Here is a 115,343-nt window from a genome sequence, read left to right as displayed (position 1 = left end):
ATATTGGGTGCGGCTACGGAGACTTGTTAGCGTTTATCGAACTTACGGGGGGGCTTCCTCAAAGCTATATTGGCATTGATCAGCAAAAACAGTTTATCTCTGAAGCCAGAAAACGAGATTTTCGTACGCAAAGTAAGTTTATATGTGGCGACTTTTCAACGTTGGTATTGCCTCGTTGCGACTTTGTTTTTGCTTCCGGATCATTGAACTATCAATCCACCAACCCAAATCATACCATTGAAATGATTGATAAAATGTACCGAGCGACAGAGAAAGGTTGTGTGTTTAACTTGTTGGATGAATCCAAACTACCCAGCATGAAAATGTTAGCGTCGCACAATAAAGAAGGTGTCTTTCGCTATTGTCGGTTGCTGTGTCCGAATACACGATTGATTGAGGGGTACTCCGAGCACGACTTTACGATTGCCATGATCAAAAAAGCGGAGTCCGTTTCCTGACTCCGCTTTATAAATTCTTAAGCCTTATTGGTTTTTGTATTGTGAGATTTCACAGTTACCTGTGTATCTATCAACCTTGAATGAGAACGCGGCTGAATGGTATTCCCTCCCATCACTCCATATTGTTTCTCCGAAGATTTTACACAGATCCAAATCACTGATTGAACCGAACTCTTTTACGTGCCTAACTACTGACAAAAACTTGGCTTTGGTAGCATTAGGACATTCCCTGTTACTTAATCGATTGATAACCATGTTTGTAGCATCATCTCCAGCCAAATGTGACTTTTTATTAAATTTTATTAATGGCTAAACTAACCAAAAAATGTCCATAAGTAAAGCATTAATGTGACGTATGTCTCTATAAATTGATTGTCTTGGTCATGGTTTAGTCAAGTTTGTCAAAAGGAACAATCCCATTATTTACATTTGATATCATTCACGACTAAGGAAAGATAAAAAGCACGAATAACGTCCAATATTGGAGTGAAAAACCAACATCGTCTATTCAGAACTGGCTCTGTTTTTACTTCGAAACATCTTGAGCGTATTGAAGCGCTCGAGCTTCTTTATCATAGACTTGTGACAGAGTTTGATATTGTGAAGAGAGGCGCTTGTAATCTTCAGCAAGTTCCAAAGCGTTGGTGTTATACCATTCCGCGGTTATTTGATTGGCTATTTTGTTTGACTCGCGGCACTTTTGGGCCAGTATCTCCCACCCATTTGCTGACCATTGGGATTGTGTGCTCAATTTAAGCAGCTGATTCGCTTTAGTTGTGAGCTCTTCTTTGTATTGAATCGATGCTTTTAATTGCGCTTTGAACACATTTTGGTTCGACTTGGCACGCCAAAGTAGCACGAGCTCATGCAGTGAAAAGGTTTCGGACAATAACTGACGCTGTTTATGTTCGGTTAAAAGTGTATTGAATACCTCAACATGCTGATTGTAATTGGACTCTAAACGATTGAATTGGGTAAGATTGTCATTCCACGACGATGGGTTACATTGAATATTGGCGTGCCCCGTTATCGGGAACAGAAGAAATAGTAGTATCCAATTGAGTCGGTTGATCATTATTGCTCGCGTTAGTTGACCTGCTCTTTTGAGTATATACCCAAATTTCTACGACATGCGTGCTGCTGGTGGGATAAGAATAAAGAATGAAAAGGAAAAGGGCATGAAGAAAATTCTCGTCGCATTGATTGTCATGCTGTTGCTCGGCGGAGCGGGGGCTGGATACTATTTCTTCTTTATGCAGAAAGATGAACCTGAAGCACCAAAGGCTACACAAGTCGAGCAATCGTCACTGCAAAAAGAAACATCCAAACCGATTCTGGATTTAGAAGCCGCTCCCCCGGAAGTTACCGAGTACTACGTTATTGAGCGTCGTGTCAATGTTTACAACAAGCCTAACCTTAATGCTTTAGTTGTCGATACGCTCTATAAGGGAGAAAAAGTATCGGTGTTAGAAAAAGTAGATGGGTGGTACCGAATCTCCGGTTATCTTGTCTATGAAGAGGGTGGAGAAGAAAAAGCCGAATGGTTGAATGCTGAAGGGTTATCGGATGCAGAGCCAGTTATTAAAGAGCAAGAGCGCTTAGAGATATTGGATGAATACCTACAGAAGTCGGATGATTTAAAAGTTCACTTGGATATTTTCCGTAAGAAAACACAGCAATTGTTAGACGATGAAACCTGTGATCCGAGTGATTTTGAGGAGCTCGGTGGTTGGGTGCGTTCTGTGACGTTCAAAAAGCGCAACGTTTACTTCATCTATTGTGGCGGTTTGGAGCAAGAGAATAAGATCTACTTAGATGTTGATAAGGGCGAGATTTTTTATCGATAGCTCACCACTAATTACACTCGTTCTCTAAAGACGTTTTGATAAAAGCAATAACGATGCAAACCTGAAATCAGAGATTTATAACTTTTTAGTTGTGAACCATAATCAATAGGAATACTATCATTAAGCCAAGTGACCTAACTTGGTTCTTTGTTTTTTTAGTGAGTTCCTATGCCTTGGATTTACCTTAGAAAATTGATTTTGCTGCTATTTGCAATGGTATTGCTACCAGTGCATGTATCTGCTGCGCAAATCGATCACAAGGCTCACGTACCGCACTTTTCTAAGCTACAACCTTTTGTAGCCGTAAGTGTATCGCCAAACTCTTCCGTCGATTTTTCTGAAGTTTCAGAAGAAAGCTCTCAATCTCCAGTATCTGAAGGTCATGCAAGTCTCGATTCCGTTGCTTTGTTTAACTCTCAGCGCTGGACGTCTTACTTACGGGAAGGGCTTGATGACGAGCACGTAGATTTTGTCGGCGATCTCACGACTCCGTTTTACGCTGATGCGGGTTACGCATACAGCTTGATGGACATTAACTGGCGTCACAACCAGTCCACATTTTATCATTTCACAAGCGATCATCGCATTTCTGGTTGGAAAGAGACCAATGCCATGTACGTCGCACTCAATAGTCAGTTTTCTGCCTAAACACCATCTATTTGCACCATTGTGCACTCTTAACACGACGATTGTATTCGACAGGACGTGAGCGTTCTGAGCATTTCATACCCTGAATTTATTCTGGGAGCATCTGTCGTGTGTTAAGCCTTGTTATTAAAAGCTTCACTTCATTGTGAAGGGATGATGTTTACATGAAAAAAACGCCAAAGCAGCAAAAGAACAGAAAGCTGATGAATCACTACTCAGCTTGGAAATATGTCGTATTAATCACGACAGTCATTATTTTAACCCTAAGTGCTATACCAACTTGGTTTGGCGAACAGCCTTCTATCCAGTTGACGTTTGCGGATCAAAACAACAGTGAAATGTCGGTTGTTCATCTGAATCAACTGCTAAAAACCAACCATATTTCAGCCGACAAAATCATCGAAAAAGACGGCAAAACAACCATTGTATTCGATGGTGAAGATGCGCAAAGTAAAGCTCGTGCGTTGTTAAACAAAGAGCTAAATAAAGACGACAGCATCACTTTCTCATACGTATCGGTTGCGCCAGAATGGTTGAATGAGATGGGCTTTAGCCCAATTAAGCTCGGTCTTGACCTTCGTGGTGGCGTTCAGTTTCTGTTGAATGTTGATGTGAATAAAGCGTTTGAAGAACAACGTGATGCGTTGATTGATGAAATTAAAGCGAACCTACGTGATCAACGTGTTCGTGGTGTGCAAGTTCGAGCAGAAAGTGGCAACCGAATTACGGTAAACAGTGACAGCGAGCAAGCATTGTCGGAAGTGAACAAGTTTTTGCGTCAAAACTACCCGGGCTGGATTTCAAAAAGTTCATCTCGTGGCTTTGTGCTTGAACCGAGTGAACAAAATATCCAAGAATTTCAATCGTCGACTCTTCAACAAAACCTGAAGATCATGCGTGGTCGTATTGAAGAACTTGGTATCACAGAGGCACTAGTGCAACGCCAAGGTAAAGAGAGCATTCGAATTGAGCTCCCTGGTGTACAAGATCCTGCTCAAGCGAAAAACGTTATTGGTGCAACAGCAAGCTTGGCGTTTTATGAAGTGAAAGATGCGAGCCAAGCACACAGCAGCCAAGATCTTGTTCTTCAAGATAATGACGGTCGTACTGTGATTTTGGCAAAACGACCAGTTCTAACGGGCGAGCACATCGTGAACGCTCGTGCTGGTGTCGACAAAATGGGCATGTCAGAGGTAAATATTTCTCTTGACCACGCTGGTGGTAAGAACATGAGTGACTTCTCAGCAACTCACATCGGCAAGCCAATGGCGACCGTTTACCGAGAGTACAAAACAAACGATCGCGGTGTAACTGAGCGTAGTGAGCGCGTTATCAGCGTCGCAACTATTCAATCTCAACTTGGTAGCCAGTTCCGTATTACTGGTGCAGGTAGCATGGACGATGCACAGCAGTTAGCGCTATTACTTCGAGCGGGTTCACTAACTGCGCCGGTTACTATTGTGGAAGAGCGAACAATCGGTGCTTCTCTGGGGGCAGAAAACATTGAAAACGGTTTTGCAGCACTGGCTTTAGGTATGGGACTAACACTGACCTTTATGGCACTTTGGTACCGCCGCTTAGGTTGGGTAGCAAACGTGGCGCTTTGTGCCAACATGCTTTGTTTGCTTGGCTTAATCGCCTTGTTACCAGGTGCGGTTCTAACGCTTCCGGGTATTGCCGGTTTAGTGTTAACCGTCGGTATGGCAGTAGACACCAACGTTATTATCTTTGAACGTATTAAGGACAAAATGCGTGAAGGCCGCAGCTTCGCTCAAGCGATTGATCTTGGCTTTGACAGCGCATTCTCGACCATCCTTGATGCCAACATTACTACCATGATCACCGCCGTGATTTTGTACGCCATCGGTAATGGCCCAATCCAAGGCTTTGCCTTAACACTCGGATTAGGTTTGTTAACCAGTATGTTTACAGGCGTATTTGCCTCTCGAGCAATGATCAATTTAATTTGGGGCCGCGATGCCCGTCGTGATGTGAGGGTTTAATCATGGTCGAAATGCTAAAACAAAATATTCGTAAAATTCGCTACTTTACTACGCTAGTTTCCATCATTTTAACGGTGATCGCGATCGTCGCTCTAGGCTTTAAAGGGTTGAACCTAGGTTTGGACTTCACTGGCGGTATGGTGACAGAAGTAAAGGTAGATAAGCAGCTAACTAACCATGATCTGCTTGACGTTCTGCAACCAAAGCTTGGTGAATCTGCGTCAGTGACACGCTCTGGTGAAGATGGCCGTTGGGTGATTCGTTACTCTGCGCCGGAAGATGGACAAACGTTGCCAAGTGTAGAAGAGGTGTTGAAGCCAATCTCTCACCAAGTTGATGTTGTCAGCAACAGTATAGTTGGCGCTCAAGTTGGCCAAGACTTGTTTGAACAAGGTGGCTTAGCATTGTTGATTTGTGTGTTGAGTATTCTCGGTTACTTGTGTTTCCGTTTTGAGTGGCGTTTAGCGAGTGGTTCACTGTTTGCTTTGGCCCATGATGTGATCTTAGTGCTTGGCTTCTTTGCAATTACTCAAATGGAGTTCAACTTAACCGTTTTTGCTGCTGTGCTGGCGATTTTAGGTTACTCATTGAATGACTCGATCATCATTGCAGACCGAATCCGTGAGCTGTTGATTGCGAAGCAGAGTTGGAAAACAGAAGACATCAATGACCAAGCTGTTATCGCGACGTTTTCACGCACTATGGTGACATCTGGTACGACATTGATCACTGTTGGTGCATTATGGATTATGGGAGGAGCGCCTTTGGCTGGTTTCTCAACCGCCATGTTTATTGGCGTTCTGTCGGGGACATGGTCTTCGATTTCGATTGGTACTGTGCTGCCGGAGTGGTTGAAACTGGAGCCGAAACATTATCTGCCTGTTGAGATCGACGCTGCGCCATAGCATCGTTCTTTTAAGGTAAAAGTGCTTGCGCCACTCATCTTGAGTGGCGCTTTTTTGTGCTTATTTCACGCGCATCAAGCGATGTTTCACAAGTCCCAAGTCGAACTCTAAGACTTGTGAGCGCTTCATTGCTTCGACTTTATTCAACATTGGCTCTTGGTAGCCTTTCTTCTTCATCCACTGAAGAGGTACAGAGAAAGCATCTTCATTAACGACATAAGACTCGCCTTTATGCTCACCGCTATAGACGTTCACAACCCAAACTCGGGCTTGAAAGTCCAATACTTCACCCATGACTTTAGCTATTTTATTCAGAATATTTTTCATTGTTTCCAGTTTGCCTTAGCTTAGTAGCAACCAGACACCAACTCCCATCATTAAAGTGCCTGCGATACGGTTCATTAGACGTACATTCTTAGACTGACCTAATACGTGTTTCAACCCTTTACCACCAGTAGCGTACAGAGACATGCAAATGAACTCAAACAGTAAAATAATGGAGACAAGTATGATCAGTTGCGGTGCAAGCGCTGCGTTTTGGTCTATAAAAGGCGGTAAAAGAGAAATCATAAATGCCCAGCCTTTTGGGTTTGCGATTGCGGTAACGAAGCCTTGCATGATCAGTGCGATATTGTCACTCTTTGGTGTTTCTAAGTTGTCGACATTAATCGCAAGTTTCCCTCGCGATCGCCACATTTCAACTCCAAGATAGAGTAAATAACCGCCACCAATGAACTTTAACGCGATAAACATCCAAGGATAATTGAGCATAATCGCAGCGATACCTAACACCGCAGAGACTGACACCAGCGCAACACCGAGAAGCTCTCCTATCATCATCCATAACGTGCGACGATAACCGATACTCATACCTAACGTTAGGGCGAGAGTCATGCACATACCAGGCGTGATTGAGACAAAAAAGAAAGTAGGGATGAACATACTGAGCAATGCAAGATTCATATCTGTTGATGATTTAGTGATTAAAGAGAAGCCACAAAGATAGTGCAAAGTGGAAAAGGATGCTACTACAAAGCGAGCGATTACTTTCACTAGTAGCTAGTTGATGTTCTTCGAATATATAAATTTAAAATGAAATTATATTTTAATCTATGCGTCATAATAGTGCGTATTGCACCAGTATGAGACAAGCTCTTATATCATTTTTAGATTAAATATATTCAATTTATTATATTTTATCGGTATTAATCATCATTGTATTAAAATAATCGAATTGATAACTAAATTATCATTAAATGCAGTAATTAAATGATATGTTTGATAATTATTTTTACCGATAATTGAATTATTATTCTAATCTCAAGTTTGTTGTAATCATATAGGCTTAAAATTCAGATCTTAAATCATGACATAATGTAACGTCTACCATTCTGTATGTAAGTTCATGATATTTAATAATTATGTTTCTATTTCTGTTGGTGTGGCTTTTGTGGAAGTGTGATTTAAAACAATGACTGCGCAAGCTTGGAATGATGTCATCAATACCAACCTCAATAGTTTATTCAACGTTACGCAACCCCTCTTCGCTGCAATGTGCGAAAAAGGCGGTGGTCGTGTCATCAATATCTCTTCAGTCAATGGTCTTAAAGGGCAGTTTGGTCAAGCAAACTACTCGGCGGCGAAAGCTGGGATGATCGGTTTCTCTAAAGCCTTAGCATACGAAGGTGCTCGCTCGGGTGTGACAGTTAATGTTATCGCTCCGGGTTACACGGGTACGCCAATGGTTGAGCAAATGAAGCCAGAAGTGCTGGAATCCATTACGAACCAAATTCCAATGAAACGTCTTGCGACACCAGAGGAAATTGCAGCATCAGTGAGCTTCTTGGTCAGCGATGCGGGCGCCTACATCACCGGAGAGACTTTGTCGGTGAACGGCGGCTTATACATGCACTAAGGAGAGAAGATGATGGAAAAAGTATTTATCGTAGCGGCGAAGCGTACTCCAATTGGTGCTTTTGGTGGTAGCCTGAAAAATACTTCTGCTGGCGATCTGGCAGCAGTAGCGATTAAGGGCGCGTTGGAAGCGGCAAAGTTGCCTGGCGACAAGGTTGACGAAGTGATTGTTGGCAACGTTGTTGGTGCAGGTCAAGGAATGGGTGTTGGCCGCCAAGCGGCACTGTTTGCGGGGATTCCTGAATCTGTTCCTGCATATGGCGTAAACATGGTTTGCGGTAGTGGCATGAAAACGGTCATGGATGCCGTGTCCCATATCCGTAGTGGCGATGCTGAGATCGTTGTTGCAGCGGGTGTTGAAGTCATGTCTCAGATTCCGTTTGCCGCACCAAGCAGCATTCGTGATGGCAACAAAATGGGCAATCTGGAGCTAAAAGATCTGCTCGTAGCGGACGGTTTAACCGATGTTTACAACCAATATCACATGGGTGTGACGGCAGAAAACGTCGCAAAACAAATCGGCTTAACTCGCCAGCAGCAAGACGAATACGCGCTGTCTAGCCAACAGAAAGCGGTAGCCGCTATCGAAGCTGGCAAATTTCAAGACGAAATTGTGCCAGTGGAAGTAAAGCAACGCCGTGAAACCGTGATGTTTGATACGGATGAATACCCAAAAGCGAACGCGACAATGGAAGCCTTAAGCAAGCTACGTCCTGCTTTTGACCGCGAAGGCACTGTGACTGCGGGTAATGCATCAGGTATTAACGATGGCGCGAGTGCGATTATCGTGGCGTCTGAAAGCGCAGTTAAAGCATGGATTAACGCCGCTTGCTGAGATCGTAAGCTATGCGCAATCGGGTCTTGATCCGAAGATCATGGGCCTAGGTCCTGTTGAGTCGGTCAATAAAGCACTCGAAAACGCAGAACTCACAGTAAATGATATCGACGTTTACGAGTTAAACGAAGCATTTGCAGCGCAAGCACTTGGCGTGATTCATCAGTTGGCGGAAACAAACCAAGTTCCAGTTAACGCGATTCGAGATAAAGCGAACTTTAACGGTGGTGCTATCGCGCTAGGACACCCGCTTGGTGCATCTGGAAACCGAATCTTAGTCACGCTGGTTCACGAGCTTCATAAGCAAAATGGTCAATATGGCGTTGCTTCACTTTGTGTGGGCGGCGGCATGGGCACGGCTGTGGTTGTAAAGACAGTTAAGTAATTATTTAAACGGACATTTTTAATTCTTTCTCTAGGAGACAAACCATGTACACAGATTTCTTCAAAACATTTAGCGATCAAACTGAAAAAAATCTAGAACCTTACTTGAAGTTCAACAAGCTAGTGACAAAAAACGTAGAAGTGTTGACCGAGCTTCAATTGAACGCCATTCGCACATACAGTGAAGTGGGTCTAAACCAGATGAAAGCAGCGACAGAAATCAAAGACGTAACGTCATTGACTGCTTTCAACAGTCAGCAACTAAGCGTACTTACTAAACTTTCTCAACAAATGATGGATGACAGCAACAAGCTTCAAGCGATTGCAAAAGAGTTCAAAGAAGACGTTGAGAAAATGACTTCGGAAAATCTAAAGACTGTTACTCCAGCGTAATTTGTCCGATTCTCGCCGCCCCTAGATTTGGGCGGCGTTGTTTTTTCCGAATATAGGAGTAAGACTATGTTTCAACACTTCTTTTCGGACTATCTTGTGAAGCTTCAGGAAACCAATCATCAGTGGTGGCATGATGTCGAAGTGAACAAGGCAGTCGTGAACTCTCCTTTAAACAAGGCCATGCAAGAAGTGAACTTTGAGGATACTGCCAAACTGTTCGAACAAGCTGCGAATCAGCCTGCTGCGATTTTAAAGCTGCAAGCACAGTGGTGGGAACAGCAGCTGCAAATTTGGCAGAATGTTGCATTGGCAGGGAACCAAGCACAAATCGTCGAAGCTGAAAAAGGGGATAAGCGTTTCTCAAACGAAGCGTGGCAAAATGAAGCCATGTATAGCTTCATCAAACAATCCTACCTTTTATTTAGTAAGACCTATCTGGACACCATCGAGTCTTTGGAAGGCTTAGATGAAAAGACGAAAGAACGTATTATTTTTTTCTCTCGCCAAGCCATTAACGCCCTTTCTCCTTCCAACTTCATCGCCACTAACCCAGAGCTTTTGAAGCTGACACTTGAGCAAAACGGTCAAAACTTACTGGCAGGCTTAGAGCAGTTGAAAGAAGACGTTGAGTCGAGCGCAGACATTTTAAAAATTCGTATGACGAATAACAATGCATTCCGCGTGGGCGATGACGTTGCGACGACACAGGGCAATGTGGTTTTTCAAAACGAATTGTTTGAGTTGATTCAATATCGACCTCTAACAGAGAAAGTGAATGCGACGCCGCTGCTCATCGTCCCACCTTTCATCAATAAATACTACATCCTTGATTTAACAGCAAAGAACTCAATGGTTCGATGGTTGTTAGAGCAGGGGCATAGTGTATTTATGATGTCTTGGCGCAATCCAGGCAAGGCACAAGCGCACATAGAGTTTGGTGACTACGTGACAGAAGGCGTAGTGAAAGCCGTCGCTGCAATTGAAGATATAACAGGACAAGAGCAAATCAATGCTGCTGGTTATTGTATCGGTGGTACTGTTTTAGCAAGCACGGTTGCCTACTACGCTGCAAAACGTATGAAGAAGCGCATTAAGTCTGCCACTTTCTTCACCACGTTGCTCGACTTCTCTCAACCAGGTGAAGTCGGCGCGTATATCAATGACACCATTGTTAGTGCAATTGAAGCGCAAAATAACGCAAAAGGGTATATGGACGGCCGTTCCTTAAGCGTGACGTTTAGTTTACTGCGTGAAAACAGCTTGTACTGGAACTACTACGTCGACAATTACTTGAAGGGTAACAGTCCGGTTGATTTCGACTTGTTGTACTGGAATAGCGATAGCACCAACGTCAGCGCTGCATCTCACAATTTCTTGCTTCGCGAGCTCTATTTAGAGAACAAGCTGGTGCAAGATAAAGGCGTCAAAATTGGTGGAGTGTGGATTGATCTAAATAAGATCAAAATTCCTAGCTATTTTGTGTCAACGAAAGAAGACCACATTGCGTTATGGCAGGGAACTTACCGTGGTGCGCTGAACACGGGTGGTAACAAAACGTTTGTCCTCGGTGAGTCTGGTCATATTGCGGGCATCGTGAACCCTCCAGCTAAAAATAAGTATGGCTATTGGTTGAACGATAATTTGGATGACTCTGCTGATGAGTGGTTGAATAACGCGGAACACAGAGAGGGATCGTGGTGGACACACTGGAACGAGTGGTTACTCCAATTCAACCCTAAAGAGCAAGTTGAGCCTTTCCCTATTGGCTCAGAAAACCATCCGGTTATTGATGAAGCGCCAGGACAATACGTCAAACAGGTTCTGCCAGTAAAAGAATCTTAAACAACTCCCTATAGCAGTAAATCTTAGCGGCCTTTATGGTCGCTTTTTTTATGTATGATTGCTTGTTTATTGTTGGCAAGTACCATTGAGCAATAAATAAAAAGCGCCGAGCATTTGCTCGGCGCTCAGTGTCAACAAATAGGCTAGTTGACGAGTAGAGATGCGTTACGTTACACCTCTTTATCCTTACCAAATGACAGCAGCCAGAGAGAGATTGCTGCTACCGCCACAAAGCCGGAAAGAATAATCACTGGCATAGCACTGTAGCCAAGGATATGCCAAATTACAGATTCTAATGTACTCATGGTAAGTCTCCTTAGTGCCAGCCTTCAACGCCGCTCATGTCTGGTAGTTTGTGCGCAATACCTTTGTGACAGTCTACACATGTTTTCTCGCCTGAGGCTAGAGCGGTGGAGTGCTGTTCTGCCGCACGTGATCCTTGCTGAGAGTAATCCATGAAATCAAACTCATGACAGTTACGACATTCAAGAGAGTCATTCTTTTTCATACGTGCCCACTCTCGCTCTGCGAGGTGTCCACGACGCTCTTGGAACTTCTCTGGCGTATCGATCGTCTTCGTTACGAAGTGTGCAAATAGCTCTTTAGATGCCTGTACTTTACGAACGATCTTATCCGTCCATTCATGAGGAACGTGACAGTCTGAACAAATCGCACGAACACCAGAACGGTTGGAGTAGTGAATTGTTTCTTGAATTTCAGCAACGATCGGCGCGTGACAGCCAGAACAGAATTCTTCTGTGTTGGTTGCTTCCATACCTGTGTTGAATGCGCCCCAAAATAGAAGGCCACCAGCGAAGCCTAGAAATAAAACCACACCAGCGGCAGCTTTACTCGGGCTCGACAGTCTCTTCCAAAACGCTTTAAGTATTTTCATAAGTAACCTCTTAGTACTCGCGTTTCAATTACTGAAGCGAATCGACTGCCTTAAACTCGTTTTCCACTAGTGGTTTTGCATCCGTTTGTGGAACGTGACATTGCAAACAGAAGTAACGACGAGGAGACATATCTGCCAGTACCGCATCTTCTCTGTTTACATAGTGCGTTACGCTAATTTTAGTCGCACCTGACTCTTTTGCATTTTTCCAGCTATGACATGCAAGACACTTGTTAGCATTTAACGAAATTTCGTAGTGACGAATGCTGTGTGGGATCAACGGTGGTTGATAAACATAGCTGTCTTCAACGATTTGATCTTTAGGGAAGTCTTTGAACTCGTCTGCTGGACGCGTATCTTCCAATTGAGACATTCCACGTAAAGATTCTAGACCACCAATACCACCAGGATTATCCAACTCAGCTTGCGCAATGCCTGTCACTAACGCACCTACAGATAAAACTGCGACAAGTAATTTTTTCATCATTTCATCTCCGCCTTTATGGCTTAAATTCTTTATTAGGCCGCCATAATGACGGCCGTAGCATTCAGTATCTGAAGGTTAAGCAATCTTAGTGATTTTGACTGGGCACTTCTTAAAGTCTGTCTGTTTAGACAGTGGATCAGTCGCATCTAGGATAAGCTTGTTAATCAAAATACGTGCATCAAAGAACGGTACGAATACCAAACCTTTTGGCGGACGGTTACGACCGCGAGTTTCAACACGAACGCGTACTTCACCGCGTTTGTTTGCCATGAGTACTTCTTCACCACGACGAACATTGCGTGCTTTTGCGTCTTCTGGGTGCATGTAACACACTGCGTCTGGTACTGCTTTGTATAATTCAGGTACACGACGAGTCATGGTGCCTGTGTGCCAATGCTCAAGAACACGACCAGTACATAACCACATATCAAATTCATCGTTCGGTACTTCTGGTGGCGCTTCGTATGGCGCGGAAATGATCTTCGCTTTGCCATCAGCATTGCCGTAGAAGTCCCAACCAGAACCTTCTTTTGCGTATGGGTCTGAACCTTCTTTAAAGCGCCACTGTGTTTCTTTACCATCAACAACAGGCCAACGTAGACCACGTACTTGATGGTAGCGGTCGTATGGAGCCAAATCATGCCCGTGACCACGGCCAAATGTTGCGTATTCCTCAAACAGACCTTTTTGAACATAGAAACCGAAGTGGTGAGCATCGTCATTCAGTTCACGAGCTTCTTCGATAGGGAATTTGTCGACGTTACCATTGCGGTAAAGTACGTCGTACATTGTTTTACCACGGTATTGAGGCGCTTTCGCTAGAAGCTCTTCAGGCCACACTTCTTCCATTTTGAAGCGTTTCGAGAACTCCATTAGCTGCCACAGGTCGGATTTTGCTTGACCGACTGTGCCCACTTGTTGGTACCAAGCTTGAGTACGACGCTCTGCGTTACCGTAAGCACCTTCTTTTTCAATCCACATTGCGGTAGGAAGAATAAGGTCTGCTGCTTGTGCTGTTGCTGTCGGGTATGGGTCAGACACAACGATGAAGTTTTCTGGGTTGCGGTAACCTGGAAGACGTTCTGTGTTGATGTTTGGACCGGCTTGCATGTTGTTGTTACATTGAACCCAGTAACAGTTCAGAACGCCGTCATTCAGCATACGGTCTTGCAATACGGCGTGGAAGCCAGGTTTTGGTGGAATCGTACCTTCTGGCAGTTTCCAGATGTCTTCTGCAATCTTACGGTGTTTAGGGTTAGCAACCACCATGTCCGCTGGTAGGCGGTGAGCAAACGTACCAACCTCACGAGCGGTACCACATGCTGATGGTTGGCCCGTTAGTGAGAATGGACTGTTCCCCGGAGTCGAGATCTTACCGGTTAGTAGGTGGATGTTGTAAACCAAGTTATTCATCCATACACCACGAGTATGCTGGTTCATGCCCATTGTCCATAGAGACATCACTTTCGTGTTTGGATCCGCGTATTGCTTCGCAAGCTCGATAAGCTTCTCTTTCTCAACACCAGAGATTTCAGATGCTTTCTCTACTGTGTATGGCGCTACTGATTTCTTGTACTCTTCGAATGAGATAGAAGTGAGTTTGCCAGAGTTCGGGTTCTTCGCTGCTTTTTGTAGCGGATCATCGTCACGTAGACCGTAGCCGATGTCAGTGTCTGCTTGAGTGAAGTTCGTGTGTTTGTTCACGAAGTCCCAGTTTACTGCATCGTTTTCGATGATGTAGTTTGCGATGAAGTTAGCAATTGCAAGGTCAGACTGAGGATTGAAAATGTAGCCGTGGTCTGCCAACTCAAATGAACGATGGTAGTAAGTAGAAAGCACGTTCACTTTAACGTGAGGGTGGCTTAGGCGGCGGTCAGTAATGCGAGTCCATAGAACCGGGTGCATCTCTGCCATGTTTGAGCCCCAAAGAACGAAAGCGTCTGCGTTCTCGAAGTCATCGTAACAACCCATTGGCTCATCGATACCGAATGCGCGCATGAAACCTACAACGGCAGAAGCCATACAGTGACGAGCGTTTGGATCAATGTTGTTTGATCGGAAGCCTGCTTTCATTAACTTTGACGCAGCGTAGCCTTCCATTACTGTCCATTGGCCTGAGCCAAACATACCTACGCTTGTTGGGCCTTTTTTCTCGAGGGAAGCTTTCCATTTCTCAGCCATGATGTCGAAAGCGTCATCCCAAGAGATAGGTGTAAATTCACCATCTTTGTGGAATTTGCCATCTTTCATTCGTAGCATCGGTTGAGTTAGACGGTCTTGACCGTACATGATCTTAGAAAGGAAGTAACCTTTGATACAGTTCAGACCTTTGTTTACTGGTGCTTCTGGGTCACCCTGTGTTGCTACCACTTTGCCGTTTTGAGTGCCAACAAGAACAGAACAGCCTGTACCACAGAAACGACAAGGTGCTTTGTCCCATGTGATTTTGGTTTGATCAGAGCTTGCAATCAGGTTGGCTGCAGATGCTGGTAGTGTCACACCTGCGACAGCAGCAGCTGATGCAGCCGCGTTTGCTTTCACAAACGCACGTCTTGTCATTTTCATACTTCACCCTCGATTTGGGAATGTTGTGTTCCAGTGTCTTCTTCATCCGTTTCTTCAAGCCCAGTTTCGATTTGGTGATAAACCAATACCGTGCTTAAGACGTTCGGTAAATTGTTAATGGCATCGATAGTGTCTGTGATGAAACCTTGGTTCTCAGTTTCAAGTACGACGATAATCTTGCCTTCAGGACTGTCACCATAGATTTCCGCATTTTCGTGTGCTTCTATCTTTTGTTTGATTTCGTCCAAATGTTCCGGCAGCACATGTACTACCAAACTTGAAATATGCACTTCATTTAGTGACATATAGCTCTCTCATTTATTTTTATTGCCTTTGGCCGACGACATTCGGCTTAGGCTGTTATATTGCTCACATTGATGGATGAAGTCGGGCACACTGAAACACAGGCGCCGCAGCCGTTACACTCATCAAGGTCTAAATTGGGTTGTGCTACTTTCCCCAGTTCTAATTTGAACTGAATTGCCATCGGGTCGCACATATCCCCACAGCTTCGGCATTCGACATTTTGTTTTGCTAAGCAGTTATCGTTGATACTTGCTTTTGCTTGCCAAGGTTGTTCTGTTTTTGGCAAGAAAAGGGGCTCAGGACAGGCGTTTGCACATTGATAGCAAAATGTGCATTCATCGATGGAAAAATCGACCGAGGGGAATCCGCCATCACTTTTGGTTATAATCTTTGTTTCACAGGCCTCAATGCATTTACCGCAGCGAGTGCAATCGTCCGTAAACTGTTGCGGTTTAGTTAACCAAGGCAAACGTACGGCGTTGTCGGGGTGCGCTTTTCTTGCAAAGAGTCTTCTTCTGGAAAGGTCTACCACTTAGTCACCTCGAAACTTGGAACCCAAACTAAGCATAGTCCACAATTTTCATTAATAAACTGTCATTTAAACTAACGAAATTGTAGTTTTTGACATATTTGTATAAATACCTCTTAGGGGGTAAATGGTATGCAATATTGTTTTGGATCAATAAATTCCGTCGCAGGTGATCACATATTGATAAAGTTGAAAGGTAATGGGTTCATTGCCCGTACAAATAGGATTGTTAATGGGCGAGGAACTCAGATTGTTTAAAAATGTGAAAAAGTCAGTGACGCGCACGATTGCGTCCGCGATGCTTCTTATTTTGCTGCTCTCAGTCGCTACGACTGGTTTTGCGATTTTTACGTTAGCGTCCAGTTTGAACGATGCTGAAGCCGTCAATGTTGCTGGCTCGATGCGAATGCAAAGCTACCGTCTGGCGAATGATATTCAGGTTAAATCTGTTGACTATTCTTCACATATTGACGCATTTGAACATTCGATATATTCACCTTCAATGAAAGCGCTTCAGCATTGGTCTGTGCCAGAAGACATCACTCACGATTACTACCGTCTTATTATCAGATGGCATGAACTCAAGGCGGTGCTTAGAGGAGACAACCCGGCAGAATATCAACTCCTAGTGGCCGGTTTTGTTGAACAAATCGATGAGTTTGTATTTAAGCTACAAAGCTTTTCGGAGCAAAAACTGATTAACTTAGCCTGGATTGGTGGGTTAGGGTTGGGTGGCATTCTTTGTGTCAGTATGTTTGTCGTTCATTTTGTGCGCCTCGAAGTTGTTCGGCCTCTGCGTGCCTTAGTTTTTGCTAGCGAGCAAATTAAAAATCGCTCATTCAATATATCGCTCAATGTATCTAGCGATAATGAAATGGGAATACTGACTCGAACCTTTAATCGGATGGCGACAGACCTTGGTAAGTTGTACCGAGGATTAGAACAAGCGGTTGATGAGAAAACACGTAAATTGCAGCATGCCAACCAGTCTTTAGAGGTGCTGTATGACTCGTCAAAAGAACTCACGGCGTCGCGTATTAATCAAGACAATTTCCAGGCGATTTTGCAACATATCGTCAGTCTTGAGGGCATTAAAGCGGTCAAACTTGAAATCGAGCAGCTGGGAGAACCGAGCTGGATATTGATGGAAGGAGAAGAATGCTGCCAAGATTGTGATGAAGATTGCCACGGTAAAGCCCTGATGCTAGATGGTGAGCACTTGGGTTATTTATATTGGAAAGCAGGGTTACCTTGTCCGAACGAGGCTCTTATTGACAACTTCGTGCAGATTTTATCACGCGCCGTGTATTACAATCGGGCGCAGCGCCAAGCAGAACAAATTCTGCTGATGGAAGAGCGAGCCACTATTGCTCGGGAGTTGCATGATTCATTGGCTCAAGCACTCTCTTACTTAAAAATTCAGGTCGCTTTGTTAAAGAGAAGCGTAAAGAACTTGCCTGACGAAAAGGCGATCGCGCAGGCTAATCAAGTTATTGCTGAGCTAGATACGGGCTTATCTGCGGCTTATACGCAGTTACGCGAGTTACTGACGACGTTTCGTCTTACGATTAAAGAGGGCAGTTTTGGCCAAGCATTGCAAGACATGGTTGAAACGCTCAGTGAACAAACTGCTGCGGACATTACGCTAAAAAATAGACTTTCATCAACTGAACTGGATGCACATCAGCAGGTTCATTTACTACAGTTGATAAGAGAAGCGGCAATTAATGCTATCAAACATGCGCAAGCAGATAATATTCACATTCAATGCCTCGATAATGATGGAAAAGTCACAGTAACCGTTAGCGACGATGGAATAGGCTTTGAACATCAAGACGAAAAATTAAATCATTACGGTATGAGTATCATGCAAGAGCGGGCCGCTAGACTGCATGCCGATCTTCACATCGAAGCATCGATAAACAAAGGTTGTACCGTAAAATTAGAATTCCAACATAGTAAGGAAGTAAACAGTGACAGTGTGTAAAGTAATGCTGGTGGATGATCATCCACTCATGCGAAGAGGTATCCACCAGCTTTTAAGCTTTGAGCCTGAGTTTGAGGTTATTGCAGAAGCAAGTAATGGCGCGGATGCAGTAGCGAAAGCGCATGAGCTGGAACTGGATCTTGTACTTCTTGATCTTAATATGAAAGGCATGTCTGGCCTTGATACTTTGCAAGCACTGCGTGCAGATGGCTGTGAAGCCAGAATTGTCATTCTAACCGTTTCAGATAGCCCAGCAGATATCGAAGCAATAGTTCGAAGTGGTGCCGATGGCTATTTATTGAAAGACACTGAGCCCGATGAGTTGGTTGAGTTGCTAAAACAAGCGCACCAAGGGGACAAGGCATACAGCCAAGAAGTTTCTAAGTATTTGAGTGAACGTTCAGAGCAAGAGGACGTGTTTGATACACTGACCGATCGTGAATCGCAGATCTTAAGAGAGGTGGCAAGAGGTTTCCGCAACAAGCAAATTGCCGATCGTCTTTTTATCTCTGAGTCTACGGTTAAAGTACATATGAAGAGTTTACTTAAAAAGCTTCAAGTTCCTTCTCGTACTGCAGCAACCGTCCTTTATCTTGAGCGCTTTGGCGACATCAAATAACATTGTTGGATTTGAATCTGTAATGATAAATAAAATCAAATAGTTATATTGATTTTGACAAGTAAAAAAACCGCCTAACAGGCGGTTTTTTTACTTGTCTGGGCGAATAGAGTACAAGTCACTGTTGTGCTTACCACACTCCAAATAGTACTGATAAGCCACTTTTTTGCTTTCAGCAATGACTCTCATGCAGTGCATTTTCCCCTGTTCAAAATATCGAATCTCATATTCTACACTGGTATCAAGTTGCTCAGCGGCTGCCATACTTCGCCTCCATAAACCATCCAAAAAACATCCATGCAAATTATATGCCGTTATAGGGAGCGTCGTTCGGTACGTTTTTTAGCCGATAATTGCGCTCTAACTCACTTTTTTGCGGATAGCTGTGATCAAAAAGTTAATTTCAAACTCTATATATTATTAAGGTGGCAATCAATATTTGTCACACTGGTGTAAGTTTGCCGCAATACTAAACTAAGTGATACAGGTTGAGTATAGAACTTAATCAACAGAAAAGGGAATACGAATAAGTGACTAAATTAAAGGATGTATCTAATAAGGCGCTTCGTTATGGCCTTCTATTTTGTTTCGTATTTCTGCTTGCCGGTTGTGCGAAAAAGTTTTTATACAGCAATATCGATTGGTTCGTGCTCGATTACTTAGAGGACTATATCTCGTTGCAAGGGGAACAAGAAGTCCTAGTGGAAGAGCGCTTATTACTGTTGGCAGACTGGCACAAGAAAGAGGAGTTACCATTATATATCGAACATCTAAAAGACCTTGAGAGATTAAAAGCGAGCGATATCACCTTAAATTACTTACAACAAAATCGAGATAGAATGCGAGCGCATTACGATAGAGTGGTCAGCAAAGCAGCACCAGATCTTTTTGCGTTAAGTTTGCAATTAACGAAAGAGCAAGAACGCGAGTTTTTGAGTAATGTACAAGAACACTATCAAGAGCGAAACGCAAAATATGCCGATAAGACAGAAGACGAAGTGCGTGAAATTATTCTGGATAACACTGAAGAGTGGATGGAAGAATGGCTAGGGAATCTATCAGGAAATCAGCGTCAATTAGCTCAAACATTTTCTCAGCAAGTTATTTTAAACAGCCCTTTATGGAGAGATTATCGAGCCACGGTATATCAAGAGCTCGAATACTTGTTCGACAACAAATCTAATGTTGTGACTTATCAAGATATATTTATGCGACTCTTGTTCGAGCCAGAGAGTTATTATAGTGAGCAGCTTTCTCTGAATATTGACTCTAACTTTGCATTGGTTGATCAACTGACATTAGATGTTTCTCGTTCGATGACCGATAAGCAATGGCGTCATTTTCGTGAAAAGGTTAAAGAGTGGCGAGTACTGGCAGAGGAACTTTTAGATTAAATTCATGCTTCAATGAGCGGAAGCAAAGCGCAAAAGCCTTTCTTATCAAAAAATGATTCAAAGCAAATTCTTATTGAGCTAAGAGCGTAACATAGCGTGAGGTTTGATGAGGCAACGTCAGCTTATCAATGCGAAGGCCTCATCGTACAAAACAATGAGAATAAATATGAAACATTTAGTTGAAAGATTTCTTCGATACGTCACGTTTGATACCCAATCCAATCCACATGTGACGCTTTGCCCAAGTTCACCTGGTCAGCTTGTGTTTGCTGAGTTACTTAAAAAAGAGATGATCGAGCTTGGTTTAAGTGACGTGACTTTGGATAAAAATGGCTATTTGATGGCTAAACTGCCAGCCAATATTGACTATGAGGTTCCTCCTATCGGCTTCATTGCCCATATGGATACCGCGCCGGATGCATCTGGCAAAAACGTAAAGCCGCAATTCATCGAAGATTACCAGGGTGGCGATATTGCATTAGGGTTGGGGTATGAAGTGTTATCTCCCGTGCAATACCCAGATTTACATCACCTACATGGCCACAATCTTATTACTACCGATGGCACTACATTACTTGGCGCGGATAACAAAGCCGGTATCGCAGAGATTCTTTCCGCGGTAGCTCTGCTACTGGAAAACCCAGACATTCCACACGGCGACATTTGTATCGGCTTTACTCCGGATGAAGAAATCGGTCGTGGTGCAGATTTGTTTGATGTTAAAAAATTTGGCGCGAAATGGGCATACACTATAGATGGTGGCCCGCAAGGTGAATTGGAATACGAAAACTTTAATGCAGCAAACGCTGATGTAATTTTTCATGGAGTTAGCGTTCATCCAGGTACTGCAAAAGGCAAAATGGTCAATGCGATGAACTTGGCTGCGAAATTTCAAGTTCAAATGCCCCAAGATCAAACTCCGGAAACAACCGAAGGTTACGAAGGGTTCTTCCATCTAAAATCGGCAGAAATGGGCGTTGCACGAAGCGAGCTCGGTTACATTATTAGAGACTTTGACCGTCAAAGGCTTGAGGAGCGAAAAGCCTTTATGCAGAAACTCGTCGATGAAATGAACACGGGTTTACGCCATGGTTCTGTAGAACTAAAAATAAAAGACAGCTATTACAATATGAGAGAAATGGTTGAGCCTTACCCTCATATCATTGAGCTGGCAAAGCAAGCGATGGAAGCGTGTGATGTGGAACCGATTATAAAACCTATTCGTGGTGGTACAGATGGTGCTCGTTTATCTTTTATGGGTTTGCCGTGCCCGAATATCTTCACCGGTGGTTTTAACTTCCACGGAATTCATGAGTTTATTTCTGTTGAAATGATGGAAAAATCAGTACTCGTTATTGTCAAAATTGCTGAGCTCACAGCGAAAAAACACAGTTAAAAGACTACGTCGAGACCTCTTGCAGATTTAATAACAAAATAGCCCAGATCTTCCTGGGCTATTTAAATATTAAGATGGAATACTAGCGCACGTCTTTGTCTTCAATTTCAATGTCTTCTAGTGGTAACCAGTCGACTTTCACACCCGCTTGATCGAACATATCTTGACTGACTTGGATTTTATCTCCCCAGCGAGATAAAAAGTCTTCAGACTGCTCAGGGCAGTGTACGTGTGAGATCCCTGTTTGAATGATCTTTGCCGCGCAGTTAGGGCAAGGAAAATGCGTTACCCAAATATCACATCCGTCTAAGTCACGTTTTGAGAACAAAATTGCGTTCTCTTCCGCGTGCAGTGTTTTAAGGTATTTCAACTCGCGCTCATCGGTGTCGACACTGTCAGAAACACCATGTGGATAGCCATTAAATCCAACAGATACAATGCGATTCTGTTTAGTAATAACGGCACCGACTTGTGTTGATGGGTCCTTACTCCAAGACGCCACTAGTTCTGCCATCTGGTAAAAGCGTTTCGCCCATTTAGAAATCATAGTCATCCTCTCTGTCGAAGGCGTTGAATTAATTGAATGATAACCCATTTACATTAAAAAAATAGTCAAAATCGGGGTCTTGAGTATGAAGGCGTCACTTTTTACCTTTTTAGCCACAAAACGTTCTTATCTTGAGCACTGAATCTCACTTTACGCCCGAATACAATACTCCCGTTAGTGTTTCCAAGCACACGCTAAAATTCGCGATCTCCTAAGGCGTATATTAAATAGTTATGATTGAGTTGTATGTATATTGCTCATTGAATACCACTGTTAACTAAATTACTTTATTTTCCTTTTGTTTCTCATGTTTACATTTAGAAACACCTTGGGCGCTTTTCAGTGAAGTTTTCAGTGGCAGCAAGGAGTAAGGTTGATAGGAATTCAACAATATCCTGTTCTATAAAGACGGTAAATACATGCAAAAGAAACCACTTGTCGCACTAATGGCGGCTACAGCAATCCTCGCTGGATGCGGGGAAGCTAATAATGCCCAAACGAAAGGTCAAGCGCCTCTCGTAGTGACTCAGGATGTCACGGTTATCGACTACCAACCGAGCAAGTCTTATATCGGTCGCATTGAAGCAGTAGAAGATACCAATATTACCGCGCAGATTTCTGGCTACTTAAAAGCTCGTCACTTTGAAGAGGGGCAAATGGTAGAAAAAGGGCAGCTCCTTTACTCTATCGAGCCATCTTCTTTTGAAGCCCAAGTCGCGAGTGCTAAAGCCGCACTTGCACAAGCTAAAGCGGCGCTAAAAAAAGCCGAATTAGATCATACTCGAGGTAAAAACTTGTTGCCTCGCGGTAGTATCTCTCAATCTGAGTTTGATGCTTTAACTGCGGCACTTCTTGGTGCGAGAGCAGAGCTAGAAGCGGCAAATGCTCAACTTAAACTTGCTGAAGTTAACCTTTCCTATACTCAAATCCGAGCACCTTTTAGCGGACGTATTAGTGATACCAAAGTGAGTACGGGTGATCTGGTTTCTCCATCATCTGGCGTGCTGACAACTCTGGTGAGTTTAGATCCAGTTCATACCTCATTTAGTGTGAGTGAGCGTGAGCGTTTAGCTATGGGTATGGATCAAGTAAAAGGTGATGGCTCGGCTGAATCAAACCGCGTTGAAGTTCAGCTTGAACTGGAAAATGGACAGTTTTTTGAGCATCTTGGTAAGCTTGATTTCTTAGGTAATCGTATTGACACCAAAACGGGTACGATTGCTATGCGCGCGCTAGTGCCAAACCCAGAGCAGAAGTTACTTCCGGGTCAACACATCAAAGTGAACTTGAGAGATAAGAACACGAAAGACGTTATTGTTATCCCACGACGTGCCGTACAGACTGACTTAGAAGGTGACTTTGTGATGGTGATGGCTGAGGGAAGTGTGGCAGTGCGTCGTAACGTCGAGCTTGGCCCTCAGGTTGAACAAGGCATTATCATTCGAGAAGGGCTCGATCAGGAAGATACGGTTATTACACAAGGCCTACAACGTGTGCGTAATGGTGTAGAAGTGCGCCTTCAAGCACCTGCTGAAGATAAGCAGTAGGGGGGCACTATGTTAAGTCGTTTCTTTATTCAGAGACCTAAATTCGCGCTGGTTATTTCGATCATATTAACGCTAGCCGGCGCGATCTCACTGGCGATTTTGCCAGTGGCTGAGTACCCACAGATAAGCCCGCCATCAGTAAGCGTTTCGGCTTACTACACTGGCGCGAGTGCGGAAGTTGTCGAGCAGGCCATTGCGGACCCCATAGAGACCTCAGTCAACGGCGTTGAGGATATGATATACATGTCTTCAAAGAGCGCGAACGATGGCTCTTACAGCCTAAACGTCACGTTCGATGTTGGCACCGATCCAGATATGGCGCAAGTTAACGTGCAAAACCGCGTGTCACAGATTGAGTCAAAACTGCCTCAAGAAGTTCGCATGGTTGGTGTGACGGTGAAAAAGCGTTCACCTGACTTGCTGATGGTACTTAACTTCTATTCACCTGATGGCAAATACGATGATCAGTTCTTGATTAACTACATTAACTTGAATGTAAAAGATCAGTTGGCTCGTGCGAAAGGTATCAGTGAAGTTAACGTGATTGGTGGTGGCGAATACGCAATGCGTGTTTGGTTAGATCCTGAAAAAATGGCCAACCTTAAGCTAACCACGTCAGACGTATACGCCGCTTTGGCTGAACAGAACGTTCAAGTTGCGGCAGGGCGTGTAGGTGCAGCACCATACAACAATCCGCAAGAAGTTCAGTTTAACCTTGTGACCAAAGGTCGCTTGGAAAGCGTGAGTGAGTTTGAGAACGTAGTCCTTCGAGCTAATCCCAATGGCTCTACGGTTTATCTGAAAGATGTTGCTCGCGTTGAACTAGGCAAAAAGTTCTACGATGGTAACGGTAAGTTCCGTGGCCAGGACGCGTCAATCGTTGCGTTGTCTCTTCAATCGGATGCGAATGCGTTAGAAAGTGGTCAGGCCGTCATGGAGCTCCTTGAAGGCTTGAGCAAAAACTTCCCAGAGGGAATGGAATACGAGACCAGCTACGATACAACCGTGTTCGTATCTGAATCGATCAAAGGGGTAGTAAAAACACTGATTGAAGCGATTCTATTGGTGATTGCTGTAACTTACTTGTTCTTGGGTAGTGCGCGTGCAACGTTGATTCCTGTTGTCGCGATCCCCGTTTCTCTGATTGGTACGTTTGCCATCATGCAGGCAACGGGCTTCACCATTAATACGGTTACTTTGTTTGGCTTGATCCTTGCGATTGGTATCGTGGTGGACGATGCGATTCTGGTTATCGAAAACGTCGATACTACCATGGCGAAAGACCCAAGCATTTCACCGCGTAAAGCGACGTTGCTAGCGATGAAAGAAGTAACGGGACCAATCATCACGTCGACCTTGGTTCTACTTGCGGTATTCATACCCGTCGCCATGCTGCCAGGTATCACCGGTATCATGTATCGCCAGTTCGCTTTGACCATCTGTATTTCGGTTGTGATTTCATCCATCAATGCATTGACGCTGTCTCCAGCACTTTGTTCTCTGGTATTGAAGCAGGGTGGGGGCAATACCGCTAACTGGTTCCAGGCTTTCAACCGAGGCTTAGAGCGCATCACTACGCGTTATGGCCAGATCGCTGGTTTCTTGGTGAAGAAGTCTTTACTGCTCGTGACGTTCTTTATAGTTGCTATCGCAGCGGTCACTTTCTTTGCGAAAACCACCTCTACAGCGTTTGTTCCTCAAGAAGATAAAGGCATTTTGCTGGTTAACGTACAGCTACCAGATTCAGCCTCTTTATCACGCACTGAAGAAGTCACCAATGATTTAATGAAGATGATCGGTGAAGAACCTGGTGTGGATGGTGTGACGGTTGCGAACGGTTACTCGTTTATGACAGGCGCAGCAGCATCAAACGGTGCTTCTGTATTTATCAAATTGCATGATTGGGATACTCGTAACTCGCTGCAAGGAGAGCACTCTGCTAATGCTATCGCGGCACGTATTAACGGTCGAGCGGCGACAGAGTTACCTCAAGCGGTTGTTTTTGCGATGGGACCACCAGCGGTTCCTGGTATGGGCGCTGCGTCTGGTTTTGAGTTTGTGCTTGAAGACACGCTAGGGCGAAGTCGTACCGATTTGTCGATGGTCATGGGAGAAATGATCCAAGCGGCCAACCAAGCGCCTGAAATTGCCTACACGTTTAGCACGTTCCGCGCGAATGTTCCGCACTACTACGTTGATATCGATCGTGAGAAAGCGCAGCAATTAGGTATTTCGCTGTCGTCTATTTTTCAAACCTTGCAAGGCAACTTAGGTTCGCTTTATGTGAATGACTTCACCATGTTTGGTAAGAACTTCCGCGTAACCATGCAAGCTGATAGCCAGCACCGTAGCAGCATGGAAGATCTAGAGCGTTTCCATGTTCGTTCTTCGAACGGTGATATGGTCCCGTTAAGTACGCTAGTGAGCTACGAGCAAGTGTTTGAGCCTGATGTGGCATGGCGTTACAACATGTACCGCAGTGCTATCATTCAAGGCCAACCAGCTCCGGGTTACTCTAGTGGTGATGCGATTGCCGCAATGGAACGCGTTGCTGCTGAAGTTCTTCCACAAGGATACACGTATGAATGGACAGGTATGGCTTATCAGGAAGTGCTTGCGGGCAACCAAGCCATTTATGCGTTTGCGCTGGCTTTGATCTTCATTTACTTGTTTATGGTGGCTCAGTATGAAAGTTGGAGTATTCCACTGGCTATTATTTTGGTGGTCCCAGTAGCCACGTTAGGTTCCTTCCTTGCGTTAAATCTAACTGGCACGCCGCTTAACTTGTATGCCCAAATTGGTCTTGTCTTGCTCATAGCCTTGGCGGCGAAAAACGCAATTTTGATTGTGGAGTTCGCCAAGCAAGAGCGTGAAGAAAAAGATGCTGATATCGATAGTGCAGCGGTTAAAGGAGGCACGTTACGTTTCCGCGCTGTGAATATGACATCTTGGTCATTTATCCTAGGTATCTTCCCGCTTATCTTTGCCGCTGGCGCGGGGCACGTGAGTCAAAACTCACTCGGCGTGTCGCTGATTGGTGGTCTATTGTGTGTGCTTCTAGCAGGTACATTCTTGATCCCAGGCTTCTACGCTCTGGTGCAAAGACAGCGTGAGAAAGTTCATGGCGGCAACACCAAGCTGGTTCCTCTTGATGATGAGTAATCACATCCGAAGTGCGCAGTAAGCACGAAGTGACAATTGAAAAAAGCCCGAAGCAATGATTGCCTCGGGCTTTCTATTTTGAAAAGGGTTATTTTAGCGCAGTTTTGAATTGTGCAACGGCTTCATCCATATCATGAGCTTGAGCAGAGACAGAGTTCACTTCATGCAAGCATTCCTGAGCGGATTGCATGTTATTCTCAGATATTGCGTTTAGCTCGGTGATTGAACCGCTAACTTGGTTCATAACGATACCTTGTTCTTCAATTGCTGAAGCTATGCGCTCCGAATTACCTTGAATTGAATGCATGTCAGTGATGATCTGCTGTAGGCTAGAATCCAGTTTTTCAGAAGCATTAAGTGTTTGTTGCCCTTGATCGTTACATTGATCAATATCAGCAACAACTGTAGACATTTGAGTTTGAATATCTGCAACTACCCGCGTGATTTCCTCTGTGGATTGATGAGTTCGGCTAGCTAGGGCGCGTACTTCATCGGCAACAACTGCAAACCCGCGGCCTTGTTCGCCTGCTCGCGCGGCTTCAATTGCTGCGTTGAGAGCTAGTAGGTTGGTTTGCTCTGCAATCTCTTGGATGATGTTCACGGCACCACCAATTTTATCTACATGCTGATTCAGCGAGCCAATCGACTGCTGGCTGTTTGATAAAATCGTGGTTAGTTGACCGATGTTGGTTACCGTCGCCTCAACAACTCCTCGACCTTGTTCGGCATTATTCGCTGCCTGATGAACGCCTTCTACCGCAACTGATGTGCTTTCAGAGATTTCACCTATTGTGGCAACCATTTGCTGAACTGCCGTCGCCATTGATGCAGTGTGGTCAGTTTGAGTGTGGAATTGCTCCATAACGCCTTCTAACTCACGATGCATATTATCGGTACTTGCAGTGAGTTGCGCCGATTTTTCTTGGGTACTACTAATTAGATGCTCAAGCTTATCCAATAGGTCATTGAGGTGATGACTGATATCAAATAGCTCGTCTTGACCTTTCAAATCAGATCGAAGTCCCATGTTGTTCGTTTCGCTGATACTTCGAATGGTGCCAAGTAAGCTATCCACTCGCGTATTGATTGAACGTGAAATTTGCCAAATCAATGCGAAAATAACGACTAAGATCAGAGCTGTAATGACCTGCTTGATGGTCGACATTTGTTCATCACGTTGTGCGGCAGCAGAGCTAAGGGCTGTGGAAAAGGTTTCAAATTGCTCTTCTACGGCATGAGATAATGCGCGAGTTTCACCGAGTAGGCCTTTGTCATAAGCAACCCCAACAACTTGCTTTTGGGCCGCCAATTGCTTACCTGTTTTGATAAGCTCAGGAGCATATTGCCCCTCAAGCAAGTCACTATTGAATAGTCCTGCTTTTACCGCAGAGTCAAAACGGACTAATGCCAATAACTGCTGGTGGTCTGAACGTTGTTTTGCTTCTAATAGTGCTTGTTCGTAACCAGCGAGAAGCCCACTCTTTGAATCAAGCCCGTATCGTTGGTAAGCGCTGACCAGATTCTGAAAGCCCCTTTGGTATGCGAGCAAGTCTTGCTTAAATTGTTGACTGGAAGGTAATTCATTACTCTTGAGTATATTCGCAAGCTCTTTTTCTGTGTCTATAAACTTGTCAACATTGGCGTCAAACTTATTTAGATATTTGTCATTACTACGTAGTAGGAAATCTTTTTCATTTCTGCGTAAGTTGAGTAAGCGTATTTCTAGATCACCAACGAGTTTGATGGCGTGATTAAGGTCATTGCTCTTATTTTCAAAATGGGATGACGTACCCAAAAGGGCCACGATGCCTAAAATGGCGATAACTCCGAGGAAGTAGAGTTTTTGCCTAATAGTCATATTGTTGTTTCCTGAATAAGTAACTAAAAAGAGAAATCCAATGAGATTTCCAAGGGCTAGCAAACGTTGTTCAACTAACATGTCGAGAAAACGACATGCACTAATACAGCACTTTTTTACGTTGCTGTTTTTTCGCTCCGTGCTTGTTTTTTGTATCAAGTCGTCGGCGTTGAGAAGCGCGGGTTGGTTTCGTTTTCATACGCTTCTTCTCCTGTAAAGCGGCAGCTTTTATCAATGCTTGAAGCCGATTTAGGGCGTCTTCCTTATTTTGTTCTTGTGTCCGAAATTGTTGCGCTTTGATGATGATCACGCCATCTTTACTTATACGACTATCAGAAAGTGCAAGTAATCGCTCTTTGTAAAAGTCAGGTAAGCTTGAATGCCGGATATCAAAGCGCAGGTGTATAGCGGACGCTACCTTGTTAACGTTCTGGCCACCATTTCCTTGAGCTCTAATTGGGGATAATTGAATTTCCCACTCTTGAATTGTGACGGAGTTCGAAATTTTGAGCATGATAAGTAAATGCCGGTAAGGACGATTGAAAGAGCTGATAAATTAACATTACAGATGCACAAATAGAAGAAAAGACATGAGCACGATTGATTTTAGACCCTATGAGGGATTCATATTTGATATGGATGGTACTCTAATCGATACCATGCCAGCCCACTTGGCAGCTTGGCAAGCAACTGCTGAGCGTTTTGATTTTCCGTTTTGCCAGGAATGGTTTCACAGTTTGGGAGGGATGCCGAGCTTTAAAATTGTTGAGGAACTAAATCGTGTGCATGAGCTTTCGTTAGATCCTAAAACTGTCGCGACATTTAAAATGGAAACATTCGCTGCTATGGAGCTTCATGGTGACGTTATTCCTTGCACGAACATCGTGTTAGAGGAATATTTAGGCCATAAGAAAATTGCAGTCGGGACTGGCAGCCAACGAGAAAGTGCCATGCGCTTATTAAGTCATGCAGGTTTATTAGACAAGTTGGATGTTGTAGTAACCGCGAGTGATGTAGAGAACCATAAACCCTTTCCAGATACCTTTTTGGTGGCCGCGGAACAACTCGACTTGGAGGCGTCACAGTGTCTTGTGTTCGAGGATACTGAGCTGGGGAAGCGAGCGGCGCATGCAGCTGGTATGGATTGCGTTATGGTGCAAGATAATGAGTTGATCTTTTTCCCAAAACCATAGTGGCAATATCCCTTAATATGAGATCAAAACGGGGTGCAAATGCACCCCATTAATTTTTACCACATCATCGATCATGAATCATAGATGCTTATTCAGGCTGAACTAGCTCTTGGTATTCAAATGAAGGTACCACAACTTCTACGCGACGGTTTTTCTCACGACCTTCGCGAGTGCTGTTGTCAGCAACTGGGTTTTCTTCACCCATACCTTTAACTGTCAAACGATCTGAACCAATGCCAGCTGCGGTTAGGTAATCAGCAACAGATTGAGCACGACGCTCAGACAGTTTTTGGTTGTATGCCGCAGGGCCTGAGCTATCCGTGTAACCAGTAATCTCTACTTGAGCTTGAGGATATTCGTTCAAGAATGAAACAAAGTTGTCCAGACGTTCAGAAACGGAATCTGTTAACTTAGCACTATCGAATTCAAACGTACCTGTACCGTACTCTTCTTTGTGCACCTTGCTCATCATCACTGGTTCTGGATCTGGCTCGATCACTTCTTCCGTTACAACTGCTGCAACAACTGGAGCTGCTGCGAATTTGTAGTTAACACCGATACCAAAGAAGTTAGCATCCATGTCGTCCCACACGTCGTCAGACATGTCTTGGTAGCGTTGGTATTCAGCGCGAACACTCCAGTTTCTATCGATCGAGTATTCAGCCCCCAAAGAACCTGTTGGGACAAAGTCTGTTTCGTCATCAGACATCATGTAAGCACCACCGATCTTAGCAAACAGATTCCAAGAGTCGTTTAAGTGCCAGTTGAATTTAGGTGCAAGTGTTAAAGCCGTTAGATTGCCGTCAATCGTATTAACCGTGTTAGCCCCTGACATCGAGTTAGCTTTGTAGTCGCCTAAGAAGTCTACGCCGTACTCTAGCCCAATGATATCGGTAAAGTCATAACCGATATGTAGTCCTGCACCGAACGCTTCATCATCACAAGGGCTATTTAGATAGCAAGCGTCGTCAAGTGTAGTCATGCCCACTTTGCCCCCGATGTACATTTCAGCTTGAGCAGAGTTTAAAAGCGCGCTACTACCAGCTACCACTGCTGCTACTGCAATTGCTACTTTGTTCATAATGTTTCCTTGTATTGATTGCATATTAACTTCTACTTCGTTTTATCAAAAAATTAGAAAAAACCAGCGTTTATAAGAAATTAGTTTAATATTCTAATCATTTCATATCAAGCAACAATATATTTGAACTTGATCAACATTTACTACCCAAAAATACCTCACAAACTTCTGATATTTCTTACATTGTAGTAAAGATTTTTTGGTGCATAAGAAAATTGATGATTATTTTGAACTTTTTTTCGTAAACTTTACTTTACATTGTGCGCGGTGGTTAACAGGTGGTTTTTATTTGCATTTATTTGCAAAAACTGATTGCAAGTCTACGCCTAAGCCGATAAGTTACTTAAACGCTAGACAGAAAATGACCACAGCCCTTGATGCTGCTCGCTTTGTGAACAATGTTGCAATGAGTTCAGTTGGTAAAAATGAGGTCGGAAATAAAACCAGGAAGTAGAAGTAATGTTTCAAACTGATGATGTAAGAATAAATAGAGTAAAAGAGTTATTGCCACCTGTTGCAGTATTAGAGAAGTTCCCAGCGACTGAAACCGCTTCTTCGACCACTTTTGATTGCCGTAACGCCATTCACAATATTCTTGAAGGAAAAGACGATCGATTACTCGTGATCGTTGGCCCGTGTTCTATTCACGATCCGGCTGCCGCGGTTGAGTACGGTAAAAAGCTAAAAGTATTACGTGATGAACTGGGCGAGCAGCTTGAGGTTGTTATGCGAGTTTATTTTGAAAAGCCGCGTACGACCGTTGGTTGGAAAGGCCTTATCAATGACCCTTACTTAAATGACACCTATAAGCTAAATGATGGTCTACGTATCGGACGTAAACTTCTTCTTGATCTAACCGATATGGGCTTGCCAACGGCAAGTGAATTCTTAGATATGATCACACCTCAGTACGTGGCGGATTTGATCAGTTGGGGCGCTATCGGTGCTCGTACGACAGAATCTCAGGTTCACCGCGAGCTAGCTTCTGGTCTTTCTTGTCCTGTAGGTTTCAAAAACGGTACAGACGGGAATATTAAAATAGCGAGCGACGCGATTCGTTCTGCAAGCGCTTCCCATCACTTCCTTTCAGTAACAAAATACGGTCATTCCGCGATCGTAGAAACCGCTGGTAATCCAGACTGCCATATTATTCTACGTGGCGGTAAAGAACCAAACTACAGTGCAGCACATGTAGCTCAAATTAAAGATGAGCTGGACACCGCAGGTCTGCCGAAAAAAGTGATGATTGATTTTAGCCATGCTAACAGCTCGAAGCAGTTCAAGCGTCAAATGCTGGTGTCTGATGATGTATCCGAACAAATCTCTGCTGGCGAAGAAGCCATTTTTGGTGTGATGATCGAGTCTCATTTAGTTGAAGGTCGCCAAGACTTAGTGGATGGCAAAGCAGCCACTTATGGTCAGTCGATTACTGATGCATGTATTGGTTGGGAAGATACGGAAACGGTACTTCGTCAGCTTTCTGATGCAGTAAAAGCGCGCCGCAACAAGTAAGCTCAACAGAAAAACTTTTTAAAAGCGTAAAGTGAATAGTGAAGAGCCAGAGGTACTATGCCTCTGGCTCTTTTTGTTGAGAATTACTCTCATATCTTTCTATTGTTTCTGCTTTCCTATATGTTATCTGTATACGTTGTAACCAAAAGGAATTTGGAATTGAATCGTAATGTATGGCTTCTATCCCTCTGCCAAGCCTTATTAATGACAGGGAATATTTTACTCATATCTGTTATTGCCCTTATTGGCAAAACACTTGCGCCGTCATCAAGTTTTATCACATTACCAGTTGCACTGCAGTTTTTGGGACTGATGGCCGCGACAATTCCCGCGTCGCTAATTATGGGCAAGTTAGGGCGTCGCCTTGGTTTTAGCCTTGGTAATGTCATTGGCATTTTGGGTGCTAGTCTAGCGACGTATGCATTAAGTCAACAAAACTTCTATCTGTTCTGCATGTCTACGTTTTTGCTTGGTGTTGGTATAGGTTTCGGTACTCTATACAGGTTTGCTGCCATTGAAGTGTGTGAAGAGTCGGCAAGGCATAGGGCGATTTCGATATCTATGGCGGGTGGGGTGTTAGCGGCGATCCTTGGACCTAATTTGGCGGTGTACTCACAGCAGTGGTCAGGTGATGGCTTATACATTAGTGCATTTGCTGTGCTTGTCGTGCTTTATATAACCGCGTTGGTTGTGCTACAAACCATTCGTTTTCCACCTGCACACACGCAGGCGCTACACGCTAAGGCGGATAAGCTGAGACTGATTATTCGTCGACCTAATTTCATGCTGGCCGTTATCGCGGCAATGGTTGCGTACGCGGTGATGAACATTTTAATGACAGCAACTCCTTTAGCGATGATTGGTTGTGGCTTTGATTTTGATAAAGCGGCGGGAGTGATCGAATGGCACGTGTTGGGTATGTTTGCACCTGCGTTTGTCACGGGCCGTCTGATAGAGCGGTTTGGCGCTAAGAATATGATTTTGGCGGGTGGATTGCTATTTGTTGCTTGTATTGGAATTAATATACATGGAGTGTCTATCTGGCATTTTAGTCTTGCTTTAATCCTGTTAGGAATAGGGTGGAACTTTATGTTTATCGCAGCAACCGGGCTGTTTAGTCAAAGCTATGAAGCGAAAAACAGAAGCAAGGCTCAAGCGTTTAATGAATTCTTCGTGTTCAGTTGTGTCACCATCACCGCATTACTATCTGGTTGGCTTGAGTCTACCGTAGGTTGGCAGAATCTTAATTTGTATGTTCTTCCATTTGTGTTACTCGTTATCGCGATGTTTGCGTTAAAAACGAATAAAAAGCCAGAATCACAAACCGCTTAATTAAGGCTTAATATATAACCCGGCCGATCGTGTCGGGTTTGTTTATTAGCTCAAATCAACAATCTCTTCTTTATGTTTTTATCGATAATGTGAATTCCCACAATAAAAATGTCGATTTGATAAGACTTTTTATCTAACTTTTTGTAATAAAAATAAAAATCCTGTATATATCTTGCCGAAAATCAATAAAAACTAAAGAAGTTTCGTCTATGTCAGCCAATATTTCTCATAAAGCTCAAGAAACTCTCGTGAGGGAGTCTGAGGAACTCGTCTCAACAACGAACTTACAAGGTGTTATTACATATTGTAATGAAGCCTTTTGCCGCGTTGCTGAATACACTCACGAAGAACTTGTCGGTCAGAACCACAATATAGTTCGTCATAATGATATGCCTAAAGCCGCTTTCGGTGACATGTGGGCACGCCTTAAACAAGGTAAAGCCTGGCGTGGAATGGTTAAGAATGCCACTAAGTCTGGCGGTTACTATTGGGTTGATGCTTATGTCACCCCTATCTACGAAGACAACCATGTTGTTGGGTATCAATCAGTGCGCGTGAAACCAAAGCGAGAGTGGGTTGATATTGCGACAAAAGCCTACAAAAGCATGCGTGCTGCAGAGAAGTCTGGCCGAACTTGGTCGTTGAAAATCAATGAAACCATTCGCTATGCGATTCTACTTGGTGCACTAACCGCACCTGCAACCGCATATGCGTTGTCTGTTGAAGGGCCGTTGGCTTGGCTTGCAAGTGCGTTACCTGCAAGTGTTCTGGCTCTGTTATTCCGCCAAGAGTTAATTGATACACCTCAGCAACTTAAAAAGTTACAAAAGCAATATGACAGCGTAAGTCGCTTGATCTATTCCGGTAACACGGCATTTTCGATTGCTGATTTCCATATCAAAATGCTATCCGCAAGAATTCGAACCGTGTTAGGAAGAATGACTGACTCTGCATTGCCTTTGCAGCATTGCGCCGAAGAGCTCAGTCAAACAACGGCAGAAGTCTCGGCTGCATTAAATCAGCAAAATACCGATATTCATCGTGTGCGAGATGCTACCCAAGAGGTGGAGTTGTCGGCAAATTCGGTTTCTTCGAGTACCAATGATGCCCATATGTTGATTGATGATACATTGAAGTCATGCTTGATGGCGAAGGAGACCATTGATCAAACGCACACCAATCTAGCGCAATTAAGCCTTCAAGCTGAAAAAGCGACGGAAACGACGTATCAACTGAGTGATCAGGCGCAGAAGGTGAACCATTTGATGGAAGAGATTGGTGGGATCGCAGAGCAAACCAATTTACTGGCACTTAACGCGGCGATTGAAGCAGCAAGGGCAGGGGAGCAAGGTCGTGGTTTTGCTGTTGTAGCTGATGAGGTCCGCGCGCTTTCTGGGCGTACATCCAATGCAACTGAACAAATCCAAGCTTCTATCTCCACTATGTTGGCAACGATTCAAAGTTGGCAGAAAGATATTCTGGCAAACAAAGAGCAAACCGATGCCTGTTCTCAAGTAGCAGAACAAAGCGCGTTGCGTTTGTCTGAAGTTGAACAGATGATGCAAACCATGAGTGGGCTGATGGTTGATGTAGCAGAAGCGGCGAATAACCAGTTAAAGCTATCTAGTGATGTAAACCAGCACATTCATTCTATCGCTTCGACCGCAGAACAAAACTTGGCAGCAACACATTCAGTGGAACAAAACAGCCGGCAGTTAAAAGACCAAGTACAAGATTTCTATCAGCTCGCACTTCGATTTGAAGACAAATAGTCGTAACGAAAGTTGTAATGTTTATGTCCTGGCTGCGTTTACACGAATAGGAGCCAGATAAAAGAAAGCCCCGCCATTGCTGGTGGGGCTTTTCAGTTTTCACATTCGCAATAGAGAAAACTGACTATCTTTTTACTGCAATTACGCGAGTAGCTCTTTTGCTGTGTTCACTACGTTTTCAGTCGTGAAACCAAACATTTTGAATAGTTCGCCAGCTGGTGCAGATTCACCGAATGAAGTCATACCAATGATGCGACCGTCAAAGCCTACGTACTTGTACCAGAAGTCAGCAATACCTGCTTCAATTGCGATACGTGCTGTTACGTCTGATGGCAGTACAGCTTCACGGTAAGCGGCGTCTTGTTTGTCAAATGCATCTGTTGATGGCATTGAAACAACGCGTACTTTCTTACCTTCAGCAGTTAGCTGTGCTGCTGCTTCTACTGCTAGTTCAACTTCAGAACCTGTTGCGATAAGGATTAGCTCTGGCTTGCCTTCGCAATCTTTCAGAATGTAAGCACCTTTCGCGATGTCTGCTACTTGTTCTGCTGTGCGCTCTTGTTGCGCAAGGTTTTGACGAGAGAAGATAAGTGCTGTCGGTGCATCCTTACGTTCAATCGCCAACTTCCAAGCTACAGCGGACTCAACTTGGTCACATGGACGCCATGTGCTCATGTTTGGTGTTAGGCGTAGCGATGCCATTTGCTCAACTGGTTGGTGAGTTGGACCATCTTCGCCAAGACCGATAGAGTCATGCGTGTACACTTGGATGTTCTGAATTTTCATCAGCGCAGCCATACGCATTGCGTTACGTGCGTACTCCATGAACATTAGGAATGTTGCGCCGTAAGGAACGAAACCACCGTGTAGCGCGATACCGTTCATGATCGCTGTCATACCGAATTCACGTACGCCGTAGTGGATGTAGTTACCAGAGAAGTCGCTTGCTTCTAGAGACTTAGAACCAGACCACATGGTTAGGTTAGAAGGTGCTAGGTCAGCAGAGCCACCCATGAACTCTGGTAGTAGAGCACCAAATGCTTCTAGAGCATTTTGAGACGCTTTACGTGATGCAATGTTTGCTGGGTTAGCTTGAAGATCAGCAATGATTTGGCTTGCTTTCTCTTCCCACTGTGCAGGAAGCTCACCGTTTACGCGGCGTTTAAATTCAGCTGCCAGCTCAGGGTACGCTGCTTCATAAGCTGCAAATTTCTCGTTCCACGCTGCTTCCTTAGCTGCGCCTGTTTCTTTCGCTGACCATTCTGCGTAGACTTCTTGCGGAATTTCAAAAGGACCGTGCTCCCAACCTAGTTCTTTGCGTGTTGCTGCGATTTCTTCTGCACCTAGTGGCGCACCGTGACAATCGTGTGAACCAGATTTGTTTGGTGAACCAAAACCGATGATAGTCTTAGTACAGATAAGTGTAGGACGTGGATCCGCTTTCGCTGCTTCAATTGCTGCGTTGATTGCGTCAGCATCGTGACCATCGACTGCAGGGATTACGTGCCAACCGTAAGCTTCGAAACGCTTAGGTGTGTCGTCAGAGAACCAACCTTCAACGTGACCGTCGATAGAGATGCCGTTGTCATCCCAGAATGCGATCAGCTTGCCTAGACCAAGAGTACCTGCAAGAGAACATGCCTCGTGCGAAATACCTTCCATCAGACAGCCGTCGCCCATGAACACGTAAGTGAAGTGGTCAACGATGTCGTGGCCTTCTTTGTTGAATTGCGCTGCTAGCGCTTTTTCAGCTAGAGCCATACCAACCGCGTTAGTGATGCCTTGACCTAGCGGACCCGTTGTGGTCTCGATACCTGGCGCGTAACCATACTCTGGGTGACCAGGAGTTTTAGAGTGAAGCTGACGGAAGTTTTTCAGATCGTCGATAGACAACTCGTAACCTGCAAGGTGCAGTAGAGAGTAAATCAGCATTGAGCCGTGGCCGTTAGACAGTACGAAACGGTCGCGGTCTGCCCACTCAGGGTTTGATGGGTTGTGGTTTAGATGAGAGCGCCAAAGAACTTCAGCGATGTCAGCCATACCCATAGGTGCACCTGGGTGACCAGAGTTAGCTTGTTGAACACCATCCATGCTTAGCGCACGGATTGCATTTGCTAGATGTTTACGATCCATAGTGATTACTTCTCGATATTTGATTTAAATAGAGGGAACTCGCCGAAACAAGTTCAAATAGAATTTTTTGAAAATAGTGCTGATGGTAAAAGCGAGTAGACGGGCTACTCGCTTTTGGTAAGCAATTAAAGCTTAGCTTCGATCATCGCTTCTAGTTTGCCTTGGTCAACGGCGAAGTTGCGGATACCTTCAGCCAGCTTCTCAACAGCCATTGGGTCTTGGTTATGTTCCCATAGGAACTCTGCGTGAGTCATTGGTGCTGGACGCTCAGCTGCGCCTTTAGAATCAACTAGTTTCTCAACTACTTCACCTTCAGCTGCTTCTAGTTCTGCAAGTAGAGCAGGAGCGATAGTTAGACGGTCACAACCAGCTAGCTCTAAGATCTCACCGATATTACGGAAGCTTGCGCCCATAACTACAGTTTTGTAGCCGTATTCTTTGTAGTAGTTGTAGATCTTAGTTACAGATAGTACGCCTGGATCTTCTTGAGCTTCGAAGTCACGGCCTTCTTTCGCTTTGTACCAGTCCATGATACGACCAACGAATGGCGAGATTAGGAATACACCCGCTTCTGCACAAGCACGTGCTTGTGCGAACGAGAATAGAAGCGTTAGGTTACAGTTGATGCCTTCTTTTTCTAGGATCTCAGCTGCGCGAATGCCTTCCCAAGTTGAAGCCAGTTTGATAAGGATACGGTCGTTAGTGATGCCAGCATCGTTGTACATTTTCACTAGTTGACGAGCTTTCGCTACGCTGCCTTCCATATCGTAAGATAGACGAGCGTCTACTTCTGTAGAGATACGACCTGGGATAGTTTTTAGGATTTCTTTACCGATGTTTACTGCAAGCATGTCACAAGTATCTTGAACTTGTTGAGCTTTGTCGTTGCTCTGTGCTTTAGCGTATTCGATTGAAGCATCGATTAGAGGTGCGTACTCTGCGATTTGAGCGGCTTTAAGGATAAGAGAAGGGTTAGTTGTTGCGTCTTCTGGCTGATACTTTTTAATTGCATCAATCTCGCCAGTGTCTGCTACTACAGTCGTTAGTTTACGAAGTTGCTCTAACTTGTTGCTCATAATCGATCATCCTATTTAAATGGGCTTAAGCGTGATTTTTGTTATCACAGCTTGTGCATTTGCAAGCGAGTTAGCTAACCGTCTCATCGCATTTAATGAGACATCTGCTCAGCCAACTACGGAAAATTTCGTTACCGAACAAATGCTATGAACATTTGATCGATAGCTGAGTAAATGATGTGTCCATATTTATCCTATCTATGCTGAAAGTCAATCGCTGAAATGGACTTATAGTGAACTTCATCAACGTTTTTTTACTGTGTGTTTAGTGGTTAACCCAAATAAACGTTTGCCCTTATTGTTCAAAGCTTGAGCGTTATCCAAGAGGGTAAAAAATTGTAGTGAGAAAATGTTATTGCGATGAGCAAATGTAGCGTTTAAATTGATAAAGAACATATGCTAAGTCAATGAGCATATGTTCACTTATTGCATACAATATCGATCCTCTTAAAGGGCGAGAGAAACCATGAGCAGTTCTAATCAAGATATTTCCATTGAAAACACGGATTTGTTGACAGAGATTTCCGTCGCGTATTATCAAGACGGTGCGACTCAGGAAGAGATATCGAGAAAATTTGCCATATCACGCGCAAAGGTCGGGCGAATGCTAAAGCAGGCGCGTGATGAAGGCATTGTTGAAATTACCGTTAAATACCATCCGGTGTTTAGCGCCAAGATTGAACAACGTTTGATCGAGCGATTCGGCGTTAAGCGCGCGCTTGTTGCTCTTGATCAACCGAATGAAGAAGCGCAACGACTACAGGTATCGGGATTGGTGTCCAATTATCTCACTAGCACGCTCAAAAACGGCATGGTGGTGACGGTCGGACAAGGGCGCAACGTGTCGTCTGTCGCTCACCATATTGGTGTTATTACGCCGCGTGACTGTAAATTTGTGTGTGGCATTGGTGGTATTCACCCGCGTGGCGGTATGTATAACGCCGACCATATTTGTCGTCAGTTGGCGAAGAAATATGGGGGGACCTCTGAAACACTTTATGCGCCGGCTTACGCAGAAAACAGAGAACAGAAGTTGGCCTTTATGCAAAATGCAACCGTGAAACAAACGCTCGACCTAGCACGTAAAGCCGATGTCGCTTTGGTTGGTATTGGTGACATGAGCGAAAACAGTTACATGGTCGACTTAGGTTGGTTTACGCCTGATGAAGTGGTTCAGTCGAGACTTCAACAAGGTGTGGTAGGGGATTTTGCAGGTTATGACTTCTTTGATATTCACGGTAATGTAGCGAACACGGTAATGAGTGACCGAGTAATTGGACTTGGTATTGAAGAGTTTCGGTCGATCTCGGAAGTCATTGCGATCGCAGCAGAGAACAGCAAGCCGCTCGCTCTACTCGGAGCATTAAGAACTGGAGCGATAGACGTGATCGCCACGAGCGTTAGCAACGCATTAACCGTGCTCAACTTAGATGAGCAAATGCACGGCAACGCGACATCTGAACGCTAACGGAAATAGTCGGCTTTTGATGTAGTCAGGCTATGAGGGGTGACAAATCACTCATAGCCAGTTTCTATTTCGAAATGACAAGTTTGGTTTAGAAGCTGCGTTTAGTTTATTGGAACACATCATCTTTAGATAAACGTAAGATACTTTGTTAAACAGACACTTGTCTTAACGCTCGATAGGTAGAGAGTGGTCAGCACCCCATTCGGTCCAAGAACCGTCGTACACCGACAGATTGTCCAGACCAATTTGATACGCCGCGAGTAACAAAATGCATGCGGTTACACCGGAACCGCAACTAAAAATAATCGAATTGTCACTATCTATCGTTAGTGCGCTAAATATCTGTTGCAACTCTGAATTTGGTTTAATGTGACCGTTGGTCAAGAGTTCTTGAAACGGTAAGCAAACCGAATTTGGAATGTGACCACTACGTAGACCTTCTCGTGGCTCAGGCACTTCACCAAGGAATCGTGCTTTGGCTCTGGCATCGATGATGTTGGCACTTTTATTGGTTGAATGAGCAAGAACATCTTGTGCACTCAAAAAGGCATTTTGGTTGAGCTTACCCGCAAAGTTACCTCTTTCGCTTGGTTGCGATAGGGTACTTTCAACAGGGAATCCGGCTTCAATCCAAGCTGGAAGACCGCCATTTAAGACTCGAACATTATCATGTCCCATAGCTTTGAACATCCACCAAGCTCTTGGCGCGGCTAAAGTGCCAGAGTTGTCGTAAACCACAATCAAATCTTCGTTGTTCAAACCGAGTTCTTGCGCACTTTGGTTGAAGCCTTCTTCTGTTGGCATCATATGCGGCAGGGAAGAACCGGGTAAGCAAAAGTCATTGTCGTAATCAAAGCGTAAAGTATTTGGAATCCACTTATCTTGAATCTTTTTACCTTCAGAAGGGATTTGAAACGCAATACTAGCGTCGAGGAGCTTGACGTTAGGTTGGCCGAGAAGGCTATTGAGTTCATCAGTACTAATCAGTGCTTGCATTGTCTTTAGTTTGCTAGGTGGATAATCTTACTGTTTTACAACAAAAAAATCGCATGTTCAAAAGAACGATGCGATTTTTAAGTTAAAGATTGAAGATTTGTTCTGAAAGACAGCTTTCGATTTACCCAGTTACATGGTCCAAGTGTTGTCTCCAGAAGTAATCACTTTCTGTATTGGGTCACTACCGTCATAGAACCAAATTTCAACAAGTAGGCTACCTTGGCTATCAGAAACATTAAAGTCGACATTTGCTGTACCATTGTTGAGTGGAACCGATGCGACTTTGCTTGGGTATTTTGCATCGTAGTTACCTGAACTGTTCTCGACAAACTCTTTGTACACGCTTAGGTGTGCTCGTTGTGAAGAGAAACCACTGATGTCTACATTGAGCGTACCTTCCGTCACTGGGTTGTAGCTAAAGCCATCTGGTACTACTAGATCCTGCATGGTTGCATCTTCTACAGTTACGGTAGTCTCTTCTACGGTTGTTTCTTCCTGTTGGGTTGTGTCTTCCTCTGCAACGGTGGTTTGGGTTGGTGGAGGTGGTGTACTGTTACCACCTCCGCCGCCACCGCCGCCGCCACAAGCCGTTAGTGCTAATCCCATGATGATTGTGATAAGTGCTTTCATAATGTTATCTCCCTATGGAATGTAGCATTTGTTAGGTGTTGGAGCGGTGTGCCAATCTGTGCTTAGTTCGCCACCAGACTCAGCCCAAGTTTGGAAGTGAGGGTATGCATCGACCATGTCTACACGCTCTAGCGGCCAATCCCAATCTTCTACTATTAACAGTGCCCAAGGTAAGTTGTTTGCTGTTTTGAAGTACACACCTTGTACAGGGTCACTTGCATCGACGCCGACACCGAAGAGGTTTTGGTCATCAAACTGTTCTGTTGGTGGTTGGTCTGCTAAGTGAACCTCCCATTTACGACCTGGTTGGAAGGTAATCCCGTCGCCATGGTAAGTCCCCGGCGTTGCGAAGATGAACGGGTCGTATGGCATGGCTTGAATGGCTGAACGGTCAGAGCCTTCGGTGAAGTACACATTCAAGGTAAAGGTGAGTGAAACGTTATCATCACAGCCAGACTCGGTACGGAAGTAGCTACAGCTGCTCGCCGCGTGTGTGCTTAAGTCTTCACTGATGATGAAAATGGCTTCATCAGAAATACTTTCCAAGCCATTAGATGCTTGCTCTACACCATTGAAGGATAGCGTCGTTAATCCATTTTCAATCGAGCTTCTCAATACACCCGGTAGTCGGATTGCGAAGCCATTTTTGTAGCTTGCGCCGTAAGCCGCTAGGTCACCTGTAATCTGAATATTCTCAACATGACCAGCAAGACTGGTTTCAGTGATGCGGAATTTCACGACCACATCGTTCATGTCGTAGTCTGCGGTGTATGGCCAATTATCTTCATAAGCCACGGTGGCGTAATCTTCTGCACTCGGGAAATATTCCACTGAGTAGCCATTACCAGTGATGGTAATTGGGTAATCTTCCACCTCACCAGATGTCGAACCACCATCGTAGTTTAATCCGGTTTGTTGGCTAAAGCGGAATCGACTCCAGCTTGAACCTTCCGTTGCAGCGGTTGAAACGACAAACGGTAGGGGATTATTACCCGCAGACAGTAATTGGTCAGTAAAGACCTGTTCGCCTTCATCATCAAAGTCACCATCGCGGTTCCAGTCAAACCATGCTGATAGGTAGCCAGAAGTAGAAGCTGTCACATTCACAATTGAGCTTAAGCCTGGATCAAGTGCGGATACAAAACCAACACCATCTTCATCGGCTGTGCCCACAGAGTTGTCGTTTGCTTGACCGTCGGCATCACCATCTGGAGCGACGGAACCAAGCCAAGTTACACCGTCCACTTCGTGACGAGGACCGTTTGACGCAAGTGTTGTGTGGTAGCTGTCTGGAGCATCACCGAAATCAATTGGCTCGTCTTCGTTAATCACCGGAGCATTTGCACAACGTGCACCGTCATTTTGGCTTGAGCTTGGACCGTTGGATACAAACTCAACCGCAGGAACGATACCTGCTGCGATATTGGCTGCGTTACCTTCCGAAAGGTCAACGCGATAGATTTTGCCATCTTGGTTACGTGACACATAGTAGTTGCCGTTTACATCGAAGTAGCCAGCACCAAATGTGCCTTTCTCACCTGTGTCACCTATCGCAGTTGCGCTACCATTTGATGGGTTGAACTGATATAGCACACCAGAGTTGTTGTCGATGCCGTAAAGGGAGCCATCACCTGGATGGAATGCAAAGTCGGTTAGGTTCACAGTCGCTGTTGAGCTGATTTTCACGATGCTCAATGTCGCATTTGGATCAGAATCGAGCGGAGAAAGGTCAATGGAGAAAAGTCCTTTGCCTTTGCGGTACAAGTAGTAGACGTGGTTGTAAACGTCACCTACGTAAAACGTGTGGTCGGTAGGAAGACCCGAAACATCAAGTGTCTCTGCTTGGAAGTCTTGACCAAGGCGAACAATCTTTTTGTTTGTGGTGTCGTAGCCGTAGATATAACGGTCAGTGAAGTTAAAGCCTACACCGTTGATGCCCGAAGCCAAACCTGTGTCGTCCTCTAAAAGAGTCGTAGAACCTGTAACCAAATTGACGCCATAGATTTGAACCGGGGTTGATTGGAACAGGTATGCTTTGCTTGGGCATGTGTCAAATGGCGCCGCTTGTGCATAAGAGCTCGCTATTAGAGACCCAAGTAGTAGTGATGTCCTTTTCATAATTCGCCCTCTCATTGGTTCGTGATATATGCAATGAAAGGAATGTGCCAACTTTTAAGTTGTTGAATTTTATTGGGTTAATATTTGTAAGAAGAAGGGTTTTAAATCTGATTGTCAAAATGAGAAAAAAGCCCAACATCGAGTTGGGCTTTTTGGGAATGATTAGAGGTGCAGAACTAACTACAAACCGGACAGGTGGGCATTTTCATCAGATTCATTTCTCGCCAAGACATGCTGAGCGCGTCCAAAATCAGAATTTTGCCTTTCTTTGGTTGGCCGTAATCAGCAATCACTTTGATCGTCTCCATCGCTTGTACTGCGCCAACAATACCCACAACAGGAGCCATGACTCCGGCTTCGACACAACTTAACGCACCGCTGCCGAAGAGGGCACTTAAGCACTGGTAACATGGTTGAGTTGGGTCGTCGTAAGTAAACACACTCACTTGGCCTTCCATACGAATAGCCGCGCCTGAAATTAGCGGTGTTTTAGTCGCAAAACATAGGCGGTTAAGTTGATTGCGCGTATCGACGTTATCTGATGCATCGACAACAATAGTGTGTTGCTTAATCAGGCTCTCTAACGCGGTATCATCAAGACGTTTTGCGATGGTATCTACGACAATGTGCGGATTAAGTTCACGTAGTGCATTGGCCGCCGAGTCTACCTTCTTACGACCAATATCCGCATCGTGGTGCAGCACTTGGCGCTGAAGGTTAGACAACTCGACGATATCATCATCAATCAGCGTGATTTTACCGACACCAGCAGTCGCCAAATATTGGCTTGATGCGCAGCCTAAACCGCCAGCACCAAGCATCAATACCGATGCTTGTTTGAGTGCTTCTTGTCCTTCAAAGTCAAACTGACGAAGAATGATTTGGCGGTTGTAACGCAACATTTCCTGATTGGAAAGAATATCCACAACGTCTTCCTAGTAAAGGGTTGAGTTGAATAGTTGAATCTGAACCGTTTCGCCCACTTCAACTCGGCCGCGTTCACGTTCCAATACAACAAAACAGTTCGCTAGGCTCATTGAGCGGAATGCACCAGAGCTTTGGTTACCGGTTGTTTCAACGACAAACTTGCCATCTTCCAATGTATAGATACCACGTTGGTAATCGGTACGACCTGGCGCTTTCTTAAAGGCGGTTTTGGTTGTTGCTGGAATAGATTCGGGTGCTTTCCATTCTGTATGGCCTGCAAGTTTTGCCAGCATTGGTTGAACAAGCACGTACATAGTAAGAACTGCAGAAACAGGGTTACCCGGCAGCCCACAGAACCAAGCTGTACTTAGCTTACCAAATGCGAAAGGTTTACCCGGCTTGATTGCTAACTTCCAGAAACCGATTTCACCAAGCTCTTCAAGAATGTCTTTGGTGTAATCCGCTTCGCCCACACTAACACCGCCTGAGGTCACAACCACATCTGCCAATGTTTGCGCTTGTTCAAAGGTTGCTTTCAGAGTCTCTGGGCAATCTGGAATGATACCAAGATCAACGGCTTCACAACCGAAGTTCTCGATAAGTGGTTTAATACCGTAACGGTTGCTGTCGTAGATCTGACCTTCGTCTAGCGGTTCGCCCAGTGGTTTAAGTTCATCACCAGTAGAGAAGAAAGCAACTTTTGGCTTACGTACTACTGTCACATGGCTAACACCAAGCGACGCAATCATCGGAATATCGCGAGGTGTCAAACGTGCACCTTTTGCCAGTACGATGTCGCCTTGTTTGATGTCGTCACCTGTTGGGCGGATGTTGTTTTGTGGCTTCACGTCGGTTTGGTTGAACTGAATGCCAGCATCTGTTACTTCAGTGTTTTCTTGCATGATAACGGCATCACAACCCTGTGGGATTTTTGCGCCAGTCATGATGCGAACACAGGTACCTTGAGGCCATTCACCTTCAAAAGGTTGTCCTGCAAATGATTTACCTGCCAGAGGCAATACAGAAGATGACTCAAGATCTTGAATGCGAATAGCGTAGCCATCCATTGCTGAGTTATCGAATGGCGGTACGTGAATAGGAGACAGGATGTCTTCTGCCAGTACAAAACCGAGTGCTTCAGCAAGTGGAAGAGAAAGCGTTGTTTGGATAGGTTTGATTCGCGATAACATTTTGTCCATCGCTTCTTCAATTGGCATCAAGCCAGGTGCGTCGCAGCAGCCCATTGAGAAAATCCTGTGTTCTTTTGTTTTGTGGCAACTTTACCATAAAAGGGGACTGAGTAAGAATGTCCACCTATAAAATATGGGTGTAATTATTCAAAAATCCGAGTATCCTTGTCAGCCATCCAAAAGGGGTAAAAAACCTGCGGAGCTCAAGAAAATCAGCTCAGTACCTTCATCTGATGTGACTTGGTGTAAAGACACGAACTGAGCAACTCAAAGCGAAAAGTATGAATGCAATTTTGATTGGGTTTGTACGAAGGCTGAAGTAAAACAAAAGAGGAAGTGGAATGTCAGGTCTGAGCGAGTCAGCGAAGTTAGTAAAAGAAGCGCTAGAGCAACGCGGTTTGGAAACGCCAATGCGTCCAAACAACGTAAGTCGTGAAGAGAAGAAAGAGAAGATCGAACACCACATGCGTGAGATCTTAGGTCTACTTCAACTTGACCTTACCGACGATAGCCTAGAAGAAACCCCTCACCGCATTGCTAAGATGTACGTTGACGAAATCTTCTCTGGTCTGGATTACTCCAACTTTCCTAAAATCACAGTGATTGAGAACAAGATGAACGTGAGCGAGATGGTTCGCGTGAAGGACATCACCGTAACCAGTACTTGTGAACACCACCTTGTGACCATTGATGGCAAGGCCGCTGTGGCTTACATTCCACGTGGAAAGATCATTGGCCTGTCAAAGATCAACCGTATCGTTCGCTTCTTTGCTCAGCGTCCACAAGTACAAGAGCGTATGACTCAGCAGATTCTTGTTGCACTTCAAACGCTGCTTGAGTCCGATGATGTGGCAGTGACGATTGACGCAACACACTACTGCGTGAAATCTCGCGGTGTGATGGATGCAACCAGCGAAACGACAACAACTGCATTGGGTGGCATCTTCAAGAGCAACCCAGCAACGCGTGCCGAATTTCTGCACGGTTTACGCTAGGTAACCAAGTACTATTCTAAGAGGATGGCAAACGCCATCCTTTTTTTATGCTTGTTTAGAAAATGACTTCATGATTTCTGGCCAATACATTTTGACGTAACCTGCCGATACCCAAACAACCAATACAGTCGCGATACTGAGCTCTAGAAAACCAAAGTCGTGTAGCCAGTGCCAGTGAGGGTGCGATTCGGCAAAAAAAGAGGTTAAGCGATGCATTGCGATAGCGCTGATCACGGAAGGAAAGGTTACTGCCGCGATAGAAGGTTGAAACTTCAAGCGAAGTAAGCGGAAGTAACATAAGTAGATCAATAAAGTCATAGTGATGGCGATCCCGGCCAATGCGCCTGTCAGTATCGGATCAGGTAAGGGAAAGTTCACCAAGTATGCTGCTAATGACAAGTTTACCGGCGCGGCCATAATCGCGAGGGTCGGTCTTGCTCGCCTTGGTAGAGAGCCGAAAAACACCAAACGATACAACACGAGTGGCAGCATGAAGAAATAAATGCCGATGCACATCATCGCTAACGTTTCGGAAAATAAGTTGTGACCTAGTTGAGAACCGGCTAGTGAACTACTGATCAGCCCCACCGGATAAAGAAACCAACTCGGTACGATATTGGACATTTTGAAGTTCATTAGCTGAAAGCTAAAAAACAGCACCATCATAGTAAAATGCAGCAAAAGCGCCATAAACCAAAGTGGATAAGCGATGATAGGCGCTACAGCGGCAAGGTAATCTGCAAGGATCAGTAACGCCATACTCATTGGTGCCATTAAACTACCACTCAGCGGGTGACGAATGTCGACCATGAATAATCGTGGATTAGCGGCATATTTTATGAGTACAGGGGCGAGTAAAAGTGCGCCGAGTGACGCCAAAAATGGACGTATCGGTTCACCAATCTCAGGAACATAGAGTGCCCAAGCTTGCCCTAAACCTATCATACCTAGTGCCAACGCGGCTTGAGACGGCGGGACACTATAAAACTGCACAAATCTTCTCCAGTTCAAATCTACTCCATTTGATTTTTGCCTGAATGAAACGAAACATGACGATTTGGATGAAATGCTCTATTTAAGTAGCGAATACTAACAAGTATGGAGAGGGGTTTCTCATGAAAGGTGGTGAGCAAATATCAGAGAATGATAATTTTGTGAGTTTGGTATCGAATATTTGGGAAAAGATGTAAAAATGCAGAGTTTATCGCTCCAAACCCTTCGATAGTCTGGAGCGAAGTGATAACAAAGAGAATGTTATGTTGATTGATTCTCCGGTAGATCCTGTTGGCGTAACTTTTCGTTTTTGATTGTGCGATGCAGCAGCTGGCTGTAAATAGGTTGTCCACCCAACAATTGAGCAATAATCACAGCGCCCAAACAAGTAATGATCAATGGCAGGATTAAGTAGTAGTTATTCGTCATTTCAATCACTAACAGAATACCTGTAATCGGTGCACGTACCGTTGCTGCAAACAGGGCACCCATGCCCGCAATCGCAAATACACCAGGCTCGATATCAAGCGCAGGGAGTAAGACATCAGCACTTGCTCCGAACGCATAGCCAAATAAGGTTCCCAGAGCAAGCATAGGTGCAAAGATGCCTCCCGGCGCACCAGAACCAAAACAGAGCAGGGTTGTAATTACACGACCAAAGAAAAGCAAAACTAAAATGGATACCGAGTAGTTACCGTTAGTAATGTCAGGAATAAGGCCGATACCACCACCAGTTAGTTGGGGTACGTACAAAAGAAGCAAGCCAAACACGCCTCCCAGTAACGAACCTACAATCAAGTAGCGCTTACGATCGTTTTTGTGAATTGCGACAAAACTGTCTTGTGCTACGGTAATCAGTTTATTGAAGATCACGCCAAACACGCCAAACAATGCGCCAAGCAATAAAAACAGCCATAGGGCTTGAAGCTCTGGCGACTGGTATTGCGGCATAGTGATAACGGCGTCTTGCCCGTTGATGGCGCGAAACACTATGTTCGCCATAATGGCAGAAATGATCACTGCGCGAATTGAGATCAAAGAGTAGCGAAACTGAGGTCGCATTTCCTCCACAACAAACATAATGCCTGCGAGTGGGGCATTAAAGGCCGCAGCCAAACCGCCAGCAGCACCAGAAGCGAGCAGGGAGTGGCGGGTATCGTCATCCTTTACCCGGAATATATCGGTCACCATTCGACCAACAGCACCACCCATTTGAACGGTTGGGCCTTCACGACCAAGCACCATACCAGAGCCAAGTGCGCCCATGCCGCCGAAGAATTTTACTGGTAGCACGCGCCACCAGCGCACTGGACGAATATTATCCATTGCCCCTTCGATTTCAGGAATACCAGAGCCTGCCGCTTCTGGCGCAAAGCGGTGCACAAGAAAATAGCCAATAAAAGCTAAAAGTGCGCTAATGAGAACCGCTGCCAGCCACAATGGTAGAACATTACCAATTTCGCTTCTTAACCATTCTGTTCGTGTTTCAGAAACGAAATGAACGGCAAGCTCGAAATACGTACCGACAAAACCAGCCAACGTACCCACAATGGCGGCCATAATGAGAACAGAAAATGATGTTGACCCTCGAGAGACAAACTGGTTAATCGCATCTTTCGGTACGTGCGCCAACACAGATTTCACAATTCTCTCGCGTTTGGTCATTAAAAAGCTCTCCTGTTGCTGGGGGGAAGGGACGAAAGAAAGTATACGCTTCGCAGAGTCTAGACCTAATCAATAAAGATGCAATTTAGCTTTTCACTATTGAGTGTTCGAAGTGTCGCGATATTATTCATTCACTCAGATTGTGCTATTGCTCTCATAATTTAGGATAAAAAACTTGTTTTTTGAGAAAAATGAACCATGCTTTAAATGTAAAGCAACATGACTGCTTCAGAAGGAGGGATGTGAGGTTTTACACACAATTTGGATGGATTCAAACCCTACGGTAAGTCCTCGTTTTATGTTCGGGATGCATCAATAGACATCGCCGATTCGCACACTCACGATTGAGTAACGAGGTAGAGGCGCACGAACATGTGCGCCTTCTTAATTTCTGCGTTATAACTTTCATCACCATAACTTTCATCGCCACCTGCCACTATTTTTCTCTTGAACATTTTCTTGCAGTTAGTAATGTCTTGGTTCGATGTCAACCAACTAGAGCAGTGCATGCGCTTTTATCTTCGACTCTTACTTTCTTTATGTTGTTGTTCGGTAACGTTTCCGGCACTTTCAACGCCGAGCTGGTGGCAAGACACGTTGTCAGCAATGCCATATTCCAATTTAAAAGAACGTATAGAAAAAAGTGGAAGCTGGTATGGTTGCGAAGTGCAGTTGCGAGACAACTCAACGTTTATCAGCGCATTTTGTTTGGATGATTTTTCGTACTACCAGCAGCACTTGTATGGTGAAGTGATTTTGAGAAGGGAAAGTGCTCAGTTCTCGTTTCTCACTGAATACGAGTGGCAGCGTCTGAATGACTTACTTCTCAACTTAAGAAAGGATGGGTTAGTTTTACGCAGAGTTACTATCGGACAAGAACACTATGATGTCGTTGAAGCTCTGGAAAAGAAATCTTCCGAACTTGTCGATAAAGAAGTTGTTTTGTTGATGAACCGCTATCCACAAGAAACGATTCGAAGTTTGCTTTGGGTAAAACCGGACGAGTTTCTGACGCCATCACCGTCCTTAAATGTGCAATTGCGCAGTGATGGCGAAATTATCGAGGTCAAAGTGACTCGTTTTTAGATTCTTTATGGAGAGATAGGAAGGTCGCCATTGCAGACTCATCCAAAAAACCATCCGATTTTTTGTGAGCGCGCAGGTATTGATAGCCTGCAATTAGCTTGCGGTGTATCTCTTCTGCATCGTCTGACAACGGCTGATTCATAACGTGTTGAAAGGCAAGTTTGTACGCATCCATATCCACGACTTCAGCACGGCGATATAAATAACCACATCCCGTTGCTAACCATTCGAGAGAGCAATTGGCGCGCATTGCAATTTGATTTGCTTTGGTTAGGCTAGGTTCACTGCCTTTAAGGTATTTGCGTATTAAAGCTTCAGACACATCGACGCGTCGAGCGAACCCGCTGATGCTTTCTTCTCCGATCAGGGTGGCTAGGCGTTGGGCAAAAGACATATTTCGTACTCCAGTTCGAATTGCGAAAGTTTACCCGTTGAGCCGGTACGAAAACAAGACTACGATGAATGCAGATCAATTGAAGGAGAAAACCCATGGTTGCAAAAGTAGTAACTGCACCAAAAGGCCCAGAGTTCTCAGAGCTGGTTCAAGGATATTGGCGTGCAGTTGAGTGGGGAATGACGGCTCAAGAGCGTTTGTCATTTCTTAAGCAACACATTGAGTTAGGCATTACGACAGTCGATCACGCCGACATCTACGGTAATTACGAGTGTGAGGCGTTGTTTGGTGAAGCGTTAGCTTTAGACAAGAGTGTTCGTGAGCAAATTCAGATCGTGACGAAATGCGACATCAATTTGTGTGGCGATAAAACGCCAGAGCGTAAGATCAATCACTACGACACGAGCTCAGCACATATCTACCAATCGGTGAATAACTCGCTAGAACGTTTGAATGTGGATGAAATCGACGTACTTTTAATTCATCGTCCTGACGTGTTAATGGATGCAGACGAGGTTGCAGAAGCATTTTCTGAGCTTCACAAAGTCGGCAAAGTGAAGCACTTTGGCGTGTCTAACTTCACTCCACGCCAGTTTGAACTGCTGCAATCTCGCTTAGGTAAGCCGTTGGTTACTAACCAAGTGGAAATCAACCCACTTAACTTTGAGGTTGCACACGATGGAACGCTTGAACAAATGCAAATGTTGCGCACGCGACCAATGGCTTGGTCTTGCCTCGGTGGTGGTTCAATTTTTAGTGGTGACAGTGAGCAAGCTGTTCGTGTCCGTAACGAATTAGAAGCAATTCGTGAAGAAGTTGGCGCAGCGAGTATTGACCAAGTAATTTATGCTTGGGTACGTCGTTTGCCATCTAACCCTATTCCAATCATTGGCTCTGGTAAAATCGAGCGTGTGAAAACTGCAGTTAATGCATTGAACATCGAACTTACTCGAGAGCAATGGTATCGCGTATGGGTGGCTTCTAAAGGTCATGGTGTGCCATAGAATTGATATCTTATCGATGAAATTGTTATTAAAGGCATCCTCTAGCAGGGTGCCTTTTTAGTTTTAGCGCGTTACTGTTTACCCATTATGGAAATGGAAAGAATGAAATTCGAGCAAAAATGGGCTTTGGATGTTAGCTGCAACTTTTTGCTTACTTTTGGTGGAGGAGTTTTACCCATGTTTGTTTTATGTCACTAAACAGCGAATGTGATGCTTGCTTTTTAGTCATTTTGTTCACTCATTCATTCATATTGCGTATGCTTATTGAATAATAAAGAAATAAAAAACTCGTCAGTTTTCTCGTATTACATGCTGTAACAATCTGTTAGACTCCGGCGCAGATTGTGGAATATAAAAAGGTGATTGAATGTCTTTTCCCGTACTCATCTGTGATGATTCAGCGTTAGCACGCAAACAGATGGCGAGATCACTACCAGCCACATTGAATGCCGATATTACGTTTGCTATCCACGGAAAAAACGCGCTAGAAGAACTCGAAAAAAACGAGTTTAAATTGATGTTTCTTGATTTGACCATGCCAGAAATGGATGGCTTTGAAACACTAGAGCACATGCAACGGTTAGGGGATAAAACTCCGGTGGTTGTGGTGTCGGGGGATATCCAACCTAAAGCGAAAGAGCGCGTGTTCGCACTGGGTGCAAAAGCGTTTATTCAAAAACCGATCGCCAAAGATGAACTCAAGAAGGCGCTTAAAGAGTTGGTCGAGCCAGAACCTCGTCCTCAAATTATCACGCCTGTCTCTATTGAGTTACCGATTTTACGTCGTCGCGATATTTACATGGAAGTGGCTAACGTTTCAATTGGTCGAGCAGCCGATGCGTTGGCGCGTCACTTTGATGTGTTTGTGCAACTACCGCTGCCGAACGTCAATATCTTTGAAGTGAGCGAACTTCACATGGCCCTACGCGACTTGGCGTCGCATGACAACGTATCGGGTGTTTGTCAGGGATTTTGTGGCGAAGGTATTGCTGGCGAAGCGCTAGTGATTTTGAGTGATTCAAGCGTATCTGATCTCAAAAAGTTGATGAAAGTACCAGCAGACAGCGAAGAGCTAGAAGAGCTTGAGCTGCTAATGGATATTTCTAATATTTTGGTGGGGTCGTTCTTAAATGGTTTAGGCGAGCAGTCTGAAGTCCGATTCTTCCAAAGTCCACCAGTACTCCTTGGTCAGCATATCTCAATTGACTCGATCATTGAATCTACAACTGGAGCATTCAGCCGCACGATGACATTCGAAGTGAGCTACAACATTGAAGGAACGTCGATTCGTTGTGACTTGTTGTTTATGTTTGTGGATGAATCCTTGCCGCTGCTTGATAACAAACTGTCTTATCTAATGGAGGAGTTCTAATGTTGAATATGCCAGCAGAGTTTGAACAATTCCATTGGATGGTGGATATGGTACAAAACGTCGACATGGGCTTAGTGGTCATTGATCGAGATTACAATGTACAGGTCTGGAATGGGTTTATGACTCATCACAGTGGTTTGCAGTCTCATGATGCGATAGGTCGTTCTATATTTGATATCTTCCCTGAAATCCCACAGGAGTGGTTTAAATTAAAAACAAAACCAGTGTATGACCTAGGCTGTCGCAGCTTCATCACATGGCGACAACGACCTTACTTATTCTGCTGTCGCAATGTTCGACCAGTTACGCAGCAAGCGGAGTTTATGTACCAGAATGTTACGTTGAACCCAATGCGCACACCGACTGGAAAAATCAACTCGTTGTTTTTGTCTATACAAGACGCGACGGCTGAAGCTCTGATGTCTCAGAATCAATAGCGATAAAAAACTTTCTCAAAAGCCAAGGTCCGCCTTGGCTTTTTTGTATACTTATAATTGTGTTTCCCAATGCGTAGAACGTGAATATGGACTTTAATCTCGCTCTAAAACTCTACACCGCAGAGCAAGTAAAAAACGGTGAAACGCTGGCTGCGCAAATGGCTGGTGTTTCTATGTATAGCTTAATGCAACGCGCTGGTATGGCCGTGTATGAGCGCTTTTTACATCTGTATCCTAAATCAAAAAATATCTTAGTGATTTGCGGTAAAGGGAATAACGGTGGCGATGGTTACGTATTTGCATCTCTTGCGAAACAAGCTCAACTCAATGTACATGTTTTCCAAATTGGTGATGTATCTGTGCTAAAAGGTGATGCTTTGCGCGCATACCAAGACTGGCAGTCAATCGACGGTGTTAACAATGATTGGGATGAATGGAATACCGCATTGCTAGAAGCAGATGTGATCATCGATGCCATGTTAGGCACTGGTTTAAGCGGTGAGGTTCGTTCGGAGTATCGTCGCTATATTGACCAAATTAATCAAATTCATACCCCTGTGATTGCAGTCGACGTTCCTTCTGGTCTGTGTGCTAATACAGGTGCAGTTTTAGGTGATGCTATTCGTGCCGAGCATACTGTAACCTTCATTGGGGTTAAGCAAGGCTTATGCACTGGACAAGCGAGAGATCGAGTTGGCGAGCTCTACTTTTGTGGTTTAGGCGTCAATACTAAGTTTGATACTATCGAAGTAGAAAGTGCATTAGGTATTGATCATCAGGTTGTTTCAAGATTAATGCCCAAGCCAAATCCAACGGTCCATAAAGGTGACAACGGGAAGTTGCTTTGTGTTGGTGGCAATCAAGGGATGTCTGGAGCGATTCGTTTATGTTCCTCCGCTGCGATTAGAGCCGGAGCGGGTTTAACTGCCGCAATTACTCACACGAGTAGCATTATTCCACTGCAGGTTGGTTGCCCAGAAGTAATGAGCCAGAGCATCACCGCTGACTTACTCAGGGATACTGAGAACGACTTAACTAAACGCATTCGCTGGGCTGACGTATTCGTGTTTGGTCCTGGCTTTGGAGATGATGAGTGGGCTTATCAAGCCTATCAATATCTGGCTCAAGAGCAGAAACCTAAAGTTGTTGATGCTGATGGCCTCAATATTCTAGCGATGCTGAGCCAGCGATGCGATGGCACTCTGGTGTGCGACAACCATCGAGTGATCACGCCGCATCCTGGAGAGGCAGCTCGACTACTAAATGTAACCATTCAACAAATAGAAAGTGACCGATACTCTGCTGCAAGACAACTGCAAGAGCGTTATGGCGGTGTAGTGGTTTTAAAAGGCGCGGGGACGCTTGTTTACGATGGAACGAGAATGTACGTCTGTCTAGCGGGTAACGCCGGAATGGCGACGGGGGGAATGGGAGATGTGTTATCTGGAGTCATTGGTGCATTACTAGCCAAAGGTTTACCAATTTCTGTTGCCGCACGTTTAGGTGTGGTACTTCACAGTCATGCTGCCGATATAAACGTGAGTCAGCATGGTCAAATTGGTCTTTTGGCAAGTGATGTCGTTAGCACTCTTCGTACCGCTATCACCCAAGAGCTCTATCGAGTTTAATTAGATTTCATGCATTGCTGAGAAAATTCGTCGATTTTTTTGAGTACTTTTTTCGAATTAGCAGGGCATCTTAGTATTAGGTGATTGAGTTTTAGGCAGATTTGAGAGGTGATGCGTTTTCATTTTAAAGGGATGACGCAAAGGTTTGCGCAAGAGGTTAACTTAAACGTTTTCTTAAGTTGTTGATAATTATAAATAATGAGAAAAAATAACGACTTGAGGAGTGTTTTTGATATGCGATTATCAAGATGGTATCACAAAAAAAATTCAAATATCAGACTTGTAGGAAATAAATCACAGCCTATAATGCTGAAAACCGGAGCGTCTGCCAACGCTCCGGTTTTTTTGTGTCCGAAGAACAGTGAACTCGTCTGCCAACGAAATCACTACGCACTCTGAGATGACACATATACATATGAATCAAGGAATTACACAATGCGTATCGAACAAGAACTTAAGTTAGGTTTTAAAGATGTACTGTTTCGCCCGAAACGTTCTACCCTTAAGAGCCGTTCTCAAGTAAATTTAACCCGCGATTTTACATTCAAGCATAGTGGTCGTCAATGGTCTGGTGTGCCAGTAATCGCAGCAAACATGGATTCGGTTGGTAGCTTTGCAATGGCTAAAGCCCTGGCTGAGCATGGTGTAATGACCGCTGTTCACAAACATTACACGGTAGAAGATTGGGCTGAGTTTGCTAAATCAGCAGATAAAGTAACCATGAATAACGTTATGGTGTCTACTGGGACATCTGACGCAGACTTCCAAAAAACCAAAGACATCATGGCACTTTCAGATGAATTTATTTTCATTTGTATCGACATTGCAAATGGTTACTCAGAGCATTTGGTCGAGTATGTTGAACGCGTGCGAGCTGAGTTCCCAGACAAGGTCATTTCTGCAGGCAACGTGGTTACTGGTGATATGTGTGAAGAGCTAATCCTAGCTGGTGCAGACATCGTTAAAGTGGGTATCGGCCCAGGCTCTGTATGTACAACTCGTGTAAAAACGGGTGTTGGTTACCCGCAGCTTTCTGCAATCATCGAGTGTGGTGATGCAGCGCACGGCCTTGGTGGCATGATCGTCGGTGACGGTGGCTGTTCTTGTGCGGGTGACGTAGCGAAAGCATTCGGTGGTGGCGCGGACTTCGTAATGCTAGGTGGGATGCTAGCGGGTCACGAAGAGTCAGGCGGCGAAGTGATCGAGAAAGACGGCGAGAAGTTCATGAAATTCTATGGCATGTCGTCGAAGAGCGCGATGGATAAGCACTCAGGTGGTGTCGCTGGCTACCGTGCGGCTGAAGGTAAAACCGTATTATTGCCATACCGTGGTAGCGTTCACGGCACTATTCAAGACATCCTTGGAGGCGTTCGCTCAACATGTACATACGTAGGTGCAGCAAAGCTTAAAGAGCTAACCAAGCGTACTACATTCATCCGCGTTCAAGAACAAGAGAACAACGTGTTCGGTAAAGAGTAAATCGACTGAATGTAACAAGTGTAAAAGCAACCATATATTGATATTTGGTGCAACCATAATTTGATATTGCCTCTTCATAAGTCTATTGCTTTTTAAGTTTATGACATTTTTGAAGGGGCTATTTTATATCTGCTTTAGGATGAAATACCCAGCTAAGTGAGTTTGCTTAACACTTCTATCATGGCGTAGGTTTTTCCAACTTGAGCATTGTAATTTCTCAAACTTAACTAAGCGGCAATGAAAATACATGCTTAACCATAGGAGCCATCGTAATCGCTAAGTCATTAAATAGGCGAGGTCTTCCAGGTTGGTTCCCTTGCTTGATTTGCTTCCATAGCTGAACAGTCTCTTAATTAAAAATGTCTGTTAACAGCGGGTGATTAAAGCTTGGTTGTTGTGTTTCCAATTGGTTGTTCTGTAGCGAGGCTGGCTGTTAGCCTAAGTATATGAGTGAACTTAGCTGCTCAGCTCATGGGTTGAAGATTTAGTTGCCTGATTTAGGAAACAAAGCTAGTACCCGGCACTAATTTGAATTTTAAGGTAATAAATCACGAATTTAACAGTAGAAGTGAAAGACATGCGCTTAATCTGATTAAGCGCATTTTCTGTGTTTTAAGTTTAGTATTTCACTTCGTAGTTCAAGTGGAAGCGACGACCCGGTGCGTTGTAGTAACGTGAGTTGTTACGCTCTGATTGCGCGTACGCCGTCATGTAGTCTTCGTTGAATAGGTTTTCTACAGCGAAGCTTAACGTACCGAATGGAAGATCGTAGTCCACACCGCGTTTGCAACGAAGTAGCTGTCTACTGCGTATTTCGCGCCAGAAGTGATTTCATCTTCTTTATCACGGTTGCCTGAGTAAACCAGCGTCATGTTGTAGCGACCGAATTCGTAAGTGTCGTAGCTGATAACAGACGTTACTTTCAGTGGTGCGATACGTGTACCGTCTAGTGGTTCCCAGCCGCTGTCTTCGTTAAGCTTACGCTCACCTTCTTGCCAAGAGATGGTGCTGTCTGTACGAAGGTTAGCAAGAATGCTGTAACCAAGCGTTGCTTCCGCGCCCCAAACTTTCTCTGGTGCACGAGTACTTTCTAGCGCATCGCCTGCTTCGTTTACGTTCAGTGTCGAACCTAGGTCAGATTCGCTGTAGAACGCAGCAAGAGAGTAGTCTGCTTCACCAAGGAAACCGCGCACACCCACTTCGTAGTTGTCTGTAGTGATTGGCTTGATAGCACCTTCAACGGTCGAGCTGTTACCAGAACGAATGTCACGTAGTGCTTCGTTCGTTGACATACCTTGCGCGAAAGACGCAAACAGCTGGTGGTTGTCGGTCAGATCGTGTGTCACACCAATGTTGAATAGGAACTCGTCAAAGTACGGATCACCGCCTTGAACTTGGTCACCTGCGTTGTTGTGCGTGTTACCTACAGTGAAATCATCCACGCTTAGACGTACGTACTCGTAACGGATACCGTAAGAAAGAACGGTGTTGTCGCTTACATCAGTGATGAACTGAGCGAATGGTGCGATAGCAAATTGCTCTACATCCGGTGTGTTGTTGTAGAAACCGACGCTGTTTGGCTGTTTGAACGACTGTTGTTCAACGTCCATACCCCAAGTAACGAATGCCCAATCAATTTGGCTAGAGATGTTAGCTTTCACGCCGAAACGATCAAAATCTGTCTCGTTGTGGCCGTATAGTGTTTGACCAAAGGTTGGAGAATTTGGGTTCTTGTCTTTCATCGCAAGCGTGAATGTCTCAGTGTCTTGAGTCATCCAGTAACCTGTTACATCTAGCATACCTAGGCTAAAGCCCAGATCTTGGTAACGTGCTTGGTAGTTAGCGAACGTGCGTGTTGCATCGTTTGGTTTCGCGCCATCTTTACCTGCAACGCCGTTGTTGTAACCTGAACCACAGTGAACCGCTTCTGCAGGTTTGCCGTTAGCTGCGTCACCATTCGCTGCACACCAGCCGTCGTTATCAGTAATGTTACGAACGCCGAAAGTGAAAGTAAGCGAACGATCTTCGTCGATGTTATGGTTCCAAACGCCGTTTACGTTTAGGTTGTCCATGTCATCTTCGTTGTTTACCGAAGGTAGGCGGTCATCGTTAGCATCGTAGCTGCCACCACGTTGCTCGTAACCCAGACCCAGACGCCATTGGTCTTTCTCATCACCGCCTGTCGCTTCTTGGTACACGTTCCAAGTGAACGCATCGCTACCAAACTCTTGGAAGCTTGTGCCAACTTTAGTGCGGTATTCTACTGCGCCTTCTTTTGGCATTTTTGTGATCACGTTGATGATACCGCCCTGCGCACCAAGGCCGTAAACCGCAGAACCACCACGGATAACTTCGATACGTTCAACATTTTGTGGATCTATCGCCGACAACTCTTGGCCAAAATCTAGGAAGCTGTTGTTTTGTGCAACACCGTCAATCAATAGCAAAACGCGACGACCACGGATTTGGTTTTGACCTTTGCTGCTCAGGTTACCGTGAACAGAAGTCCCCATACCTGGAACCAAGGTTGAAAGCACATCGTTGATGCTGCGGCTTTGGTTCAATTGAGATTGAAGTTGTGCTTGGTCGATAACGGTCACAGAGCGAGGAACGTCGTTAAGCAGCTGTTGAGAACGGCTTGCGGTAACAACCATTGTTTCCATTGCTTGGACTTGGTCGTTACTTTCCGCTGAAACGCCGAAAGGTGAAAGAGTAATTGCACTTACCACTGCAATATTTAGCTTAGATAGTTTGAGTTTCATAACTTCCTGCAACTAAAAGTTGTCTTTTGTAAACTTGTTAATAAATTGATTTAGCTAGCGATTATTGAGCACTTTGTAATTACGTGGTAGTCTAGCACGCAAAGAAGTAATGTAAATATCAATAATTATCATTTGTAATTTAATGGGCAATTTTACAGCAGTCGTTATCATTTCAATAATTAGCCAAATGCTGTCTATTCAGCTTTCTTATGCAAGTGGCTTGAACGCATCGGTCGTCGATGATCTAGATCATACAATTTCAACATCAAATGTGACTCATTTCCCGCGTGTTGCAAGCGTATCTACCTTTGGCGCGGAGCTAGTATTAGCAATGGGTGAGACGCCTGTTGGCGTGTCTGATTACCCTGGTGGATTTCCTCCTTATCTTTCCGCTTTAAATGACGTGCCAAGTCTTGGTAATCGCTCAAGAACCAGCTTTGAAGCTTTGTACGATGTGAAGCCCGATTTGGTCGTTGGATTGGGGCGAATGTTAGAGCCTTATTATCAGCGTTTCGTCGAAATTGCACCGCCTCTAGGCTTTGATTTGATTACGTTAGAAGACAGTTTTTCTGCGGTAGAGCGTGCAAGCATGGCAATAGGGCGAGAAGGGCAGGGCAATGCACTAAATATGTGTTTTCAGGGTTTTCTTAATGAGATGCAATCAAAGCTTGGTAAAAGACAGCTTTCTGGCCTATTTCTGACAAGCGCAGGCGTCACTCCGCGAGCATACTACTCACACTTTATGTCCGTGGCTCTTATGGAAAAATTGAATATCCGAAGTGCGAATGGTGACTCGCCGTACGCGACGAAAACGCCGTTTTCTGGGCAAGTGGGTCTTGAGTGGTTGGTGAAACTCGATCCAGATGTGATTTTCATGTACCAGAACGCCGAGCCACAATTTACCGAATCGAAAATTTGGCAGAGCTTAAAAGCGGTGAAGAACAATCGAGTTTACTTGGTTGATATGACATGGCGAGAGCCAGAAGGGCCACTTTCACGAATTTGGGTCGCGATGGATATCGCCCACAAAGTGTATCCCGATCTTTTCCCAGCGCCTTCTGTTGAACGAGTTTATGAGGTGATCAATGGCTCATGCTCTTAGGGTAACCAAACCAAGTGCGGTGATGGTTCGCAGCTTGACGACGGTTTTGCTGCTAGCAGTGGTTTATGCGTCTTTGTCGAGTGGGATTTACCGTTTTGATGCGCTGCAAATCATGGCGTTTTTGATTTCTGATTCAAGCAGCCAAGCATCTTTAGTGTTTTGGGAATTGCGTTTACCTCGTACCTTAATCGCACTCTTTGGTGGGGCGGCGTTGGCGGTATCAGGCTCGCTCATGCAAGACATCGTTCGCAACCCGTTAGCGTCTCCAAACCTGACTGGTGTTATGTCTGGCGCAGCGCTTAGCGTGTTGACGGCGACCATGTTCTTGCTGCCATTGCCAACTTTGTTTTGGGGGATTGTGGGGGGATTGCTTGGCGGTGCCATTACCTTATCCATCAGTTGGAAACAGGGCGTCACACCAGCGCGGTTGGCGTTAGCTGGCATTTCTGTGAGTGCATTTTGCCAAGCTGCGGTGACCTACATTCTGCTGTCGGATCGTGTAGACAGTGAGTCACTGTTTTTCTGGTTAACGGGCAGTAACGCGGGCGCGAATTGGTCGGTGTTTACGCCGCTTATCTACACCGTCATTCCGGCGTTTATCTTGCTTGCGGTTACACATCGACAGCGTGGTTACTTACTGCTGGATGACACGGTTGCTCGTGGTCTAGGTATCGCAATTAACCGTTATAGATTGGCGTTTGGTTTTGTTTCTGTTGTGCTTACTGCGGTTGCGGTTGGTGCATTTGGTCCTGTTGGTTTTGTTGGCCTTGTTGCCCCTCATCTCGCACGCATGATGGGATTGGGGCTTGGCGGCGCAGCTGTTATTGGTGCGGCACTCGTCACCGCAGCGGATCTCCTTTCTCGAACCCTGCTTATGCCGCTGGAAATTCCTATTGGCGTCATTACCGCGACATTAGGTGCGCCTTGGTTTCTTATGTTGATTGTCCGTAAGCTGAGAGGGAATTAATGAAAACACGTTTCTTATTCCCTTGCTTGGCTTTGCTGGTGTTCGCTCCTGCGCTGTTTATCGCCTCTAACTCAGAGCTTAGACAAGTAGGCGAGCTGTTTATTACTCATGGTACTTATCACCCATTTTGGTCGCTAACCTTACCAAGATTTTTGCTGGCGATAATGGCGGGTATGATGCTGGCAGTTTCAGGCTTATTGCTGCAAACCACCCTTAAAAACCCGTTGGCAGACAGCGGTATTTTAGGTGTGAACGCTGGTGCTTCTCTTGGTGCCGTTTGTGCGATTTTGTTGCCCGCTTGGTTTAATTGGAATATCACCACAGAAAGCGCATTGCTGCTGTTTTCAATGGCGGGTGGTTTGCTCAGTGCGATTCCTGTTTTGATCGTGAGCCGAATCGGAAATACCAGTCTAACTCTACTCACAGGTGTGGCGATCACGGCGATTCTTGGCGCATTGAGTTCGGCGCTGATCTTCACTATTGGTCAGGGTAAAACCGACATCGCATTGCAATGGATGGCAGGTGGCATGTATGGCCGAGGTTGGGAGCAAGTGAGTTATCTTTTGCCTTGGTTCTTGGCCTGTTTAGCGTTCATCGCTTTGGTGTATTTGCCATTGAAATGGGTACGCTACGATGACGCGATTTTGCGTGGTATTGGTATCAATGGTGATCTGCTGCGTTTGGGGATTGTGTTAGGTACGGTATTTATTACTGCGCCCGCCGTTTCAGCTGTTGGGCCAACTGGTTTTGTGGGATTGGTGATTCCGCACATTGCACGTTTGCTCAGTGCGAATGATCCTTTGCGAACCATGTTTACGACTTTGATTTTCGGCGCTGGCTTCCTCGCTCTTTCGGATGTTTTAGCCAAACACTTACTGTTCCCAACCGAAATTCCAGCGGGCGTGATTACCGCACTGCTTGGTGTGCCATTTTTCCTCTTCTTGTTAAGGAAACATTCATAATGACCCTATCTTCAAAAGGGCTTGAAGGGCAATCGCTCACCTCAGGCTACAACGATACGATGATCTTGAACGATGTGAACATCCGTCTTCAAGAAGGTAAGGTAACGGCGTTCATTGGTCCAAATGGGTGCGGTAAAAGTACGCTGATGAAGACCTTAACCGGTGCGATCAAAGCGAAAAAAGGCGACGTGACTTTTAAAGGCAAAGCGCTTAACCAATGGAAGCTTAAAGATCTCGCTAAACACATTGCGATTCTGCCTCAACATCCTACGGCACCAGAGGGCGTATTGGTCGAGCAACTTGTTGCGCTTGGTCGTGTTGCTCATCGCAAGTGGTATCAGGGCAACAGCGAGCGTGACCAAGAAGTGATTACTGAATCACTTGCTTCTGTCGGGTTGGCTGGCTACGAAAAGCGTGTGGTTAGCACGTTGTCGGGTGGTGAGCGTCAGCGCGTTTGGCTGGCGATGTGTTTGGCGCAAGAAGCACAGTGGTTATTGCTAGATGAACCAACCAGTTATCTCGATTTAGGTCACCAACTCGAGTTACTCGAAGTACTCGATAAGTTGAACAAGGAACGCAACTTAACCATCGTTTATGTTCTGCATGAACTGAGCCAAGCTGCGCAGTTCTGCGATGAACTGGTACTAATGAAAAAAGGTCAGATCTTAAAACAGGGAGCGCCTTTGGATGTGCTCACTGAATCGACCCTTGAATCGGTGTTTAAAGTGGAAGGAAAAATGGAAGTCATTGATGGCTACGTTTACTGTTTACCAAAAGCTTATGTTCGTGAGGAAGTGCGTTAATGGAAAACCTGTTTAATCAGTTTCGTACTTTAGTGGCTTTGCCTGAGAATGTTAAAACGCTGACTATCGCAGAGCAGCAAGCCCTATTGAATCGACATGAACCTTTCTTCCGCTTGCGCTTTGTTGAACAGCCGAAAGGCATCAAAGCCAGTGAATGGTTTGAGCGTGAGTTTCCTGCTGTTGTGCAAGATTACGCAAACTCTATTGAGGCAAAGCTGCCATTTGCCGTACCGATCTGGCAGAAAGTGTTTAACGCGATTTTGCTGACGTCGCTGGTCGGTCATCGGGTAGTATTTGATCGTGTGCTGCAATTAACACTCGATGACCTGTATCTGACCATTGGTGAAGACCATCGTGTCGCAAGCATTGAAGTGTCGAGTGCAACACTTTTCTTTTCTCTTGAAAGTGACAACGAAGCGATGCAAGTGGAATCGGAACTGGCGTTAGATGAGAAACTCGCGCAAGTCATTAAGACGCTCTCAGAACCATTGGTGCCGTTGTACAAAAAGCAGAAAGTCAGCCCGAAAGTGTTTTGGGGGAATGCCTTGTACGCGTGTGATTTAGCATTTTCTAAACTTGCGCATCAACCATTGGCCAATGACACGTTAGATCTAGATGTGCAAGCGGCATCAAAGTGGCAGCAAAACCTATTTAACGCGGTTACACCAAAAGGCGGTGAATTAAACGCAGTGAAAAAGGTGATCTTTAATGGCTTTCAAAAGCTCTACGTGAGAAGAGAAACGTGCTGTCTGAAATACAAAATTGAAGGCAAAGAGAAGTGCTCAACCTGTAACTTGCACGATTCAGAAATCCAAGAAAACATCATGCGTATGAACATGCTTGGGTTATTTCAGTAAAATCGATAAATTATCATTTTTTATTGACCACATGTAATTTCAGTAAAAGTCGCTTATTTGAAAAGGTTTTATGTGATTTAGAGCAAAGTTATGGTCTACTGTAGTTGCGGATAAATGGCAGTAGGAAGAATACACGAATCGAAGTGACTGTTGTTACCTATTTGACTGCTCATACCGTTGCCATTCCGCTGTTAACTCTGCTTTTTCTTTTCTCGCTGCAATCAGCATTTCTATATTTACGTCAGCGTTTGGGTGCCTTTGAATGTATCGCTCGTAATCAATTGGAATACCATTGATGTGCAGTTCAAGGTGTAAATGCGGCCCTGTTGTTCTTCCTGTGTTACCCGTTTTCCCTATCACTTGTCCTCGGCTGATCTTCTCACCAACATGGACGTTGCGCTGAGATAAGTGTAGGTAGCGTGATACAGAGCCATTTGTGTGGCGGATATTAATGTAGTTGCCGGCAAAACGGTTGTAGCGGGACTTTAAAACGATGCCATCAGCAATACTACGAATCGGTGTACCTACAGGTGTGGCATAATCAGTGCCTAAGTGCGGAGTCGTTATATTGGTCACTGGATGTGTTCGCTTTAAGTCATAGTCAGAGCTCACTCTGTAGTTTTTATCAAAGGGTGAAGAAAACATGAACTGATTATTTATCGACACACCATGCTCATCAAATACGTTACCGTGACCATCATTGATAATAAATAAATCAGTTTTACTGCCTAAATAGTAAAAAGAACTAATGTAAGTTTCGTTTTTACTATTTAATTTAGTTCTTAAGATAAAGTTATCACCTCTTTTAATAGAGTCAATAATATTAAACTTGCTTTTGATATGTGCTAATAGCAAGTTGATCTCTTTTTGACTCACTCCTGATTTTAATAATGAAGCGACAAAAGAGTATTCAACAACACCGATAGTGATTTTTTGCCTACGAGTATTCTTATTAATTGGTGGCTGCACATTCTCACTTTCGAATTCTAAAGGCTTGATGGTAGGTAGCCTATCCACAGGAGTGAGGAAGTAGTGAGAAAGCGATACGCTAATCAATATGATTAACGCAGTAGTGATAAGGGCTACGGTAGGAGCTTGCACACTCCTTTTTATTATTAAAATAGTCATTAGTTTTGTTGGTTTATCAATACTGACAGTTGTGCGTAGAGTATAATATTTTAAATAAAAACTAGCATTAAAGCATGAGTAATTCCTCTGTTTTCACTAAGTTAATAATTATAGGATGTAAAAATAATTTTAATAATTCAGTCAAAGTGACGGTTGGCTTGGTGTTTATGCCTATTTTGTTGGTGTTAATGTCACGTTGAGAAAATATTTTTCAATAATATAATCTTGGGAAAATATATTTTGCCAAATTACTATGTTCGCTAAAAATACGCTGAAATTAACATTAGGTCTTACGCTTACATCTCTTTTATTGAGTGCATGTGGTGGTGGTGATGGAGGAGACAACACACCTCCAGCTAGAAGCAAAGGAAGCATTTCCGGTATGGTGTTTGACGCCCCAGTCAATGGCGCCAAGATTGAGGTTTTCGAGTTCAAAAATGGAAACTTAGGTCGGAAGTTGGCTAACACGACGTCTGATGCCTTCGGAAACTATCTGCTAGAGTTTGAATCTTCGTCAATGCCTCTTTTTGTTGTTGCAAAAGAGGGGAGTTATACCGATCCGTTTACAAATGAAACGGTATCTGTGAGTAATGCGAAGACACTTAAATTTGAAGGTGTTGTGAACTTTAAAGAGGGGAGTGAGCAAAAGTTAATGCTTACTCCGCTGTCGAACTTGGCAGCAGGCTTGGCAAAGTACAAAATTTCTCAGGGGGCCACAGATGAAAGTGCCTTTTCAACCGCTTTGGATAGTATCAATAGCATGTATGGGTTTGACGTAAATGAGACCAAACCTATTGATATTACCAAAGGTGGGCAAAGCAGCTTTGCTAGTACTGGGCATCAATACGGCGCTTTATTAACAGCATACTCGTCTTACTCTTACGATCTTATAAAAAAATACGGCAACAGCGATAACGTCTACACTTCGATGCACTTCGCTGACATCCAATATCGGGATGTTATTGCAGATGGTGTTCTTGATGGTCTTGAAGTGAGCAAGACTTCAGGAGCAGTGACTCCCCTTAGCTTTGGACAGAAAAAGATAAACAGCGACGTTTACACACGTGACTTATCTCAGCACGTTTTGATCGTGGTAAACGACCCAAGTATCAATATTTCAGGTACTGATGCTGCCGACTATGTCGACTTTAGTAAGAAGCTTAATGACTTAGGTACATATGGCAGTACAGATGGCGTCATTCCACCGCGAGATGGGACGGAGATTGATACCACAGCGCCTATCGTGACACGCATTGACCGTGATGTACTTGCAGGCACCGATAAAGTTGACCTAAAAATTGTTGATGATATCGGTGTAGAAGACGTATCCGCCTTTATTCAGTATCAGATTAATGGCTCTTGGTCTGGTGAATTTCAATGTAACGACATACAAGATTTTGGAAGCACATTCTGTTCGGTTGAATTTGATGATTTTGAAGTTGGCCTTCGAGAGACCAACGTTAAAGTTAACATTAATACCAAAGAGATCGATAGTGTAGATATGAACCCTGCCACAGGGCTCTCAAACGTAACAGCAGCACGGTTAGTCTTGTATACAGCGGATGTACTGGGTAATGAGTTAATTCCAGGCAGCCATTCGGGTCTTCATATCAACTTTGAATGGGATAACGATGCGCCTGTTATCGATATTACATCGGCGAGTGCAATTAATAACCAACTTAAAGAATACGTTCTGAAAGGCGTTGTAAAAGAAAGCTCGCAAGAGATTAGTTCGGTCAGTATTTCATTTAAAGATGGCTTACATGAGGGCGTCACATGTTCTCCTGTCACTGTAGAGTCTGGAAATGCTTGTGAGTTTAGTAAGGCTTACCCAACTGATGAATTCCTATCTACGACGGTCTTTGAGGTTCGAGCGAGGGATAGCAAAGGCAATACGGGCTCTGCGCAGCATGCAGTAAGTCGTGACGATCAAGCGCCAGCACAGACGATAACCTATCCTGAAGGTACGTCAATGACGTACGTAAATGTGGGTTTAGATGGTGAACGAACCACTTACGATGGTATCTACTCTCAAGATACGTACACCCCAGACAATGTTCAAGCAAGCCGCGATTTCCTGAAGATTGATTATGCGTACGCAAGTTTAGGGATTCAGAACTCATTAAAAGGGATAGATTTTAGTAACTTCAACGCTAATTTATTGAAAGAGAATAAAATCCCTTATGTTCGTGTGAAAGTTTCAGACGTAAACACCGATACGGTTTTAGGCTCCAACGCTAATAAGCTTAAGCTCGTCGTCAAGTACTTCGTAAGCCAAAACAACGATAACAACTACTCACTTCAGCAAGTTATTGACACAACCGCATCCGATGACGATTACATCGCAAAAATTCCGCACGAAACGCTGTTAGATAGCAATGGGCGAGTAGAGGATGTCATCTATTACATTCCTTTTGTAAGAGATATTTTGGGTGACAGCTTTAAATCGGTATCAGAAAACAGTAGTCAAAAGTTAGTCATTCAAACCGTCGATGAGTCTGATAACGAAAGCACTCCAAGAGAAGTATATTTTAGAAGTAGCTTTGACCTACCAACCATAAAAGTGGTGACACCATTTATTGGTGCGCGAGCTCAACTTGAAGGGTTGAGCCCAAGTGGTGAATTCACTTCACTTGCAAGTTGTACCACTATCCAGCAACTGGAAAGTGACCAGTCTATGGCTCTTGACGTAGCGAGCTGTGAAACCACAACTGACGTAGTGAATTATGATTTCATGCGTGTTCGTTTAATTGGTATCGAAGGCAGTGAGCCATACTATTACCAATGGAAAAGAGATCCAGGGACCAAGAAAGTAACGGTTGACTTAAACAAGGCCAATATTGGTGTGTATTTTAAGCTCAAAGGTTCTCAAACTTACTATATTACTGAACTATCGACATATCAGACTGGTTTGTTTGATTTCCAGTGGGATCAAGTGACAGCGGGAGAGAAAACTTCAGAACGTGCGATTCAAATTCTCGATGAGGTGCGCTACGCGTTATCAGGTACGAATAACAACTCATTCTTTGGGTTTGACCCAACGGTTGTGTCTTATGCAACCAATGAAATGCTTACGACTAAAGCGATTCCAGACAAGCCATCAAATGACTATCTACACCGATTCCTTGTTGAAGCAATTGATAGTATTGCCGAGAGAATGCCAAGAAATAACTCATTAGATTTTGCATCTGCTATTTACGATGATTTTAGCTACGATGGAAAAGCAAATGGTATAGGGGCCGGAGGAAGTCAAGTTACGCTCGATTCTTACACGTTTGGCGCTGAAACTTACCGAAAAGACCTGGCGCAATCGTATTATGAAATCATGGCGAGCAAATACGGTATTGAGACCAATATCGCGCAGCTCTATGCTGATGATATTTCGATGGCTAATCCTGACTTAAATGGTAAGAACATTTTTGATACAGAGGGTAGTAGTATCGATACCTTGCCTCCGCAGCCAAAATTAACCATTGAAAGCGGTAGAGAGACGATGGTTGGTAATAGGCTTTATATCGCTGGCGAGGTTGTTTCTAAAATTGTCCTAGACGATCCTTCTGGTATTGTAGGAACCGACGCTTACGGCCCGAAGTTTAGCACGATGTGGTATCAAGCTAATGAGCCAAATATTGAAATACCACTGGACATCAACATCGCAGAAAACTCAGGCAGCAGCAATGCTTATCGAAAAGAGTACTTCTTCACCCTCAACTCCCAGTCTAGTGAACTAAAAGACATTATAGAGTTTGCCGTGGAGACCAGTGCTATGGACCCACATGGCAATGCGTATGGTTATAATGGTAAATCTCCGTTTATAGAATCGGTGTTTATTGATAACGATTTCCCTAAGGCCAGTTATCTTCCACCGAATGATGTCGATGGTAAACCTGTAGAAAACGGTATTTATTTAAATGCGAACAATACTCATGAATTAACCTTCAAGGTTGAGGATATTGTTGGTGATAAGCTTGCCTCGAGGAGCCTTGTTTTCTACCAGCAAACCGGTGAAAAAGTAACATACACACCAGAAAACTTTGCAACTAACTCAAAAGACGCGTTTAAAGTCAAACTATGTACGGGCGAGATTTGTTCAAATCAAGGCTCTACGATTTATCCTGGTGATGGAGATTGGTTAGTTGTTGCCGCAGCAGAGGACAACTTAGGTAACTCCGTTTCAGAGTTAACTAGCACCGCTCCGAGATTCAATATTCGTATCGACTCTGAAGCTCCTATTGTAAAAAGCGAGCAGGTTCAAAGCCGTTTAGGCGGTAATAACCAATGGACACCTGTCATTGATTGGGGGACGTTAAGCTCTGGCAATAACGTAAAAATAGATTTGCGCCGCGGATCTGGTCAGGCTCTGACATTAGAAAGCTGTGACCCTCTAACAGAGGAGTGTGACGTACCATACCTAGTTGGTGAACAGCCTGACGTCAAAGTCCAACTGGTTTCAAAAGCATTTGATTACGATGAATGGAATGAGTTTTACGTCACTGCGACGGACAACGCTTACCCTGCCAATGTTAGTACAACAGGGAAATTTACCTTCCAAGTCGATAACAAAGGCCCTGAAATCATCCTAAACACGCCTTGGGTTGAAGACACATTGTCTAAAGAGAACTATGTCATAGGGCGTGAGTTCAATGTGCGATTTAAATCCGTAATAGACGATTCAGACCTTGAGCAAGTCTCGCTGTATCAAAGTGGTAAAGATTCGCCAATTAAGACAATTGTGCCAACGGATTCATCTAAAGAGTTTGTCATGTCTCTTATCAAGAGTGACACAGATAAAATAGACATTTCTGAAGATGAAAAAACAACGTCATTGTATGTAAAAGCAACCGATATATATGGTTTTGAGTCTAGTTCTAACACGCACAAGGTTATTCTTGATCGTGATGGGCCAACATTAGGATTAAGTGGTTTCAATGCGAATGACTACTACTTAGGTAACTATGTCTTTGACCTAACGGCGCTAGACCTAAATGCTAACGGTGATGTTTCAATTAATGGCGTAAATAGAGAAAGCCTAGAGTATTGGACGTTTAGCGATCTGGAACCATTACCTGGCTCTCCCGGTACAAAAATCAATGAGGATCTCAAAGTGAGCCTTGGTGATTTAGGTACGGGTACACACAAGATTCGTTTAAAAGGGTCTGATGTTCGTGGCAACACAACCTTAACCAGTGATGAGCAAGATTTTACCGTCAAAGTGTACAACTCCATCCCGCAGGTGACGCTGGCGATGAGTTACACGGATGGAACGCCAATTACAAACAACACCATCTATCAAGATGGGAATATCGTACTGACGCTTGATATTGTTGATGATAGTGGCGTTGATCGAATTGACTCAACGTATAGGTTCTCTGGAGAGCAAAACGGGACTAACTTTACGTTCTCAGAAACCGCAGATGGCACTTGGACTGCAACGTTGCTTTCTACACAAATTGCCAAAGATGGTAATTATGAACTTGATATCAAAGTTTATAACAAAGTTCGTTACCTTGATGAAAAAGACCGAAAGGTTGGAAAAGTAAACCAAACCTTTAGCGTACAGCGTGAAGGCGTGGTTCTAACAGTTGAAAGCCCGCTGGACTTCCAAAATTACTTATCTGATGGTGTTCTTGATGTCACCTTTACTACATTGAGTGCGGTCAAAGCCAAAACGTTAGAGTGTTGGGTTCGTGAAGAATACAACTCTCTGGATGCGCCACCAACTAATGAGCAACCAACTTCTGGTGTTATCAACGTATCGCAAGAACCTTACAGTTGTAGTGTCAATGTTGGGCAAAACATGACGAAAGCACCTGTTACTTTGATCACTAAAACCTTGGGTACAAATGGGCGTGAAACGATCAACAAGTTCAATTTCTCGATGGTGGATATTGATGCACCGACAGTCGTAGATGGTAACTCATACAGTTTTAAAGGAAGTGATGTTTGGTTTGATGAAGCTTTGAAGAAGAAGATGCTCACATTTGAGCTCTCTTTTAATGATGCTTTATCAGGCGTGAATACCGAAAGTTCAGATGAATATCCAAAGTTGGTTCGTAATCTTGGCAACAAAGCTTATACACCAACGACTTGTGCCAAAGGTGTTGGAAATATCAAGTGTACGTATTCTGAATCCTATGCCGATATTATTGATGGCCTGAGTACAACTCAAGAATACAAAATCAAGAACTTATCTGATTTAGCAGGAAACTTGACGCCAGAGCACGATCTATTGCTTGAATTACCTAAAGGTTCGGTAGTCGTTGAAATTACTGATCCGGTTGGAAACACAACCATTAATGGTCAGCAGCTTGTCGCCAAGTTCAGAATTAAGCTGTATGAAAACTCTAGGCTAGACAATGTGATGGCCAGATTTGGAACGGAATCCTACAACTATAAAGATAATCCGGAGAAGTTTGCACAATTAGAGGTGTGTGCAGATGATCCAACCTACAAGTGTTCAACATTTACAAGTGAACTTCCTAGCGATGCGGATGGAAAAACGATCAGGACAACGATTACTGCAACGGATGTGTGGTCGAGAGTCGGTGAAGCGACCGTTGATATTAAAGTTGACAACACACCTCCAAGTGTTGGCGATGAGATTATCGTAACCGAATCGCCAACAAATCCTGATAATGTTCGTTTTCGTTTTGACATAACGGACACTGGTAGCAGCCTCGCAAAAGTAAACTACTCGGTTTTAAACCCGAGTTATCAAGAAGAAAGAGTAGAGGATGGGAATGGTTCATCTACGTACTTTGAACTACCGAAATCTCAGTTAGAGGGGCGTGGTTCAATCACGGTTGATATCAAAGCGACAGATAGTGTTGGGCTATATTCAGACATCAGAAAAGTCATTGATATTAGTGTTCCTAAAGTCACAGTTGATTTCGATGGAATTACGAGTTTGCAGGGTGGGAAACTGTTTTTAACCAAGGCAAGCCAGCCGTTTACGGTATCTACGGTGGAAGGAGAAAGAGTGAAAGCTTCACAATATTCTGTGGAGCTTATTCCAAGCCTCGGTGATTCCTTGCGTTACTCAGGTGATGTTATCTCATCTAGTGGTAATGGAATGATGAACTTTGCCGTCGATAACCAAGGGTCATATACCCTTAAGGTGACGGTGACGGACTCAGTTGGAAGAGAGAATACAAGCTTTGAATTACTAGGCAAAAGTTATGATGGAAAGGTTATCGAATCTATTGTTGATTATGACGCTCCAAGTATTTCGGGCTTAAGTGCTAATCAAACCTCTAAGGTACCGACAAACGATAAGTATCAGCTAGAAATTAGCGCATACATTACAGATAAAAATTTAACCCTCGTCACGTCAAAAGCGGTGAGTGGTGGCAGCACTGTGGCTCCTCAAGCGATTACTGAGCCGACAACCGAAGCGGGGCCTTATGTCATAAGCTATTTGTTACCTAAAGGCGATCATACGATCACGGTGGCAGCAACAGACAAGGTGGATAACAAGAGTGAAAGTTCTATTGACGCGCATGTGGAAGCGGCAACCGTTCCCGGGCTAAGTATATCTACTGCTTCAAGCGCCCCTCTTTTTGGAGGTGAAGAGATTACACTTACGTTTAACTTTACAGAAGAAGTTACGAACTTTGATATCTCAGATGTCCACCTTGTCGCTAGTGATAGCGGTGCAACAGGAACGTTAAAACAAGATACTTGGTCGACTTCAGACAATATTACGTGGACGGTTAATTACATCAGTCCAGAAAAGCAAGATAAAAACATAACAATACAGGTAGAGGATGATAGCTACCAAAGTACCAACACCATTCCTGGAAAAGGAAGCAGTTTAAATATCGCGGTTGAAGGAACCTTACCAAAACTGACCAATGTGACATTTAACCCTGAGCATCAGAGCGTGGGGCAAAGCGTGAGTGTCTCGCTTGAGTTTGATAAAGATCTCCAAGAGGCGACCGCTACGCTTGGCGGAAATCGCATTAGTTCTCTGTCAGCAACGGCAGATAAAAAGGTCTGGGTTGGTGATGTACAAGTTCCGAGCACCGCGCTGTTAAGTGTCGACTTGGTTGTTAGTCAATTTAAAGATTTGACTGGCAACATAGGTGAGGATAACACCGCTCACGAATTACCGATCACGCCAACCTTAGCCATCACGCCAGTGGGCAGTGTGGATGAAACGCATGCCGCCACGCTACAATTCGAAGGTACGTCGACACGTTTTGACGGCCAGTCCCTGCGTCTTGAAGTGAAAGCCCAAGGCAGCGCGACGGTACTAAAAAGCAGCAGCGCGACAGTACAAGCCGGTGGCACTTGGACCAGTGACGCGATTGATATGAGTCATCAAACCAATGGCACTTATACTGTGATGGTGACGGGGATGAACTCGGCGGGGATTGAAGTGAGTGAAAGCCAGAGCTTTACACTCGCGCAGTCTCTGCCAACGCTGACTAACGCGACGTTTACGCCTGAGCACCAAGCCATCGGCCAACGCGTGACGGTAACGCTGGAATTCGATAAAGATCTGCAATCCGCCGCAGCGGAGTTAGGTGGTGCGACGATCACTTCATTAGTGGCAACCGCGGACCCAAGTGTTTGGACTGGTGATGTGGTGGTACCAAGCACGTCAGAGCTGAGTGTGGCGTTACTAGTTCGTGACTACCAAGACTTATCAGGGAATACCGGTAGCCAGAACACGGCTTACTCCATGCCGATCACGCCGACCTTAGCTATTACGCCAGTGGTCAATGTGGATGAAACGCATGCCGCCACGCTACAATTCGAAGGCACGTCGACACGTTTTGACGGTCAGTCCCTGCGTCTTGAAGTAAAGGCCCAAGGCAGCGCGACGGTATTGAAAAGCAGCAGTGCGACGGTACAAGCCGGTGGCAATTGGACCAGTGACGCGATTGATATGAGTCACCAAACCAACGGCACTTATACCGTGATGGTGACGGGGACGAACTCAGCCGGCATTGAAGTGAGTGAAAGCCAGAGCTTTACACTGGCGCAGTCTCTGCCAACGCTGACTAACGTGACGTTTACGCCTGAGCACCAAGCCATCGGCCAAAGCGTGACGGTGACGCTGGAATTCGATAAAGCATTGCAAGGTGCTGTGGCGGAGTTAGGTGGCACGACGATCACTTCATTAGTGGCAACCGCGGACCCAAGTGTTTGGACTGGTGATGTGGTGGTACCAAGCACGTCAGAGCTCAATGTGGGGTTGCTTGTTCGTGACTACCAAGACTTATCAGGGAATACCGGTAGCCAGAACACGGCTTACTCCATGCCGATCACGCCAACTTTAGCTATTACGCCAGTGGGTAATGTGGATGAAACGCAAGCCGCCACGCTACAATTCGAAGGTACGTCGACACGTTTTGACGGTCAGTCCTTGCGTCTTGAAGTGAAAGCTCAAGGCGGCGCGACGGTATTGAAAAGCAGCAGCGCAACGGTACAAGCTGGTGGCACTTGGACCAGTGACGCAATGGACATGAGTCACCAAACCAATGGCACTTACATCGTGATGGTGACGGGGACGAACTCAGCGGGCATTGAAGTGAGTGAAAGCCAGAGCTTTACACTCGCGCAGTCTCTGCCAATGCTGACTAACGTGACGTTTACGCCTGAGCACCAAGCCATCGGCCAAAGCGTGACGGTAACGCTAGAATTCGATAAAGATCTGCAGTCCGCAGCGGCGGAGTTAGGTGGTACAACGATCACTTCATTAATGGCAACCGCGGACCCAAGTGTTTGGACTGGTGATGTGGTGGTACCAAGCACGTCAGAGCTGAATGTGGCGTTGCTTGTTCGTGACTACCAAGACTTCTCAGGGAATACCGGTAGCCAGAACACGGCTTACTCCATGCCGATCACGCCGACCTTAGCCATCACGCCAGTGGGCAGTGTGAATGAAGTGCAAGCCGACACGTTACAATTCGAAGGCACGTCAACACGTTTTGACGGCCAGTCCCTGCGTCTTGAAGTGAAAGCCCAAGGCAGCGCGACGGTATTGAAAAGCAGCAGTGCAACAGTACAAGCCGGTGGCATTTGGACCAGTGACGCGATTGATATGAGTCATCAAACCAATGGCACTTATACCGTGATTGTGACGGGGACGAACTCAGCGGGCATTGAAGTGAGTGAAAGCCAGAGCTTTACACTCGTGCAATCTCTGCCAACGCTGACTAACGTGACGTTTACGCCTGAGCATCAAGCCATCGGCCAAAGCGTGACGGTAACGCTAGAATTCGATAAAGATCTGCAGTCAGCAGCGGCGGAGTTAGGTGGTACAACGATCACTTCATTAATGGCAACCGCGGACCCAAGTGTTTGGACTGGTGATGTAGTGGTACCAGACTCGTCAGAGCTGAATGTGGCGTTACTAGTTCGTGACTACCAAGACTTATCAGGGAATACCGGTAGCCAGAACACGGCTTACTCCATGCCAATTACACCGACAATACACCTAGACGTTATCAACGATGTTACTGGAGTGGAAAGCGTGACAGTAAGTGGTAGCAGTGAACGATTTGAAGATGGTGAGTTCATAGATATCAAAGCAGTCGACGCTGATGGTACAGAAGCCACAGGCATGGCAACCGTGCTTTCAGACTCATGGACAACTGATTTAGATCTTTCAGGACTGAAGGAGGGGGTAGTGACGATTTATGTAAATGGTACCAACAAGCTTTCCGCCTCTGCCGAAGAGGCTCAAGCAACATTTAACTATGATCGTTTCGCAAGTACAGCCTCCTTAGGTGCTGTTTACAACCGATATTTTAGTGATAACAAAACTTTAAAAAATGCGGCATAAATAAAGCGAGCGTTTAGCTCGCTTTATTTCTTTGGGACTTTTTGTGATATTTATCAAAATAATTGCCTTTATTGATAAGTTACTCGAATTAATGAATCGTCTTAATACAAGGCTGAATAACTATAATAACTAGGCCAATGTTGCTTTTAGGTGTGTATGACGTGATTGTGATGGTCGCTCGGCAGGAGCTGTGGTGAATGTGTCGCGTTGAAAATCTTTTTAAATATTATATATTTACGCTCGTTTCTATACTCTGAGTATAGTGTTCTGCATGAGGTCGATGGGTAATACCTCACCTCTTTAACTCGCGATGAAGCAAATTTAATCCTAGCAAGCTTCAGAGCAGTTACTTTTGTGAGTGCGTAATGCGCTCACCTTTTTATTTAAACTTCCTCAGTAACAGTCAATTTGTTGTTTGTTGCTGAGGAGGGCACCTCATAAACTTCTGAATTTCCTCGTGCTTACCTGAAGCACACGTTACTACGATTTTTGTTAACTTCAGTCCATAAATTAAATTTTTTTAGATAGTAAGATTTTACCATTTTGACAGAGTGGGTGATGTTACTGGCTTTTATTGTGGTCAAATCGCATGTTTTAATAGTAAAAATCACCATTTTTTTGGTGTTTTTGATTTCGGGCGATTTTTCTATCTCGTTGAAAATAAATGGCTAAGTAAGTAGGATACGCAGACCAAATCGTACTTGTAAGCCTTATCAGCTTAATTGTCACCGCAGCCATATTTACGATGTTGGTTGTGGAGAATTCAAATGCATTTAGTTTGCAAATTTATACCTAGCTCGAAGCTATCCTCCAACGAGCTATCTTATGTTCTTACACCGGACGAGTGTATAGGACAGCTTTCGCGTTTGCGAAATTCAGATGACATCCTTAGAAACCTCCCTAAAGAATTGGCGCAAAAGATTTCCATCTCTGCCAAAAAAACGACCAGCGCATTACTAGCTGCTATAAGAATCGAATTGGGAAAAGGCAATTGGGTGTCATTATCTACCGTTGCACGTCGGTCGCCATTGACGGACTCTCAGCTGCAAAGCTTCCCTAGACTTAAATCACTCGTTGACTCTGTATCTGCTTCGAATGAAAGCAAAGCTTTTAAAGCAGGATACAAGCAGGTTATCGACGATGTTGCTTTAGTTCGTAGTTACACGCATGTACCTTCTGAGCCAAGCCCAGATCAAAAAATCGTTGTTGAGTTTGCAGGGCAGTGGTCTAGTAATGCAGCATGTTTGATGTTGGGAAAAACCGAAGCTCAAAAAGAAAAAGTGACTGTAGGCAAGGCTGATACAGAAAACAAACACCGCAGCCTCGCGACGTTTAAAGATCTCGAAGCTGAGGGCAAAACGCTCTATATCAAAATCCCTTGTTCCGACCAACCTCAGCCAATCTTGCTTAAACTCGCCGAAGACCTGCAACCCGTTGATAAAGAAACTCAGATGGATGAGTGGGACAACGTGTTGGTGCCGGTAGTTCCAGTTCATAAGAGTGATTCAGGGTATGTATCTATTGATCGCGGTTATATTTATGTCGTTTGGCAATCAGAAGTTTGGCGAGAAATCCAAGTTCAAAACGACGGACGCTTTTCTGATGTCGATCTATCGCTCTACCAAAGCACTAAGTCCTCGCCTCAAAGATCGGTCGATATCAGCTTATATGATGAAGACTCCGAAGCATTTCTGTCAGGGGAAGCGTTTCAACTGTACCAAGACGGTAAAAAAGTCTATGAGGGCGTGTTGGACGAATACGCTTGCGCCCGTGTTTTTGGTCTTACGGGAGAAGAAGTTGAGGTAGTGGTTGCTGATTGGCCTAATGAAGGCGAAACATACAGAGAATTATTTCAAACCGAGTTGAGTCCATTTAAGGCTGGAAGTAAAACTAAGAGAGAGCCGCTTGGTGTTCCTTTGCCTCATATTTGGCTTCCATACAAAATCAACGGCAGCGTACAGAGTGATGTTGCTCTTTATTATTCTCGGGCTCAACTCAATACTCAGCAACTCAACGAGTTAAAGAGCGGGAATAACGAGAAAGCGGTTAAAGTAGACCTCAGTGATTATTCTTCTGCTCATAACTTTGATGCGAGCTCCGAACCTGTGATTTCGCTGCCGAATCTAGATACTCAAGTGTTAAGCAAATCAGATTACAATGTCGTCAGTCAAAAAGAGCAAGGTGTTGCTGCCGCTGTTGTTAACTCACCAAGTGAAGGCATTGTAATCACATATAAAAGTAACCCTCAGTGCGATCAACCGGATGATTTTTTCCAACTGGCGTGTGTTGATGAAACATGGAGCCAAAAGATTTTTTTGCGCGAGGCTGAGTTTGTGGATGAGTATTGTAAAGAAGTCGTGTTTAGCGGTTGGTTACCAGAAGTTAAAAGGGTCAATCTCACTCGTCATTGCCGATCTCATAACTCAGATAAAACGGTCTTAATATCAGTTATTTATCAAGACATTGAACTCACGGAACTATTATAAAATGAAACGAACAACGTTAAGTATCACGCTTCTTTCGACAGTTATGTTATTAAATGGCTGTGGTGAAGAAAGTAATCAAACTTCGAATACGGTAACAACACAATCCGTAGAAAAAGAACCTACTCAGAAGGCTTGTTACGATGTCGGTGAAACAACGTCACTCGATCGCATAGATGTAACCGGACCACGCTGCCAATGGCAAAGTGAGCACAACTTTATTGTTTACTCTGAAGATCTGTCCAAGCCTGAATACCCAGGTACACTTCCCGTAAAACCAGGCTATGCTGTTCGCAGAGCAAAAGAGTGGCCTCGTGAAGACTTGTCTGATGCGAGCTCTTATGACAAACCTCGAATTCAGTTTTGGTGGAATAATGTCAGCTCACGAGACCCTCTCGTAAACGATTACGAAAATGGCTACAAAATTTGGAGCGTGAAAATTGATGGGACAGATTTACGTTTAGTTACGGATGATATGCCAAGTATGGCGTCACCTCAGACCTTTGTGACGAGCCGTTCCCCTAATAATCGTTATGTGGCATACGCATACAGTTATGGCGAGCCTCTGATAAAAGCGATCTTTGACTTAAAAACGCAACAGACCATTCAGTTGGGCAGTGCGCGCACCAAGCCATATTTAGTCTGGGCGGACGACTCTAGTTACATCTATTTCTCAGATGGTTTTAAGCGTTTTAAATACACACTAGCTACGGGAACCAAAGAAGAGGTAGATGTACCGTTGTCTGAAGATACGGTCATTGTAGATGGCAAGTTAATCAATGCCGCGGGCTTGGGGGTGGGAGTTTATGACGCCAAGACACTCAAACGCTTATACACGATTTTACCTGAAAAAGAGTTTGAAGACTCCGTCGATATTGAAAAGCGTATCTACCGCCAAATTGCCATCAGCCCTAATGGAAAATACGTGTGGGCAGTAAACTCGTACCGTAAAGTGTTGATCAACGTTGAAGAAAAAACGTGGCTTGCGTTTTCTAAGGAAGGCGATGAAAAGAACGTTTATGCTAAAGTGGGCAATATCAGTAACAACGGTAATGAAACACAAAGAGGAGCAGCAATAATAACCATAAGACGTTATGGGCCAGATCTCCGTTATGAAATGAATGGAAATGGTGCTCAGTCATGGAAGGTGATTCAATCTGGTCAAAACACGATAACACCAGTGTTATATAATGCCGATGCTAATTATGGACGCTTTCTGGAGGTAGATAACGATGAGTAATAACTTTAAGTATTTACCAACAGATGTCTATTTGTTCGGTGTCGATTTTCCTAATATTGGGGATGCACAGAACCCTCAATATAGAGCGATTAATATCGAAAAAGATCTGACCTCATTAGAAGAGTTGAAAAATATCCGCCCTATGTCACGTCTTCCTATTGCCATAAATTTAGGTGAGGAAAGCGCTGCTCTTTGGGCGACAGACGATTTAGGCCGTTTACATGTACTCGGTGATTCAACGCAGAAAAACCCAAAAACCAACGTCAATCAGGTTTTGGCACTGCGTTCGCCCGTACATGAACTAACACAGAAGACGTATAAGCTGTCTTTTCCTGAATGGTCAATGCTTACAGAGTTGGCGATTGGTGCGCAGAGTAAGGCTCGCCCAATCAAAAAGGCGTGCGCAGACCTCGCTTCTATCTTAGAAAAGCTAAAGGGGTATGGCGGTGATCAAACGCTTAACTCGCTAGAAAAAAAAGTGGAATATGCTGTTACAGAAGTAAAGCGTTCACAGCTCGCACCAAAATATGAAGTAGGTACTCAAGCGCTAACTGATGAGCAAGTTACATATAACAAATGGTATGACTCTGTACCTGAAGATAAGCCCATTCGTGGTTTTATCGTGCCAACTTTTTCATTTCTCGCTGTAGCGTTTTCAACCGATGATTATGACCTCGCTATTGTTGATGTAAAGCGTTTCGACGAGACAACGAGTACACATAAAAGCTTACAAGAAGAGGACACTGTAACGCAGGCTAAACTTGATAAAATCAGCGGTTCGCATCGTCCAATCGCGTTGTTTCCGTTGGCGTCAGAGGATTTTACTGATGGCATGTACACCATTGAAGTGGTTTTCGACCGAGAGTTAGCAGGTAAAATTCCCGAATTTGCCCAGACTGCCACTAATGTAACCAAAGAGTATGATGAGTTTGGACTTATCTCCAGAGTCACCTACGAGCTACGAGAGTACATCACGCTTAGCCAAACGACACCGTTTGGTAAGATCGCGGTTGTTGCGGGCGACATGATCTCACTTGAAGAGTCTTTGATATACCAATTTCCTACGCAGTTTAAAGCTCTACAAGCCTTCCGAATGGGAGAGCTTGAAAAACTAGAGAATAGCGGAACGACTGCCAGTATGAGTGCTGCGCTGTGGGAGATTGGTACAAAAGTTACGCCAAGTTTGGTTAATGCTGGCATTAATATTCATCAAAATCCCTCCAGTAAACACGACGTGGTTGGAAGTTTAGCAAACACGTTTTGGGGGCAAGTAGATAAGGGCGCATTACCTCCAGCCATGATTTCGGCATTGGAGTTTTCATTTGGGGTATCGGCTACCGCAGCAGCTTACCAAACTCTTCAAGATTTACGCCAAGCGGCATCGGAATCCGAGCGTGCAGCACAAGTGGGCTTAAAAGTGCTCCTCAAAGAGAAGGGGTTTGACAAAAGTAAGTTCTTTACCAAGGTTATTGAACCTGCGAGAAATGGTAATGCCCACGTTGTGGCGGGGAGTGCTGCAAGAACGTGGTTGACAGGTAACGGCAGTATCAAAAGCTTTTTGTCGCCCTTTGCTGGTGCAGGGCTCAATGCAATCAACACCTTCTATGAGATAAAAGAGATCACTGACAAAAGCGAGCAATTACGCTTAGCAGAAGAGAAAGCTAAACTCAGGAAAAGTTATTTTGAGCAGGTATCACGCGATTATCTGAACTGGGTACCAGTCTGGAAAGAAAGTCTGAAGAGCGGGGAATTACTACTTAAGCAAATCATAGATAAGTTAGGCGACAATGTAACGTTTACTGACAGCATTCCGAATGACGTTGCTGAAGACAGTGCAATGTTTGTTAAAGACCATAAAGGTGCCGGTTTACGCTTGGTTTTTCCTTTTGATAACAATCAGGTTCAAGCCCCTCACTTGTCATATTTGGCTGCTGTCGATAAAGAATTATCTAAGATTCCAAATGCCGTTGTTGAAATCGAAGGGCATGCCTGTCAAAACGGTGATTCAGAATATAACCAAAACCTTTCGCAACAGCGAGCGCAGCATGTTGCTGAGTTCTTTTCTTCAGTTAGTGACATTCGATTTTTTGGCGAACGTCGACCGATAGTCGAGGTACCAAACAACGAAATCAAACGCGAAAACGCGCAACTTAATATTAACCGACGTGTTGAGGTTCGAATCTACCTACAAGAGTTTGCGGCGAGAATTCCACCGAGTCGACTCGGCTTTAAGGCTATGGAGCAAGCGCGTTTAGCTCAGTTAAATGCGAACTTGGGAGAAGAAGCAATTGCAAAAGAGCTCAAGCTAGCTATCTTCGAGATGATCGTTGGTATGGCTTGCTATGTTCCGATAATAGGGCAGGCAGCAAGAGGCTTTTTCGTTGTCAAAGAAGGCGGAAAAATGCTGATGAGTGGTGCCCAGTTGCTTGACTCTGCACTCTTTGATTATTACTTGTCTTCTTACAACGAGGTTAGAAAAAGCGTATCTGCAATTGAACAACTTAGCCATGAAACCACAGAGATTATTGATTCATTGGCTGAGATTAATACGCAATTGACTGAGGTGTATTTTACGTCATCAGATGCGTTAGTTGAGCACTTAGGAAAAGCTACGGGTGCAAAGGAGCTGATTAAGCGCTATCAACGCCGTGCACTTGCTATTAATGGTTTGGTGCTTTTGATTCAAAGAGCTTGTGCTGAGGGCGAACAAGAGTTCACAGAACAGTGGCGAATATTAGCTATCGATGAATACATTCAGCGATATATTGAAACCGATGGTTGGATATTAAACACAGAGTTAAAAGAAAACTTGTGCAACTTGTGGATCCAAGAACTCATGCGTCGTGAGGGACGCAAGCAATTAGTTGAAAGTTACGGTGAAGAAATAGCTGAACAAATCATTACTCGTAACAAAGCCAACTATATTGCTCCAAAAAGGAAAGACGTTTCTGGGGCGTTTAATGTCGCGTTTCCAGTGCAAGACAAGCTCTATAATCGCGATCAACAACGAGGCTTAGTGGAGTTTGCGACACAGTTTAATGTTGAGTCTAAAAAATTATCAGAAGAGGACCTAGGGTTCGTTAGGTTATTAGTCTCTGAGCCTCATGACAACTCTAAATGGGTCACCTTTGATGAGTGGGAGAAGGTACGATTAAAAGCAAATAAAAAGGTGCGATTATCGCCTTTCCACCGTTTGAAGTGGCAAATGGTGTTAGGCAAACAAAGTCTGAAACAGATGACGTCAAATGTGTTTCAGTGTGAGATGTCTTATCAGCGCACTGACGGTTTACTTAATACCAGTGGACCTAAGTTTAATTTGATGTTCAAGCCGATGAAACACGAGGAATTTAGTGTAGATCCCAAAGGTGAGTTGGCCGAATTTTTTGAGGCGGAAAAAGCAGACGGCAAAGTCCTTATTGGTTGTGAGTTTGAACCGTATTTTTACTTTGGCGATGATGTCTTCTCTGGAGTGAAGCCTTTGATCGCTAAGCACGATTTAGTCGATTATAGCGGATACTTATCTCAAGTTGCTCTCGGTCCGATTTTTGGGCAGGTGATAAAAATTGACTCCCAACAAGATGTACTCAAAGAATATGTAAACAGCGGTGGCTTCAAAAATATGACCTATGAGTTCACTCTATCTGGAAGCAACTATAAGCTACCAGTACGAGTGGACAAGACAGTCGGACGATTTATTACGTCACCTAGACAGATTCCTGTAGGAGTCGATACAAACCATAACTATACACTCTCTGCTAAATCGGGCTTTATTGCGAACGGAAATAGTGTGTCAGAGAAAGATTTGTTAACGCTAGATTTTGTCTTACATAGTAAAGTTCATAAAGGCCCGACAAAGCCTGTTATCGATGACATTAAGCACAGTGCGATTGCGGTCAACTACGGAAATAAACGACAGTTTATGAACGAAGACAGTATGTTCACTACTGCTGATGAGCTCAAAGGTTTTGATTGGACTTCGAATAAGTCATTCGCTATGGAAGTTATGCTTATTGGTGGCAAGCACAGAAAAGAGTCGTATGAGGGACAAAACCTCGAATGGCAAAGTGTTCCAGTTTCACTAAAGCTATCTACTACTTTTGATAATGAAGCCGTATTCGGATCTGAAACTACCGCTGGTCCTGAGTATCTAAGTAACCTTACTTATATTGGGATACTAAAGAAAGACGGTTCTAAATGGACGCTAGATGACAGCGATGTGATTAACAAAAATATAGACGCAGATTTTGTCTCTGAGGCTCTATCCAACATAGACATGGATGAAGATTTCGATGGTAAGGTGGTCTACGCGTCTCGTTTCGAGTTCGCATTTAAAGCGCTGAACGGGCAAGAAATCAAGGGGCTTCGACCATTTGGACCCGTTGTCTCGACATCTGGTCGATTCCAAGAAGCAGTTCTAAAGGTGTCCTCTCTAGTACAACGTAATACAGCGGAAAAAACGCCGTTTAAACTTGAAAGCTTTGAGATGTCGTTGGGCAGGCAGTACAAAAATGTAGATGAGTTATCTTATTTTTCTGATTGTGAAGACCCAAGCTATAAAGTTGATAAAGATATGTACATCAACTGGGCAAAACTGAAACCTGAAGAGCGTACAGAACGTTTGGTAACTTGGATTAGAGACCCATACTTAGCAACTATCATTGAAGCGTCGATTCTCAATAAATAAAAAAACCGCCTTCGGGCGGTTTTTCTTTTCTTATCAATGGAAACTGAAGTAAGATTTCTCGCTTCTCGCTTCTCGCTTCTCGCTTCTCGCTTCTCGCTTCTCGCTTCTCGCTTCTCGCTTCTCGCTTCTCGCTTAACCCGCTGCAGAAATATCGTATTTCTTCATCTTATGGTTGAGAGTGCTCATTGGAAGCGCCAATTGCTCAGCGGCCTTCTTGGTGTGCCAATTGCAAGCATTTAAGCAATCGATGATTACTGTACGCTCGTATTGGCTGACAACGTCCTTAAGGCTCTTTGAAACGTCTTCTAAATCCGCTTGTGCTTGCTGCTCGTAAGTAGGTTGCTCTGGGGTAGATGAAGCTGCTTTCATGTCGATACTTGGCACACTTTCTGGGATTTGTTCGCCAAACTCGATGTGAGTAATAGTTTCAAAATCGGACAGTAGCACCGAGCGCTCAATGATGTTCTTAAGCTCACGCACGTTCCCTGGGTATTGGTAGGCAAGGAGCTGTTTACGTACGTTGGCACTTAACCCTGGTGCTTGCGGCAAACCTAGCGTGTTGGTGGTGTGTTGCACGAAATGTTCGGCAAGGGGAATAATGTCTGACTTGCGAGCTCTCAATGGTGGTAATGTAATAGGGAACACATTCAAACGATAGAACAAATCGGCACGGAATCCGCCATCTTTGATTTGCTGCATAAGATTACAGTGGGTTGCGGCGATAACGCGAACGTCCACTTCAATCTCTTTGCTAGTGCCGATTGGGCGAACTTTACGTTCCTGTAGCACACGCAGCAATTTTGCTTGCAGTAGCATTGGCATATCGCCAATTTCATCTAGGAAAAGCGTGCCGCCGTTGGCTGCTTCAAACAAACCGACTTTGTCTTTGTCCGCGCCCGTGAATGAACCTTTCTTATGCCCAAACAGTTCAGACTCTAACAACTGTTCGGGAATTGCCGCACAGTTTTGTACGATCAAAGGCTGTTCTGAACGGTTAGAGTTTTCGTGAATGTATTTCGCGATCACCTCTTTACCTGCGCCCGTTTCACCACGCAACAGAACGTCGACAGGAAGAGATAGCACCTTATCAAGACGATTCAAGACATTGAGCATTTCTTCGCTCTCTGCAATAGGACCTTGATAGGCTTTCTGAGTACGTTTTTTGAGCTGAGTGTTCTCGCGCACTAGGGCTTGATTGTCGGCATTGAGATTTTTAATCACTTGCCCATATTGCTCTAACCAAACGGCTTGGCGAATATTACTCGCTGCCATTCGACAAAACTCCGTCAAGGCTGCCTCGTTGTCGATGACGTTCAAATCGAGTAAGACTAACAGCCCAATGGTTTTACTTTCGCTATCAATCAAAGGCCAAGCCAGTAAGTTCTCGCTTTTTAATCCCAGTGTCTGTTCTGTTTGATAGATGCTTTCGCAGTCATAGCCGTTGTACTTATACAACTCGTTAATCAACACCACTTCACCATTACGAATGGCAAAGTTGAATGGATCGTTCTCACTGGCTGAGTCTAACTGTAATGCTTCCCAAGGGTGGGAAACGATAGTTTTATCGTTATGGTGAGCGGTACTTGGAATCAACGCCTGCCCAGTCTGGTCCAAAACGTAAATGATGCCGTGCTTTGCGAGGGTCATTTGTCTCGCAGCGGTCAACACGGCATCCAAGGTTTGGGTAAGCTGGCTGCGATCAGCCAAAGACTGACTGATCGCAAGTAGGGCGTTACTAAGTTCGCTATGGTTAGCTGAACGCATAGGTTAGTGTTCCTTGCTCATCGACAGACACTTCGATTTGCGTATGTGAATCATCCTTGTCATGCACTAATAGCTGAGTCGATAGTTGCGGCAGCAACTGACGGTTGATGACCGCGTCGATGTTACGCGCGCCCGTTTCAGCAAGGCGACAGTTACCTAGTACGAACTCAACCAAGCTTTCTTCGTAGCTCAGAGACAACTTGTGATGGCTCTGTAGACGCTGAGAAACTTTGTTCAGCTTGTGGTGAATAATTTCTGTCATTGCTTCATCAGACAGCGGAACAAATGGTAGTACTGACATACGTGCCAACAGCGCCGGCTTGAAGTGTTGGTTCAAAGTAGGGCGAATAGCTTCTGCGATGATGTTTGCATCGATGTCTTTGGATTGATGAACCAAAGATTCAATCTCGTGCGTCGCAAGGTTACTGGTCATGATGATCAGCGTGTTCTTGAAGTCGATTGTGCGGCCTTCGCCGTCGTTCAGCGTGCCTTTGTCGAACACTTGGTAGAACAGGTTCAACACTTCAGGGTCGGCTTTTTCCACTTCATCAAGAAGAACAACAGAATATGGACGTTGACGAACCGCTTCTGTCAGCATGCCGCCTTCACCGTAACCTACGTAACCCGGAGGAGAACCGATTAGGCGAGATACCGTGTGCTTCTCTTGGAACTCAGACATGTTAATGGTCGTCATAAAGCGCTCACCACCAAACATTTGATCAGCAATCGCACGAGCCGTTTCGGTTTTACCCACACCACTTGGGCCAACGAGCAGGAATACGCCTGTCGGTGCGTCTGGGTTACCTAGACCAGCTTTCGCAGTTTGAATGCCTTCAGACAGTGCATCGATAGCGTATTCTTGGCCTTTGATGCTTTGTGTTAGGCTTTCTTTCAGTTTTAGCGTGGTTTCTGCTTCGTCTTGAAGCATCTTACCCATAGGAATACCAGTCCAGTCCGAGATGACGTGGCTAACTTCATCTGGACCCACTTCAAAGTGAACCAGTGGGTTGCCATTGCGGATTGCATCTAGCTGTTCTTGGCAGGCCGAAATTGCAATGCGAACGGCTTCTTCATCCATTTCTGCATATGGAGAAACGTTTTGCTCTTGTTCTGAATCTTCTTCTGCAACAAGCTCCTCTTCATTTGTTTCGCCAAAGACCAGTTCATGCAAACGAGAGCGTAGAGCAATCATCTCTTGGATCTGCTCTTTTTCTTTGTGCCATTGCGCTTCTTGTTCTGCTAGCGCTTCTTTCGTTGTTTCCATTGCCAGTTTTAGGTCTGGAATGTTAGCAAGGCTGTGCTTGTCGCCAGTTTGCTGCAGAGCATCACGCTCAAGTGCTTCAAGCTCGCGCTGTTGAGCTGCAAGTTCTTGTTGCAGTGTCTCTACAGAAGCAGGAATGGCATTAAGGCTGATGTTCACTCGTGCACACGCCGTATCTAGTACATCGATCGCTTTGTCTGGCAGTTGACGACCAGAGATGTAACGAGCAGAAAGTGCTGCCGCAGCAGTGATAGCATCGTCACGCACGTAAACGTTGTGTGACTTCTCGTATGTTGGGCGCAGACCACGAATGATTAATGCTGCTTGCTCAGGAGACGGTTCGTCGAGTTTCACCAATTGGAAACGACGCGCAAGAGCAGGATCTTTCTCGAAGTACTTCTTGTATTCCGACCATGTTGTCGCAGCGATGGTTTTCACTTCACCACGCGCTAGGGCTGGTTTTAGCAAGTTTGCCGCGTCGCTGCCGCCTGCTTGGTTACCACCGCCAACAAGGGTGTGTGCTTCATCGATGAATAGAATGATTGGAGTTGGTGAGTTTTTCACTTCATCCAATACTGCGTTTAGGCGTTTTTCGAATTCGCCTTTTACGCTTGCACCAGCTTGCAGAAGACCCATGTCCAGGCCGTAAAGCTCAACACCTTTGAGGTTGTCTGGTACGTCACCTTGTACAATCTTAAGTGCCAAACCTTCTACTACTGCGGTTTTACCAACGCCCGGTTCACCAACAGCAATAGGGTTGTTTTTACGGCGACGAGCAAGAATGTCCACGATTTGGCGGATTTCTTGGTCGCGGCAGAAAACAGGGTCGATTTCGCCTTTGCGTGCTTTACCAGTGAAGTCGGTTGTGAACTTGCTCAGTGCTGAGCCATCCTCACGAGCTTGTGTTTTCTCTGAAGTAGCAACTTGCGCCTCAATAGAGTGGCTTGTTAGCTCTGCAAAGTTACGCTTAAGGCTGTCAGGGTTTACCGCTTCAAGGATAGAGGCGTAACCATGTTGGCCGTAACGGAGAGGGTTGCTAACAAGAGTAAGGAGTAAGGCACCAGAGCGGATTTGTGTTTCGGATAGATCTAAAGAAGAAACCAGCCAACTTTCTTGCAACCATTCGATTAATAAAGCAGAAAAAACAGGTTTGCTGCCATTTCCTTTGGCGTTGGTGTCGAGTGTGGATCGAACCGATTGTCTTAATAAGTTCTCAGAACAATCAAAATGACTTAATAAGACGTCAAAATCACTATTTGGCCTTTCTAATAGACTCAGTAAATAATGCTCAATTTGAACTTCGTTTGCTTTTTCAGAGACTGCAAGTGCAGCGGCGTCTTCTAATGCTACTTTTGCAATCGGGTGTAGACGCTGAATTAATGAAGAAAGGTTTATATTTATCATAGCCATTTTATTCTTTAGAGGAAAAGAGGTAGCAGCTATTATACTAAAAGTGATTGCGTTCTTTTTTTATCAAGATATTTTGACTATCGTTTGTTGGTTATTTTTAATGATTATTGTGACATTAATGTTTGTGGTTATTTTAATGGCGTTGTTATTCTAAATTAATTGATAGTAAAAGTGTCGGATTTATTAGTTTTAATGACTTTATTTACACGGTTTTATATGGTTATTTTCACTTTTTAAAGTTATAACAATTTATTATTATCTTAATCCAACTTTTTGGTTTTTTATCCAATAAATTGTACTCAAGATATTGGTGAATAATGTCTTAATTTATTTAAATTGTTGTTTTTATTGCATTTTTAAAGTTGGCACGGACTTTGATTATACCAAGTAGTCGCGGTGATAAGCGATTTGGTGATTTAAACAAAACAGATTTTAGAAAAGGAAATAGCGATGCCAACTCCAGCATATATGTCTATCCAAGGTGAGACTCAAGGCCATATTACTAAAGATACTTACTCTGCAGATTCAGTAGGTAACACATGGCAAGAAGCTCATGTTGATGAGTTCCTAGTACAAGAACTTGATCACGTGCTAACAGTTCCACGTGATCCACAAAGTGGTCAGCCAACTGGTCAACGTGTACACCGTCCACTTGTTGTAACTAAAGTTCAAGATCGCTCATCTCCACTACTATTCAACGCACTAGTATCTGGCGAAAAACTTCCTGAGTGTGTGATCCGCTTCTACCGTACTTCAGTTCAAGGTAAACAAGAGCACTACTACTCAATCAAATTGATTGATGCGCTACTTGTCGATATCCAAACTCGTATGAACCACTGTCAAGACGCAGCAACAGCTGACCGCGTGACAGAAGAAGTGCTTAAGTTCACTTACCGTGCGATCGAAGTAACTCACGAAAACTGTGGTACTGCGGGTAACGACGACTGGCGTGCTCCACGCGAAGCTTAATTGCTCGTCGCGTAAAGATTCAGGGCCAACGATTGTTGGCCCTAATTCGATTATTTGTATCAGGTAAAAGATATGGTGAATGACGTAGAATTTAAATTTGAAGTGCCTGGATGTGGGCATGAATTTCGGGTTGAGAGCTTTCATGTTCATGAAGAGTTATCTAAGCCTTTCCACATCAATCTCTCATTACTTTCACTTGATCCAGATATCTCGTTCGATGAGTTAATACGTAAAGCAGGAACGTTGACACTTTACGGACAAGGTGTTGGGGCTGCGCGCGTGTTCAACGGCGTGGTGAATGAAGTTCGTTACTTAGGGACTGGACGTCGTTTTTCTCGTTATCAATTAGTCTTGGTTCCTCAAGCTTGGTTCTTATCTCAGCGCCAAGATTGTCGTATTTTCCAGCAAAAGTCAGCGCAAGACATCATCACAGAAGTACTCGATGATGGGGCAGTCACCGATTACCGATTTGAAGTGTCGGGTACTTATCCTCCAAAAGAATACGTTCTGCAATACCGTGAGTCTGACTTGCACTTCGTGCAGCGTATGATGGCTGAACACGGTATGTGGTATTACTTTGACCATAGCGATTCAAATCATACGATGGTCATTGTCGACAGTAATGACGCGATTGCACCTTTGATAAGCTCGCCACTAAATGCTTCATACATTGGGCCGATTGTTTATCATGCCGATGGTGGCGGTGTTGCCGATCGCGAGCATATCTCTGATCTCGAGTTAGTTAACCGCGTTAGAACGGGACAGGTTACGTACACAGATTACAACTACGAACACCCTAAAATTCCACAAGAGATGACACAGGCTGGCGAGCTAGACCAAGATCTCAAGCAGTTTGATTATCCTGGACGATACGTCGACCCGCTGATGGGTCAGGTGAGAACCACGGAGTGGATGTCGGAACACATAGTCGATAATCAACAAGTGGAAGCAACGAGTGACGTAATGCGCTTAGCATCTGGTTACAGCTTTAACGTCAGTGACCACCCGCGTTCTGAGATTAACCGCGATTACCTCATGTTGTCTGTAATGCACACAGGTCAAGATCCGCAAGTGCATGAAGATGAAGCGAGTGGTATGCCAACCACTTACTACAACCAGTTCTCATGTGTTCCACGTGATGTGGTTTTTAAAGCGCCTAAACTAGCAGCACCAGTAGTGGATGGCCCTCAAACGGCGGTCGTTGTAGGACCAGAAGGTGAAGAGATTTACACCGACAAGCTTGGTCGAGTGAAAGTACAGTTCCATTGGGATCGCTACGGTGATAACAACGAACATTCAAGCTGTTGGATTCGTGTAAGCCAATCCATGGCGGCGCCAACATGGGGCGCAGTTTATTTGCCGCGTATTGGCCATGAAGTCGTAGTGACTTTCCTTGAGGGCGATCCAGATCGTCCGTTAGTTACGGGCGCAGTTTACAACGGTTTGCATTTCCCACCGTACTCTTTGCCAGAAAACAAAACTCGTACCACGTTCCGCACGCAAACGCACAAAGGAACAGGTTACAACGAGTTGAGTTTTGAAGACGAAGCGAACCAAGAAGAAGTCTATATTCACGCTCAAAAAGACATGTCGACCAAGGTGCTCAACAACCGTTACCGTGATATCGGTCAAGATGAATTCTTGAAGGTTGCACGTCACCAAACGAATGAAGTTCATGGTGACCATAAAGAAACCATTCATGGACATAAAACGACACAAGTAAACAGTACGTTTACCGAGACAGTCGAGCAAGACGTTACCGTCACATACAACGCGAACGAAGCCCAGTATGTGAAAAACAATTCTGACTTAGAAATTGGTGATAACCGTACGACTAAGATCGGTAAAAATGATGACTTAGATATTGGCGAAAACAGTAACCTTACTATCGGTGCGTCTAAGAGTTCAGATATTGGTGCGGATGATAACCAGACGATTGGTGGCAACTTAACGGTATCAGTGAAAGGGAACACCGCTTATAAAGCCGATGGTGCAACGCAAATTATCAGTGGCGACAAGATTGTATTGAAAACGGGTGGTTCCTCTTTAGTGATGAACAGTGATGGTTCAATAAAGTTATCAGGCTCGGCTATTACGATCGAAGGCAGTGACAAAGTCGTCGTGAAAGGTGGCAACGTAGTGGTTAACTAACAATGGAAAAACAACCTCTTACAACAGAAGTAATATCAGAGCAGCAAGCCGAATCAACGGCTTGCTTTTCGCGTTTTGGAAGAATAGTGGCTATCAATGAGTCTACGGGCAGTGTGCGAGTTGATTTTGATGGTAACCCATTTAAGCAGCCACTCACTGCGAGACTAGGACGTGGCTTTCGTCGTTCTGAGCTGCAAATGGCTATCGATAATCGATTAAGTTGTCGAGTTGAATTTTTGAACGACGACTTAAGCTTGCCTCTTGTGACGGACATTTTCTTCTCCATTCTGGATGACTCTGACGAGTTTGTATTGCGAGCGAAGAAGATGGTTATCGAGACAGAACAAGAGTTGGTAGTCAAAAGTGGTGAGACAGAAACTCGCTATAGCGGGCGCGATGGACGAATTACCACTAAAGCGAAGTACGTCACCTCTCAAGCAGAAAAAGCACAAAAAATTCAAGGCGGAACGATCGCAATTAACTAATTACCTAGCATTAGCTAATTTACGTCGAGTTAGCTAATTACTTTGTATTAACTAATTGCAATCGCGTTATGGCACGCTAATAACGGATAACTAGATGCGACAAAGAATCGGTGTCGAGCACCTAAAGGCACCCATAACCAATCAAGAAGTCGAAGGCGCGTTAGCAAAAGCTGAGCGCGCTGTGAACGACCTTTCCCAATTGCCAGTAACATGGCTGGATTTCTGTAATGAAAAGCTGTCCATTGCTTCTGAAAGTATCGGTTTTTTAATCAGGCAGCGAGTTCAAATTCACAAAAGGGGTTATCCAAGTCGTGAGTTGGCGTATCTCAAGCTGATTGAACGCCAAATTGAAGAACTGAAGCAGGTGTACTTGTCGTTTTATCGGTTAGCACCGGGGTTGATTCATCAGTTAAGAGGCCAGGAGCCAGAAATCTACAGCTGGCTGATGCTACAAGGCGAGTTGGGCTCAGCGTTGGATAACCTTTTGTGCGGCTTGAGTTTACTCGAAGATATTGACGCTAAAACCGCAATGGTCATTGCCGTACAATCTCCGGTTGAATCTATGGATAGCACGCTTTCGGAGCTTATTGAGGGTAATGCGACATCCAGTGCGTTTTACTTTGAATGCTTACGTGTACGTCAAACATTAAGTGTTTCTCTCATCAAGCGCTGGCACAAAGCCAGCATCATTAGCTCTCATGTTGCTTTGCCACTGCTCGCTTTACAAGACGTGAAAGAGGGGATTGATTGGCTCAATGACAATGCAGGCAGCGAACAATATCTATTTGAACGTTTGATTACCAAACGTGACAGAGGCACTTGGCTCCGTCAGTGCTTTGGCATCGAACCAAATGGATTACCATCAGCGCAAGTGCTCACTTATGCCAAGTTACTTGAGTTAAAAGAGTTTGAGGCGTTTGATATCTCTTCTTCATTAGCACCTGTTGATTTTGCGCTGGGTGGTGATTGGAAACTGGTACCCCAAATCATCGAGCACTTGGAAAGTCTGGAGGAAGGTGAAGCTGAGGGTGAAATTTGGCTTCAAGCCTTGTATGTCGTCTACGGAAAGCTTCTTCCTCTGAATCCGCAAGATGTTGGTGTCGAGTATGAATGGGAAGAGATTGTCGATCTGCTCAATGAGTGGGTGGAAGATGAAAAATATATCCAAAATCTACCAAGCCGCTTGGGTTACGCATTGAGCTTCGAGTCTACGTTAGCTGCGATGCAAGATTCTAACGTTGATGTGCTGTTCCGCGATTGGCTATGGCGTCAACTCTGTATTCAATCCAGAGCCTACGTGCCTTGGGATATGGCAATGCCGATTCATCAACAAGACTGGAACTTTAACAATTTAAAGGCCGCACCTTCTGCGAGCGAACGATTCAACTTAAGGAATAGCAATGCAGTTATGGGATATTGAGGCGTACCCTGAGCTATCACTCAAAGGTCGTTTTCAACGTGACGAAAACGGCGATGAAGTCTGGGTTGTAGTCGCCAAACGCACATGGCAATTCGATGGTGTGGTTTGGCACGAATTAGGTGAAAGTGAAATCTTCGATGATCCCCAATATTTGGGCGAAGAAGGCTTCTCTGCGATGAAAGTTGACCACGAGTTCGCGTATACCAAAGAAAACACAGATGTACTTGTTTACGGCAAAGCGCGCAGCTACGCGAAAAAGCCAGTGACATACCAAGAGTGTCGTGTGCTGATTGATGGTCATATCGATAAGACTCTCGCTATTCACGGGGAACGCGTATGGGTTGAGCATGCTGGCAGTATCACGCTGAGCAATCCAGTCCCATTTATTGAAAAAGACATTGATTACACTTGCGCGGTAGGCGGTGATTTACGTAACCGAATAGGTGGTGGGGTTGCCGACTCCAACAAAGAATTGCTTGAACAGAAAGTGCCCTCGATTTTTTATCCCCGAGAGGACTGGAGTGCCGCCGCGAAAAAACTACGCGTTGCGGGGTTCGGGCCAGTGCCTCCGTTCTTTGAGTCGCGCCAGAAGCTGGCCGGCACGTTCGATGACGATTGGATTGAGAATCGCAAGCCAATGTTGCCACTCGATTTTGATAAGCGGTTCTTCCAAAGCGCGCCTATTGATCAACAGTGCAAAGGCTTCCTTCGTGGGGGGGAGCGTTTGATGATGAGTGGCTTTTGTCATGATGACACGCTTTCATTTCGAATTCCTAAAGAAAAATACCGTGCGATCGCGACGTTCAAAGATCAAAGTTATCAAGCTGATATGGCGATGTACACCTTATTCGTTGATACGGAAAAGAAAACTATATCAATCAGTTACACCGCTGCGTTTCCTTGTCAGGGCAAGGAACATTTGTTGGTGTCGACATCCATCACTAAGTTGGAAGAGGTAAGCGAGCATGCATAATTCAACAGGCCGTTACGTGCTAGGGATGGAAGTGATGACGCCAACCGGTATGAATTTAGATATTGCTAGTGCAGTTTCGTATGCTGACTTAGGAAGATTCGACCAATGTGTAGGGGATGATGGTATCGAGCGTTTTACTTACGCCAAAATCGAATACACCAAAGAAAGTGAGCAGTTTGAGAAAACGTGTGAGTTAATCACCCACTTGCTTGATTCATTGTTAGCACAGTTACCACGTTCATTGAGACCAATACCTTTGCTTATAGCGGTGCCTGCGTCTGTTTCACTAGTAAAGGTGCAAGAATGGCTTGGTGAAAGTAACTATGCTGAATTTCTCTCTGTGGTGAATGCTGTTCATGCCAGTGGGCCCAGTTTCGTTCTCCAGGCCATGAAATCATTGGATAAATACGATGCTATGATGTGTATCAGTGTCGATACCTTGGTGAGTTCGATGCAAACACTCATCGACGATGCGATGGTAATGAGTACCAATAATCCATGGGGCGTTATTCCGAGTGAGGGTGGGGCGGGTTTAATTCTTTGTCGAAGAAATACCGTAGAAACATTGAAACTTAAGCCTCAAGCGCAGCTTGGCTACATTGATACGGAATTAAACACTTCAGACCGAAGAGGCATGTTTCGACTTGTTCAACGTGCGAGTAAAAAGCTCGATTCATTTGGTGAAGTGTATTCCGATATGACGAACCTTCGCATGCACTCGGAAGATTACGGTTTTGCTCTGGGAGCTAAAGCAGAACGATTCACGAACCCAGAACAACCGCAGCTTATCAATGAGTTGTGGGGCACGATGGGCAGTTGTTCTTCTCTCGCTTTAATTGCCTTTGCGGTCAGAGAGCACCACTTTAAGCAACCAACTACATTGTTAATGTTCGACTTTCATGGTGACAAAGGAGTTCTCCAATTACTGCAATGTTAGTGGGCACTCATCGATCAAATAGCAATGAAAATATACTCATATTATTAGGTTGAAGTTTGTAACACGAAAAAGCGTATAACTCATGCAGTGAAAGCGTAAGTAAAAAGGTCTAATAAGTTAGTAATAATAACTAAAATAATAGGCTTACTGTTTGTTTTAAATACCAACCTTGATACAAGTACGTTCAAGAAAATATTATTCAACTCTAATAATATTTATTCTATGAAAGAGTACTAAGTGTCTAATAATCAGAGTACAGCCAAAGGATATATCGATCAGTTGGTTGTTAAAGCTATTGAGAAAAAGAAACTGAATGAGCAAAGGCTAGCAGAAAAAAATAAGCCGAAGCTTGAGTACGTGCTTTTTTCACAGTTTGATGTATTAGACAAGCTTCCTTCTAAAAATGGTAAGACAACGGTTTACCATCTTGCAAAAAAAGGGCAGCCAGAGAAGCAAATCTGTTGCAAAGTTATCAATGATGACTCGCCAGAATTTGCGAGCAAAATGTTGATTAACGAAGCGAGCAGGCTGGAGCTTTCTCAACACCCTAGCGTGGCTAACTTTGTAAAAATCGGCAACGAATTCGAACGCCCATATTTGATGTACGAGTGGATCCAAGGTGAATCACTGGCAGAAAAAATGGATCGTCATTCTTCTAAAGGCTTCCGCCACGACCACATCGCTTGGTTGGTGTATCAACTCGCTGGCGCTCTAGAGTTTATGCATACAAGAGGTATCTGCCATCTTGATATTAAACCATCTAACGTATTAGTGAGTGAAGGCGATTACGTTAAGCTCATTGATTTCGGCGCTGCTCGTTACATTGGAGAGACAGAACCTTACGCAGAAGCAAGCTTGAGCTACGCTTCCCCTCTTTATATAGAAACTGGCATCGCGGAACCGCAAGATGATGTTTACTCTCTCGCTTTGCTCGCTGGACATCTATTTTTAGGCTCAATATTTGGTGATGCTTGGAATAAGCAGTTAAAAGACCGAAAGCGTCCGGCTTTGATCCCGGCTCATATTTGGAAATTGCTGAAAGAAGTCATCAACAAACCAAGAGGGCATGGCTATACCGCTATTTCGTTTGCTCAGCAGTTAGCGCGAATCGATACGCAATCAATTAGCTCAAATTCTAACGCACCAATTTTCAGTAGCTTGCGTAACGCGGACTTGCTGCTTACACACTGTAAGCCAAATGATAAAACGGCGTATGGTCGCTTTAAAATATTAGAGGCGAGCTTAGTGTTGAGTGTGCTGGCAACAGCAGGAAGTTATTTATATCAACAGAATAAAGATCAATTGGATGCCATTTTTTCCCGAGGTGTCACTACTGTAACTCACGTTATTACGCCCTCTGAAACGGCTTCTTTTTTGGCTCAGCCTCCATGGAAAATCAAAGAAGAATTGTCTCAAGCTACTCAGAGTATTGATATGACAGAAGCTTATCGAACAGCATATCAAGCTCAGCAGTTAAGCCTCTCGAATTTATATGAAGAAAAACAGGCTCAGTTAACGTCGTATCAATCGTTAGCGGATGGCTTACCAATGGCATTAGTCGAGTTACGTAAGGAGCTTGTCACCTTGCGAGAAACCCTTGTTCGTGACGGTGCTCTGTTTCCATATGCGGATGAGGCGTTGACTAAAGTGATGTCTGGATTAAATGTCGCGTCTATCGATTCCATGAAAGTATCTTCCATAGCTGGCAGTCGAGATAAGCAGATTGCTCGCTTAATTTTAGATGGTGAAGCTAAGCTCGCAGAAAATGAAATGAAAGAGGCATGGTTATTAAACCAGTCACAAGCCTATTTCTACAACCAAATCTTACCAAAGGCTGTGATGGAAAATATTAATGACTCCATCGATAAACATGCAGAGGCGCACTTTTACACCAAAGCAATTGAAGAAGCCGAATTAGCCAAAGCCTACTTCGGTAATACGCCAGAACTAGACAAAAAAATAAAGGATTTAATCGTCGCAAGAAGCGAATTTATTTTGTTTAGCACCGTGATGGAGCAATCCGTTTACGACAAACAAAAGCTACATGAATCCCTTGCCGATTTAGAACGGAATGCACCAAGCAAATTTACAGAAATCACGAAAATTCTAGATAGCATGGCGTCGGATGCAATTGAGCAGAGCCATCGATTATCTAAGCCAGCAAATGGCGCAATTGCGGTAGCGCGTGCGTTGAGAGATTACTTGACTGAAGGAGACGTGAATTTTGTCCAACATTGATATCGATCGTCTGCTTACTCCTATTTCTGATGAATCTCCAGTGGGAAACGATGCCCGTTACGAGTTTTGCTATGAAATGATGGAGTCCGAAGTGAAGAAATTCGGTTCCTTGTTTGGCGAAACAGTAGATTGGAGCGTGGTAAAAACGCACGCGACTGAAGTTCTAGAGCACCACAGTAAAGACTTAAAAGCCATTTGTTACCTCGTTCGCGCGCTAACAGAAGAGTTTGGTCTGCAAGGCTTTGAACAAGGTCTAAAGCTGCTTAGTGAGGCGTTAAGTCGCTTTGGCGTTGAATTGTATCCTTCGCGAAAGCGGGGTCGAGATGGCGCGGTCGAATGGTTGAACCATCAGTTTAAACTGGTCAGCAGCAAGTTAGCGGAAAGCGCTCAGTCATGGGATTTGGTATCAAACTGCATTTCGACTATTGAAGAAGTGCAGCGCCAGTACGACGAGGTTTACCAAGACTCAGAAGCGGATTTCTTTGAGATTCGCACTCAACTCAATGTCTTATCTCAACAAGCGGCGGCTGATGAGCAGAGCGATGAAGCAGTCGTTAACGTCGAACAAGCGGCGTCTGCACCAGCTACGCAGCCTGCCGCCGCAGAAACGCCAGCGCAGAGTGAAGTGCAAACCGCACCGGTGAAGGCGGTTCCGCCGACCCCTAAACCTGCGCCAGTTAAGAAAGCGGTAGCAAAAGAAGTCGATGTCGATACGGACTTCTCTTCGCCCACGGCTTCTAAGCGCACCTTGAAGAAGGTTGCGGAAGTCATGCTTCATGCGAACCCAAGTGATCCGCTGGCTTACCGGATTTATCGTCATCTGACTTGGGATGACATTGATGGTCTACCCGACCACCAAAACAATCAAACGCCTTTGAGCTTGGCAGTGTCGTCCGATCAACAAGCGGAATACCGAGATAAAGCTGACCAAGAAAGCGACATCGACACGATTAAGCGTTTGGAGCGCACATTAACGGATGCGCCGTTTTGGCTGACGGGCCATTACTTCGTGTATTCGATGCTTAATAACTTGGGCTTTGATGATGCAGCGCTTGCTGTGAAACAAGAAGTGACGCGTTTTGTTGAATCGCTAGAGGGCATCGAGCACCTCTCATTTAAGAATTCTATACCATTTGCAGATGAAGCGACCTTGAGCTGGTTATCGACTCAAGATACTACTTCTTCGACTTCTCAACCCGTTGTTCAAACGGTTGTGATTTCGCAGGAAGACTCGCTGCCAATGGAGGATATCACTCTAGAAAATCTAGGGGAATGTGCCGCAGAGCTTGCCCGCAAACTTGAGCTGGATAGCTCGGGACGTGGGCAGTTCATGCTGTATTTGCAATTGATAGCAGCTTACCAGTCTGTTGGATTATACCCGTTGTGTTTGCCGTATCTTGAGAAGGGGTGGGAAGTACAAAAAGCGTTTAATCTCGCGAGCTGGGAACCCCACTTATCGTCACAGTTAGAAGACCTAATTCGAAAAACACTCCATCGGTTATTTGGAAGCAAGGATCTTCTACCTGAGAAGTATGAAGAGTGGAAAGCAATTTACGACTAATTAAAGAGTTAGATAAGGAACGAATTATGTCACGTGACGGCTCGGTGGCTCCTAAAGAGCGAATTAATATCCGTTATGTTCCAGCAACTGGCGATACGCAAGAAGACGTAGAGCTGCCGCTAAGCATGATGGTAGTTGGCGACTTTACTGCGCGTGCAGATGAGACACCAATTGAAGAACGTACTCCAATTAACATCGACAAAGACAACTTTAACGAAGTGCTAGAGGGCATGTCTCCAAACGTTAAAGTCAACGTTGAAAACCGTCTTTCTGATGAAGAAGGCGGCCAGATTGGTGTTGATCTGACCTTCCAAAACATGAAGGACTTCTCTCCTGAAGCGATCGCGAAAAGTGTACCTGAACTAAACAGCCTACTTGAGCTTCGCGAAGCCTTGGTTGCACTTAAAGGTCCTCTAGGAAACGTGCCTGCGTTCCGTAAGAAGATCGCATCGGTTCTTCAAGATGAAGAAGCGAGAAAGAAACTGTTGGATGAACTAAGCATTGGCAACGACCAAGACGCGAAAGAAGAGTAAGGGATATCATGTCTGCAGAAGCACAAGCGCCAGAACAAGAAGCAGCCTTAGTTGAATCAGGCTCACTTCTGGATAGCATTCTTAACGAAACACGTTTAAAGCCAAGTGATGAAGGTTTTGACGTTGCAAAACGCGGCGTAGAAGCATTCATCAGTGAGCTACTAAGCAGTTCGAACACAGAGAAAGTCGACCAATCTCTGGTTGATCTGATGATCTCTGAAATCGACCAAAAATTGTCTAAGCAAGTTGATGCAATTCTTCACAACGAAGAAGTTCAAGCGATTGAATCAACGTGGCGTGGCCTTAAGTACCTGGTTGATCACACTGACTTCCGCGAGAACATTCAAATTGAACTGATCTCTGCGAAGAAAGACGAAGTTCTTGATGACTTCGAAGACGCTCCAGAGGTGGTGAAGTCTGGCCTGTACAAGCAAATCTACACACGTGAATACGGCCAGTTCGGTGGTAAACCTGTTGGCGCAGTCATTTGTGATTACGCTATGTCAGCTTCGTCGCCTGACATCAAACTGATGGAATATATGGCGAACGTAGGTGCAATGTCTCACGCACCATTCATCACGTCGGCATCGGCTAAATTCTTTGGTCTAGACAGCTACGAAGAGCTGCCAAACCTAAAAGATCTGAAGTCTGTATTTGAAGGTCCACAGTACGCGAAATGGCGTGGTCTGCGTGAGCACGAAGACGCACGTTACCTAGGTCTATGTACATCTCGCTTTATGCTACGTACGCCTTACTCTGTTGAAGATAACCCAATTAAGGCGTTTGACTACGATGAGCAAGTGACAGACAGCCATGATAACTACCTATGGGGTAACTCAGCGTACGCGATGGCGTCTAAGATCAGTGAATCATTTGCTAAGTACCGTTGGTGTCCGAACATTATTGGTCCTCAAAGCGGTGGTACTGTACAAGATCTACCGGTTTACAACTTTGAAGCTATGGGTCAAATCGAGACTAAGATCCCAACCGAGATCCTGGTTTCTGACCGTCGTGAGTATGAGCTAGCAGAAGAAGGTTTCATTGCGCTAACCATGCGTAAAGGTTCTGACAATGCGGCGTTCTTCTCTGCAAACTCTGTTCAAAAACCAAAAGTGTTTGCGAACACGCCGGAAGGCAAACAAGCCGAGATGAACTACAAGCTAGGTACTCAGCTTCCTTACATGTTCATTATCAACCGTTTAGCGCACTACATAAAAGTGCTACAGCGTGAGCAAATTGGTTCTTGGAAAGAGCGTTCTGACCTAGAAATCGAACTGAACAAGTGGATTCGTCAATACGTTTCTGACCAAGAGAACCCGCCAGCGGAAGTTCGTGGTCGCCGCCCACTTCGCGCTGCGAAGGTTGAAGTATCAGACGTAGAAGGCGATCCAGGCTGGTACAAAGTATCGATGTCTGTACGTCCTCACTTCAAGTACATGGGCGCAAGCTTCGACTTGTCTCTAGTTGGTAAGCTAGACCAATAACCCATTACTGAAACCATCAAGCAGCCAGTGAAGACTGGCTGCTTTTTTCGTAGGATCGCATATGGAAAAAGGTTACCGTCTTTTAGAGCGGATCGAGCTAGGAGAACCAAAAAACTGCTACGAGAAAGTGGTGTCTCATAAGCATTTGATTGAATCCATTCACTCGCATCTCGCTGACTTGTTGAATACGCATTCCGGCAACGCAATGATCGACAATGAGTATGGTCTGCCAGATTTTAACGACGTACTTTCTAACAACACGAACCTCGTTCGCCATATTCAAAAAAACATCACGTCAACCATAGAACGCTTTGAGCCCCGACTGCTGAATGTCGAGGTTCACTACCGTGAAGACCACCATAACCCATTACAACTCGGCTTTGGTATTCGCGGCGAAGTTTCCCATAACGGCGGTAAAGTCCCAATGTCGATCGATGTCTACATGGGAACCGACGGCCAATTTAACGTTTAGTAGGTGCCACTTGAGTAACAGTAAATACTTTCAAGATGAACTCACGTATTTACGCGAGTCAGGTAGTGAGTTTGCCAAATATCATCCGAAGTTAACTCATTTTCTCTCTGAAGGAACTTTTGATCCAGATGTCGAACGATTGCTGGAGGGTTTTGCTTTTTTGACCGGACGCATCCGCGAAAAGATTGACGATGAACTTCCTGAGCTAACGCAATCTCTGATGACTTTGCTGTGGCCACATTACATGCGTTCGATTCCGTCTTTGTGCATTAGCGAACTAAAACCGCATACCGGAAGTGTTACTGAGAAAACCGTGGTGAAACGTGGTGCGGAAATGGCCAGCGAACAGGTAGAAGGCACGCAGTGTTTGTTCCGTACTTGTTATGACGTCAATCTATACCCAGTTACGATTACTAACATCGAACAAACTAACAGCCGCACCAGTTCGATGATTGATGTGACGTTATCGACGGAGCATGGCCTGGAACTGTCTCGTATCGGTTTAGATACGTTGCGTTTGCACCTGCATGGTGAGATTCATATTACTCGCACTGTCTTCTTATGGCTGTTCCGTTATCTAGATTACGTCGAGTTGGATGTTGGTGGCGGCTACAAACATCGTTTAGGGCCAGAATACGTTAAGCCAGTCGGGCATGAAGAGGACGAGGCGCTGTTGCCTTACAGCAAAAATTCCTTTGCAGGCTACCGTTTGCTGCAAGAATTCTTCTCTTTGCCAGATAAGTTCATGTTCTTCGACATTAAAGGCTTAGAGTGGCTAAAAGGCATTCCGCAACGCAGCACGGTCAAAATCAAATTCCACTTTAAGCGTGCTTTGCCTTCAGAAGTGGTACTTAAAGATAAACACTTAAGGTTGCACTGCACACCTGCGGTTAACTTGTTTGAAAAAGACGGCGATCCAATCCGTTTAGAGCATCGACGAAACGAGTACAAGGTGCGTCCACAAAGTAACACTCAGGAGCATTACGAGGTTTATTCCATTGAGCAAGTGGAGAGTTGGAGTAAAGACGAGCGTCGCCGAAAACCACTGATTGAATTTGAATCGTTTGAGCACCAAATCAACCAGCGTGATAAGCGAGAGTTCTACAAATCCAAAGTGGGCGAGCGAGTAAGCGGAAGAGGGTTAGAGCGCTATATCTCATTCCATACTCACAATGGCGACATTGCGGATTTAGGGACTGAAACAGTATTGATGAAACTGCAATGCAGTAACGCGGACTTAGCGGAGCGCCTGTCAGTAGGAGATATCACGTACGCGACGCACAAGTCGCCAACGTATGCGACGTTTAAAAACATTACTAAGCCAACACAGTCAGTAAGTCCTCAGGTTAATGGTGAACTTCAATGGCAGTTGATTGCCAACATGTCGCTCAACTACTTGTCTTTGGCCAATATCGATGTGTTGAAAGTGTTGCTCTCGACTTACGACTTCCACTCTCGAGTCGATAGACAAGCCCACCGCGCGTCGATTCATCGACTTGATGGCATTATTTCTTCAGAGATGAAACCAATCGATCGCGTATTTCGTGGTGTATCTGTGCGTGGTAACCAATTCAAGCTCGTGACGGACTCTAAGTTCTTCGTAAATGAAGGCGATATGTTCCTTATGGCCACGGTATTGAATGAATTTATCCGTTTGTATTCGAGTGTGAACTCCTTTACCGAACTAGAGGTGTTCGATGAAGCGACGGGCGAGGTTTACAACTGGGCAAGCCTAATCGGGCAGCAGACGATACTATGATTAACACACTTTCTGATAAGTCGAATGAGTTTAGTTTCTACCAAGCGGTGTTGCTGTTAGAGAAACACTACCAGCTGGAGCCAAACTCAAATTTTGTTGCCGTGGGCGAGAACAAATACTTCCATCAAGAGCGAATTGAGTTCAGCGTGTCGCCAAACCTGTGCTTTCCAAAGAGTGATATGGATTTTATTACTCATATGGAAAGAAACGGAAAGCAATATTCACGTATTGAGACGAACTTTCTTGGCTTGCATGGTTCAAGCTCGCCCCTGCCAGCGTCTTACACTGAGAAACTCGTCGGTCGTGATCCCGATGATAACCCAGTGAAGGATTTCTTCGACTTTTTCCACAACCGCTATACAAGCTTACTGTATCGTGTTTGGAAGAAATACCGATATCACGTGCAGTACAAAAGCGGGGCAAGCGATGCGTTTTCTGGGCGCATACTGCATTTGGCTGGTCTCTCTAGCGTTATGCAAGACTGTGAAGTCGCGGAGTTAGATCGAGCGAAAGTTCTGTCTTACGTGAACCAGTTATCTACGCGTACACGTTCACCTAAGCTTATTTCCGGTATTGTTTCGCACTACTTTTCACTGCCGAATGTGCGAATCGAAGAATGGGTTTATAGACGCGTAGAAATCGCTGAAAGCCAGCGTAACAAACTCAATCGTTCCAATTGTGTATTGGGGCAAAGCTTACACTTGGGACAAAGCATTGCGGATTTGAACGGCAAGTTTAACTTGTGTATCGACAACATTGATTTTGAAACGTTTAAGCAGTTTTCCTACGATGGTGAGTTACATAAGACGCTGGTGGGCTTGATGCGCTTTATTCTGCGTGACCCAATGTCGTGGGACCTAAAGTTGACAGTTAACCTAGACAGTATTCCAGAAAACAAACTGGGTAATGGAGAAGGGAACCAACTAGGTCAAACGTTCTGGCTTGGTAACCCAGGTGATAAAGACGCCAAAATTCGACTTATCGGAAGCATATAAGAAAGCCGCTCAACGAGCGGCCCTTTATGTTTTCCTCGAAGAGGTCAGAAAAGCTTAACGACTGATCGGCTGGTGCAGTACAACGGTAGTATCAAGCCTTTGAATGCCGTTAAATGATTCAATTTCATTACAAAGATGATGAATAGACTGCAGGTCGGGCGCTTCAATTAGGGCAATAATATCAAAGTTGCCACCAACAACGCTCGTTAAGCGAACCTCAGGGATTTCTTTAAGTGCATTCGTTACATCATTCTTCTTACCCTTTTCACAAGAGATCAGTAGATAACTAGCGGCTTTTCGCCCTTCATTTTCTACACGAATCTGTGCGGTATAGCCTTTGATAATACCGGTCTTTTCTAAACGATTAATTCTTTCTGCTACTGCTGTTCGAGACAAACCAATGTTTCGGGATAGATTCGCAATCGACTCTCGCCCATTCGACAATAGACTTGAAAGTATTTTTCGATCTAATTTATCTAAACCTTGTAAAGTCATGTTTGAAATCATGTGTTCTGCCTATTTTGTTTTTATATTGTTATTAAATCGACTCTGGGAGCGTAAAGTTATACAGCTCAGCAAGAGTGAATGGGTTTTTCTGTGTCAACGGAGTGATGCGTAAGCTCAAGTCCCTCCCTGACACTTTTATGTCACTGACAAAGCTGCCGTTATGAGTGTTTGTCAAGGTCGAGTCACCTAGCAATCTGTATATCGCCCATTGACCACTCTTATTTAAAACGTGCTGTCTGCCTTCATCGGTTACATCCTGGAGTGTGATACTAATATTGAAGTCACCATTTTGCGGTGGCCATGCCATTTCACGAATGCGGCTTGGACCGTGGTAGTAACTTATATTGGTATCTGCAATTTTTAAGCTCGCTCTAATCGCACTAGAATCAAGATCGAGTACTCTTGCACTAAACGGAATATGAACGCGGTTAGTGCTTTTATTAATTAATGTGTCTCGAATAACGTTATAGTTACGCAGTTGCACTAACAGAGCCGGAGAGATTGGCATCGTCTCGCCATCCACCTGTTTTGGCGTCCACAAATTGGTATCGTAGAACGGTGCAAAATTTTTCTGAATAAATGTGTCTAACAAGCCACCTGAAGCAAACAGTAATTCAAAATCTTCAATTGAGATTTCCTCGGTCGCTGTTAGATCAAATGGGTATCGTGCTAGCCCTATCTCTTTAAACTTGGTGTAAATCTCGCTGTACCATTGGGTTTGAATGCCTTTAGCGGACTCTTTAATCATGACTGACCAGCTTTGTTGAACCACATCTAACAACCAGCTACGAACGGGTTCCGGTGATTTTTGGGCAATCTGTTTAAGTTTTATTAATGGGTCAGCTTCACTGCTGTTCATTCGATGCTGAGCTGCCGCTAGCGCCGCCATTTGCGGGTCAGGTGCATCAGCAATGTCTTTCATATACGTGCGAACACGGCTTAACGCTGCTACGGTCTCATCCCAAGGAGTAGGGGAGTTTGGTGTTTCACTGACCTGAAGTTGGTTTAATAAGTGAAAAGCTTGTTCAACACGTTTCATCAACAAGTAATCAGGCTTAACTACTTCCTCTACTGCGTCTGATGCGGAGTCTGCCGCTGCCACGAGTTTCGGGTCTAGCTTTGAAATCAGAGCATTTTTTTCACCAACGGGTGAAAATTGTGTGTTGGCATAGACCTGCTTCAGTACGGTTGTCATTGGTGAAGAAGGACCCGAGATTAAGTCTATCGCGTTCGTTAGATCGCCGACATTGTCATAGTTTTGGACTTTTAGTTCACTCAGCGCATTGCGCCAATTACTGATGTAGTCGTCAGTATATTTTTTACGTACTTCCTCTTTGAAGGCTTCTTGTTCTTCACTAGTAGGAATAACGTGTTGTGACAGACCTAAAACCCAGTTGTCACTGATGACTTGTTGTGACATTAGGTCCACGCGTGGTCGATAAAAAGTACTAAAACCAGTGAAGGTATAGATCTTATCTACGATCAAGCGTTCACTATCGATTGGTGTGTTGAATACATTGCTAAACTCAAAACCCACAGCTCGTTGCAGATCTAGGGTTCCTAAATCAATCGAATTTGCTTCGTTTAAAATGCCTGCATAAACGAGATCAACATTCGAATTTGCTAGCAATGAGCGACGTGTTGCGCGAACAAGATCCATATTGATATCAATTGGATCAAACTGTGTGCGAAAGTAAGCGTCCAAATAGCGCATCGCCTGATTGACGACGTCACTTTGGTTGCTCAAATCGTTCATCATTTGGAGAGTTTGATGACGCAAAAAACGGATATCACGCTTTGTTGGATCGTTTAGCATTAGATACCCCTTCAATAGAGGTAAAGCGCGTGTAAAAGTGTTTTGATTTTGTGTCAGTTGTAGACGGTAACCTTTCTCAATGAGAGGTATCAACTGTTGAGCAACGTCCTTAAGTAATGCTTCGTAAGCGATGCGAGTGCTTTGATCCAAACGGCTAATGTTGAGTGGTAATATCTCTTCATCCAAAGCCTCAGAACCTTTAAGCCACGCCCCATAAGAAGGCTCTATTGCTTTCGTCGCCTTCGCTAAAAGCTCATCGAATCTTGCATCTTGCTCCACTTGTGATTTGTCATCGATACTCAAGAGTTGATTCATCACGTGTAAGTTACTGTCTAATGTCGTGAAAAAGAAGTAACTGCCCCCAGTAAGCAGGATAATAGAGCCGAGTATTGCCAAACGGCTTTGTCTCTGAATTAGACGAAGATACGTCTTGTTTTCGCCCGCAAAGTCGCTTTCCGGCAATATTTGTGAATCAATCAGAAAGCGAGAGAAATAAGGCGTTTCTGTTAACTGAGTATGCTCTGACGCGATAATAGGTAAGTTGAAGTAATTACTACAACTTTTTGCAAGTAAATTGTACTTGCGACCGCCTTGCAGACTCGAACTAAAGAAAATCTCACGGATGTCTAGTGAATAGACACCGTTGTTAACATCACATAGACGCTCAAGCACATAGCTGACCTCAGACTGACATAGCTCAAACTGCTTAGGAAAAGCGAGTATTGCTTGTTTCTCATCAATGTCCGTTGAATTAGCGGATGCATCTAGCGCATTACTTTCAAGCACTCTCACTAGATTTCGATAGCTATCGCGGTAGTACTCTGCAAATACACCTTTGGCTTCTTTTAGTGGGATAGAGAGGAACTCAACACGTGTCTTGAGAGAGCTAAAGTGCATGTATTCTTTAAAGCCATCTAACTTGTCTAGCTTTGACATAATCAAATAGATTGGCAATGCCGAAGACGTTTTAGAGTTGATGCTACTCAAGCGCGCCAATAACGACGAAATGGTGTACTCTTTTTGCTCTGGCTCAGAGACGATCATGAACTCGAAATCGGTGAAGAATAGACAGCCTGAAAATGGCTTTCGAGGTCGATGATGAATAACTTCTTCAATGAACGTATTCCATAAAGAAGCATCACTGCTTGATACTTCCTGGAACACTAAGCGTTGGTCTGGTTTGATGTATACAGCGCTGTCAGATTCGTACCATTCAAAAAAGTCATTCTTAGCGGTTCTAGTGCGATCCATCGGTTTGATTGCACTAGAATTAAATAAAAATTGACGTCGCCCTGACCCTTTATTACCAAGCATCAGGTAAATTGGTTTCTTGCCTGAGTTAGCAAGAAGAGGCTGGATAACCATAGAAAGTGCTTCTTCCTCGGTTTCCAAATGTTGAGCTTTAGCGTTGTTCTTTTTCTTCAACCATAATGTGAATTGAAAAGTGACGTAAACAATGGCGATAGCACCAAGGGTCAGCCAAAGATAAAGTTGATCGATTTCGTCAAGAAAAAGCAGATAAATAGTGGTGATAATTACAGCCACTAAAAACATCAATATAGTAGAAATCACCACTGGATTTCTAAACAGTTTTTGTTTGAACATAAGCCTAAAACTTCTTTAATTGTATTGTTATTTATTGTCAGTTTTTTCAGCTTGTAGCTGACTCAATTTATATAGGTAGATGTTCAGTAAAAGGGTTGCGCGGTCAATTTCCTTTTGCTGTGAATACTTTTCAGCGTATTCAATACGACCTAAAAGCGGGAATAACGAGTTACTGTATTCGTACGCCTTTTCAGAGTTCTTATCTACATTCTGTCTAGCTACGTTGGCAAACACCGTTCTTGCGTCTGAGAATCGCTTATAAACATCCATAAACTGGTCTTCTAAATGGGCGCTCTGTGTCAAAAAGTTTTGACGTAGCTGCTGTGCAGAAGACGAATCCGGATAGATCGCGATTAATTCATTGGTCAAGCTATCGAGCTCGCTGACGTTACTTACTTTTGCCGAGTCTAAAAACCAGTTATTCATCATAATATCGACACGATTAATCGCCTGCGTTTTCAATGACTGAGCATATTTTTTATTTTCGTAATCTAACGAGGCGACCAAATTTACAAGTTCATTAAGTGAAGCTTGATTAATTTTTTGTTCAAATGTTCGATAACGTTGTTGCTCGTACATGAAATGTGAACATATCGCAGTAACAATCAAACCAATAACGAAGTAGATCATAAATCGACCAGACTTTGCCGGTGATGCTTTCTCTTGGCTATTTAGGTTGGGTGATGACACCGGTGCTGGAGAGGGAGACACATTCACTTTAATTTCAGGTGCCTTCTGCGTTGCTGCAGGAGCGCTAGTGTTGGCTTGTTTTTTCTCGCGTAACTCAGCCGCAATTTGTTGTTCTTTTATCTGCTCAATCCATTGATTCAAAATACGGCGAATGCGACCTAATGACGGCGCTTCAATACCGTAATGAAGACGAAGCTCTTCCTCAATCCTCAAGCATAATTGATGTGCTGCCTCTATCAATGGAAGCTCTTCTGGTAACGCCCGATGCTTATTAATTCGTTTTTCAGTATGCTCTACCATCCATTCAATAGCGCTCATTCGTGCCTTTGACTTTGAATGCTCTGGATACGCGTTGAACCAATATACGACACACACATCAAGTATTGAGTTTAACCCTTCAACAAGGCCTCTTAAGCCGTCGTTATAGGTTGACGCAACGGTAAAGTAACAGCAACAACGTAGGTCTTTCGCTTGGGTACTCAAGATCTTTTTTGAGAGTGTTTGAACCGTTTTCCACGAGACTCTCCCTGTGACTTTATTCAGGTTGTTTATTTGACGTTTAATTTCGTCAAAATCCTCAGAACCATTAGGATTAGAGCCGCTTGGGTTATTTTCATCGATTGGTCTTCGAGCGAAGTCGGTAAAAAACATAAGGAAAGTTCCAACTGATCATATAGAAGTATTAAGTTATATAGGATTTCACTACTGTTATATTAAATTATAAGCAGTGCACATCTGTCGCAATTCTATAGACAAAATAAGCGGATTAGATAATAAAAATTCATTAAAAGAAATTAAATTACTTTTAGTGTGATCTTTGTTCATAATATTAATATCAATAGTTAAGTCTATTTATAAGAAGAAACTTATATATAAAGATGAGAACGTTGATTAAAAAGTAACTAAATTGTTATCGGAGATTACGTTTTGTCCAATTAGCAATCAAATTCTGTTACTTCTATTTAAATAGAAAGATTTACTGTCTCGTCACTTAATCTGTAGTCGGTTCTTTAGTTTTTGTTTGTAGGTAAAACAACCAACCTGATAGTTGAAATGTATTAAATTATAGGTGTTTTTTTAGGCTTATTGAAAAAGAGAATATAATTGATATCTTTCGCCTCTAAGTAGAATATCGGTTTTCCTAGAGGGACGAAATGCTAAAACCAAGTCAAATTGGGCTGATTTCAGCCATGTGTCTATTTTCTTCTGTTGCAATGGCAAAAGGGGAGCGATATGGACTCTCTACCAGTATGTTGACTATCGATAGCATTAAATACGATGAAGGTAAAAGTGGTGAGCAGGATACGCTTAGGTTCGGCTTGGTTCATACTCGTCCTATTGATGAAAACAATAACCGTTGGCGTTGGTGGTTAGGGCTAAACTATCTAGCAGAAGATATTGAAGCGCCAGCAAACGGCTTATATCAAGAAGCGACGAACTATGAACTTCGTGTTGTTCCTCAATATGCGTTGACTTCTTGGAGTGTTTTCACGCCATACGTTGGTGCGGGCTTGTCTGTCGGTTACTCGCAATATTCTAATCGCTGGCAAGTAGACCAAGAGGGCTATCGTTATGAGAGTGTTGAAGACATCGACCAGTTTGAGTTAGGTGCGGTTGTGACCCTTGGTACTGCTATAAAGTTAGGCAGTAATCCTGACGCCCATATACAAATTATCCCGCAGGCCTCTTATATCCTTCCGGTTGTAAATGATGGAATTGGTGGGCTTGAACTATCAGTTTCTTTGCTCTTTTGAGGTTCGTAAATGTACTCAAATCAGCTAGTTTTATTTATCTCAAAGTGCCCAGAGGAATACACCGGTGCAAAGCATATTGAAATGCCTGAAAGTGGTGGTTCGATAGGTCGTTCCCCAAGCTGTAGCGTGTCTTTAGCCGATCACAACCGCTTTATATCGGGCACTCATTGTTTGCTCAGCGTGTATGGAGATACCTACTATATAAGTGACGTATCAACTAACGGCACAATGGTAAATGGGAATAAAATACTAAAAAATCAACCCGTTGCGATAGTTGATGGCGACATCATTTCTTTAGGGCAATATGAGATTGGTGTTTCTCTTGAGCACGTTACCTCAACACTAGACATCGCCGCTGATATTGCTCCTGAGCGAGTATCTAGCGATCCTCTGGTTAGTCTAGGAGATGCGGTTGTCGAAGAGGAAGAAAAAGTCGGTGCCTTAGAAGATTTGTTTATGGAGACTAAACAGGATGACATTGATTGTCATGATCCTGTTGCTCACCTTAACTTTTCGATGCAGCGAGATGACGATTACTTAATTCGTGATAATGAGCGTACAGAATCTGAACAACCTAGAACCGTGGAAAGCACGCGTCAGGTGGTCGATGACAGTTTCAGTATATATTCCGAATTCGATCAGCCAAGCCTAATCCCTGAAGACTGGATGGCTGCGGAAACCAAGAGTAACGCATCAGTCAATGATGCATTAGCGCCAGAAAGCGGTAAGGCACATAGAGCCGATATTGCCTCAGCTGAGGTGATGCAACCTGGCACGGTAGCCCCAGATAGCACTATTCAAAGACAACATCGTACGCCTAATGTTACTGAGATGGTCGTAGAGCAGGCTAACACAGGGTCAAAATGGGAAGAGATGACCCAATCTTTTACGCCTTCTCCTAACACTAATCAGCAACTTCAAATACCTACGGCAGAGCACGCGATAAACAGTACGACGAAAGCACAAGTCGATACTGATGCGGCCGTTTGCTCTCAAGATATAGCGCAAGCGTTTTTTGATGGTTTGGGTATTCGAAATCCAGAGTTGATGACAAACGAGGCGCAGTTATTCAAGCAAATGGGCACTTGCTTGCGTTTATGTATTGATAACCTACAGAAAGAGTTGCACGAAGTGGAATCGTTAAAGGATGAGCAGAGTGCGAGTGAGGCTAACTCGAACATTGCAGAGCTAATGCTCACTTTGAATAGTCAGCAATTACTGGCTCCAAATGAACTGGTTGAACAAATGCTCGATGAGCTGAACGACCACCAAGTTATGTTTAACAAAGCACTGAATGAGCTCGTTTTAGAACAGTCTGAAACGAACGATCCCGTAGCATTTGCTAACAGGGTCGCTAGCCAGTCTTTGTTCTCAACTAAGTCAAAGCTGTGGGCCGAATACCTAGATTTCTACACTAATAATCGTCGCCTGCTTAATGAAACATCCTTAAAAGGGCTGATTAAGAAAAACTATAACAAAGTGATTAAGGGAAACCATGCGTAGTATCGCCGTATTACTCGGATTTGCCATGTTGTCCGGTTGTTCCATGTGGGATCAATTTAAAGAGTCCACAGGTATCACACCAGAAACTTCGTCGATTGAATTGGTTATTGAGGCATCACCTGTACTCAATGTGAGAAATGGGGGCCAGTCATCTCCAGTTATTCTCCGTCTTCACGAATTAAGTTCGCCAGTATTGTTCCGAAGCTTAGATTTCTTTGCCTTGTTTGAGAGCGATAAAGCGTCGTTGGGTGATGAGTACATCAAACGTTACGAATATCAAATACAGCCAGGTGGAAAAGTTCATGAAATGCTAACGCTAGACCCTGACACTCGTGCCGTCGGTTTTTCAGTGGCTTTTCGTGATATTGATGGTTCGTCATGGCGAAAAGTGGAAGTTATTGAAGAGAAGAGCGAGTACTACATCAAGCTCAAGTTAGAGGGCAGTGAGTTAATTTCTGATAACACTCGCGGCATTGAACAGGTTTACTTTTAAGGGATAGAAACATGTCTTTATACAATCCAGTTGTTTGGCAAGATGGAATGTTCATGAAGCCGCAGCATTTTCAACAACTCGATCGTTCGCAAAGTAAACTATCGAGCCTACTGAGTGCCAATGCATCGCCTTTGCATTGGGGAATTAAACGTTTAGAAATCAACTCTCAGTTACTAGCACTGGGTAAAATCGGTATTACTCGTGCTGAAGGTATTTTACAAGACCGGACACCATTTGAGCTTCCGTTGCTTGCCGAGCTGCCTGAAGTGAAAGATGTAGATCCTTCTATTGCCGATAAAGTCGTTTATTTGTGCTGTCCGTTACCATCGGAACGTTCTGAGTTGTTTGGTACCAAAAAAGACGGTGCGCGCTATACGATGGAATCTCAAGAAGCGGTTGACGCTTGTTATGATTCGGAAGACATGGCAAATATCGTCGTCGGTAAGCTTAACTTTTGCTTAATGTACGATCATGAAGATAAGAGTGCTTACACGTCTATTCCGATCTTAAAGATCTCAGAAGTGAAGCCTGATGGCAGCGTGATCTTAGATGATAGTTTCATTCCTACCTGTATCGATATTCATGCGTCGACAGTACTGAGTAAATTTGCGACCGAGTTTGCTTCTATGTTGAAGCATCGCGCGGAATCGATAGTTCAGCGATTAGGGGTGGTGGATCAACAAGGTGTATCATCGGTTTCTGACTTTATGCTATTGCAAGCGCTCAACCGATACGAACCCTTGTTTTGGCATTTCGCCAGCACAGAAGCTGTGCATCCTGAGTCTTTGTATCGAATTCTTCTTCAGGCAGAAGGTGAGCTTTCGACGCTGTGCTCAACGACACGCCGACCTATTGAGTTTACGAAGTACAATCATGGTGATCTTACTAGCTGTCTTTCTCGCGTCCTAGACAGTGCGAAAATGACATTGAGCGTGATGTCTGAGCAAAGAGCAATTCCACTGACCTTAAAAGATCAGAACTATGGCATCAGAACGGCAGCAATCCCTGACAATAAGATCATCGATACGACGACCTTTATCCTCGCAGTTAAAGCTGACGTGACCTTGGATGTCCTGCATACCCAGTTTGTCAGCCAAACGAAGATCGGTTCTATCGATAACATACGTGACTTGATTAACCTTCAACTGCCTGGGATTGAGATCAAACCAATGCCAGTTGTGCCACGCGCGCTGCCGTATCACGCTGGCTACACCTATTTCGAGCTCGATAAAACGGGCGAAGAGTGGATGGCATTGAAGAACACTGCTGCGATTGCGATTCACGTTGCGGGCGATTTCGCTAACTTATCATTGCAACTTTGGGCCGTTCGTCTATGAGTTACGCAGAAACCGACGTCACCGTAGTCTTATTCCAACCAGAGCCTGGCAAACCAATGGAGGTAATGCCAGCGCCTGACTTGTCGAGAAACATAGCAGTACAAGATCTATCTATCGATAACATGGGTATTAACCCGCTAGTGGACCAGTTCTCATGGTTGATCGCCAGTCTGTCTTGTATGTCTTCGATCCCTTGGCTTGATGACCCGATGCCATTTCGTGAACAAGTGGCACGTGAGATTCGAAAAGGTGAACGAAAACTTAATGAAATGGAGCTCGATCGTGCTTCGGTTCTTGTTATTCGTTACTGCTTGTGTGCGGCGATTGATGAATCTGTTTGTCGGCAAGAATGGGGAGCAAATAGTCACTGGAGCCAGAACAGCTTACTGTCTGAATTCCATAACGAAACATCTGGTGGTGACAAGTTTTTCGTTATTCTCG

84 protein-coding genes and 2 pseudogenes (2 of these 86 running past the window's edge) are annotated in these 115,343 nt (G+C 44.3%); 54 read left to right on the top strand and 32 right to left on the bottom strand.

The annotated features are described in order from the left end of the window. A protein-coding gene (locus tag R8N28_RS02915) for a class I SAM-dependent methyltransferase (protein ID WP_005373579.1) crosses the window boundary here: on the top strand, nt 1-458 show its 3' portion. Its footprint begins 166 nt before the window's first position; the window shows 458 of its 624 coding nt (coding positions 167-624); its start codon lies beyond the left edge, outside the window; the stop codon is at nt 456-458. Between the two features lie 526 nt (nt 459-984). On the opposite strand, the gene R8N28_RS02905 is transcribed toward R8N28_RS02915, so the two are convergent. Further along, entirely contained in the window at nt 985-1,533 is a 549-nt protein-coding gene (locus tag R8N28_RS02905; RefSeq protein WP_047101208.1) for a hypothetical protein, read from the bottom strand. 103 nt (nt 1,534-1,636) lie between these two features. Here R8N28_RS02905 and R8N28_RS02900 point away from each other — a divergent pair, with 103 nt between their 5' ends. The 4 genes from R8N28_RS02900 (at nt 1,637) to secF (ending at nt 5,861) form a co-directional block, all read left to right on the top strand. Then, a complete protein-coding gene (locus R8N28_RS02900) occupies nt 1,637-2,305 on the top strand; it encodes an SH3 domain-containing protein (RefSeq protein WP_047101210.1) in 669 nt (222 codons plus the stop codon). A gap of 168 nt (nt 2,306-2,473) precedes the next feature. Beyond that, nucleotides 2,474-2,953, top strand: coding sequence for a hypothetical protein (locus R8N28_RS02895; protein WP_005373572.1), 480 nt, complete (start codon nt 2,474-2,476; stop codon nt 2,951-2,953). 164 nt (nt 2,954-3,117) lie between these two features. Continuing rightward, nucleotides 3,118-4,956, top strand: coding sequence for a protein translocase subunit SecD (secD, locus tag R8N28_RS02890; protein ID WP_065275185.1), 1,839 nt, complete (start codon nt 3,118-3,120; stop codon nt 4,954-4,956). A gap of 2 nt (nt 4,957-4,958) precedes the next feature. After that, entirely contained in the window at nt 4,959-5,861 is a 903-nt protein-coding gene (gene secF, locus R8N28_RS02885) for a protein translocase subunit SecF (protein WP_005373567.1), read from the top strand. A 60-nt stretch (nt 5,862-5,921) separates the two neighbouring features. Here secF and R8N28_RS02880 read toward each other — a convergent pair whose 3' ends face one another. Further along, nucleotides 5,922-6,188 carry a hypothetical protein gene (locus tag R8N28_RS02880; RefSeq protein WP_005373566.1) on the bottom strand — a complete coding sequence of 89 codons (267 nt, stop codon included), beginning with the start codon at nt 6,186-6,188 and terminating at the stop codon, nt 5,922-5,924. A 15-nt stretch (nt 6,189-6,203) separates the two neighbouring features. Continuing rightward, nucleotides 6,204-6,824 carry a LysE family translocator gene (locus tag R8N28_RS02875; protein WP_021035942.1) on the bottom strand — a complete coding sequence of 207 codons (621 nt, stop codon included), beginning with the start codon at nt 6,822-6,824 and terminating at the stop codon, nt 6,204-6,206. A gap of 499 nt (nt 6,825-7,323) precedes the next feature. Here R8N28_RS02875 and R8N28_RS02870 point away from each other — a divergent pair. The 4 genes and pseudogenes from R8N28_RS02870 to phaC form a co-directional block, all read left to right on the top strand. Beyond that, a pseudogene (locus R8N28_RS02870) lies at nt 7,324-7,776 on the top strand (3-oxoacyl-ACP reductase); the annotation flags it as partial. Between the two features lie 12 nt (nt 7,777-7,788). After that, nucleotides 7,789-8,995, top strand: a pseudogene (locus R8N28_RS02865) (acetyl-CoA C-acetyltransferase). 44 nt (nt 8,996-9,039) lie between these two features. Further along, nucleotides 9,040-9,387, top strand: a complete 348-nt coding sequence (locus tag R8N28_RS02860; protein WP_005373550.1) for a phasin family protein — start codon at nt 9,040-9,042, stop codon at nt 9,385-9,387. A gap of 66 nt (nt 9,388-9,453) precedes the next feature. Then, a complete protein-coding gene (phaC, locus tag R8N28_RS02855; RefSeq protein ID WP_065275186.1) occupies nt 9,454-11,229 on the top strand; it encodes a class I poly(R)-hydroxyalkanoic acid synthase in 1,776 nt (591 codons plus the stop codon). A gap of 170 nt (nt 11,230-11,399) precedes the next feature. Here phaC and R8N28_RS02850 read toward each other — a convergent pair whose 3' ends face one another. The 6 genes from R8N28_RS02850 to napF form a co-directional block, all read right to left on the bottom strand. Next, a complete protein-coding gene (locus tag R8N28_RS02850) occupies nt 11,400-11,534 on the bottom strand; it encodes a TIGR02808 family protein (protein ID WP_005373546.1) in 135 nt (44 codons plus the stop codon). A gap of 11 nt (nt 11,535-11,545) precedes the next feature. Beyond that, entirely contained in the window at nt 11,546-12,124 is a 579-nt protein-coding gene (locus R8N28_RS02845; RefSeq protein WP_005373542.1) for a NapC/NirT family cytochrome c, read from the bottom strand. Nucleotides 12,125-12,152: 28 nt separating this feature from the next. Then, nucleotides 12,153-12,608, bottom strand: coding sequence for a nitrate reductase cytochrome c-type subunit (locus R8N28_RS02840; protein WP_005389061.1), 456 nt, complete (start codon nt 12,606-12,608; stop codon nt 12,153-12,155). A gap of 78 nt (nt 12,609-12,686) precedes the next feature. Next, nucleotides 12,687-15,176, bottom strand: coding sequence for a periplasmic nitrate reductase subunit alpha (gene napA, locus R8N28_RS02835; protein WP_005389060.1), 2,490 nt, complete (start codon nt 15,174-15,176; stop codon nt 12,687-12,689). Next, the gene (locus R8N28_RS02830) at nt 15,173-15,481 is read right to left on the bottom strand and encodes a chaperone NapD (RefSeq protein ID WP_005373535.1); all 309 of its coding nucleotides are present in this window, start codon (nt 15,479-15,481) and stop codon (nt 15,173-15,175) included. The genes napA and R8N28_RS02830 overlap by 4 nt, the downstream gene beginning before the upstream one ends. Before the next feature lie 47 nt (nt 15,482-15,528). Continuing rightward, on the bottom strand, nt 15,529-16,014 hold the full coding sequence (gene napF / locus R8N28_RS02825; protein ID WP_082240183.1) for a ferredoxin-type protein NapF: 486 nt from the start codon (nt 16,012-16,014) through the stop codon (nt 15,529-15,531). A 247-nt stretch (nt 16,015-16,261) separates the two neighbouring features. Between napF and narQ the strand changes: the two genes are divergently transcribed. Both narQ and R8N28_RS02815 read left to right on the top strand, forming a co-directional pair. After that, nucleotides 16,262-17,998: a nitrate/nitrite two-component system sensor histidine kinase NarQ gene (gene narQ, locus R8N28_RS02820; protein WP_025767926.1), complete on the top strand. Its 1,737-nt coding sequence runs from the start codon at nt 16,262-16,264 to the stop codon at nt 17,996-17,998. A 4-nt stretch (nt 17,999-18,002) separates the two neighbouring features. Next, on the top strand, nt 18,003-18,617 hold the full coding sequence (locus tag R8N28_RS02815; protein WP_031777156.1) for a response regulator: 615 nt from the start codon (nt 18,003-18,005) through the stop codon (nt 18,615-18,617). A 90-nt stretch (nt 18,618-18,707) separates the two neighbouring features. Here R8N28_RS02815 and R8N28_RS02810 read toward each other — a convergent pair whose 3' ends face one another. Beyond that, entirely contained in the window at nt 18,708-18,881 is a 174-nt protein-coding gene (locus R8N28_RS02810; RefSeq protein WP_005373524.1) for a hypothetical protein, read from the bottom strand. A gap of 266 nt (nt 18,882-19,147) precedes the next feature. On the opposite strand from R8N28_RS02810, the gene R8N28_RS02805 reads away from it, so the two are divergent. Together R8N28_RS02805 and pepT are read left to right on the top strand one after the other, a co-directional pair. Continuing rightward, nucleotides 19,148-20,011: a DUF6279 family lipoprotein gene (locus R8N28_RS02805; RefSeq protein WP_065275187.1), complete on the top strand. Its 864-nt coding sequence runs from the start codon at nt 19,148-19,150 to the stop codon at nt 20,009-20,011. A gap of 166 nt (nt 20,012-20,177) precedes the next feature. Further along, complete coding sequence (gene pepT / locus R8N28_RS02800) at nt 20,178-21,407, top strand: peptidase T (protein ID WP_065275188.1); 1,230 nt, start codon at nt 20,178-20,180, stop codon at nt 21,405-21,407. An 82-nt stretch (nt 21,408-21,489) separates the two neighbouring features. Here pepT and R8N28_RS02795 read toward each other — a convergent pair whose 3' ends face one another. Further along, complete coding sequence (locus tag R8N28_RS02795) at nt 21,490-21,954, bottom strand: dCMP deaminase family protein (protein ID WP_005373515.1); 465 nt, start codon at nt 21,952-21,954, stop codon at nt 21,490-21,492. A gap of 419 nt (nt 21,955-22,373) precedes the next feature. Between R8N28_RS02795 and vmeY the strand changes: the two genes are divergently transcribed. Together vmeY and vmeZ are read left to right on the top strand one after the other, a co-directional pair. Continuing rightward, nucleotides 22,374-23,501: a multidrug efflux RND transporter periplasmic adaptor subunit VmeY gene (vmeY, locus tag R8N28_RS02790; protein WP_005389044.1), complete on the top strand. Its 1,128-nt coding sequence runs from the start codon at nt 22,374-22,376 to the stop codon at nt 23,499-23,501. 9 nt (nt 23,502-23,510) lie between these two features. Next, on the top strand, nt 23,511-26,663 hold the full coding sequence (vmeZ, locus tag R8N28_RS02785; RefSeq protein ID WP_005373507.1) for a multidrug efflux RND transporter permease subunit VmeZ: 3,153 nt from the start codon (nt 23,511-23,513) through the stop codon (nt 26,661-26,663). 88 nt (nt 26,664-26,751) lie between these two features. Here vmeZ and R8N28_RS02780 read toward each other — a convergent pair whose 3' ends face one another. Together R8N28_RS02780 and arfB are read right to left on the bottom strand one after the other, a co-directional pair. Next, nucleotides 26,752-28,521, bottom strand: coding sequence for a methyl-accepting chemotaxis protein (locus R8N28_RS02780; RefSeq protein ID WP_262635369.1), 1,770 nt, complete (start codon nt 28,519-28,521; stop codon nt 26,752-26,754). A gap of 100 nt (nt 28,522-28,621) precedes the next feature. Next, nucleotides 28,622-29,035 (bottom strand): alternative ribosome rescue aminoacyl-tRNA hydrolase ArfB, encoded by a 414-nt coding sequence (arfB, locus tag R8N28_RS02775; protein ID WP_065275189.1) that lies wholly within the window; start codon nt 29,033-29,035, stop codon nt 28,622-28,624. 76 nt (nt 29,036-29,111) lie between these two features. Here arfB and R8N28_RS02770 point away from each other — a divergent pair, with 76 nt between their 5' ends. After that, nucleotides 29,112-29,714, top strand: a complete 603-nt coding sequence (locus R8N28_RS02770) for a beta-phosphoglucomutase family hydrolase (protein WP_017819896.1) — start codon at nt 29,112-29,114, stop codon at nt 29,712-29,714. Between the two features lie 88 nt (nt 29,715-29,802). On the opposite strand, the gene R8N28_RS02765 is transcribed toward R8N28_RS02770, so the two are convergent. Further along, nucleotides 29,803-30,795 (bottom strand): OmpA family protein, encoded by a 993-nt coding sequence (locus R8N28_RS02765; RefSeq protein ID WP_017635198.1) that lies wholly within the window; start codon nt 30,793-30,795, stop codon nt 29,803-29,805. 459 nt (nt 30,796-31,254) lie between these two features. Between R8N28_RS02765 and aroG the strand changes: the two genes are divergently transcribed. From aroG to R8N28_RS02750, 3 genes are all read left to right on the top strand, one after another. Beyond that, the gene (aroG, locus tag R8N28_RS02760) at nt 31,255-32,307 is read left to right on the top strand and encodes a 3-deoxy-7-phosphoheptulonate synthase AroG (protein ID WP_017635200.1); all 1,053 of its coding nucleotides are present in this window, start codon (nt 31,255-31,257) and stop codon (nt 32,305-32,307) included. A 159-nt stretch (nt 32,308-32,466) separates the two neighbouring features. Further along, nucleotides 32,467-33,639, top strand: coding sequence for an MFS transporter (locus R8N28_RS02755; RefSeq protein ID WP_025767923.1), 1,173 nt, complete (start codon nt 32,467-32,469; stop codon nt 33,637-33,639). Between the two features lie 209 nt (nt 33,640-33,848). Further along, complete coding sequence (locus R8N28_RS02750; RefSeq protein WP_065275191.1) at nt 33,849-35,411, top strand: methyl-accepting chemotaxis protein; 1,563 nt, start codon at nt 33,849-33,851, stop codon at nt 35,409-35,411. Nucleotides 35,412-35,552: 141 nt separating this feature from the next. Here R8N28_RS02750 and tkt read toward each other — a convergent pair whose 3' ends face one another. Continuing rightward, a complete protein-coding gene (tkt, locus tag R8N28_RS02745; protein WP_042522667.1) occupies nt 35,553-37,544 on the bottom strand; it encodes a transketolase in 1,992 nt (663 codons plus the stop codon). Between the two features lie 125 nt (nt 37,545-37,669). After that, a complete protein-coding gene (tal, locus tag R8N28_RS02740) occupies nt 37,670-38,620 on the bottom strand; it encodes a transaldolase (RefSeq protein WP_005373488.1) in 951 nt (316 codons plus the stop codon). 466 nt (nt 38,621-39,086) lie between these two features. Between tal and R8N28_RS02735 the strand changes: the two genes are divergently transcribed. Further along, the gene (locus R8N28_RS02735; RefSeq protein ID WP_065275192.1) at nt 39,087-40,088 is read left to right on the top strand and encodes a sugar-binding transcriptional regulator; all 1,002 of its coding nucleotides are present in this window, start codon (nt 39,087-39,089) and stop codon (nt 40,086-40,088) included. A 165-nt stretch (nt 40,089-40,253) separates the two neighbouring features. On the opposite strand, the gene R8N28_RS02730 is transcribed toward R8N28_RS02735, so the two are convergent. The 5 genes from R8N28_RS02730 to moeA all read right to left on the bottom strand — a co-directional run bounded on the left by R8N28_RS02730 (nt 40,254) and on the right by moeA (nt 46,003). Beyond that, nucleotides 40,254-41,084: a sulfurtransferase gene (locus R8N28_RS02730; protein ID WP_065275193.1), complete on the bottom strand. Its 831-nt coding sequence runs from the start codon at nt 41,082-41,084 to the stop codon at nt 40,254-40,256. A 129-nt stretch (nt 41,085-41,213) separates the two neighbouring features. Then, nucleotides 41,214-41,714: a hypothetical protein gene (locus R8N28_RS02725; protein WP_053307245.1), complete on the bottom strand. Its 501-nt coding sequence runs from the start codon at nt 41,712-41,714 to the stop codon at nt 41,214-41,216. Between the two features lie 12 nt (nt 41,715-41,726). After that, nucleotides 41,727-43,832 carry an LruC domain-containing protein gene (locus tag R8N28_RS02720; RefSeq protein WP_065275194.1) on the bottom strand — a complete coding sequence of 702 codons (2,106 nt, stop codon included), beginning with the start codon at nt 43,830-43,832 and terminating at the stop codon, nt 41,727-41,729. A 176-nt stretch (nt 43,833-44,008) separates the two neighbouring features. Next, nucleotides 44,009-44,758: a molybdopterin-synthase adenylyltransferase MoeB gene (gene moeB, locus R8N28_RS02715; RefSeq protein WP_065275195.1), complete on the bottom strand. Its 750-nt coding sequence runs from the start codon at nt 44,756-44,758 to the stop codon at nt 44,009-44,011. Between the two features lie 9 nt (nt 44,759-44,767). Next, nucleotides 44,768-46,003, bottom strand: a complete 1,236-nt coding sequence (gene moeA / locus R8N28_RS02710) for a molybdopterin molybdotransferase MoeA (RefSeq protein ID WP_017635208.1) — start codon at nt 46,001-46,003, stop codon at nt 44,768-44,770. Between the two features lie 287 nt (nt 46,004-46,290). Between moeA and folE the strand changes: the two genes are divergently transcribed. Beyond that, nucleotides 46,291-46,944 (top strand): GTP cyclohydrolase I FolE, encoded by a 654-nt coding sequence (gene folE / locus R8N28_RS02705; RefSeq protein WP_005373478.1) that lies wholly within the window; start codon nt 46,291-46,293, stop codon nt 46,942-46,944. Nucleotides 46,945-46,989: 45 nt separating this feature from the next. Here the strand turns inward: folE and R8N28_RS02700 are convergent, their stop codons facing one another. After that, entirely contained in the window at nt 46,990-47,937 is a 948-nt protein-coding gene (locus tag R8N28_RS02700) for a TDT family transporter (protein ID WP_005373475.1), read from the bottom strand. A gap of 261 nt (nt 47,938-48,198) precedes the next feature. Next, the gene (clcA, locus tag R8N28_RS02695; RefSeq protein WP_053307249.1) at nt 48,199-49,602 is read right to left on the bottom strand and encodes a H(+)/Cl(-) exchange transporter ClcA; all 1,404 of its coding nucleotides are present in this window, start codon (nt 49,600-49,602) and stop codon (nt 48,199-48,201) included. Nucleotides 49,603-50,073: 471 nt separating this feature from the next. Between clcA and R8N28_RS02690 the strand changes: the two genes are divergently transcribed. Beyond that, on the top strand, nt 50,074-50,688 hold the full coding sequence (locus R8N28_RS02690; RefSeq protein WP_080773711.1) for a hypothetical protein: 615 nt from the start codon (nt 50,074-50,076) through the stop codon (nt 50,686-50,688). Here the strand turns inward: R8N28_RS02690 and R8N28_RS02685 are convergent. Further along, nucleotides 50,669-51,082 (bottom strand): helix-turn-helix domain-containing protein, encoded by a 414-nt coding sequence (locus R8N28_RS02685; RefSeq protein ID WP_005373470.1) that lies wholly within the window; start codon nt 51,080-51,082, stop codon nt 50,669-50,671. The two genes, R8N28_RS02690 and R8N28_RS02685, sit on opposite strands and share 20 nt — an antisense overlap. Nucleotides 51,083-51,177: 95 nt before the next feature. Between R8N28_RS02685 and R8N28_RS02680 the strand changes: the two genes are divergently transcribed. The 5 genes from R8N28_RS02680 to R8N28_RS02660 all read left to right on the top strand — a co-directional run bounded on the left by R8N28_RS02680 (nt 51,178) and on the right by R8N28_RS02660 (nt 57,002). After that, entirely contained in the window at nt 51,178-52,086 is a 909-nt protein-coding gene (locus R8N28_RS02680; protein ID WP_065275196.1) for an aldo/keto reductase, read from the top strand. Between the two features lie 367 nt (nt 52,087-52,453). Next, on the top strand, nt 52,454-53,458 hold the full coding sequence (locus R8N28_RS02675) for a response regulator (protein ID WP_005373466.1): 1,005 nt from the start codon (nt 52,454-52,456) through the stop codon (nt 53,456-53,458). Beyond that, nucleotides 53,458-53,895, top strand: a complete 438-nt coding sequence (locus R8N28_RS02670) for a PAS domain-containing protein (RefSeq protein WP_005373463.1) — start codon at nt 53,458-53,460, stop codon at nt 53,893-53,895. The genes R8N28_RS02675 and R8N28_RS02670 overlap by 1 nt, the downstream gene beginning before the upstream one ends. An 86-nt stretch (nt 53,896-53,981) precedes the next feature. After that, nucleotides 53,982-55,523 carry a bifunctional ADP-dependent NAD(P)H-hydrate dehydratase/NAD(P)H-hydrate epimerase gene (locus R8N28_RS02665; protein ID WP_065275197.1) on the top strand — a complete coding sequence of 514 codons (1,542 nt, stop codon included), beginning with the start codon at nt 53,982-53,984 and terminating at the stop codon, nt 55,521-55,523. 435 nt (nt 55,524-55,958) lie between these two features. Continuing rightward, a complete protein-coding gene (locus R8N28_RS02660) occupies nt 55,959-57,002 on the top strand; it encodes a GMP reductase (RefSeq protein WP_005373458.1) in 1,044 nt (347 codons plus the stop codon). A 618-nt stretch (nt 57,003-57,620) separates the two neighbouring features. Here R8N28_RS02660 and R8N28_RS02655 read toward each other — a convergent pair. Together R8N28_RS02655 and R8N28_RS02650 are read right to left on the bottom strand one after the other, a co-directional pair. Beyond that, a complete protein-coding gene (locus tag R8N28_RS02655) occupies nt 57,621-57,779 on the bottom strand; it encodes a hypothetical protein (protein WP_318183318.1) in 159 nt (52 codons plus the stop codon). Continuing rightward, complete coding sequence (locus tag R8N28_RS02650) at nt 57,749-59,764, bottom strand: TonB-dependent receptor (protein WP_318183317.1); 2,016 nt, start codon at nt 59,762-59,764, stop codon at nt 57,749-57,751. The genes R8N28_RS02655 and R8N28_RS02650 overlap by 31 nt, the downstream gene beginning before the upstream one ends. 142 nt (nt 59,765-59,906) lie before the next feature. Between R8N28_RS02650 and R8N28_RS02645 the strand changes: the two genes are divergently transcribed. The 5 genes from R8N28_RS02645 to R8N28_RS02625 are packed head-to-tail and all read left to right on the top strand — an operon-like array spanning nt 59,907 to nt 64,455. Beyond that, nucleotides 59,907-60,866, top strand: a complete 960-nt coding sequence (locus R8N28_RS02645) for an ABC transporter substrate-binding protein (protein ID WP_065275199.1) — start codon at nt 59,907-59,909, stop codon at nt 60,864-60,866. After that, nucleotides 60,850-61,833, top strand: a complete 984-nt coding sequence (locus R8N28_RS02640) for a FecCD family ABC transporter permease (protein WP_065275200.1) — start codon at nt 60,850-60,852, stop codon at nt 61,831-61,833. Before R8N28_RS02645 ends, R8N28_RS02640 begins: the two co-directional genes overlap by 17 nt. Then, nucleotides 61,833-62,795, top strand: coding sequence for a FecCD family ABC transporter permease (locus R8N28_RS02635; protein WP_065275201.1), 963 nt, complete (start codon nt 61,833-61,835; stop codon nt 62,793-62,795). The genes R8N28_RS02640 and R8N28_RS02635 overlap by 1 nt, the downstream gene beginning before the upstream one ends. Then, on the top strand, nt 62,795-63,598 hold the full coding sequence (locus tag R8N28_RS02630) for an ABC transporter ATP-binding protein (RefSeq protein ID WP_009705685.1): 804 nt from the start codon (nt 62,795-62,797) through the stop codon (nt 63,596-63,598). The genes R8N28_RS02635 and R8N28_RS02630 overlap by 1 nt, the downstream gene beginning before the upstream one ends. Beyond that, the gene (locus R8N28_RS02625) at nt 63,598-64,455 is read left to right on the top strand and encodes a (2Fe-2S)-binding protein (protein ID WP_065275202.1); all 858 of its coding nucleotides are present in this window, start codon (nt 63,598-63,600) and stop codon (nt 64,453-64,455) included. Before R8N28_RS02630 ends, R8N28_RS02625 begins: the two co-directional genes overlap by 1 nt. Nucleotides 64,456-64,608: 153 nt before the next feature. On the opposite strand, the gene R8N28_RS02620 is transcribed toward R8N28_RS02625, so the two are convergent. Continuing rightward, entirely contained in the window at nt 64,609-65,583 is a 975-nt protein-coding gene (locus R8N28_RS02620; protein WP_065275203.1) for a peptidoglycan DD-metalloendopeptidase family protein, read from the bottom strand. 253 nt (nt 65,584-65,836) lie between these two features. Here R8N28_RS02620 and R8N28_RS02615 point away from each other — a divergent pair, with 253 nt between their 5' ends. From R8N28_RS02615 to R8N28_RS02600, 4 genes are all read left to right on the top strand, one after another. After that, the gene (locus R8N28_RS02615) at nt 65,837-76,378 is read left to right on the top strand and encodes a tandem large repeat (protein ID WP_318183316.1); all 10,542 of its coding nucleotides are present in this window, start codon (nt 65,837-65,839) and stop codon (nt 76,376-76,378) included. A 767-nt stretch (nt 76,379-77,145) separates the two neighbouring features. Beyond that, nucleotides 77,146-78,864: a hypothetical protein gene (locus tag R8N28_RS02610; protein ID WP_065275204.1), complete on the top strand. Its 1,719-nt coding sequence runs from the start codon at nt 77,146-77,148 to the stop codon at nt 78,862-78,864. A gap of 1 nt (nt 78,865) precedes the next feature. After that, on the top strand, nt 78,866-80,101 hold the full coding sequence (locus tag R8N28_RS02605) for a TolB family protein (RefSeq protein ID WP_054574686.1): 1,236 nt from the start codon (nt 78,866-78,868) through the stop codon (nt 80,099-80,101). After that, the gene (locus R8N28_RS02600) at nt 80,094-84,785 is read left to right on the top strand and encodes an OmpA family protein (RefSeq protein WP_065275205.1); all 4,692 of its coding nucleotides are present in this window, start codon (nt 80,094-80,096) and stop codon (nt 84,783-84,785) included. The genes R8N28_RS02605 and R8N28_RS02600 overlap by 8 nt, the downstream gene beginning before the upstream one ends. A 132-nt stretch (nt 84,786-84,917) precedes the next feature. On the opposite strand, the gene R8N28_RS02595 is transcribed toward R8N28_RS02600, so the two are convergent. After that, nucleotides 84,918-86,549: a sigma-54-dependent Fis family transcriptional regulator gene (locus R8N28_RS02595; RefSeq protein ID WP_065275206.1), complete on the bottom strand. Its 1,632-nt coding sequence runs from the start codon at nt 86,547-86,549 to the stop codon at nt 84,918-84,920. Next, nucleotides 86,536-89,214 (bottom strand): type VI secretion system ATPase TssH, encoded by a 2,679-nt coding sequence (tssH, locus tag R8N28_RS02590; RefSeq protein ID WP_065275620.1) that lies wholly within the window; start codon nt 89,212-89,214, stop codon nt 86,536-86,538. The genes R8N28_RS02595 and tssH overlap by 14 nt, the downstream gene beginning before the upstream one ends. Nucleotides 89,215-89,670: 456 nt before the next feature. Between tssH and R8N28_RS02585 the strand changes: the two genes are divergently transcribed. The 13 genes from R8N28_RS02585 (at nt 89,671) to tssG (ending at nt 105,197) form a co-directional block, all read left to right on the top strand. After that, nucleotides 89,671-90,189 (top strand): Hcp family type VI secretion system effector, encoded by a 519-nt coding sequence (locus R8N28_RS02585; RefSeq protein WP_005373415.1) that lies wholly within the window; start codon nt 89,671-89,673, stop codon nt 90,187-90,189. Nucleotides 90,190-90,261: 72 nt separating this feature from the next. Beyond that, on the top strand, nt 90,262-92,340 hold the full coding sequence (tssI, locus tag R8N28_RS02580) for a type VI secretion system tip protein VgrG (protein WP_065275207.1): 2,079 nt from the start codon (nt 90,262-90,264) through the stop codon (nt 92,338-92,340). A 2-nt stretch (nt 92,341-92,342) separates the two neighbouring features. Further along, nucleotides 92,343-92,825 carry a hypothetical protein gene (locus tag R8N28_RS02575; RefSeq protein WP_025767908.1) on the top strand — a complete coding sequence of 161 codons (483 nt, stop codon included), beginning with the start codon at nt 92,343-92,345 and terminating at the stop codon, nt 92,823-92,825. Between the two features lie 94 nt (nt 92,826-92,919). Continuing rightward, on the top strand, nt 92,920-94,245 hold the full coding sequence (locus R8N28_RS02570) for a hypothetical protein (RefSeq protein ID WP_042523526.1): 1,326 nt from the start codon (nt 92,920-92,922) through the stop codon (nt 94,243-94,245). Next, nucleotides 94,226-95,218 (top strand): DUF2169 domain-containing protein, encoded by a 993-nt coding sequence (locus R8N28_RS02565; protein WP_042523528.1) that lies wholly within the window; start codon nt 94,226-94,228, stop codon nt 95,216-95,218. The genes R8N28_RS02570 and R8N28_RS02565 overlap by 20 nt, the downstream gene beginning before the upstream one ends. Beyond that, a complete protein-coding gene (locus R8N28_RS02560) occupies nt 95,211-96,155 on the top strand; it encodes a hypothetical protein (RefSeq protein ID WP_005386097.1) in 945 nt (314 codons plus the stop codon). The genes R8N28_RS02565 and R8N28_RS02560 overlap by 8 nt, the downstream gene beginning before the upstream one ends. A 237-nt stretch (nt 96,156-96,392) precedes the next feature. After that, the gene (locus R8N28_RS02555) at nt 96,393-98,393 is read left to right on the top strand and encodes a serine/threonine protein kinase (protein WP_042523531.1); all 2,001 of its coding nucleotides are present in this window, start codon (nt 96,393-96,395) and stop codon (nt 98,391-98,393) included. Continuing rightward, entirely contained in the window at nt 98,380-99,954 is a 1,575-nt protein-coding gene (gene tssA, locus R8N28_RS02550) for a type VI secretion system protein TssA (protein ID WP_042523533.1), read from the top strand. Before R8N28_RS02555 ends, tssA begins: the two co-directional genes overlap by 14 nt. A 26-nt stretch (nt 99,955-99,980) precedes the next feature. Beyond that, the gene (tssB, locus tag R8N28_RS02545; RefSeq protein WP_005373381.1) at nt 99,981-100,487 is read left to right on the top strand and encodes a type VI secretion system contractile sheath small subunit; all 507 of its coding nucleotides are present in this window, start codon (nt 99,981-99,983) and stop codon (nt 100,485-100,487) included. Nucleotides 100,488-100,495: 8 nt separating this feature from the next. After that, nucleotides 100,496-101,971 (top strand): type VI secretion system contractile sheath large subunit, encoded by a 1,476-nt coding sequence (gene tssC / locus R8N28_RS02540; protein ID WP_005373378.1) that lies wholly within the window; start codon nt 100,496-100,498, stop codon nt 101,969-101,971. 61 nt (nt 101,972-102,032) lie between these two features. Continuing rightward, nucleotides 102,033-102,443: a type VI secretion system baseplate subunit TssE gene (tssE, locus tag R8N28_RS02535; protein ID WP_005373376.1), complete on the top strand. Its 411-nt coding sequence runs from the start codon at nt 102,033-102,035 to the stop codon at nt 102,441-102,443. 10 nt (nt 102,444-102,453) lie between these two features. After that, complete coding sequence (gene tssF, locus R8N28_RS02530; protein WP_042523535.1) at nt 102,454-104,202, top strand: type VI secretion system baseplate subunit TssF; 1,749 nt, start codon at nt 102,454-102,456, stop codon at nt 104,200-104,202. After that, complete coding sequence (tssG, locus tag R8N28_RS02525; protein WP_042523537.1) at nt 104,199-105,197, top strand: type VI secretion system baseplate subunit TssG; 999 nt, start codon at nt 104,199-104,201, stop codon at nt 105,195-105,197. Before tssF ends, tssG begins: the two co-directional genes overlap by 4 nt. Nucleotides 105,198-105,251: 54 nt before the next feature. Here the strand turns inward: tssG and R8N28_RS02520 are convergent, their stop codons facing one another. From R8N28_RS02520 to R8N28_RS02510, 3 genes are read right to left on the bottom strand one after another with little or no spacing between them, the layout of a single operon-like run. Then, nucleotides 105,252-105,704, bottom strand: a complete 453-nt coding sequence (locus tag R8N28_RS02520) for an Lrp/AsnC family transcriptional regulator (protein WP_005373369.1) — start codon at nt 105,702-105,704, stop codon at nt 105,252-105,254. 31 nt (nt 105,705-105,735) lie between these two features. Continuing rightward, nucleotides 105,736-109,125, bottom strand: coding sequence for a type VI secretion system membrane subunit TssM (tssM, locus tag R8N28_RS02515; RefSeq protein WP_065275208.1), 3,390 nt, complete (start codon nt 109,123-109,125; stop codon nt 105,736-105,738). A gap of 27 nt (nt 109,126-109,152) precedes the next feature. Further along, entirely contained in the window at nt 109,153-110,466 is a 1,314-nt protein-coding gene (locus R8N28_RS02510) for a type VI secretion system ImpA family N-terminal domain-containing protein (protein ID WP_065275209.1), read from the bottom strand. A gap of 503 nt (nt 110,467-110,969) precedes the next feature. Here R8N28_RS02510 and R8N28_RS02505 point away from each other — a divergent pair. The 5 genes in view from R8N28_RS02505 to icmH are tightly spaced (at most 11 nt apart) and all read left to right on the top strand, a layout consistent with a single transcriptional unit that may run on beyond the window. Next, on the top strand, nt 110,970-111,569 hold the full coding sequence (locus R8N28_RS02505; RefSeq protein ID WP_017633753.1) for a hypothetical protein: 600 nt from the start codon (nt 110,970-110,972) through the stop codon (nt 111,567-111,569). A gap of 9 nt (nt 111,570-111,578) precedes the next feature. Next, nucleotides 111,579-113,072 (top strand): type VI secretion system-associated FHA domain protein, encoded by a 1,494-nt coding sequence (locus R8N28_RS02500; RefSeq protein ID WP_047101282.1) that lies wholly within the window; start codon nt 111,579-111,581, stop codon nt 113,070-113,072. Continuing rightward, entirely contained in the window at nt 113,065-113,565 is a 501-nt protein-coding gene (tssJ, locus tag R8N28_RS02495) for a type VI secretion system lipoprotein TssJ (RefSeq protein ID WP_005386118.1), read from the top strand. The genes R8N28_RS02500 and tssJ overlap by 8 nt, the downstream gene beginning before the upstream one ends. An 11-nt stretch (nt 113,566-113,576) precedes the next feature. Then, on the top strand, nt 113,577-114,902 hold the full coding sequence (tssK, locus tag R8N28_RS02490; protein ID WP_005373357.1) for a type VI secretion system baseplate subunit TssK: 1,326 nt from the start codon (nt 113,577-113,579) through the stop codon (nt 114,900-114,902). Then, nucleotides 114,899-115,343 carry the 5' portion of a type IVB secretion system protein IcmH/DotU gene (gene icmH / locus R8N28_RS02485; protein WP_005373354.1) on the top strand. Its footprint extends 347 nt past the window's final position, so only the first 445 of its 792 coding nucleotides appear in the window; the start codon lies at nt 114,899-114,901; its stop codon lies off the right edge, out of view. The genes tssK and icmH overlap by 4 nt, the downstream gene beginning before the upstream one ends.

The organism is Vibrio sp. Vb1554, from assembly GCF_033344235.1.
The sequence above is the reverse complement of the archived record's forward strand: the minus strand, read 5'-3'. Positions and strand labels throughout refer to the sequence as shown.

Excerpts from the sequence above, each read along its gene's own strand:
- R8N28_RS02850 (WP_005373546.1), bottom strand. The coding sequence starts at position 11,534 with ATGAGTACATTAGAATCTGTAATTTGGCATATCCTTGGCTACAGTGCT.
- R8N28_RS02560 (WP_005386097.1), top strand. The coding sequence starts at position 95,211 with ATGCATAATTCAACAGGCCGTTACGTGCTAGGGATGGAAGTGATGACG.
- tssB (WP_005373381.1), top strand. The coding sequence starts at position 99,981 with ATGTCACGTGACGGCTCGGTGGCTCCTAAAGAGCGAATTAATATCCGT.
- aroG (WP_017635200.1), top strand. The coding sequence starts at position 31,255 with ATGTTTCAAACTGATGATGTAAGAATAAATAGAGTAAAAGAGTTATTG.
- vmeY (WP_005389044.1), top strand. The coding sequence starts at position 22,374 with ATGCAAAAGAAACCACTTGTCGCACTAATGGCGGCTACAGCAATCCTC.
- R8N28_RS02510 (WP_065275209.1), bottom strand. The coding sequence starts at position 110,466 with ATGTTTTTTACCGACTTCGCTCGAAGACCAATCGATGAAAATAACCCA.
- R8N28_RS02840 (WP_005389061.1), bottom strand. The coding sequence starts at position 12,608 with ATGAAAAAATTACTTGTCGCAGTTTTATCTGTAGGTGCGTTAGTGACA.
- R8N28_RS02520 (WP_005373369.1), bottom strand. The coding sequence starts at position 105,704 with ATGATTTCAAACATGACTTTACAAGGTTTAGATAAATTAGATCGAAAA.
- R8N28_RS02680 (WP_065275196.1), top strand. The coding sequence starts at position 51,178 with ATGGTTGCAAAAGTAGTAACTGCACCAAAAGGCCCAGAGTTCTCAGAG.
- R8N28_RS02860 (WP_005373550.1), top strand. The coding sequence starts at position 9,040 with ATGTACACAGATTTCTTCAAAACATTTAGCGATCAAACTGAAAAAAAT.
- vmeZ (WP_005373507.1), top strand. The coding sequence starts at position 23,511 with ATGTTAAGTCGTTTCTTTATTCAGAGACCTAAATTCGCGCTGGTTATT.
- tssH (WP_065275620.1), bottom strand. The coding sequence starts at position 89,214 with ATGATAAATATAAACCTTTCTTCATTAATTCAGCGTCTACACCCGATT.
- R8N28_RS02795 (WP_005373515.1), bottom strand. The coding sequence starts at position 21,954 with ATGATTTCTAAATGGGCGAAACGCTTTTACCAGATGGCAGAACTAGTG.
- napA (WP_005389060.1), bottom strand. The coding sequence starts at position 15,176 with ATGAAAATGACAAGACGTGCGTTTGTGAAAGCAAACGCGGCTGCATCA.
- R8N28_RS02505 (WP_017633753.1), top strand. The coding sequence starts at position 110,970 with ATGCTAAAACCAAGTCAAATTGGGCTGATTTCAGCCATGTGTCTATTT.
- R8N28_RS02660 (WP_005373458.1), top strand. The coding sequence starts at position 55,959 with ATGCGTATCGAACAAGAACTTAAGTTAGGTTTTAAAGATGTACTGTTT.
- R8N28_RS02875 (WP_021035942.1), bottom strand. The coding sequence starts at position 6,824 with ATGAATCTTGCATTGCTCAGTATGTTCATCCCTACTTTCTTTTTTGTC.
- secF (WP_005373567.1), top strand. The coding sequence starts at position 4,959 with ATGGTCGAAATGCTAAAACAAAATATTCGTAAAATTCGCTACTTTACT.
- R8N28_RS02880 (WP_005373566.1), bottom strand. The coding sequence starts at position 6,188 with ATGAAAAATATTCTGAATAAAATAGCTAAAGTCATGGGTGAAGTATTG.
- tssI (WP_065275207.1), top strand. The coding sequence starts at position 90,262 with ATGGTGAATGACGTAGAATTTAAATTTGAAGTGCCTGGATGTGGGCAT.
- R8N28_RS02665 (WP_065275197.1), top strand. The coding sequence starts at position 53,982 with ATGGACTTTAATCTCGCTCTAAAACTCTACACCGCAGAGCAAGTAAAA.
- tal (WP_005373488.1), bottom strand. The coding sequence starts at position 38,620 with ATGAGCAACAAGTTAGAGCAACTTCGTAAACTAACGACTGTAGTAGCA.
- R8N28_RS02500 (WP_047101282.1), top strand. The coding sequence starts at position 111,579 with ATGTACTCAAATCAGCTAGTTTTATTTATCTCAAAGTGCCCAGAGGAA.
- R8N28_RS02625 (WP_065275202.1), top strand. The coding sequence starts at position 63,598 with ATGGAAAACCTGTTTAATCAGTTTCGTACTTTAGTGGCTTTGCCTGAG.
- R8N28_RS02815 (WP_031777156.1), top strand. The coding sequence starts at position 18,003 with ATGCTGGTGGATGATCATCCACTCATGCGAAGAGGTATCCACCAGCTT.
- R8N28_RS02595 (WP_065275206.1), bottom strand. The coding sequence starts at position 86,549 with ATGCGTTCAGCTAACCATAGCGAACTTAGTAACGCCCTACTTGCGATC.
- R8N28_RS02640 (WP_065275200.1), top strand. The coding sequence starts at position 60,850 with ATGGCTCATGCTCTTAGGGTAACCAAACCAAGTGCGGTGATGGTTCGC.
- tssE (WP_005373376.1), top strand. The coding sequence starts at position 102,033 with ATGGAAAAAGGTTACCGTCTTTTAGAGCGGATCGAGCTAGGAGAACCA.
- R8N28_RS02630 (WP_009705685.1), top strand. The coding sequence starts at position 62,795 with ATGACCCTATCTTCAAAAGGGCTTGAAGGGCAATCGCTCACCTCAGGC.
- R8N28_RS02585 (WP_005373415.1), top strand. The coding sequence starts at position 89,671 with ATGCCAACTCCAGCATATATGTCTATCCAAGGTGAGACTCAAGGCCAT.
- R8N28_RS02615 (WP_318183316.1), top strand. The coding sequence starts at position 65,837 with ATGTTCGCTAAAAATACGCTGAAATTAACATTAGGTCTTACGCTTACA.
- R8N28_RS02605 (WP_054574686.1), top strand. The coding sequence starts at position 78,866 with ATGAAACGAACAACGTTAAGTATCACGCTTCTTTCGACAGTTATGTTA.
- R8N28_RS02780 (WP_262635369.1), bottom strand. The coding sequence starts at position 28,521 with ATGACTATTAGGCAAAAACTCTACTTCCTCGGAGTTATCGCCATTTTA.
- R8N28_RS02570 (WP_042523526.1), top strand. The coding sequence starts at position 92,920 with ATGCGACAAAGAATCGGTGTCGAGCACCTAAAGGCACCCATAACCAAT.
- R8N28_RS02765 (WP_017635198.1), bottom strand. The coding sequence starts at position 30,795 with ATGAACAAAGTAGCAATTGCAGTAGCAGCAGTGGTAGCTGGTAGTAGC.
- R8N28_RS02645 (WP_065275199.1), top strand. The coding sequence starts at position 59,907 with ATGGGCAATTTTACAGCAGTCGTTATCATTTCAATAATTAGCCAAATG.
- R8N28_RS02905 (WP_047101208.1), bottom strand. The coding sequence starts at position 1,533 with ATGATCAACCGACTCAATTGGATACTACTATTTCTTCTGTTCCCGATA.
- R8N28_RS02900 (WP_047101210.1), top strand. The coding sequence starts at position 1,637 with ATGAAGAAAATTCTCGTCGCATTGATTGTCATGCTGTTGCTCGGCGGA.
- tkt (WP_042522667.1), bottom strand. The coding sequence starts at position 37,544 with ATGGATCGTAAACATCTAGCAAATGCAATCCGTGCGCTAAGCATGGAT.
- tssC (WP_005373378.1), top strand. The coding sequence starts at position 100,496 with ATGTCTGCAGAAGCACAAGCGCCAGAACAAGAAGCAGCCTTAGTTGAA.
- R8N28_RS02565 (WP_042523528.1), top strand. The coding sequence starts at position 94,226 with ATGCAGTTATGGGATATTGAGGCGTACCCTGAGCTATCACTCAAAGGT.
- R8N28_RS02610 (WP_065275204.1), top strand. The coding sequence starts at position 77,146 with ATGCATTTAGTTTGCAAATTTATACCTAGCTCGAAGCTATCCTCCAAC.
- R8N28_RS02720 (WP_065275194.1), bottom strand. The coding sequence starts at position 43,832 with ATGAAAAGGACATCACTACTACTTGGGTCTCTAATAGCGAGCTCTTAT.
- tssJ (WP_005386118.1), top strand. The coding sequence starts at position 113,065 with ATGCGTAGTATCGCCGTATTACTCGGATTTGCCATGTTGTCCGGTTGT.
- clcA (WP_053307249.1), bottom strand. The coding sequence starts at position 49,602 with ATGACCAAACGCGAGAGAATTGTGAAATCTGTGTTGGCGCACGTACCG.
- R8N28_RS02830 (WP_005373535.1), bottom strand. The coding sequence starts at position 15,481 with ATGTCACTAAATGAAGTGCATATTTCAAGTTTGGTAGTACATGTGCTG.
- R8N28_RS02675 (WP_005373466.1), top strand. The coding sequence starts at position 52,454 with ATGTCTTTTCCCGTACTCATCTGTGATGATTCAGCGTTAGCACGCAAA.
- R8N28_RS02690 (WP_080773711.1), top strand. The coding sequence starts at position 50,074 with ATGTCTTGGTTCGATGTCAACCAACTAGAGCAGTGCATGCGCTTTTAT.
- tssK (WP_005373357.1), top strand. The coding sequence starts at position 113,577 with ATGTCTTTATACAATCCAGTTGTTTGGCAAGATGGAATGTTCATGAAG.
- R8N28_RS02845 (WP_005373542.1), bottom strand. The coding sequence starts at position 12,124 with ATGAAAATACTTAAAGCGTTTTGGAAGAGACTGTCGAGCCCGAGTAAA.
- R8N28_RS02895 (WP_005373572.1), top strand. The coding sequence starts at position 2,474 with ATGCCTTGGATTTACCTTAGAAAATTGATTTTGCTGCTATTTGCAATG.
- R8N28_RS02600 (WP_065275205.1), top strand. The coding sequence starts at position 80,094 with ATGAGTAATAACTTTAAGTATTTACCAACAGATGTCTATTTGTTCGGT.
- R8N28_RS02620 (WP_065275203.1), bottom strand. The coding sequence starts at position 65,583 with ATGACTATTTTAATAATAAAAAGGAGTGTGCAAGCTCCTACCGTAGCC.
- R8N28_RS02685 (WP_005373470.1), bottom strand. The coding sequence starts at position 51,082 with ATGTCTTTTGCCCAACGCCTAGCCACCCTGATCGGAGAAGAAAGCATC.
- tssM (WP_065275208.1), bottom strand. The coding sequence starts at position 109,125 with ATGTTCAAACAAAAACTGTTTAGAAATCCAGTGGTGATTTCTACTATA.
- pepT (WP_065275188.1), top strand. The coding sequence starts at position 20,178 with ATGAAACATTTAGTTGAAAGATTTCTTCGATACGTCACGTTTGATACC.
- R8N28_RS02725 (WP_053307245.1), bottom strand. The coding sequence starts at position 41,714 with ATGAAAGCACTTATCACAATCATCATGGGATTAGCACTAACGGCTTGT.
- R8N28_RS02575 (WP_025767908.1), top strand. The coding sequence starts at position 92,343 with ATGGAAAAACAACCTCTTACAACAGAAGTAATATCAGAGCAGCAAGCC.
- phaC (WP_065275186.1), top strand. The coding sequence starts at position 9,454 with ATGTTTCAACACTTCTTTTCGGACTATCTTGTGAAGCTTCAGGAAACC.
- R8N28_RS02770 (WP_017819896.1), top strand. The coding sequence starts at position 29,112 with ATGAGCACGATTGATTTTAGACCCTATGAGGGATTCATATTTGATATG.
- R8N28_RS02650 (WP_318183317.1), bottom strand. The coding sequence starts at position 59,764 with ATGAAACTCAAACTATCTAAGCTAAATATTGCAGTGGTAAGTGCAATT.
- moeA (WP_017635208.1), bottom strand. The coding sequence starts at position 46,003 with ATGGGCTGCTGCGACGCACCTGGCTTGATGCCAATTGAAGAAGCGATG.
- R8N28_RS02670 (WP_005373463.1), top strand. The coding sequence starts at position 53,458 with ATGTTGAATATGCCAGCAGAGTTTGAACAATTCCATTGGATGGTGGAT.
- arfB (WP_065275189.1), bottom strand. The coding sequence starts at position 29,035 with ATGCTCAAAATTTCGAACTCCGTCACAATTCAAGAGTGGGAAATTCAA.
- R8N28_RS02750 (WP_065275191.1), top strand. The coding sequence starts at position 33,849 with ATGTCAGCCAATATTTCTCATAAAGCTCAAGAAACTCTCGTGAGGGAG.
- R8N28_RS02810 (WP_005373524.1), bottom strand. The coding sequence starts at position 18,881 with ATGGCAGCCGCTGAGCAACTTGATACCAGTGTAGAATATGAGATTCGA.
- tssG (WP_042523537.1), top strand. The coding sequence starts at position 104,199 with ATGATTAACACACTTTCTGATAAGTCGAATGAGTTTAGTTTCTACCAA.
- R8N28_RS02735 (WP_065275192.1), top strand. The coding sequence starts at position 39,087 with ATGAGCAGTTCTAATCAAGATATTTCCATTGAAAACACGGATTTGTTG.
- secD (WP_065275185.1), top strand. The coding sequence starts at position 3,118 with ATGAAAAAAACGCCAAAGCAGCAAAAGAACAGAAAGCTGATGAATCAC.
- folE (WP_005373478.1), top strand. The coding sequence starts at position 46,291 with ATGTCAGGTCTGAGCGAGTCAGCGAAGTTAGTAAAAGAAGCGCTAGAG.
- R8N28_RS02730 (WP_065275193.1), bottom strand. The coding sequence starts at position 41,084 with ATGCAAGCACTGATTAGTACTGATGAACTCAATAGCCTTCTCGGCCAA.
- R8N28_RS02635 (WP_065275201.1), top strand. The coding sequence starts at position 61,833 with ATGAAAACACGTTTCTTATTCCCTTGCTTGGCTTTGCTGGTGTTCGCT.